The sequence below is a fragment of the Halorubrum rutilum genome (assembly GCF_024494565.1).
Genome location: NZ_JANHDN010000002.1, coordinates 219,331 through 328,616 on the forward strand (window position 1 = coordinate 219,331; position 109,286 = coordinate 328,616).

The 109,286-nt window shown below is 71.5% G+C and carries 114 protein-coding genes (2 of these 114 only partly in view); 49 read left to right on the forward strand and 65 right to left on the reverse strand.

Annotated features, from left to right (window positions below):
• The 5 genes from NO900_RS04595 to NO900_RS04615 form a co-directional block, all read right to left on the reverse strand.
• Positions 1-104 carry the beginning of an ATP-NAD kinase family protein gene (locus NO900_RS04595; RefSeq protein WP_256408042.1) on the reverse strand. Its footprint begins 1,066 nt before the window's first position, so the window shows 104 of its 1,170 coding nt (coding positions 1-104); the start codon lies at positions 102-104; its stop codon lies beyond the left edge, outside the window.
• 338 nt (positions 105-442) lie between these two features.
• Positions 443-1,135 carry a competence/damage-inducible protein A gene (locus NO900_RS04600; protein WP_256408043.1) on the reverse strand — a complete coding sequence of 231 codons (693 nt, stop codon included), beginning with the start codon at positions 1,133-1,135 and terminating at the stop codon, positions 443-445.
• A gap of 94 nt (positions 1,136-1,229) precedes the next feature.
• Complete coding sequence (locus NO900_RS04605) at positions 1,230-1,994, reverse strand: DUF5803 family protein (protein WP_256408044.1); 765 nt, start codon at positions 1,992-1,994, stop codon at positions 1,230-1,232.
• Between the two features lie 4 nt (positions 1,995-1,998).
• Positions 1,999-2,694, reverse strand: a complete 696-nt coding sequence (locus NO900_RS04610) for a DUF2110 family protein (protein ID WP_256408045.1) — start codon at positions 2,692-2,694, stop codon at positions 1,999-2,001.
• A complete protein-coding gene (locus NO900_RS04615; RefSeq protein WP_256408046.1) occupies positions 2,694-3,218 on the reverse strand; it encodes a transcription factor in 525 nt (174 codons plus the stop codon). Before NO900_RS04615 ends, NO900_RS04610 begins: the two co-directional genes overlap by 1 nt.
• A 178-nt stretch (positions 3,219-3,396) precedes the next feature.
• Here NO900_RS04615 and NO900_RS04620 point away from each other — a divergent pair, with 178 nt between their 5' ends.
• Positions 3,397-4,413, forward strand: a complete 1,017-nt coding sequence (locus tag NO900_RS04620; RefSeq protein WP_256408047.1) for a hypothetical protein — start codon at positions 3,397-3,399, stop codon at positions 4,411-4,413.
• 55 nt (positions 4,414-4,468) lie between these two features.
• Here NO900_RS04620 and NO900_RS04625 read toward each other — a convergent pair whose 3' ends face one another.
• Positions 4,469-6,043 carry a PAS domain-containing protein gene (locus NO900_RS04625; protein WP_379792029.1) on the reverse strand — a complete coding sequence of 525 codons (1,575 nt, stop codon included), beginning with the start codon at positions 6,041-6,043 and terminating at the stop codon, positions 4,469-4,471.
• A 75-nt stretch (positions 6,044-6,118) separates the two neighbouring features.
• On the opposite strand from NO900_RS04625, the gene NO900_RS04630 reads away from it, so the two are divergent.
• A complete protein-coding gene (locus NO900_RS04630) occupies positions 6,119-7,600 on the forward strand; it encodes an ATPase domain-containing protein (RefSeq protein WP_256408048.1) in 1,482 nt (493 codons plus the stop codon).
• 21 nt (positions 7,601-7,621) lie between these two features.
• Here the strand turns inward: NO900_RS04630 and NO900_RS04635 are convergent, their stop codons facing one another.
• Positions 7,622-8,212 (reverse strand): tRNA (cytidine(56)-2'-O)-methyltransferase, encoded by a 591-nt coding sequence (locus tag NO900_RS04635; RefSeq protein WP_256408049.1) that lies wholly within the window; start codon positions 8,210-8,212, stop codon positions 7,622-7,624.
• A gap of 169 nt (positions 8,213-8,381) precedes the next feature.
• On the opposite strand from NO900_RS04635, the gene NO900_RS04640 reads away from it, so the two are divergent.
• Positions 8,382-9,464: a phosphoribosylaminoimidazolesuccinocarboxamide synthase gene (locus NO900_RS04640; RefSeq protein WP_256408050.1), complete on the forward strand. Its 1,083-nt coding sequence runs from the start codon at positions 8,382-8,384 to the stop codon at positions 9,462-9,464.
• A 411-nt stretch (positions 9,465-9,875) separates the two neighbouring features.
• On the opposite strand, the gene NO900_RS04645 is transcribed toward NO900_RS04640, so the two are convergent.
• Positions 9,876-12,596 carry an AAA domain-containing protein gene (locus NO900_RS04645; RefSeq protein ID WP_256408051.1) on the reverse strand — a complete coding sequence of 907 codons (2,721 nt, stop codon included), beginning with the start codon at positions 12,594-12,596 and terminating at the stop codon, positions 9,876-9,878.
• 113 nt (positions 12,597-12,709) lie between these two features.
• On the opposite strand from NO900_RS04645, the gene NO900_RS04650 reads away from it, so the two are divergent.
• Positions 12,710-13,261 (forward strand): hypothetical protein, encoded by a 552-nt coding sequence (locus NO900_RS04650; protein ID WP_256408052.1) that lies wholly within the window; start codon positions 12,710-12,712, stop codon positions 13,259-13,261.
• Between the two features lie 428 nt (positions 13,262-13,689).
• Here NO900_RS04650 and NO900_RS04655 read toward each other — a convergent pair whose 3' ends face one another.
• The gene (locus NO900_RS04655) at positions 13,690-14,058 is read right to left on the reverse strand and encodes a cupin domain-containing protein (protein ID WP_256408053.1); all 369 of its coding nucleotides are present in this window, start codon (positions 14,056-14,058) and stop codon (positions 13,690-13,692) included.
• Positions 14,059-14,132: 74 nt separating this feature from the next.
• Positions 14,133-15,044: a 1,4-dihydroxy-2-naphthoyl-CoA synthase gene (locus tag NO900_RS04660; RefSeq protein WP_256408054.1), complete on the reverse strand. Its 912-nt coding sequence runs from the start codon at positions 15,042-15,044 to the stop codon at positions 14,133-14,135.
• Positions 15,045-15,271: 227 nt separating this feature from the next.
• Here NO900_RS04660 and NO900_RS04665 point away from each other — a divergent pair, with 227 nt between their 5' ends.
• The 3 genes from NO900_RS04665 to NO900_RS04675 are packed head-to-tail and all read left to right on the forward strand — an operon-like array spanning position 15,272 to position 17,897.
• Positions 15,272-16,297, forward strand: a complete 1,026-nt coding sequence (locus NO900_RS04665) for an ABC transporter substrate-binding protein (RefSeq protein WP_256408055.1) — start codon at positions 15,272-15,274, stop codon at positions 16,295-16,297.
• Positions 16,297-17,100: an ABC transporter permease gene (locus tag NO900_RS04670; protein WP_256408056.1), complete on the forward strand. Its 804-nt coding sequence runs from the start codon at positions 16,297-16,299 to the stop codon at positions 17,098-17,100. The genes NO900_RS04665 and NO900_RS04670 overlap by 1 nt, the downstream gene beginning before the upstream one ends.
• On the forward strand, positions 17,088-17,897 hold the full coding sequence (locus NO900_RS04675) for an ABC transporter ATP-binding protein (protein WP_379792032.1): 810 nt from the start codon (positions 17,088-17,090) through the stop codon (positions 17,895-17,897). The genes NO900_RS04670 and NO900_RS04675 overlap by 13 nt, the downstream gene beginning before the upstream one ends.
• A 4-nt stretch (positions 17,898-17,901) precedes the next feature.
• Here the strand turns inward: NO900_RS04675 and NO900_RS04680 are convergent, their stop codons facing one another.
• From NO900_RS04680 to NO900_RS04695, 4 genes are all read right to left on the reverse strand, one after another.
• The gene (locus NO900_RS04680) at positions 17,902-18,063 is read right to left on the reverse strand and encodes a hypothetical protein (protein WP_256408058.1); all 162 of its coding nucleotides are present in this window, start codon (positions 18,061-18,063) and stop codon (positions 17,902-17,904) included.
• 67 nt (positions 18,064-18,130) lie between these two features.
• Complete coding sequence (locus NO900_RS04685) at positions 18,131-18,355, reverse strand: hypothetical protein (protein WP_256408059.1); 225 nt, start codon at positions 18,353-18,355, stop codon at positions 18,131-18,133.
• Positions 18,356-18,492: 137 nt separating this feature from the next.
• Positions 18,493-19,131 carry a deoxyribose-phosphate aldolase gene (gene deoC / locus NO900_RS04690; RefSeq protein ID WP_256408060.1) on the reverse strand — a complete coding sequence of 213 codons (639 nt, stop codon included), beginning with the start codon at positions 19,129-19,131 and terminating at the stop codon, positions 18,493-18,495.
• Between the two features lie 167 nt (positions 19,132-19,298).
• Positions 19,299-19,661, reverse strand: a complete 363-nt coding sequence (locus NO900_RS04695; RefSeq protein WP_256408061.1) for an Hsp20/alpha crystallin family protein — start codon at positions 19,659-19,661, stop codon at positions 19,299-19,301.
• Between the two features lie 157 nt (positions 19,662-19,818).
• Between NO900_RS04695 and gatD the strand changes: the two genes are divergently transcribed.
• Genes gatD through NO900_RS04715 form a run of 4 tightly spaced genes read left to right on the forward strand, consistent with a single transcriptional unit; the run spans position 19,819 to position 23,811 of the window.
• The gene (gatD, locus tag NO900_RS04700) at positions 19,819-21,132 is read left to right on the forward strand and encodes a Glu-tRNA(Gln) amidotransferase subunit GatD (RefSeq protein WP_256408062.1); all 1,314 of its coding nucleotides are present in this window, start codon (positions 19,819-19,821) and stop codon (positions 21,130-21,132) included.
• Positions 21,129-22,220 carry a GNAT family N-acetyltransferase gene (locus NO900_RS04705; RefSeq protein ID WP_256408063.1) on the forward strand — a complete coding sequence of 364 codons (1,092 nt, stop codon included), beginning with the start codon at positions 21,129-21,131 and terminating at the stop codon, positions 22,218-22,220. Before gatD ends, NO900_RS04705 begins: the two co-directional genes overlap by 4 nt.
• Positions 22,221-22,244: 24 nt before the next feature.
• Positions 22,245-22,460 carry a hypothetical protein gene (locus NO900_RS04710; RefSeq protein WP_256408064.1) on the forward strand — a complete coding sequence of 72 codons (216 nt, stop codon included), beginning with the start codon at positions 22,245-22,247 and terminating at the stop codon, positions 22,458-22,460.
• A 46-nt stretch (positions 22,461-22,506) separates the two neighbouring features.
• The gene (locus NO900_RS04715) at positions 22,507-23,811 is read left to right on the forward strand and encodes a DUF6498-containing protein (RefSeq protein WP_256408065.1); all 1,305 of its coding nucleotides are present in this window, start codon (positions 22,507-22,509) and stop codon (positions 23,809-23,811) included.
• On the opposite strand, the gene NO900_RS04720 is transcribed toward NO900_RS04715, so the two are convergent.
• A complete protein-coding gene (locus tag NO900_RS04720) occupies positions 23,808-24,329 on the reverse strand; it encodes an HPP family protein (RefSeq protein ID WP_256408066.1) in 522 nt (173 codons plus the stop codon). The genes NO900_RS04715 and NO900_RS04720 overlap by 4 nt on opposite strands.
• Before the next feature lie 178 nt (positions 24,330-24,507).
• Between NO900_RS04720 and NO900_RS04725 the strand changes: the two genes are divergently transcribed.
• On the forward strand, positions 24,508-25,503 hold the full coding sequence (locus NO900_RS04725; protein ID WP_256408067.1) for a prepilin peptidase: 996 nt from the start codon (positions 24,508-24,510) through the stop codon (positions 25,501-25,503).
• 36 nt (positions 25,504-25,539) lie between these two features.
• Here NO900_RS04725 and dnaG read toward each other — a convergent pair whose 3' ends face one another.
• Positions 25,540-27,147 (reverse strand): DNA primase DnaG, encoded by a 1,608-nt coding sequence (dnaG, locus tag NO900_RS04730; protein WP_256408068.1) that lies wholly within the window; start codon positions 27,145-27,147, stop codon positions 25,540-25,542.
• Positions 27,148-27,324: 177 nt separating this feature from the next.
• On the opposite strand from dnaG, the gene NO900_RS04735 reads away from it, so the two are divergent.
• The 3 genes from NO900_RS04735 to NO900_RS04745 all read left to right on the forward strand — a co-directional run bounded on the left by NO900_RS04735 (position 27,325) and on the right by NO900_RS04745 (position 29,698).
• Positions 27,325-27,609: a hypothetical protein gene (locus tag NO900_RS04735; protein WP_256408069.1), complete on the forward strand. Its 285-nt coding sequence runs from the start codon at positions 27,325-27,327 to the stop codon at positions 27,607-27,609.
• A complete protein-coding gene (locus NO900_RS04740; protein WP_256408070.1) occupies positions 27,606-29,090 on the forward strand; it encodes a sodium:solute symporter family protein in 1,485 nt (494 codons plus the stop codon). Before NO900_RS04735 ends, NO900_RS04740 begins: the two co-directional genes overlap by 4 nt.
• 122 nt (positions 29,091-29,212) lie before the next feature.
• The gene (locus NO900_RS04745) at positions 29,213-29,698 is read left to right on the forward strand and encodes a hypothetical protein (protein WP_256408071.1); all 486 of its coding nucleotides are present in this window, start codon (positions 29,213-29,215) and stop codon (positions 29,696-29,698) included.
• Between the two features lie 45 nt (positions 29,699-29,743).
• On the opposite strand, the gene NO900_RS04750 is transcribed toward NO900_RS04745, so the two are convergent.
• Positions 29,744-31,201: an MATE family efflux transporter gene (locus NO900_RS04750; RefSeq protein WP_256408072.1), complete on the reverse strand. Its 1,458-nt coding sequence runs from the start codon at positions 31,199-31,201 to the stop codon at positions 29,744-29,746.
• A gap of 132 nt (positions 31,202-31,333) precedes the next feature.
• On the opposite strand from NO900_RS04750, the gene lipA reads away from it, so the two are divergent.
• On the forward strand, positions 31,334-32,272 hold the full coding sequence (gene lipA, locus NO900_RS04755) for a lipoyl synthase (RefSeq protein WP_256408073.1): 939 nt from the start codon (positions 31,334-31,336) through the stop codon (positions 32,270-32,272).
• 207 nt (positions 32,273-32,479) lie between these two features.
• Entirely contained in the window at positions 32,480-33,871 is a 1,392-nt protein-coding gene (locus NO900_RS04760) for an ABC transporter substrate-binding protein (RefSeq protein ID WP_256408074.1), read from the forward strand.
• A 202-nt stretch (positions 33,872-34,073) separates the two neighbouring features.
• On the opposite strand, the gene NO900_RS04765 is transcribed toward NO900_RS04760, so the two are convergent.
• From NO900_RS04765 to NO900_RS04805, 9 genes are all read right to left on the reverse strand, one after another.
• Positions 34,074-34,778: an ABC transporter ATP-binding protein gene (locus NO900_RS04765; protein WP_256408075.1), complete on the reverse strand. Its 705-nt coding sequence runs from the start codon at positions 34,776-34,778 to the stop codon at positions 34,074-34,076.
• Positions 34,775-35,752 (reverse strand): ABC transporter ATP-binding protein, encoded by a 978-nt coding sequence (locus NO900_RS04770; RefSeq protein WP_256408076.1) that lies wholly within the window; start codon positions 35,750-35,752, stop codon positions 34,775-34,777. Before NO900_RS04770 ends, NO900_RS04765 begins: the two co-directional genes overlap by 4 nt.
• Positions 35,749-37,122 carry a branched-chain amino acid ABC transporter permease gene (locus NO900_RS04775; RefSeq protein WP_256408077.1) on the reverse strand — a complete coding sequence of 458 codons (1,374 nt, stop codon included), beginning with the start codon at positions 37,120-37,122 and terminating at the stop codon, positions 35,749-35,751. Before NO900_RS04775 ends, NO900_RS04770 begins: the two co-directional genes overlap by 4 nt.
• Positions 37,119-38,231 carry a branched-chain amino acid ABC transporter permease gene (locus NO900_RS04780; protein WP_256408078.1) on the reverse strand — a complete coding sequence of 371 codons (1,113 nt, stop codon included), beginning with the start codon at positions 38,229-38,231 and terminating at the stop codon, positions 37,119-37,121. The genes NO900_RS04775 and NO900_RS04780 overlap by 4 nt, the downstream gene beginning before the upstream one ends.
• Before the next feature lie 211 nt (positions 38,232-38,442).
• The gene (ggt, locus tag NO900_RS04785; protein WP_256408079.1) at positions 38,443-40,101 is read right to left on the reverse strand and encodes a gamma-glutamyltransferase; all 1,659 of its coding nucleotides are present in this window, start codon (positions 40,099-40,101) and stop codon (positions 38,443-38,445) included.
• Positions 40,102-40,259: 158 nt separating this feature from the next.
• Complete coding sequence (locus NO900_RS04790; RefSeq protein ID WP_256408080.1) at positions 40,260-40,565, reverse strand: putative quinol monooxygenase; 306 nt, start codon at positions 40,563-40,565, stop codon at positions 40,260-40,262.
• Positions 40,566-40,911: 346 nt separating this feature from the next.
• Positions 40,912-41,373, reverse strand: a complete 462-nt coding sequence (locus NO900_RS04795; protein ID WP_256408081.1) for a molybdopterin-dependent oxidoreductase — start codon at positions 41,371-41,373, stop codon at positions 40,912-40,914.
• Between the two features lie 503 nt (positions 41,374-41,876).
• The gene (locus NO900_RS04800) at positions 41,877-44,336 is read right to left on the reverse strand and encodes a heavy metal translocating P-type ATPase (RefSeq protein WP_256408082.1); all 2,460 of its coding nucleotides are present in this window, start codon (positions 44,334-44,336) and stop codon (positions 41,877-41,879) included.
• A 78-nt stretch (positions 44,337-44,414) separates the two neighbouring features.
• Positions 44,415-45,170: a helix-turn-helix domain-containing protein gene (locus NO900_RS04805; protein ID WP_256408083.1), complete on the reverse strand. Its 756-nt coding sequence runs from the start codon at positions 45,168-45,170 to the stop codon at positions 44,415-44,417.
• 271 nt (positions 45,171-45,441) lie between these two features.
• Between NO900_RS04805 and NO900_RS04810 the strand changes: the two genes are divergently transcribed.
• Together NO900_RS04810 and NO900_RS04815 are read left to right on the forward strand one after the other, a co-directional pair.
• A complete protein-coding gene (locus NO900_RS04810) occupies positions 45,442-45,861 on the forward strand; it encodes an Htur_1727 family rSAM-partnered candidate RiPP (RefSeq protein ID WP_256408084.1) in 420 nt (139 codons plus the stop codon).
• Entirely contained in the window at positions 45,858-47,081 is a 1,224-nt protein-coding gene (locus NO900_RS04815; protein WP_256408085.1) for a TIGR04347 family pseudo-SAM/SPASM protein, read from the forward strand. The genes NO900_RS04810 and NO900_RS04815 overlap by 4 nt, the downstream gene beginning before the upstream one ends.
• 6 nt (positions 47,082-47,087) lie before the next feature.
• Here the strand turns inward: NO900_RS04815 and NO900_RS04820 are convergent, their stop codons facing one another.
• Together NO900_RS04820 and NO900_RS04825 are read right to left on the reverse strand one after the other, a co-directional pair.
• Entirely contained in the window at positions 47,088-47,699 is a 612-nt protein-coding gene (locus NO900_RS04820; protein ID WP_256408086.1) for a helix-turn-helix domain-containing protein, read from the reverse strand.
• A 161-nt stretch (positions 47,700-47,860) separates the two neighbouring features.
• Positions 47,861-48,907 carry a cell division protein FtsA gene (locus NO900_RS04825; protein WP_256408087.1) on the reverse strand — a complete coding sequence of 349 codons (1,047 nt, stop codon included), beginning with the start codon at positions 48,905-48,907 and terminating at the stop codon, positions 47,861-47,863.
• A 171-nt stretch (positions 48,908-49,078) separates the two neighbouring features.
• Here NO900_RS04825 and NO900_RS04830 point away from each other — a divergent pair, with 171 nt between their 5' ends.
• On the forward strand, positions 49,079-49,912 hold the full coding sequence (locus NO900_RS04830; protein WP_256408088.1) for a geranylgeranylglycerol-phosphate geranylgeranyltransferase: 834 nt from the start codon (positions 49,079-49,081) through the stop codon (positions 49,910-49,912).
• Between the two features lie 135 nt (positions 49,913-50,047).
• On the opposite strand, the gene yciH is transcribed toward NO900_RS04830, so the two are convergent.
• From yciH to NO900_RS04855, 5 genes are all read right to left on the reverse strand, one after another.
• Positions 50,048-50,341, reverse strand: coding sequence for a stress response translation initiation inhibitor YciH (gene yciH / locus NO900_RS04835; protein WP_256408089.1), 294 nt, complete (start codon positions 50,339-50,341; stop codon positions 50,048-50,050).
• A gap of 167 nt (positions 50,342-50,508) precedes the next feature.
• Positions 50,509-52,740 carry a transglutaminase TgpA family protein gene (locus tag NO900_RS04840; protein ID WP_256408090.1) on the reverse strand — a complete coding sequence of 744 codons (2,232 nt, stop codon included), beginning with the start codon at positions 52,738-52,740 and terminating at the stop codon, positions 50,509-50,511.
• Positions 52,737-53,948, reverse strand: coding sequence for a DUF58 domain-containing protein (locus NO900_RS04845; RefSeq protein WP_256408091.1), 1,212 nt, complete (start codon positions 53,946-53,948; stop codon positions 52,737-52,739). The genes NO900_RS04840 and NO900_RS04845 overlap by 4 nt, the downstream gene beginning before the upstream one ends.
• 6 nt (positions 53,949-53,954) lie before the next feature.
• On the reverse strand, positions 53,955-54,944 hold the full coding sequence (locus NO900_RS04850; protein ID WP_256408092.1) for an AAA family ATPase: 990 nt from the start codon (positions 54,942-54,944) through the stop codon (positions 53,955-53,957).
• Positions 54,945-55,267: 323 nt separating this feature from the next.
• Positions 55,268-56,683 (reverse strand): dihydroorotase, encoded by a 1,416-nt coding sequence (locus NO900_RS04855; RefSeq protein ID WP_256408093.1) that lies wholly within the window; start codon positions 56,681-56,683, stop codon positions 55,268-55,270.
• A 357-nt stretch (positions 56,684-57,040) separates the two neighbouring features.
• Between NO900_RS04855 and serS the strand changes: the two genes are divergently transcribed.
• Entirely contained in the window at positions 57,041-58,411 is a 1,371-nt protein-coding gene (serS, locus tag NO900_RS04860; RefSeq protein ID WP_256408094.1) for a serine--tRNA ligase, read from the forward strand.
• Positions 58,412-58,439: 28 nt separating this feature from the next.
• Here the strand turns inward: serS and NO900_RS04865 are convergent, their stop codons facing one another.
• A complete protein-coding gene (locus NO900_RS04865) occupies positions 58,440-59,042 on the reverse strand; it encodes an LURP-one-related/scramblase family protein (protein WP_256408095.1) in 603 nt (200 codons plus the stop codon).
• A gap of 76 nt (positions 59,043-59,118) precedes the next feature.
• Positions 59,119-60,288 (reverse strand): tRNA-intron lyase, encoded by a 1,170-nt coding sequence (gene endA, locus NO900_RS04870; protein WP_256408096.1) that lies wholly within the window; start codon positions 60,286-60,288, stop codon positions 59,119-59,121.
• 150 nt (positions 60,289-60,438) lie between these two features.
• Between endA and NO900_RS04875 the strand changes: the two genes are divergently transcribed.
• Positions 60,439-62,706, forward strand: a complete 2,268-nt coding sequence (locus tag NO900_RS04875) for an AAA family ATPase (RefSeq protein WP_256408097.1) — start codon at positions 60,439-60,441, stop codon at positions 62,704-62,706.
• A gap of 3 nt (positions 62,707-62,709) precedes the next feature.
• Positions 62,710-63,660, forward strand: a complete 951-nt coding sequence (locus tag NO900_RS04880) for a rhomboid family intramembrane serine protease (RefSeq protein WP_256408098.1) — start codon at positions 62,710-62,712, stop codon at positions 63,658-63,660.
• 24 nt (positions 63,661-63,684) lie between these two features.
• On the opposite strand, the gene NO900_RS04885 is transcribed toward NO900_RS04880, so the two are convergent.
• The 4 genes from NO900_RS04885 to lwrS form a co-directional block, all read right to left on the reverse strand.
• Positions 63,685-64,161, reverse strand: coding sequence for a CopG family ribbon-helix-helix protein (locus NO900_RS04885; RefSeq protein ID WP_256408099.1), 477 nt, complete (start codon positions 64,159-64,161; stop codon positions 63,685-63,687).
• 26 nt (positions 64,162-64,187) lie between these two features.
• A complete protein-coding gene (locus NO900_RS04890) occupies positions 64,188-64,529 on the reverse strand; it encodes a PadR family transcriptional regulator (RefSeq protein WP_256408100.1) in 342 nt (113 codons plus the stop codon).
• A 60-nt stretch (positions 64,530-64,589) separates the two neighbouring features.
• Positions 64,590-65,243: an HAD family hydrolase gene (locus NO900_RS04895; protein WP_256408101.1), complete on the reverse strand. Its 654-nt coding sequence runs from the start codon at positions 65,241-65,243 to the stop codon at positions 64,590-64,592.
• 88 nt (positions 65,244-65,331) lie between these two features.
• Entirely contained in the window at positions 65,332-65,700 is a 369-nt protein-coding gene (lwrS, locus tag NO900_RS04900; protein WP_256408102.1) for an LWR-salt protein, read from the reverse strand.
• A 64-nt stretch (positions 65,701-65,764) separates the two neighbouring features.
• On the opposite strand from lwrS, the gene uppS reads away from it, so the two are divergent.
• Positions 65,765-66,760, forward strand: a complete 996-nt coding sequence (gene uppS, locus NO900_RS04905; protein ID WP_256408103.1) for a polyprenyl diphosphate synthase — start codon at positions 65,765-65,767, stop codon at positions 66,758-66,760.
• Between the two features lie 80 nt (positions 66,761-66,840).
• Here the strand turns inward: uppS and NO900_RS04910 are convergent, their stop codons facing one another.
• On the reverse strand, positions 66,841-67,299 hold the full coding sequence (locus tag NO900_RS04910) for an NOB1 family endonuclease (protein ID WP_256408104.1): 459 nt from the start codon (positions 67,297-67,299) through the stop codon (positions 66,841-66,843).
• A complete protein-coding gene (locus NO900_RS04915; protein ID WP_256408105.1) occupies positions 67,299-67,544 on the reverse strand; it encodes a PRC-barrel domain-containing protein in 246 nt (81 codons plus the stop codon). The genes NO900_RS04910 and NO900_RS04915 overlap by 1 nt, the downstream gene beginning before the upstream one ends.
• Positions 67,545-67,727: 183 nt before the next feature.
• Between NO900_RS04915 and infB the strand changes: the two genes are divergently transcribed.
• Together infB and NO900_RS04925 are read left to right on the forward strand one after the other, a co-directional pair.
• Positions 67,728-69,521: a translation initiation factor IF-2 gene (gene infB / locus NO900_RS04920; protein WP_256408106.1), complete on the forward strand. Its 1,794-nt coding sequence runs from the start codon at positions 67,728-67,730 to the stop codon at positions 69,519-69,521.
• A 43-nt stretch (positions 69,522-69,564) separates the two neighbouring features.
• Complete coding sequence (locus NO900_RS04925; RefSeq protein ID WP_256408107.1) at positions 69,565-69,744, forward strand: DUF7987 family protein; 180 nt, start codon at positions 69,565-69,567, stop codon at positions 69,742-69,744.
• 48 nt (positions 69,745-69,792) lie between these two features.
• Here the strand turns inward: NO900_RS04925 and NO900_RS04930 are convergent, their stop codons facing one another.
• From NO900_RS04930 to NO900_RS04940, 3 genes are all read right to left on the reverse strand, one after another.
• Positions 69,793-69,918: a hypothetical protein gene (locus NO900_RS04930; RefSeq protein ID WP_256408109.1), complete on the reverse strand. Its 126-nt coding sequence runs from the start codon at positions 69,916-69,918 to the stop codon at positions 69,793-69,795.
• Positions 69,919-69,994: 76 nt separating this feature from the next.
• Positions 69,995-70,693: an SDR family oxidoreductase gene (locus NO900_RS04935; protein ID WP_256408110.1), complete on the reverse strand. Its 699-nt coding sequence runs from the start codon at positions 70,691-70,693 to the stop codon at positions 69,995-69,997.
• Between the two features lie 40 nt (positions 70,694-70,733).
• On the reverse strand, positions 70,734-71,594 hold the full coding sequence (locus NO900_RS04940; protein WP_256408111.1) for a TOBE domain-containing protein: 861 nt from the start codon (positions 71,592-71,594) through the stop codon (positions 70,734-70,736).
• A gap of 239 nt (positions 71,595-71,833) precedes the next feature.
• Here NO900_RS04940 and NO900_RS04945 point away from each other — a divergent pair, with 239 nt between their 5' ends.
• The 3 genes from NO900_RS04945 to NO900_RS04955 are packed head-to-tail and all read left to right on the forward strand — an operon-like array spanning position 71,834 to position 74,270.
• A complete protein-coding gene (locus NO900_RS04945; RefSeq protein WP_256408112.1) occupies positions 71,834-72,769 on the forward strand; it encodes an ABC transporter substrate-binding protein in 936 nt (311 codons plus the stop codon).
• Positions 72,770-72,771: 2 nt separating this feature from the next.
• A complete protein-coding gene (locus NO900_RS04950; protein WP_379792049.1) occupies positions 72,772-73,518 on the forward strand; it encodes an ABC transporter permease in 747 nt (248 codons plus the stop codon).
• A complete protein-coding gene (locus NO900_RS04955; RefSeq protein WP_256408113.1) occupies positions 73,518-74,270 on the forward strand; it encodes an amino acid ABC transporter ATP-binding protein in 753 nt (250 codons plus the stop codon). Before NO900_RS04950 ends, NO900_RS04955 begins: the two co-directional genes overlap by 1 nt.
• 467 nt (positions 74,271-74,737) lie before the next feature.
• Here the strand turns inward: NO900_RS04955 and NO900_RS04960 are convergent, their stop codons facing one another.
• From NO900_RS04960 to NO900_RS04970, 3 genes are read right to left on the reverse strand one after another with little or no spacing between them, the layout of a single operon-like run.
• Entirely contained in the window at positions 74,738-75,289 is a 552-nt protein-coding gene (locus NO900_RS04960; protein WP_256408114.1) for an HIT family protein, read from the reverse strand.
• Positions 75,289-76,197, reverse strand: coding sequence for a type II methionyl aminopeptidase (map, locus tag NO900_RS04965; protein WP_256408115.1), 909 nt, complete (start codon positions 76,195-76,197; stop codon positions 75,289-75,291). Before map ends, NO900_RS04960 begins: the two co-directional genes overlap by 1 nt.
• A gap of 54 nt (positions 76,198-76,251) precedes the next feature.
• Complete coding sequence (locus NO900_RS04970; RefSeq protein WP_256408116.1) at positions 76,252-78,426, reverse strand: histidine kinase N-terminal 7TM domain-containing protein; 2,175 nt, start codon at positions 78,424-78,426, stop codon at positions 76,252-76,254.
• Positions 78,427-78,505: 79 nt separating this feature from the next.
• Here NO900_RS04970 and NO900_RS04975 point away from each other — a divergent pair, with 79 nt between their 5' ends.
• Positions 78,506-78,973 carry a peroxiredoxin gene (locus NO900_RS04975; RefSeq protein ID WP_256408117.1) on the forward strand — a complete coding sequence of 156 codons (468 nt, stop codon included), beginning with the start codon at positions 78,506-78,508 and terminating at the stop codon, positions 78,971-78,973.
• A 513-nt stretch (positions 78,974-79,486) separates the two neighbouring features.
• Here NO900_RS04975 and NO900_RS04980 read toward each other — a convergent pair.
• From NO900_RS04980 to NO900_RS04990, 3 genes are all read right to left on the reverse strand, one after another.
• The gene (locus NO900_RS04980; protein WP_256408118.1) at positions 79,487-80,413 is read right to left on the reverse strand and encodes a DMT family transporter; all 927 of its coding nucleotides are present in this window, start codon (positions 80,411-80,413) and stop codon (positions 79,487-79,489) included.
• Positions 80,414-80,530: 117 nt separating this feature from the next.
• Positions 80,531-81,577 carry a geranylfarnesyl diphosphate synthase gene (gene idsA3 / locus NO900_RS04985; protein WP_256408119.1) on the reverse strand — a complete coding sequence of 349 codons (1,047 nt, stop codon included), beginning with the start codon at positions 81,575-81,577 and terminating at the stop codon, positions 80,531-80,533.
• Entirely contained in the window at positions 81,574-82,926 is a 1,353-nt protein-coding gene (locus tag NO900_RS04990) for a ribonuclease J (protein WP_256408120.1), read from the reverse strand. Before NO900_RS04990 ends, idsA3 begins: the two co-directional genes overlap by 4 nt.
• Before the next feature lie 392 nt (positions 82,927-83,318).
• Here NO900_RS04990 and NO900_RS04995 point away from each other — a divergent pair, with 392 nt between their 5' ends.
• The 3 genes from NO900_RS04995 (at position 83,319) to NO900_RS05005 (ending at position 84,964) form a co-directional block, all read left to right on the forward strand.
• Complete coding sequence (locus tag NO900_RS04995; protein ID WP_256408121.1) at positions 83,319-83,561, forward strand: LSM domain-containing protein; 243 nt, start codon at positions 83,319-83,321, stop codon at positions 83,559-83,561.
• A complete protein-coding gene (locus NO900_RS05000; RefSeq protein WP_094523663.1) occupies positions 83,558-83,734 on the forward strand; it encodes a 50S ribosomal protein L37e in 177 nt (58 codons plus the stop codon). The genes NO900_RS04995 and NO900_RS05000 overlap by 4 nt, the downstream gene beginning before the upstream one ends.
• Before the next feature lie 195 nt (positions 83,735-83,929).
• Positions 83,930-84,964: an MsnO8 family LLM class oxidoreductase gene (locus NO900_RS05005; RefSeq protein ID WP_256408122.1), complete on the forward strand. Its 1,035-nt coding sequence runs from the start codon at positions 83,930-83,932 to the stop codon at positions 84,962-84,964.
• Between the two features lie 391 nt (positions 84,965-85,355).
• Here the strand turns inward: NO900_RS05005 and NO900_RS05010 are convergent, their stop codons facing one another.
• Genes NO900_RS05010 through NO900_RS05025 form a run of 4 tightly spaced genes read right to left on the reverse strand, consistent with a single transcriptional unit; the run spans position 85,356 to position 89,465 of the window.
• Complete coding sequence (locus NO900_RS05010; RefSeq protein ID WP_256408123.1) at positions 85,356-86,450, reverse strand: deoxyhypusine synthase; 1,095 nt, start codon at positions 86,448-86,450, stop codon at positions 85,356-85,358.
• Positions 86,451-86,489: 39 nt separating this feature from the next.
• A complete protein-coding gene (locus tag NO900_RS05015; protein WP_256408124.1) occupies positions 86,490-86,774 on the reverse strand; it encodes a ubiquitin-like small modifier protein 1 in 285 nt (94 codons plus the stop codon).
• Positions 86,775-86,796: 22 nt separating this feature from the next.
• Complete coding sequence (locus NO900_RS05020) at positions 86,797-88,164, reverse strand: DUF8167 domain-containing protein (protein ID WP_256408125.1); 1,368 nt, start codon at positions 88,162-88,164, stop codon at positions 86,797-86,799.
• Entirely contained in the window at positions 88,161-89,465 is a 1,305-nt protein-coding gene (locus NO900_RS05025) for a potassium channel family protein (protein ID WP_256408126.1), read from the reverse strand. Before NO900_RS05025 ends, NO900_RS05020 begins: the two co-directional genes overlap by 4 nt.
• A gap of 132 nt (positions 89,466-89,597) precedes the next feature.
• Between NO900_RS05025 and NO900_RS05030 the strand changes: the two genes are divergently transcribed.
• Positions 89,598-90,773, forward strand: coding sequence for an NAD-binding protein (locus NO900_RS05030; RefSeq protein ID WP_256408127.1), 1,176 nt, complete (start codon positions 89,598-89,600; stop codon positions 90,771-90,773).
• 42 nt (positions 90,774-90,815) lie between these two features.
• Here NO900_RS05030 and NO900_RS05035 read toward each other — a convergent pair whose 3' ends face one another.
• The 6 genes from NO900_RS05035 to sdhC all read right to left on the reverse strand — a co-directional run bounded on the left by NO900_RS05035 (position 90,816) and on the right by sdhC (position 95,577).
• A complete protein-coding gene (locus NO900_RS05035) occupies positions 90,816-91,451 on the reverse strand; it encodes a uracil-DNA glycosylase (RefSeq protein WP_256408128.1) in 636 nt (211 codons plus the stop codon).
• Between the two features lie 83 nt (positions 91,452-91,534).
• Complete coding sequence (locus tag NO900_RS05040; RefSeq protein WP_256408129.1) at positions 91,535-91,762, reverse strand: helix-turn-helix domain-containing protein; 228 nt, start codon at positions 91,760-91,762, stop codon at positions 91,535-91,537.
• A 235-nt stretch (positions 91,763-91,997) separates the two neighbouring features.
• The gene (locus NO900_RS05045) at positions 91,998-93,827 is read right to left on the reverse strand and encodes an FAD-binding protein (RefSeq protein ID WP_256408130.1); all 1,830 of its coding nucleotides are present in this window, start codon (positions 93,825-93,827) and stop codon (positions 91,998-92,000) included.
• 53 nt (positions 93,828-93,880) lie between these two features.
• Positions 93,881-94,771 (reverse strand): succinate dehydrogenase/fumarate reductase iron-sulfur subunit, encoded by an 891-nt coding sequence (locus NO900_RS05050; protein WP_256408131.1) that lies wholly within the window; start codon positions 94,769-94,771, stop codon positions 93,881-93,883.
• Positions 94,772-94,778: 7 nt separating this feature from the next.
• A complete protein-coding gene (locus NO900_RS05055) occupies positions 94,779-95,150 on the reverse strand; it encodes a succinate dehydrogenase/fumarate reductase transmembrane subunit (RefSeq protein WP_256408132.1) in 372 nt (123 codons plus the stop codon).
• Position 95,151: 1 nt separating this feature from the next.
• The gene (sdhC, locus tag NO900_RS05060; protein WP_092566405.1) at positions 95,152-95,577 is read right to left on the reverse strand and encodes a succinate dehydrogenase, cytochrome b556 subunit; all 426 of its coding nucleotides are present in this window, start codon (positions 95,575-95,577) and stop codon (positions 95,152-95,154) included.
• Between the two features lie 152 nt (positions 95,578-95,729).
• Between sdhC and NO900_RS05065 the strand changes: the two genes are divergently transcribed.
• From NO900_RS05065 to NO900_RS05085, 5 genes are all read left to right on the forward strand, one after another.
• Entirely contained in the window at positions 95,730-95,924 is a 195-nt protein-coding gene (locus NO900_RS05065; RefSeq protein ID WP_092566404.1) for a cold-shock protein, read from the forward strand.
• Between the two features lie 119 nt (positions 95,925-96,043).
• The gene (locus NO900_RS05070; protein WP_256408133.1) at positions 96,044-96,736 is read left to right on the forward strand and encodes a TetR/AcrR family transcriptional regulator; all 693 of its coding nucleotides are present in this window, start codon (positions 96,044-96,046) and stop codon (positions 96,734-96,736) included.
• Positions 96,737-96,790: 54 nt separating this feature from the next.
• Positions 96,791-98,170 carry an MFS transporter gene (locus NO900_RS05075; protein ID WP_256408134.1) on the forward strand — a complete coding sequence of 460 codons (1,380 nt, stop codon included), beginning with the start codon at positions 96,791-96,793 and terminating at the stop codon, positions 98,168-98,170.
• A gap of 99 nt (positions 98,171-98,269) precedes the next feature.
• Positions 98,270-98,746 (forward strand): 50S ribosomal protein L11, encoded by a 477-nt coding sequence (locus NO900_RS05080; RefSeq protein WP_256408135.1) that lies wholly within the window; start codon positions 98,270-98,272, stop codon positions 98,744-98,746.
• Between the two features lie 121 nt (positions 98,747-98,867).
• A complete protein-coding gene (locus NO900_RS05085; RefSeq protein WP_256408136.1) occupies positions 98,868-99,155 on the forward strand; it encodes a DUF8072 family protein in 288 nt (95 codons plus the stop codon).
• 59 nt (positions 99,156-99,214) lie between these two features.
• On the opposite strand, the gene NO900_RS05090 is transcribed toward NO900_RS05085, so the two are convergent.
• Positions 99,215-99,676, reverse strand: a complete 462-nt coding sequence (locus NO900_RS05090; RefSeq protein ID WP_256408137.1) for a universal stress protein — start codon at positions 99,674-99,676, stop codon at positions 99,215-99,217.
• Positions 99,677-99,761: 85 nt separating this feature from the next.
• The gene (locus NO900_RS05095) at positions 99,762-101,708 is read right to left on the reverse strand and encodes an ATP-binding protein (RefSeq protein WP_256408138.1); all 1,947 of its coding nucleotides are present in this window, start codon (positions 101,706-101,708) and stop codon (positions 99,762-99,764) included.
• A 142-nt stretch (positions 101,709-101,850) separates the two neighbouring features.
• Between NO900_RS05095 and NO900_RS05100 the strand changes: the two genes are divergently transcribed.
• Positions 101,851-102,186 (forward strand): DUF7113 family protein, encoded by a 336-nt coding sequence (locus NO900_RS05100; RefSeq protein ID WP_256408139.1) that lies wholly within the window; start codon positions 101,851-101,853, stop codon positions 102,184-102,186.
• A gap of 68 nt (positions 102,187-102,254) precedes the next feature.
• Entirely contained in the window at positions 102,255-102,962 is a 708-nt protein-coding gene (locus NO900_RS05105; protein WP_256408140.1) for a DUF2270 domain-containing protein, read from the forward strand.
• A gap of 31 nt (positions 102,963-102,993) precedes the next feature.
• Here the strand turns inward: NO900_RS05105 and NO900_RS05110 are convergent, their stop codons facing one another.
• A complete protein-coding gene (locus NO900_RS05110) occupies positions 102,994-103,185 on the reverse strand; it encodes a hypothetical protein (protein WP_256408141.1) in 192 nt (63 codons plus the stop codon).
• Between the two features lie 54 nt (positions 103,186-103,239).
• Entirely contained in the window at positions 103,240-104,220 is a 981-nt protein-coding gene (locus NO900_RS05115) for a calcium/sodium antiporter (protein ID WP_256408142.1), read from the reverse strand.
• A 111-nt stretch (positions 104,221-104,331) separates the two neighbouring features.
• On the opposite strand from NO900_RS05115, the gene NO900_RS05120 reads away from it, so the two are divergent.
• From NO900_RS05120 to NO900_RS05155, 8 genes are all read left to right on the forward strand, one after another.
• Positions 104,332-104,982: a hypothetical protein gene (locus tag NO900_RS05120; RefSeq protein ID WP_256408143.1), complete on the forward strand. Its 651-nt coding sequence runs from the start codon at positions 104,332-104,334 to the stop codon at positions 104,980-104,982.
• Positions 104,979-106,073, forward strand: a complete 1,095-nt coding sequence (locus NO900_RS05125; protein WP_256408144.1) for a DUF7972 family membrane protein — start codon at positions 104,979-104,981, stop codon at positions 106,071-106,073. The genes NO900_RS05120 and NO900_RS05125 overlap by 4 nt, the downstream gene beginning before the upstream one ends.
• Positions 106,074-106,225: 152 nt before the next feature.
• Entirely contained in the window at positions 106,226-106,585 is a 360-nt protein-coding gene (locus NO900_RS05130; RefSeq protein WP_256408145.1) for a hypothetical protein, read from the forward strand.
• Positions 106,586-106,588: 3 nt separating this feature from the next.
• A complete protein-coding gene (locus NO900_RS05135; RefSeq protein ID WP_256408146.1) occupies positions 106,589-106,918 on the forward strand; it encodes a hypothetical protein in 330 nt (109 codons plus the stop codon).
• A gap of 128 nt (positions 106,919-107,046) precedes the next feature.
• A complete protein-coding gene (locus NO900_RS05140) occupies positions 107,047-107,322 on the forward strand; it encodes a DUF433 domain-containing protein (RefSeq protein ID WP_256408147.1) in 276 nt (91 codons plus the stop codon).
• Positions 107,319-107,687 carry a DUF5615 family PIN-like protein gene (locus NO900_RS05145; protein WP_256408148.1) on the forward strand — a complete coding sequence of 123 codons (369 nt, stop codon included), beginning with the start codon at positions 107,319-107,321 and terminating at the stop codon, positions 107,685-107,687. Before NO900_RS05140 ends, NO900_RS05145 begins: the two co-directional genes overlap by 4 nt.
• Positions 107,688-107,854: 167 nt before the next feature.
• Positions 107,855-108,136: a DUF433 domain-containing protein gene (locus tag NO900_RS05150; RefSeq protein WP_256408149.1), complete on the forward strand. Its 282-nt coding sequence runs from the start codon at positions 107,855-107,857 to the stop codon at positions 108,134-108,136.
• Positions 108,136-108,477 carry a DUF5615 family PIN-like protein gene (locus tag NO900_RS05155; protein WP_256408150.1) on the forward strand — a complete coding sequence of 114 codons (342 nt, stop codon included), beginning with the start codon at positions 108,136-108,138 and terminating at the stop codon, positions 108,475-108,477. The genes NO900_RS05150 and NO900_RS05155 overlap by 1 nt, the downstream gene beginning before the upstream one ends.
• 501 nt (positions 108,478-108,978) lie before the next feature.
• Here NO900_RS05155 and NO900_RS05160 read toward each other — a convergent pair.
• On the reverse strand, positions 108,979-109,286 hold the 3' portion of the coding sequence (locus NO900_RS05160; protein WP_256408151.1) for a glycosyltransferase family 2 protein. It continues 904 nt past the right edge of the window; only the last 308 of its 1,212 coding nucleotides appear in the window; its start codon lies beyond the right edge, outside the window; it ends in the stop codon at positions 108,979-108,981.

The window sequence follows — 109,286 nt, forward strand, 5'->3', positions numbered from 1 at the left end:
TCCGCGCCCCGAGCGACCGCCTCCGCGACCTTCCCGTCGGTGCCCTTGAGGCCGACGCGGCCCCCCATCCCGGCGACCGGGTTCATCACGAAGCCGACGTGCATGGTCCGACCTACGGCGGCGGAAACTTAAGCGGGCGCGTCTCGCCAGCCGGGCCGAGCCGGAACCCGCGGGCGACGAGGCTCGCCGGCGGGCGAGGGGACCGACCGCCTCGACCGCCGCCGAGCCCCGAAGTTCAATACTTAAGACGCCCCCGGAGCAACCTCGGGGTATGCTCCTCGAAGCCGCCGTGACCGAGCCGCTTCCGATCTCCGCCACCGCGATCGCCGTGCTCCTCGCGAGCTTCGCCGTCACCGCCGTGTGGCTCGCGTACCTCTACCGGTAGCCGTCCCGCCGTGTCCGACCGCCCCTCCCCTCCTCGCCGCGTCGCGCGCCGGTCGGTTCACTCCGACTCGACCAGCGTCGACCGCTCCCGTACCCACTCGGCGGCGCGCTCGGCCTCCGCCGCGCTCGTCGCCGTGATCTTCACCCGGACGCTCTCGCCCGGGTAGGAGCCGACGCTCACGTCGAACGCCTCCTGCAGCTCCGTGAACCGGTCGAGCAGGGCGCTCTCCGGCTCGTCGACGTCGACCGTGACGGTGTGGGTCGGCGTCCCCTCGAACTCGTCGGCGACCGACTCGAACATCGCCTTCATCTCGGTCGGCACGCCGGGCAGGACGTACACCGACTCGACCACGGCGCCCGGCGCGACGCCGGCCTCGTTCGCGAGCGGCCGGCAGCCGGCCGGCAGGTGCGTCGTCTCCGCCGCGAGGTCGTCGGCGCTGTACCCGCGCTCGGCGAGCCACGCCGCGGCCTCCTCGTTCCGTTCGAGCTCCCGACCGAAGGCCGCCGCGACCCCGTCCATCGTCACGTCGTCGTGCGTCGGGCCGAGCCCGCCGGTGACGACCACCGCGTCGTACTCGGCGTGGTACTCGTTGACGACGCGCGCGATCTCGCCGACCTCGTCGGGGACGACCGTCACCCGGCGGACGACGACCCCGCGCTCGTCGAGCCGGTCGCAGAGCCACGTCGCGTTCGTGTTCTCGGTGTCGCCGACGAGGAGCTCGTCCCCGACGGTGACGACGGCGGCGTTCATACCCCCGACAAGGCGACGCGTACTCAAAAGCGTCCGCGTTCGGCGCGTCGGCCGGCCTCCGTCCGAGAGCGGCCCAGGGGGACTCGGGGGCCGGCTACTCGTCGTCGTCGTACACGCCGAGTCCCAGCTCCCGGCGCTGCTCCTTGAGCGCCTCCAGCTGGCGACGGAAGTACGCGACTCCCACGACCGCCGCGACGACCGCGACGGCGAGGATCACGCCGAAGACGAGCAGGTCGGTCTCGCGGTACGACTGGACCACGACCGACCCGCCCTCGACCGACTCCCAGGTGATCCGGTCGCGGCCGTCGACCGTCTCGACCTCGTAGTCGCGCGGCGCGACGTGCCCCACGACCGGGAAGTCGGTGCTGAACCCGGGCGGGAGCGTCACCGCGTAGGACCCGTCGACGTACGCCAGCGTGGTGAACCGCCGGGGCGAACCGGCCGCCGAGAAGGCGACCCGTCCCTCGCCCGTCCCCTCGGGGAAGCGGACCCACGTCTCGTCGGGCGTGCGGTCGACCTCGCCGCCGCGGGCGCGGAACTCGGTGCCGTTGAGCACCTCGCCGTCGGCGGTCCGGTACCGGAACGCCTCGAACTCCAGCGGCTGGTCGCCCGCGTACGGCGTCTGCCTGTACAGCCTGAGCTCCTCGACCCCGGAGACGTCGTACACCGCCGTGTACCGATTCCCCGTCGAGAGGTTGAACGCGGCGTCGCGCTCCGTGTCGAAGTCGTACTCGTGGGGCGGCTCCGCGTCGAGGGTCTCGTTCGCGACCTCGCCGCCGTCGTTGACGTAGTTGAGACAGCCGGCACTGACCGCGAGCAGCGCGACGACGGCGACCGCGAGGGCGAAGCGTTTGTTCACGGGTTCAGACGACGCAGCGCATCTCGGCCGGGAGGTACGAGCCGATCGCAGCGAGTAGTCCCGGCGGGTCGGTGTTCTCCGTACAGACGATGCTCTGTTCGAGGAGGCCGAGTCGCTCGACCGTGACGATGTCCTGCGCGTGGCCCGCGCGGTTCACCGTCGCGCGCACCTCGCCGCGGGTGGCCGAATTGACGTTGACCCGGCCGTTCCCGCGCTGCCAGTCGTACAGGCGGTCGCGCTCGGCGTCCGCGAGGCGGCTCGGCTCGGCGTCCGGGTCGCCGGCGTCGCCGCCGTAGACGAACCGGATGGAGAGGTGCTGGACCAGCCCGAACCGCTCGACGACCTGCTCGGGGGAGCCCCGACCCAGGCCGATCTCGTCGGCGGGGATCCGCACCTCGACGCCGGCGTCGAGGACGAACCCGTCGTCGTCCCACGATTCGAGGGTCCCGACGTACTCCCCGCCCGCTTCGAGGCCGCCGTCGTGGGCGACGATCTCGCCCCACGTCTCCGCGAGGACGTTGCGGGCGACCGCGGCGTCCTCGCCGCTCACGTCCACCTGCACGAAGCCGTCGCCGCGGACGCCGACGTGCCAGTCGACGCTCAGCTCGCCGACGTCGTTGGCGACGAGCGAGTCCATGCCGTCGAGCGCGCGGTCGCGGGCGTCGCCCTCGACGTAGCACTTGGTTGCGAGGACGACCATCAGCCCGTCACGTCCACGTTGAGCTCGTCGCGCAGCTCCTCGACGCGCCGGCCCATCGCCTCGCGGAGCCGGTCGTTGTCCATCGCTTCGAGCGGCGAGCCGCACTCGGGGCACTCGAAGCCGAAGTCCATCGCCTCGCCGAACTCGAAGCGCATCGAACACACCTCACAGAGGTAGAACTCGTGGGTGCGCTCGTACTCCTCGCGGTCCTCCAAGGCGTCGAGCAGGCGGTACATCTCCTCTTCGAGGTTCTCCGGGATGTTGTCGTAGTGGAACGTCCAGAGGTACGTGAGCCACCCGGAGTCCTCGTCGCGCACCCGGCGGTAGGTGGCGAGGTCGTTCTCGTACAGGATGAACAGCGCGCGGCGGACGTCGTTGAGCTCTAAGCCGAGCTCCTCGGCCAGCTCCTCGTCAGTGACCTCGCCGTCCGGCGGCGCGGCCGCGACCGGCATCCCCGTCGGCCCCACCAGCTCGTGGAGGTACTTCTGGATGACGGGGTCGTTCAGTAGATCCTCAAAAGCCATTACGCGAAACTGGTGGTGGAATCGGGTTAAAAGCTCCGAAAGGGCCACCGTCGACCGGCTCCGCCGGCCCCGGCGGCGCTCGTCGCGCGGGGGGACGCTCCGCGACCGGGACGGGCGCCGCGGAGCCGCCGACGGCTCCGGCAGAGCTTTACGCGGCCCCTCGCACCACCCGTGCGTGATGCGCGACTCCGACGACCCGCGCGACCGACCCGACTTCGGGCGACGGGTGCGCCTCAGGCGGGCGGTCGGCGCGCTCGCGCTCGCGGCGGTCCCGGCGCTGCTCGTCGCCGCGCCGCTCGTCCCCCTCGCCGCCCTCCTCGGTCCCGCCGGTCTCGGCGTCCTCGCTCCCGCCGCCCTCGGGGGGATCCCCCCGGTCGTCGCCGCCGCGCTCGCCGCGGTCGTCCTCGGTCCCGGCGGTTCGGCGCTCCTCGGCCCGGTCCTCGTCGACCGCCGGATCGCGCGGCTCCCCGAGGCCGACGTCGACGACCGCCACGGCGCCTTCGTCGACGACCGCGTCTCGACCCTCGCCGAGGCGGTCGGCGTCGACGCCCCGGCGGTGACGGTCGTCCGCGCCGACGCGGCCAACGTCGCCGTCGCGGACGGCTACCGGGGCGCGCGGCTCGTCGTCTCGACGCGGCTGCTCGCCCTCCCGGCGGCCGACCGCGACGCCGCGCTCCGCCACGCGCTCGTCCGGCTCCGGACCCGGGAGGCGGCGGTCACGACGGCCCTGCTGCCGGCGCTGGCGCTCGTCGAGACGGTCGCGCTGCTGGCGACGGTGCTCGTCGGGCGGCGCACCGACCGGAGCGCCGCCGACCGGCGCGTCAACCGGATCCACGGGTACGAGCCCGAGGAGGACCGGGTCCCGCCGCGGGCGTACACGATCGCCGGGGTCCTGCTGTGGCTGCTCCTGCTGCCGGCGTGGGTCCCCGCCGCGGTCGGCGACCGCCTCTACGTCGGCGGGGGTCGCCGCGACGCCGACGCCGCGGTGGCGCGCCTCGGGACCGCCGAGCGCGACGGGCTCGGGAACGCGGTCGCGTTCGCGGGCGAGGCGGCCGGCGCCGCCGACTGGCCCCCCCTGCTCGACCGGCTGTCGCTCGCCTCGATGGCGGACGCCGAGACGGGTCGCGTGCGCGGGACGAGCCGACAGGAGGCCCGCTTCCGCCTGGCGCTGCTGCGGTCGAAGCGGTCGCTCTGAGACTCGTCGCCGGGCGCGCCTCGGCGTCGCCCCGGGCGCCCGACGCCGACCCCCGTCATGGGTGCGTCAGGACGACCAGCCGGACCGTGGTCCCCTCGCTCGACGTGTCGATCGCGAACTCCCCCCCCGCCTTGGCCACGACCCAGTAGATCAGCCAGATCCCCAGCCGGTCCGCGTGGTTCAGCGACGTCTCGCCGTGGTCGAGCACCTGCGTCTCGTGGTCCGGGATCCCGGGGCCGTCGTCCGCGACCTCGACCGCGATCCACTCCGCCGACTCCCGCTCGACGCGGACCTCGACGCGCGGCTCCGGGTCGTCGTTGTGCTTGACGGCGTTCTCCACGGCTTCCTCGATCGCCGTCAGCAGGCCGACCGCCGTCGTTTCGAGCGGGTCGCCGTCGGGGAGGGCGAACGATATCGCCGCCTCGGGGTACCGGTCCCGCATCCGAGACCGCAGCTCGATCAGGTGGTCGCGGAGCGCGACGCCCTCCTCGGTCGAGGCGGGCCCCGACAGCGTCCGGTCGAGCTTCTGGACCGCGGCCGCGATCCCCATCAGGTCGTCCGCCGTCTCGTCGATCACCGCCAGCGCGTCGAGCGCCTCGTCAGAGCCGTCGTCGACCGCCCGGCGAACGAGCTCCGTGTACCCCGAGATGAGGTTCATCTTGTTCCGGAGGTTGTGACTGAGCACGCGGTTCATCACTTCCAGGCGGCGCTCCCGGATCTTTCGGTCGGTGATCTCCGTCTGGAACCCGACGAAGTGCGTGACCTCCCCCTCCTCGTCGCGGATCGGGGAGATCGTGAGCCGGTTCCAGAACTTCTGGCCGTTGCGCCGGTAGTTCAGGATGTCGACCCCGACCGGCCGCTCCTCGTCGATCGCCGCCCGGAGCGTCGCGGTCGTCTCCGGGTCGGTGTCCTCGCCCTGCAGGAACCGGCAGTCGACGCCGAACATCTCGGAGCCGTAGCCGGTGAGCTCTCGGAACTCGTCGTTGGTGTACACGAGCGGGTTGTCGCCCTCGCCGTCCTCGTCGACCGCCGCGATCGTGATCCCGACCGGCGCCTCGTCCATCGCGCGCTCCTTCAGTCGGAGGTCCTCGACCGTCTCCTCGAGCTTCCGCTCCCGCGCCGCGAGCCGGAGCGAGGTGCGGCGGCGCTCGACGAGGTTCCCGATCCGGGTGCGGAGGGCCCGCTTCCGCACCGGCAGCTCGACGATGTCGTCGACGTAGTCCCAGGTGTTCTCCGTCGTCGGCCCCGCCGTGTCGTCGCTCACGAGCAGGACGAACGGGAGGAAGACGGGCGCCGCCAGCTCCCGGCGCCGCTGGATCGACCCGGCGACCCGGTTGAACTCGTGGGCGTCGAAGACGCAGCAGTCGAACGTCGAGTCGAGCGCCTCGACGTCGGTCGTCGCGTCGGTCCGGAACCGGTCGCTCAGCGCTTCGGCCACCAGCTCCCGGTCGCGTCCCGGGCGCATGAACAGCAGCACGCGGGGGTCAGCGTCCGGTTCAGGCGCGGCTCCCGCCGGGAGGTCGTCGTCGGTCCGATCGGCGGCACCGGCGGCGGCCTCCCCGGAGGCCGGATCGGCCCCGCCGCCTTCGGAGGACGTGCCGCCGGCGAGCCCGTCTGGGCCCGTATCCATTGCTCGTGAACGGTGAACGCACTGCCACTAAGAGTTACCCCTTTTATTAACTACCCGGCGCACGGACGGGGACTCATGCCCGAGCCACTGCCCGAGCGACTGTCGACCGGTATCGCGGGCCTCGACGAGGTACTGTCCGGGGGGCTGATCCCGGAGCGCAGCTACATGATCCGCGGTCAGGCGGGCAGCGGGAAGACGATCCTGAGCCTCCACTTCCTCCAGCGGGGCGTCGACGAGGGGGAGACGTCGCTGTTCGTCAACCTGGAGGAGGACGCCCGCGACCTGAAGGCGAACGCGGCCGCGCTCGGCTTCGACACCGACGCAATCGAGTTCCTCGATCTGAGCCCGAGCGCCGACGTGTTCACCGAGGAGCAGTCGTACGAGGTGTTCGCGCCCTCGGAGGTCGAGAGCGAGCCGCTCACGGAGCGGATCGTGGAGGGCGTCACCGCGGTCGACCCGGACCGCGTCGTCGTCGACCCGCTGACGCAGCTCCGGTTCCTGCTGTCCGACGACTACCAGTTCCGCAAGCAGGTCGTCGGATTCATGCGGTTCCTGAAAGATCAGGGCGCGACCGTCGTCTTCACGGTCCAGAACACCGACTCGCTGCCGACCGACGACCTGGAGTTCATCACCGACGGGACGGTCCGGCTTGGCACGGAGGAGTACGGGAAGACGATCGACGTGCCGAAGTTCCGCGGGTCGTCGACGCAGAGCGGCGACCACGCCTACCGCGTGACCGACGGCGGCATCGAGGTGTACCCGGCGCTCCAGCCCGGGAAGCACACGGGCGAGTTCACGGCGGAGCAGGTCTCGTCGGGGATCGAGGGCGTCGACGACCTGCTCCACGGCGGGCTCGAACGCGGCACGGTCAGCATCATCAGCGGGCCCACCGGGGTCGGGAAGACCACGCTGAGCACGCAGTTCATGAAGGAGGCGGCCGAGCGCGGCGAGCGCTCCGTCATCTACCTGTTCGAGGAGAACCGGCAGACGTTCCTCACGCGCTCCCGCGCCGTCGGCATCCCGGTGGACGAGATGCTGGAGCGGGGGACGCTCCGGGTGAACGAGGTGGAGGCGTTAGAGCGGTCGCCACAGGAGTTCGCCCGGATGGTCCGCGAGGAGGTCGAGGAACGCGGCGCGGACATCGTGATGGTCGACGGGATCGCGGGGTACCGACTCACGCTCCGCGGCGAGGACGGGATGATGCTCCAGCAGATGCACGCGCTGGGCCGCTACCTCAAGAACATGGGCGTGACCGCGGTGTTCATCGACGAGACGCGCAACATCACCGGGCAGTTCCAGGCGACCGTCGAGAACATCAGCTACCTCGCAGACAACATCGTCTTCCTCCGGCACCTGGAGGTGCAGGGCGAGATGCGGAAGGCGATCGGCGTGCTGAAGAAGCGGACGAGCGACTTCGAGCGCACGATCCGGGAGTTCCGCATCACGTCCGACGGCGTTCGGGTCGGCGAGCCGATGACGGGGCTGCGCGGCATCCTGAGCGGGACGCCGGAGGTCGTCGACGGCGCGGCCGGGCTGGAGACCCTCGACGAGGAGTGACGGCGCCGACGACGCTCGGAGTCACTTCGAGTCGTCGCCGCGCTCCCCGGCGTCGCTCCCCTCGCGGTCGCTCTCCCCGGCGTCGATCACGGTCTTCCCGGTCGGCTCCGGAACCACCTCGCGGTCGGCGTCGACCCACTCCCGGTCCAGCTCCTCGCCCTCGAACAGCCGGTCCAAGAACACCGCGAGCCCGGCGACCTCCGAGTGCGGCTGGTTCGTCACGCCCACGTTGAAGTCGGCGCGCTCGTACAGCGCCCACGGGACCTTCTCGCCGCCGACGACGACGAGGAGGTCCTCGCCGTCCCGGACCGCCTCGCGGACCTCGCCCTCGACGTCCTGGACGCGCTCGCCGTACATCGTGAGGTGGACCACGACGCCGTCGAACCCCCGGACGATCGCCTTCTGGTCGTCGCGGAGTTCCACCGCGAAGGGGCCGCCGAACCGGTCGGTGATGTCCCGCACCGTCTCCGCGGACTGGCCGGCGTTGGCGGGGAACACCACGCGGTCCGCCCCGAGCGCCCGGGCCGTGAGCCCGACGTGCGTCGTCATGCGGTCGTCGCGTCCCGGCCGGTGGCCGTACCGGAGGACGACGACCTCGCGCGCCTCTTGCATGGCCGGCGATGCGCCCGCGACGGGTGTGGTCCTTTCGATGCGGTCGCGGCGCCGAGACGGCGAGCGCGCGCCGCGAGCACGGCACGGTCGTGGATCGTTCGACCGATCGAAGCCGAGCGGTGCACACGTAACTGAAAGGTTCATGGGGGAGGCGGTCGCCGACTGTGGTATGACGAGCGTCAAGGAGTTCCGCGTCGACGAGCCCGCGACCGCCGACGCGCTCGGCCGCGGCCGGTTCGTCTTCACGGACGCGTACTCGGTGTTCGACTGGGGGCAGATGCCGGACGCGATCCCGCGCAAGGGCGCGAGCCTCTGCGCGATGGGCGCGTTCAACTTCGAACTGCTGGAAGACGAGGGCGTCCCGACCCACTACCGCGGCGTCGCGGATCCCAGCCGGGACGCCGACGCGGGCGGGGCGAGCGAGCCCGAGGCCGTCCCCCTCGCCGACGCGACCGCCCCGCCGACGCAGATGGCGATCGACCTGACGCAGGTCCCCGACCTCCCGTACGAGGGCCCCGACGCGGGCTACGACTACGACGCCTTCCACGTCGCGGGGGGCGACAACTACCTCGTCCCGCTCGAAGTGGTCTTCCGGAACCGCGTCCCGGTCGGCTCCAGCCTGCGCCGACGCGCCGACCCCGCCGACTTCGGGCTCGACGGGGCGGACGGCCCGGCCGACGCCGACGGCGGCTGGCCCGACGAGCCGGTCGACCTCCCGGAACCCGTCGTGGAGTTCTCGACGAAGTACGAGGAGCAGGACCGCTACCTGACCCGCGCCGAGGCCGACCGGATCGCGGGCGCCGCCGACGTCGACGCCCTGGAGTCGCTCGCGCGGGAAGTGAACCGAGTCGTCACCGAGCGCGCCGAGGCGGCGGGCTTCTCGCACGAGGACGGGAAGATCGAGTGCCTGTACGCCGACGGCGAGCTGCGCGTCGCCGACGTGGTCGGCACCTTCGACGAGAACCGGTTCTCGTACGGCGGGCGCGGGGTCTCGAAGGAGGTCGTCCGGCAGTGGTACAAGGCGAACGATCCCGACTGGGTCGAGGCCGTGAAGGACGCGAAGGCGGCGGTCGCCGACCGCGACATCGACGACTGGCGCGAGCTCTGCGAGGAGTCGCCCGACCCGCTGCCCGACGAGGTCGTCGAGGCCGTCTCGGTCATGTACGCCGCCGGGACGAACGCCTACACCGGCCGCGAGTGGTTCGACGTCCCCGACATCGAGGCGGCGCTGGACGCGGTCGACGAGTTATAACAGAACGCGACTGACAGAGAACCGGTGGTGAACACCTCCAAAGCCCCAGCCGCTCGGTACTATGCGATCGGTGACTGCGGATCGACGGTAAACACCTCCAAAGCCCCAGCCGGGAGGACGGCGCACGCTCGCTGTGCTCCTCACTCGGTCGCTCACGGTGTTCGCTCCCTCGTTGTGGTGCTTGCGTCGCCTGCGCCGTCCTCCCGGCTGCCCCTTTGAGTCCCGCCCGACCGCAACCACACAGCACCTCACGCCTCCCCAACCTCGTCGCTGGCGGCGACAGCCGCCAGCGACTCCCTCGCGCGTGCGATTCGCGCCCTTCGGGCGCTCATCGGCACGCGCCACCGCGCCGGTGTATAAGCGATCGATGCTGTCGCTCACCGACATGAACGAATCGCGCCGATACCCGCCTCAGCGCCGCGCCCAGTCGAGCATGCGCTCGTAGAACGGCTCCGAGACGAGCGCGTCGGCGTCGCCGACGAGCGTCAGCTGCTTCCTCGCCCGGGTGAGCGCGACGTTCATCCGGCGGTGGTCCTCGAAGATCGGGCCGTCGAGGTCACCGGTCGCGACCAGCGAGACGACGATGACCTCCTTCGAGGAGCCCTGGAAGCGGTCGACCGTGTCGACGGTGACCGGCGTCCGCCGACCGATCTCCGCGACCTGCGCGCGGAACGGGGCAATGACGCCGACGTCGTCGGGGTCGACGCCGGCAGCGAGGTAGGCGTCGACGACCTCGGCGACGCGCTCGGCCTCCCGGACGTTCCGGTTCCCGTCGCGGGTCCCGTCCGGGTCGACGAAGTCGACGCCGCCCGCGAGCCCGTCGGGGAGGTCGGCGGGGTCGACGCCGAGGTCGCGGAGCGTCTGGCCGGCCACCTCGGGGGTCGCCGGGCGGAGCGCGCCGTCGTAGAACTCCGCGGACGCGAACGCCTGGATGCGCTGGCTCATCCGGTACTGGCGGTCGAGCATGACGCTCGCGTCGGGGTACGCCTCGATGAGTCGCTCGAAGAGGGACGTTCGGAGGTCGTTCTCGGCGCGCACGACCGGCGGGAGCTGCTCGTGGTCGCCGACGAGCACGAACCGGTCCGCGCGGTTGATCGCGGCGTGGGTGCCCGGCTCCGTGAGCTGGGAGGCCTCGTCGACGAGGGCCACGTCGAACTCGCACTCCCGGAGGACCCGGGAGCCGCAGGCCGCCGTGGTGGCGGCGACGACGGGGGCGTCGCGCAGCTCGGCGGCCTTCGCGTTCGGGTCGCCGCGCTGGACGAGCCGCACGTCCTGCATGTCGCCGCGGACGCCAGTCTGTGTGCCTACGCGCAGCACGTCCTCGAAGCCCTGATCGCGCAGGGCTTCGAGCGCGTTGTCGACCGCGCGGTTGGTGAACGCCGAGAGCAGCACCCGGTTCCCCTCCTCGACGAGCGCGCGGATCGTCCGCGCGATGGTGTACGTCTTCCCGGTCCCCGGCGGGCCGTGGATCAGCGCGCAGTCCTCGGCGTCGACGGCGAGCTCGACGGCCTCGTTCTGGGCGTCGTTGTTGCCGATGTAGGCGTCGGGGGCGTCCGGGTCGTCGCTCCCCGGCACTCCAGCCGGACGGTCGGCGGCGTCCCGAAACTCCGGCTCGCGCCGCCCGAACAGCACGTCCTTGCGCGCGTCGCTCCCCTTCAGGATCGCGTCGTGGAGCGCGGTGAGCGAGCGGTCGACCGAGATCTCCGAGGGGTAGACGTCGAGCCGCCGGAGCTCGACCGGCTCGTCGGTCTCGACGACGACCTCGTCGCCGCACAGCCCGGTGATCCGGCCGAGCTCGCCGTGGCCGCTCACGGGGTCGCCGTCGCTCGCGAGCGCCACGTCGCCCTCGCGGAGCTTCGAGACGGCGTCGTCGGGCTTGCGGGCGCGCAGCTCCCACCGCGCGTCGTCGATCTCGGTCTGCGAGACCGGTTCGAGGTCGATCAGCGCGCGGTCGTCGGCCGCCCGCTCTTCCGGGGTCTGCTCCCACAGCTTCCGGTACTCGGCGTGCGTCTCGCGGCGCTCCTCTTCGAGGGCGACGTAGAAGCGGTCGAAGTAGTCGCGCTCCGCGTCGGGGACCGGCGTCCCGACCGACTCCGCCTTCGACTCCTGGTCGAGGCGGCCCGAGACGACCATGCAGGTGTCCTGCTCGAAGCAGTACTCGCACTTCGCGTCGGCCTCGTACCCGGTCGGGACGGTCGGGCGCTCGCCGGGCTCGTTGAGCGCGCGCCACTCCATCGCCGCGAGGGCGTTGCGCTCGCGGACGACGAACTCCAAGAGGCCCCGGCCCACCGAGAACTCCTTGGCGGGCGCGAGGTCGCCCGACTCCTCGTTGCGGTCGAGGGCGGTGTTCTTCGTGTACAGCAAGGTCCCGATGTCGGGGTCGACGCCGCGCTCGTCGAGCATGAGCGCGTAGCAGGCCGCCTGGATCTTGTCGTGGAAGCGCGGCTCGCGCTTGGTGTTCTTCCCGGTCTTCAGCTCGACCGGGGTCCCCCGGCGGAGCGCGTCGGCGCGGCCCTTCAGGCCGAACGTCGGCGAGATGAGGGTGAACTCCGACCGCCAGGTGTCCTCGTCGGAGAGCGTTCCCTGCGCGAGCCACCCCTCGATCGCGGCCGCGTTGCGGCGCACCTCGTCGGCGACCTCCTCGGGCTCGTACCCCAGCAGGCCGAGTTCGAGCCCGGCCTCCTCGACGCGGTCCGCGACCGACGCCTCCAGCTCCATCCCGCGGAGCAGGTCGCCGAACACCTCGTGGACGATCGTCCCCTTGACCACCGGGTAGTTGAGCGGGATCCCGGAGAGCTTGTTCAGGTAGTACATCCGCGGGCACTGCACCCACGACCGGATCCCGGTCACGTCGACGAGGAAGTCGGGTTCGAGCACGACCCACGAGTCGCCCGTCGTCGCGTACCCCGTCTCGCCGCCGAACTCGTCCGCCTCGGCGTCAGTGATGAGGAGCTCCATCCCCGGCTCGGCGTGCTCGGCGGTCTCCGCCCACTTCCCCCACAGCGTCACGTCGACCGGGTCGGCCGCGCCGCGCTCGGGCCGGACCCGGAGCTCGCGGAGCTCCCGGTCCCCGTGCGACGTCGACACCGTCCGCGCCTCCCCGACGGAGAGGATCGGCCCCCGAACGTTCACGGCCGTCATCGGCGGCGGCCTCGAAAAACGCTGTCGGTGGGGGTCGATCCCGTCGTCCGCTCCCCGCCGCGACCGACACGCTCAAGCGCGTCTCTCCGCTACCATACGCCGACATGCGCGTACGAGACTGGGACGACATCCTCGCGGACGTCGCGAGCGACTCGACCGACCCGGACGGCTGGCGGGCCGTCGCCGGCTCCCGGCGCGAGGGGCTCGGCGAGGACCTCTACTTCGGCCACCCGAACGTCGGCGTCTACCACCTCAAGACGTACGCGAAGAACCCCCGCGACCTCCGCGGCGTCGGCGCGCGCGTCGCTCGCAAGGTCGACGGCGAGCTCGATCCCCTCCTCCCGGACGAGGAGTCCGCCGGCCGGTTCGCGGTGCGGTCGCCGCCCGAGGACGAGGAGGCGGCGAAGGACGCCGCGACGCGGCTCCGCGAGACGCTGAAGGTCCACGCCGAGGCGCCGACCGACCCCGACCACCTGTTCGAGGACGTGATGGAGGCGATCGACGCGCCGGCGTTCGGCCCGATGGACTACCGGTTCGACGGGCGCCCGGACGAGCTCGACGAGCTCTCCGAAACCTTCGACGAGGCCGAGGCGCTCCTCTCGGCGGAGCTCGACGACCTGATCGACGAGGACGACGTCGACCGCGGCTTCCATTAATAAGCGGGCTTCCGGAGCGCCAACTCGGTGCTCGCGGAGCAAGCGTGATTCAGCGCCACTCGCTTCGGTCCGATCGCGATCGGTCCGCTCGCCGTGACGACCTCCAAAGCCCCAGCCGCTCGGTGATACACTCCTGATTCCAGAACGACAGTGACGACCTCCAAAGCCCCAGCCGCGACGACTCGGGGGCCTTGCTGCGCGCCTCGCTCAGTCGCTTCCGCTCCTTCGCTGCGGTGCTTGCTGCGGCCACCTTCGTCCTCGCGGCTGCCCCTTTGAGTCCCGCCCCGGACCGCTCCGCACCGCAGCCTCACACCTCCCCAGCCTCGTCAGTCGCCGTCGCTTCGCTCCGGCGACTGACTCCCTCGCGCGTGCTCCTCGCGCCCGCTGGGCGCTCGGCGGCACGCGCCACCGCACAGCGAATCCCCGGCTCAGTCGTCAACCTGCTCCAGATCCTCCCTGGTCAACTCGTTCTCCACGTCGCCCGTGTTCCGCGTGCCGGCCGGCTCGAACAGGAGGATGTTCGCTTCCGGCTCGGCGACCGGGCGGTGCTCGGTCCCGCGGGGGACGACGAGCAGTTCGCCTTCCTCTAGGACCGCGTCGTCGCGATCGCGGAACTCGATCCGGAGGCGCCCCTCGGTGACGAGGAACAGCTCGTCGGCGTCGGCGTGGCTGTGCCAGACGAACTCGCCCTCGGCCTTCGCGAGCTTCACGGCCTGTCCGTTCAGCTCGCCGGCGAGGCGCGGGTCCCAGCGCTCGTCGATCGACGCGAACGCGTCCGCGAGGGTCACCTTCTCCATGCGCGCCCGTTGGCGTGGCGGCGGTTAAACCGTGGCGCGTGGGTCGCGCCTCCGGAGCGCGGTCGACGGCCGACTCAGTAGTGCCAGGGGTAGTCGCGGAACTCCGGCTCGCGCTTCTCTAAGAACGCGTCTCGGCCCTCCTGGGCCTCGTCGGTCATGTACGCCAGGCGGGTCGCCTCGCCCGCGAACACCTGCTGCCCGACCATGCCGTCGTCGGTCATGTTGAACGCGTACTTCAGCATGCGCATCGCGGTCGGCGACTTCTCCGTCATTTCGTCGGCCCACTCCAGCGCGACGTCCTCCAGCTCCTCGTGCGGGACGGCCTCGTTGACCATCCCCATGTCCGCGGCCTCCGCGGCGGAGTAGGTCTTGCCGCGGAAGAACACCTCGCGGGCCTTCTTCTGACCGATCTGTTTGGCCAGGTAGGCGGACCCGAACCCGCCGTCGAAGGAGGCGACGTCGGGGTCGGTCTGGAGGAACTTCGCGTGCTCGTCGCTCGCGAGCGTCAGGTCGCAGACGACGTGGAGCGAGTGACCGCCGCCGACCGCCCAGCCGGGGACGACCGCCACGACCGGCTTCGGCATGAACCGGATCAGCCGCTGGACCTCCAGGATGTGGAGCCGGCCGGCGCGCGCCTCCCTGACGAGCGGGTCGTCCCCGTCGCCCGCCTCGTCGCCGTCGCGGTACTCGTAGCCGGAACCGCCGCGGACCGACTGGTCGCCGCCGGAACAGAACGCCCAGCCGCCGTCCTCCTCCGAGGGGCCGTTCCCCGTGAGCAGGACGCAGCCGACGTCCGCCTGCTTGCGCGCGTGGTCGAGCGCGGCGTACAGCTCGTCGACGGTGCCGGGCCGGAACGCGTTCCGGACCTCGGGGCGGTCGAACGCGATCCGGACGACCGGCACGTCGACGCCGCGGTGATAGGTGACGTCGTCGAACTCGTCCGTCACCCGCTCCCACGCGTCGGGGTCGAAGATCTCCGAGACCATGCGTCCCCGTTGGCGGCCGATCGCATAAACGACGGCGGGTCGGTCGCGTCGACGCCGCGGGTTTCGCAGATGTTGCATCAATCGATGACGACCGTTCTCGACTTGACACGCGCGAGTCGACACTCGAAGCGCTATCGGGGCCGATCCGTCCGAATCCGGCCGTCATCGAAATCGGCCTTCGTTGCTGGTGACGCGGGGGTGTTGCCCGCGGCGGCCGTTTACGACGTATGTACGACACACGCGCACCGACGTCGCGTCGGTCCGTCCTCGCCGCGTCGGGCGGCGCCGCGACGCTCGGGCTCGCGGGCTGTCTCGGCGGCGGTGGCGGCGGTCTCGACGAGCTGACGGTCGCGCATATGCCGATCTATCCCGACCTCCAGTGGTACGTGATGGAGGGCGAGGGGTACTTCTCCGAGATCGACGCCGAGGTCACGGGGCAGGAGTTCACCGACGGCCCGGCGATCGTTCAGGCGTTCGGGGGCGGCGACATCGATATCGCCATGTTCGGGATCGTGCCGGCGATGATCGTCATCGACCGGGGGATCCCCGCGCAGGTGACCGCGGCGAACATCCGCGAGCCGATGGGGATCATGGCCGAGGAGTCGTTCCACGAGCCGTTCGAGGCCGAGGGCGGCGACGCGTTCGCGACGTGGGCCGAGGCGAACGGCCGCCCCTTCCGCTTCGGCACGTTCCCGCAGGGGAGCGTCCCGGACGTGCTGCTCCGGTACTGGCTCCAGGAGATCGGCGTCGACCCCGAGTCGAACGAGGACGTCGAGATCATCGAGATCAACGGCGCCAGCGCGGTCTGGCAGGCGATCGCGAACGACGAGATCGACGGGACCTCGATCATGGAGCCGGTGCCGACGATCGCCGCCGAGGAGGGCTCGTCCGTCACGATGCTCCGGACCGCCGCCGAGATCCTCCCCGGCCAGCCCGCGGCCGTCACGCTGATGAGCGACGCGGTCCGCGAGTCGCCGCTGGCCGCGCAGTTCCTCGAACAGCACGTCCGCGCCACCGAGTTCATCGACGAGAGCCCGGACGCGACGGCCCAGCACGTCGAGTCGGGGATCGGGATGCCCGCCGACCGCGCCCGGCGCGCGCTCGACTCGCCGCTGTCGAACTTCGTCACCGACCCCCGGGAGATCGCCGAGGCGACCCCGGTGTTCTCGGAGTTCGCGGCGAACAACGGGCAGATCGAGGCACAGCTGTCGAACGAGGCGATCTTCGACTTCGAGATCTACGACTCGCTCTGATGTCGACCGACACCGGTAGCCGGTTCGACGGGGGAGCGCTCCGCGCCGGCCTCGGCCTCGGCGACCCGCGGCGACTCCTCCGCGGCGCCGCCGGCGTTATCGGCTTCGTCGTCGTCTGGCACCTGGTCTCGCTCACGCAGCCGGCGTACGTGCTGCCGTCGCCGGCGGCGGTCGCCGACGCGTTCGCCGAGGAGCTCGCGTCCGGCACGATGACGGCCGCGCTGACGTCGAGCGTCCGCCACTGGGTCCCGGGGACGATCGTCGGCACGGGGCTCGGCGTCGCCGCCGGCGTCGCGTTCTCCTGGAGCGACCTCCTCGACGACGTGACTGCGCCGCTCGTGCGGACGCTCCGACCGGTCCCCCCGCTCGCGCTGATCGGCTTCGCGATCGCGTGGTTCGGGATCAACGACGCGGGCGCGGCGTTCATCATCGCCGTCGGCGCCTTCTGGATCAACTACTACGCGGCGTACGAGGCCGTCGAGGGGATCTCCGAGGACCTGCTCGACGTGGGCCGCACGCTCGGCGTCCGCGGCGACCTCGACATGGTCCGGTCGGTCGTCCTCCCGGCGTCGCTCCCGGGGATCCTCACCGGGGTCCGGACCGGCCTCGGGCGCTGCTGGATGCTCGTGGTCGCCTCCGAGATATTCGGCGTGCCGGGCGTCGGCCGCGAGATCCTGCGCGCGAGCAACAACCTCCTCGTCGACACGGTGATCGCGTACATCCTCGTGTTGAGCCTGATGTACCTCCTCGTCGACGTGGCGTTCCGCGCCGTCCAGCGGAGGGTGTTAGTGTGGCGGGCGTGAACGACGGGCCGATGACGGCCGACGGTCGCACGGGCGCGGCCGCCGGGGAGTCCGGGGTCGTCGTCGACGGCGTCGGCAAGACGTACGACGGCGACGGGACGCCCGTCCGCGCGCTCGACGACGTCTCCTTCGGGGTCGAGAGCGGCGAGTTCGTCTGTCTCGTCGGCCCGTCCGGATGCGGGAAGACGACGCTGTTCCGGGTCATCGCCGGGCTCACCGACGCCACCGACGGGGAGGTCCGAGTCGCCGGCACCCCGGTCACCGGACCGACGACCGACATGGGCGTCGTCTTCCAGGAGTACCACCTGTTCCCGTGGCTCACCGTCGAGGAGAACGTCGGGTTCGGGCTCGAACGGAGCGACCGGTCCGCGGCCGAGCGCGCGGAGCGGGTCGACGAGATGCTCGACCTCGTCGGGCTCTCGGAGTTCCGGGAGTCGTACCCGAAGTCGCTGTCGGGCGGGATGAAACAGCGCGTCGCCATCGCGCGGGCGCTCGCGGTCGACCCGGAACTGCTCCTGATGGACGAGCCGTTCGGCGCGGTCGACGCGCAGACCCGGGAGATGCTCCAGCGTGAGCTGCTCGACGTGTGGGCGTCGACCGGGAAGACGGTGCTGTTCGTCACCCACGACGTCGCCGAGGCGGTGACGCTCGCCGACCGGATCGTCGTGATGGCCGCCGAGCCGGGCCGCGTCGCCGAGGTGGTCGACGTCGGCGTCGACCGCCCCCGCGAGCGCGGCGACCCGGCCTTCGGCGAGCACGTCGCCCGCGTCCGGGAGCTGATCGGCGCGGGGCCGTAGCTCGCTAGCTGTCCCCGTCGGCGGCGGCCGCCAGCTCGTCCATCCGGGTCCGTATCACCGACAGCGTCGCGTCGGCGTCGGCGTACCCCCGGTCGTAGTCGTCCAGCGCGGACTCGGTCTCGTCGAGGAACCGCTCGACGGCGGCCTCGACCGACTCGTCGCTCATGCCCCCCGGTTCGGTCGCCGGTCTGTTAACCCCTCGGTAGGAGCTCCGGCCTCCCCGAGCGCGCGACTCAGCGCCGGCGCAGCGCGTACGTCGCGTAGCTGACGGCGACGAGCAGCCCGACCGACAGCAGGCTCCCGTACAGCGCCGGCGAGACGGCGACGTACTCGCCGAACGGGTCCGTGAGGGCGAGCACGCCCACGGTCAGCGCGACCGAGATGAGGATGCCGATCGCACCGAACGCCTTGAACGCCGTGTCGAGGTCCGGACGCGGCGATCCGCGCGAGTGACTCATACCCCCGCGTAGACGCTCCGGTAATAAATGCCCACGACGGGATTCTCACGCCGAGGGAACGGGCGACTGCGGGCGAGCGGCGGACGGCTGGAACCCCGGAAACCGAGCGGGCGCGGTCGGGCCGCCCCCCGGCGCCGTCACTCGGGGTACCCCTCGACGATCTCGACGCCGGAGGAGGCGCCGATCCGCGTCGCGCCCGCGTCGAGCATCGCCCGCGCCTCCTCGTAGGAGCCGACGCCGCCGGAGGCCTTCACCGGGAGGTAGCCGCTCATCAGCTCTACGTCCGCCACCGTGGCGCCGCCGTCGGCGAACCCGGTAGAAGTCTTCACCATGTCGGCGTCGGCCTCGACGGCGGCCTCGCAGGCGCGGCGCTTCTCGGCGTCGGACAGGAGCGCGGTCTCGATGATGACCTTCACCGGGACCGGCACCGCGGCGACGACGCCGGCGATCTCGGCGGCGACGGCGTCGTCCTCGCCGGCCTTCAGGCGACCGACGTTGATCACGAGGTCGAGCTCGTCGGCGCCGTCCTCCCACGCGGCGACCGCCTCGTCGCGCTTCGCCGCGGGCGCGTGCTGCCCGTGCGGGAACCCGACGACGGTCGCGATCGTCGACGGGGCGCCGTCGCGGTCGGCCGCCTCGGCGACGTAGCAGGGCGGGATACAGGCGTTCATCCCGTGCTCGGCGGCCTCGTCGAGGACGGTCTCGACGTCCCCCCACGTCGTCTCCGGGCCGAGAACGGTGTGGTCGATGCTGGCGGCGAACGCGTCGCGGTCCATGCGCTCACGGTCCTCGCGACCGATAAAAGGCGTATCGACCGAGGGAGGCGCGCCGACTGGAAGGCGCGCCGATCGGGGACGCGCACCGACCGGGGACCCGGTCCGCGACCGGTCGGCGTCGGCGGGAGAGGGTCGACGCGTGGCGTCGGCGGGAGAGAGTCGACGCGTCAGCTCTCGATCTCGATCTCGGTTCCGGTCACCGCGGCGTCGACGACGGCGGGGAGCCGCACCGTGAGGATACCGTTCTGGTAGGCGGCCTCGATGCCGTCCTCGTCGACCGTCTTCGGGAAGCGGAACCGGCGGTGGTAGGTCCGGCGCGTGCCGCGCTCCTCGTCCTCGTGTTCGGCGGCGATGTTGAGGACGCCGCTGTCCCACGAGGCCGTGATCTCCGCGGGGTCGAACCCGGGGAGCTCTACCGTGAGGACGAACTCGTCGTCCTCCTCGTACAGTTCGTAGTCGTTACCACCCGATTCGAACAGTCGGCTCGGGAAGTCGAGCCCCTGCGTCCACGAACTGGCTGGCGTCGGCATGGCCATTGCTGACCACCTCGTGTGCGGTCGATCATAGGGTAGCGATTCTATATGAATTTTACGAACCGTACGCGTTGATATCAATTGACAAGGTCGCCCTCGCGGACGGGACCCGCGAACGGTTGGATTCAAGTCCGCCGCAGGGGAAGCGGGTGGTATGCAACCGGGAGATCGCGTCCGCGTCGAGCGCGGGGACGTCACGAACGAGGGCGTACTGCTCCCCTCGACGACTCGCGACCACCTCGTCGTCAAGCTCGACGGGGGGTACAACGTCGGCGTCGACCGCGACGCGGCCGACGTGGAGGTGCTGGAATCCGGCGCCCGCGACGTGGACGACGGGGCCGACGCGGGCGGCGGCGAGGCCTCGGAGATCACCTTCGACGACGACCTGCCGACGGTGTCGCTCATCTCGACCGGCGGCACGATCGCCTCCACCGTCGACTATCGGACCGGCGCGGTCACCGCCCAGTTCGACGCCGAGGACGTGTTGCGCGCCGTCCCCGACCTGGCCGGCCGCGCGAACTACCGCGGGCGCGTCGTCGCCAACATCCTCTCCGAGAACATGGAGCCGACCATCTGGCGGGAGCTCGCCGAGGCGGTCGCCGAGGAGGTCGCGGCCGGCGCCGACGGCGTCGTCGTGATGCACGGCACGGACACGATGCAGTACTCCGCCTCCGCGCTCTCGTTCATGCTCGACTCGCCCGTCCCGGTCGTCTTCACCGGGAGCCAGCGCTCCGCGGACCGCCCCTCCTCCGACAACGTGATGAACGCGGTGTGTGCGGTCGAGGCCGCGAAGGCCGACCACGCCGAGACGCTCGTCTGCATGCACGCGAGCCCCTCCGACGACGCCTGCGCGCTCCACCGCGGCACGCGCGTCCGCAAGAACCACACCTCCCGGCGCGACGCCTTCGAGACGGTCGACGCCGAGCCCCTCGGCCGCATCGACTACGAGGCCGCGGCCGAGGCGGGCGCCGACGGCGACGCGGCCGACGCAGCCATCGAGTGGGCCCGCGAGCCGCTCCCGCGCGGACGTGGGGCCGTCGACGGTGCGGACGAGGACGCCGACCTCGCGACCGCGACCGACCTCGACGCCGACGTGGAGCTCGCGAAGTTCACGCCCGGCATGGACCCGGCCGCGTGGGACTACCTCGACGGCAAGGACGGCGTCGTGATCGAGGGGACCGGGCTCGGCCACGTCCACACCGACCTCATCCCGCGGATCGAGGAGCTCGTCGAGGGCGGCACCGTCGTCGCGATGACGAGCCAGTGCCTCGCGGGCCGCGTCTGCGACCGCGTCTACGACACCGGCCGCGACCTGCTCGACGCCGGCGTCGTCGAGGCGGGCGACACCCTCCCCGGCACCGCGAAGGTGAAGCTGATGTGGGCGCTGGCGAACCTGTCCGACCCCGCCGAGGCGATGGGCCGCGACCTCGCCGGCGAGCTGACCGAGGAGTCGCGGCCCTGGCGATGACGGCGTCGAGCGGCGGGTTCGACGTGACCGTCCGCGAGGCGCGCCCCGCCGACGCCGACGCGGTCGCGGCGTTCGCGCGGGACACGTGGGGCGAGCGCCACGACGACTACATCCCGCGCGTGTTCCCCGAGTGGGCCGCGTCCGACGACCCCGACGCCGGGACGTTCGTCGCGACGCTGCCGCCCGCGGCGGTCGCCGAGAGTGACGCGACCGTGAGCGCCGCCGACCGCCAACCCGGCGACACCCTCGTCGACGGCGACGGGGCGGGGGCGGCCGCCCCGGGCGAGCCGGAGGCCGTCGTCGGCTGCATCCAGGGCGTCATGCTCTCCGAGTGGGAGGCGTGGGGGCAGGGGATCCGGGTCGACCCCGCGGCCCGCGGCCTCGGCGTCGGGACCGCGCTCTCGGAGGCCGCGCTCGACTGGGCGCGCGAGCGCGGCGCGACCGTCTGCCGGAACATGGTCTTCTCGTGGAACGTCGCCGGGCTCGGCCAGTCGCGCGCGGTCGGCTTCGAGCCCGCGACCGAGTTCCGGTTCGCGGAGCCGACGCCCGACGCGGACGCGGTCGACGCGGCCGACGCCACGGGGGCCGGCGCCACCGAGGCCGACGGGATCGGTCCCGTCACCGACCCGGACCCGGACGCCGCGTGGGCGCTCTGGGCCGACAGCGACGCCCGCGACCACCTGCGCGGGCTGGCGCTCGACGACGGGGAGCCGTGGGCGTGCTCGGAGCTCACCCGCGAGCGGCTCCGGGTCGCGGCCGACGAGGACCGCCTGGTCGCCGTCGCCGACGCGGACGCGCTCGCCGGCGTCGCCGTCCGGACCCGCGTCTCCGAGGGCCCGGGCGACGAGGAGTGCGGGGGCGGGCCCGAGCGGACCGCCGAGTACGGCGCCGCCGCGTGGCGCGACGTCGACGCGGCGGGCGCGCTCTACGCGTCGGTCGCGGCGGACGCGGCCGCGGTCGACGCGGACGCGACCCGCGTCCTGATCCCCGAGACGGTCGACCACGTGAGCGACACCGGGGCGAACCGGGTACCGGTCGCCGCCGAGCCCGACTTCGTCATGCGGGCGGACCTCACGGGCGAACTATAAGCGTCGCCGGCCGAACGGGACACCATGACGCTCCTCTCCGGGGTCTCCCTGCCGTGGTCGCTCCCGCTCACGGTCGCGGTCTACGGGATCCTCGTCGCCGCTGCCGCGTGGATCTACCGCGATGCGAGGGCGCGCGGGAACCGATACGCGGTCGTCTGGGCGGTCGCGACCCTCGTGTTCGCCATCGTTCCCGTGCTCGCGTACCTGTACCTCCACCGCGACGCGGGACCGGCGCCGTGAGCGACGCCGGCAAGTTATAACCCCCGCGCTCGGATCCCTCGGGCGAATGCCCTCCGTCGTCCGCGACGGTTCCCTGCGAGCGGTCTCTCGGGGTCGTCGCCCTCGCGCGCTCGCGCTGCTCGTCTCGAACCTCCTCCCGCTCGTCGGCGTCGTCGCGCTCGGCTGGAACGCGGCCGCGCTGATGACGCTCTACTGGTTCGAGCTCGGGAGCGCCTCCCTCTACGCCGTCGTCCGCGCGCTGTTCGCCGGCCGCCCGTCCGAGATCGAACGCGACGCGCTGATCGCCGGCCCGCTCTCGGAGCGACGGGTCGCGCTGTCGGTCCCCCGAACCGACCTCCGGATCCGGCTCTCCTCGCTGCTCGTGCTCCCGGTCGCCGTGCCGGTCCTCGCCGTCGCCTGGCTGTTCGTCGGGGGGCTCACGGTCGGGATCGTCGCCGACGGCGGACTCGCGCCGGACGCCCTCGACACCGTGACGCTCGCGGTCGTCGCCGTCGTCGTCGGCGGGGCGGCGACGACGGCCGTCGAGTACTTCGGCCGCGGCGAGTACCGGAACCACAGCGCGCAGACGGCGCTTCGAGGCGTGTTCGCCCGCGCTGCGGCGGTCTTCCTCGGCGCGATACTCACGGTGACGCTCGTGGGCGCCGCGACGGTCGGCACCGAGGCCGAGATCGGCGCCGTCGACCCGGACGCCGTCGGGCTCCCGCTCCTGCTCGGGATCGTCGCGGCGAAGGCCGCCTTCGACCTCGCCGGGCTGTACGGCGACCGGCTGACGGCGTTCGACGAGTCGTCGGCGCTGGACCTGGGGCTCGCCTACGAGCCGCCCCCGCCCGAGCCTCCGGACGGATCGGTCGGCGAGCCGGTGCGGACGGTCCGGCAGCCGCTCCGCGCGCGGCTCGCCGGAGCGCTGGCGACGCCGATCGGTCATCCGGGGCTGTGGTACCTCGCCGCGATCCCGGCGCTCGGCGCCGCGCCGTTCGCGATCGGCGGCGACTGGGGGACCGTCGGCCTCCTCCTCGCGGTCGCCGTCGCGGTCCCGCTGGCGCTCGCCGCGCTCGACCACGAGCTCCGGTACGGGCTCGTGGCGTACCGCGCCGGCGACGACGCGCTCGTCGCCCGCGACCGCCTGTTCGGCACGCCCCTGTGGCGCGTCGAGCCGTGGGACGAGACCGGCCTGCGCGTGGAGCGGGGACGGCTCGACCGGCGGCTCGGCACCGAGACCGTCGTGATCGAGCTCCGCGACGGCGAGCGTCGGATCCCCGGGCTCGCCGACCCCGAGCCGGTCCTCGGCGCCTTCGAGAGGCGCGCGGCGCGGCCGGAGCGAGCGCGGTCGACGGTCGACCCCGAGGGTTAGCCTCCCTCGGTCCGGTAGAGCGGGTGCGCGTCGCCGACGATCCGCTTGAAAACGCGGATGACGCCGGCGTGTACCCCGACGAGCACGCTCACGCTCGCGACGATGACCGCCACCTCGACCGGGGTCGAGAGGAGGCCGAGCGAGACGATGAGCGTCGTCGCGCAGGCGGGCGCGTGGACCGCGTCGGTCGCGATCATCGCCCAGCTCGTCGCCACGAGCGAGGCGGTCGCGCTCGCCGCGAGCCGGAACCCCTCGGGGGAGAACGCGGGCGGCGTCGCGGTGAGGCTGGCGCCGGGCGCGATGAGCCACCACGCGGCGAGCCCGGCGACGCCGCCGATGAGGTGGCTGCCGACGATCCGGAGGGCGCGCCCGCGCTCGCTCCGGCGGTCGAACGCGAGCACGAACGCCGACGGCCCGAGGCTCGGGAAGACGAACGGCTGCCCGGTCCCCCACGCGATGGCGCCGAGGACGGTGAAGAGGAGCCCGGCGTACAGGCTGGTTCCGGCGCGGCGGCGCATTGCCGGGCGGTCGGAGAGGGACGCACAAGTCGCCGGCGGTTCGGCCCGCGGACCGCCGCCGGCGCCCGCGTCTCCCGGCCGGCACCCCCCGGCCGACATTTCCCGGCCGGCGGCTCGCGCTATCGGTCGCGATAGCCGAACCCGAACGCCTAATTACGCCCGCGGCGGCCGTGGGGACATGTTCGCGACGCTCCCGGACCTCCTGCGGCTGCTCGCCGTCCCCGTCTTCGCGTGGGCGGCGCTGCGGGACGTCCGGACCCGACGCCTCCCGAACCGGATCTGGCCGCCGCTGTACGCGCTCGGCGCGCTGCTGCTGGTCTGGGAGACGGCGGCGATGTGGCCGCTCGCGGGGGTCGAGGGCCGGCTGTTCCTCGTGCAGGCCGCAATCAGCGTCCTGTTCGTCGCGCCGCTCGGCTACGCGTTCTGGTACCTCGGCGCCTTCGGTGGGGCGGACGCGAAGGCCCTGATCGCGCTCGCGCTCCTCTTCCCCACTTTTCCGGAGTACGCCGTCGCCGGCGCGGAGCTCCCGCTCGTCGAGACGCGGATCGGCGTCTTCTCGCTCACGGTCCTCACGAACACGGTGCTGCTTGGGCTCGCGTACCCGCTGGGGCTCGCCGGGCTCAACCTCCTCCGCGGCGAGGTCTCGGCGAACATGTTCCTCGCCCGGCCGGTGGCGACCGAGTCCCTGTCGGACCGCCACGGCCGGCTGTACGAGGACGACGCGGGCGAGACCCGGAGCGGGCTGGACCTAGACGCGCTCCGGATGTACCTGCGGTGGCGCGGGCTGACGCTCGCCGACCTGCGCGCCGACCCGGACCGGCTCCGCGACCCGGAGAGCGTCGGCGAGACGTTCGATCCGACCGACGGCGGGACCCACGTCGGCCCGCGGACCGACGGCGGGACCGCGACCGGCGCCGGCGAGGGCGCCGCCCGCTCCGTGGACCGCCCCGACGACCCGTGGGCCGCGGAGCGCTTCCTGGCGGCGATCGACCACGGCGCGTACGGCACCGACGCCGAGACGCTCCGCGGCGGTCTGGCGGTCGTCGCCCGCGAGGACCGGGTGTTGGTGTCGCCGGGGATGCCCTTCGTCGTCCCGATGGCGGTCGGGCTGGTCGTCTCGCTGACGTACGGCGACGCGCTGTTCGCGCTGCTGGGCGCGGTCGGGCTCGTCTGAGCCGAGGGCCTCGCAGTCCGGCGGTACCGCCCGCCCTCAGCTCCCCGTACGGAGGTCGCCGACCGTGAGCACGCGGGTCCCGACGGGCCGTTTCACGAACTCCCCGAGCTCGCGGCCGAGCAGTTCGCTGACCCCGCGCTGGGCCGCCACGTCGAGCAGCCGCTGGTCGATCCGACCGTCGACGACGACCGTGTGAGGGGCCGTCTCGGCCCCCTCGATCGCGTCGAAGGCGTCGCTCGCGTCGACCTCCGCGAGGACGCCGCGGTCGTCCCCGAGCAGGCGGGCGCGGTCGCTCCCGGCGTCGACGACCTCCTGCACGTGCTCCTCAACGGACCGCGGCTCGTCGTCGACGGGGGCGTCGGCGTCGGTCGCTCCGGCGTCACCGTCGCCGGTCGAAGTCGCCTCCGAATCCGATTCCGGCTCCGAATCCGTCTGCAGTTCCGAATCCGTTTCCGAGTTCCCCGTTGCGTCCCCCTCCGATCCGGTCTCGTCGGTCGCCGACCCGTCGCGCTCCCGACCGCCGTCCGCGTCGTCCGGCTCGGTCGCCGCCGGATCGGCGACGTCGACCGCGACCGACCCGTCGGCGGCCGCGTCGGTCGCCGCGGCCGGCGGGGTCTCCTCGACGGCCTCGACGAGCCCGCCGTCACCCGCGCCCCGGGCCGCCTCCGCGACGACGCCGTCGGGCTCCCGCTCGCCGGAGGTCGGCGGATCGGGGCCGGACGCGGTCGATCCGGCCCCGCCGGAGTCGGGCTCGGCTCCCGGTCCGTCCCCCTCGTCGCTCTCGTCCGTCTCGCCGGGGTCGTCCCCGTCGTCCGCGGCCGCCTCGCGGAGGTTGGGCTCGTCGGCGAGGGTGCCGTACGGGACCTTCCCGCGGAGCGCCTCGAAGACGGCGTTGCGGTCGAGGTCCTCGACCGATTCGCCGGGGGGCGCGAAGGCGACGTAGTCGACGTCGCCCACCTGCGCGAGCTCGCGGAGGATGAGCTCGCCGCCGCGGTCGCCGTCGAGGAAGGCGGTGACGGTCCGGTCGGCGGTGAGGTCGGCGACCGCGTCGGGGACGTTCGTCCCCTCGACGGCCACCGCGTTCTTGATCCCGCAGTCGAGCAGCGTGAGCACATCCGCGCGCCCCTCGACGACGATGACGGCGTCGGAGTCGCCGACGCGGGGGCCCGCGGGGAGCCCCTCGTAGTCGACGATCCCCTCGACGCGGGCGGCCTCGCGGACCTCTTCGAGGACGTCGTCGCTCGCGAGGCTCGTCTCCTCGAAGCCGTCGGCGATGAGCTCCTTCGCGCGCTCGACGACCTCGCGGCGCTTCGCCGCCCGCACGTCCTCGATGCTCGTCACCTCCACGGAGGCCTGGCAGGGGCCGATGCGGTCGATCGTCTCCAGCGCGGCCGCGAGGATCGCGGTCTCGACCTTGTCGAGGCTCGACGCGACGGTGACCTCGCCGAACGACTGCCCGTTCTCCGACTGGACGGAGACGTCGATCCGGCCGACCCGCGACGACTCCTGGAGGTCGCGGAGGTCCAACTCGTCGCCGAGGAGCCCCTCCGTCTGGCCGAACACCGCGCCGACGACGTCGCTCCGCTCCACGACGCCGTCCGCCGCGATGGTGGCGTGAATCAGGTATTTCTCTGTGTCTTTCATGGGAAGGTGAATGGTGATGATCGGACGGCGTCCGCCGCCCGTGCGTCGTTGTGCGCGTCGCCGAAAATAGTTATCGCACCCGCCACCGTCGACGCTCTTTGAAGAAATTTATTCTACAATCTACCGTATCGAACCCGTTCAATAAGATTTAAGCGTTCAAAGAAGTGATCTTTCGATATGAGACGACCTCGGAGAGATATCGTGTGGATTCCGACGTTCGCCGTGCTCGTCGCGTTCGCCGTGCCGTGGCCGCTGTGGGGCGTCGACCGCGTCGCCGCCGGGCTCCCGGTGTGGATCTGGTGGCACGTCGCGTGGCTCGGGCTCTGTGCGGTCCTGTTCTCGCGCTTCGCCCGGAGCGGCGCGTGGGAGCGCGGGATGGGGCTCCGGCCCGGGGCGGACGGGGACGACCGCGGCGCGGGCGGCGACGCGAGGGCTCCCCCCGCCGGGGGTGATCGGCCGTGACCCTCGGGCTCTCGCTCGGGATCGTCGTCGGCTACCTCGTCTTGGCGCTCGCGGTCGGCCTCGTCGCCTACCGCGTCTCGGAGACGACGGCGGAGGACTACTACCTCGCGAGCCGGTCGATCGGCACGGTGGTCCTGCTGTTCACGACCTTCGCCACGCTGCTGTCCGCGTTCACCTTCTTCGGCGGGCCGAACCTCGCGTACCTCGCGGGCCCCGAGTGGCTGATCGTGATGGGGACGCTCGACGGGGTGCTGTTCGCGGTGCTGTGGTACGCGATCGGCTACAAGCAGTGGCTGATCGGGAACCGCAACGGCTACGTGACGCTCGGGGAGATGCTGGGCGACCGGTTCGGCTCGACCGGGCTCCGGGCGCTCGTCGCCGGCGTGAGCCTCCTCTGGCTGTTCCCGTACGTCATGCTCCAGCAGATGGGCGCCGGCGAGGCCCTGGTGGGACTCACCGACGGCGTCGTCCCCTACTGGGGCGGCGCGGCGCTCATCACGGCCTTCATGATCCTCTACGTCGCCCTCGCGGGGATGCGCGGGGTCGCGTGGACGGACACGATCCAGGGGCTGTTCATGCTCTCCGTCGTCTGGATCGCCGCCGTCTGGGTGGTGTCGGCCGTCGGCGGCGTCGGCGCGGCCACCGGCGCGATGCTCGACGCCCGGCCCGACTTCGGGAGCTTCGGCGGCGGCACCTACTCGGTCGGGTTCATCGTCTCCACGGCGATCACCATCGCGTTCGGCGTGACGATGTTCCCGCAGATCAACCAGCGGTTCTTCGTCGCGAAGTCGGGCGAGACGCTGAAGCGGTCGTTCGCGCTGTGGCCGGTGCTCGTCCTCCTGCTGTTCGTCCCCGCGTTCATGCTCGGCGCGTGGGCGGCCGGGATGCCGGTCGACGTGCCTGAGAACGCCAACGTGCTCCCGATCGTGTTGAACGAGTACGCGCCGGCGTGGTTCGCGGCGCTCGTGATCGCCGGGGCGATGGCCGCGATGATGTCCTCGTCGGACTCGATGCTGCTGTCGGGGTCGTCGTACTTCACCCGCGACCTCTACCGGCCCGTGATCAACGCCGACGCCTCGGCGGAGCGCGAGGCGTGGGTCGCCCGGATCGGCGTCGCCGCCTTCGCGCTGCTGGCGTTCGTCGCGAGCCTGTTCCGGCCCGGGACGCTGATCGAGGTGGGCGACACCGCCTTCTCCGGGTTCGCGCTGCTCGCGCTCCCGGTCATCTGCGCGCTCTACTGGGAGCGGACCACCCGCACCGGGATGATCGCTGGCATCCTCGTCCCGCAGGTCGCCTACCTCGCGGTGGTGCTGTCGGCGGTCGTCGGGGTCGTCCCGACGCTCCCGCGGACCGTCCTCGGCGGCTGGGACGTCGCGCTCGGGCTGATGGCGCTCTCGGCGGTCCTCACCGTCGGCGTCTCGCTCCTCACCGCGCCGACCGCCGAGGGCGACGCGTCGCGGTTCGCGGTCGCGGGCGACTGAGGCCAGTCGGCCGAGTGTCGGCTCCCGATCGGTCGGGATCGACATCCGGGAGCGGACCCCGGACCGCGGCTCGGGCACCGATAGCTTATGTGCTCGCGTGACCATTCGAACGTAGAACCACCATGAGACGTATCCCCTTGATCCTCGCCGTCGCGGTCCTGCTCGCGGGCGCGCTGGCCGGCGTCGCGGTCGCGCAGTCCGACGGCGGCGCCGCGCAGACGGGCGACGGCGACGACCTGTACGAGTCGCTGGAGGAGATGGTCCCCGCGTACAACGAGAACGCGGACTCGGTCGACCTCGGTCCGGTCAACCTCGCCGGGACGAGCAACATCTACATTCAGGACGGCTCGTCCGAGGTCACGTACTCGATCACCATGGACCGACAGAACCGGATCACCGACCTCGACGACAGCCGCAGCGAGGACGCGGTGCGGAGGATCACGACCGACCGAGAGACGGTCGAGGAGCTCGTCGCGGCCGACAACCCCGCCGCGGCCTTCCGGAACGCCGTCGCCGACGACGAGATCGTGATCAGCGGAGAGACGGGCAACCCCGTCGAGCGGGTCAAGTGGACCGTGATCAACGCGGTCAAGGGATTCTTCATCTGAGCGCGTCGGTCCCGATCGGGATCGCCTCCCCGAGGGGCGGTCCCGCTAATCGTCGTCCTCAGCGGTGCCGCCGCCCCCCGCGCGCTCGGCGGCGGTCGGGAACATCCCCCGCCGCGTCGCGAACGCGAAGTACGCGCCCAGCCCGAGGAAGCCGGCGACGTTCGAGACGGTGACGGCCCAGAACACCGCCTCCACCCCCCATCCGAGCCCGGGGGCGACCGCGAGGCCGAAGGCGCCGAACGTCGCCGTGGCGGGGACCGCGGCGACCGCGATCGGGAACCGAATCGCCCAGTACTTGATCAGGTCGGCGACGAGGGAGGTCCGGGTGCGCGAGGCGCCGTTGAACCCGGCGAGCAGGGTGTACGTGCCGCCGAGCGCCGGGTACGAGACGGCGAGGACGCGCAGGTACAGGACGGAGAGCGACCGCCCCGTCGGGGTGAGGTCGGGGGCGAGCAGGTCGGCGATCGCGCCGGCGAACAGGAACTGAACGGCGCCGAGCGCGAGGAACCCGACGACGACCGTCCCGGTCCCGACGAGGGTCGTTCGCCGGGCCCGTCGGGGGGCGCCGGCGCCGAGGTTCTGCCCGATCATCGACTGGGCCGCCTGCTGGACGCCGAGCGCGGGGACGATCGCGAGCGTCGCGACCCGCGCGCCGACCGTGTACGCCGCCACCCCGGCCGCGCCGCCCGCGACCGCGACGAGGCCGACGACCAGCACGCGCACCAGTTCGCTGACGCCGCGCTGGCCGCCGAGCGGGAGCCCGACGGCGACGACCTCCCGGAGGTCGCCGGCGTCGACGACGAGCGCGTCGCGGGTGAGCCGGAACGTGTCGCGGCCGATCCCGGCCGCGTACGCGAGGACGTGGAGCAGCCCGGCGACGCCCGAGAGCGCGGTGGCGAGGGCCGCCCCGGCGACGCCGAACGCGGGGACCGGCCCGACCCCGAAGATCAGCGTCGGCGCCGCGACGAGGTTGACGAGGACGCTCGCGACGCTCACGTGGAGGACGGCCCTCGTGTCGCCGCGGGCGGTGAAGCAGTTCTCGACCGTCTCGCCGACCGCGCCGACCGGGAGGACGGCGGCGACGATCGCGAGGTAGGCGGCCGTGGTCCCGGCGAGCGCCGGGTCCGCGCCGAGGAACCGCACCAGCTCCTCTGCGAAGGCGGCGACGGGGACCGCGACGGCGGCCGTGACCGCGAGGGCGACGAGGGCGCCGTTGAACGCGACGCGGCGCGCGCCCGCCTCGTCGTCGCCGCCCGCCCGCTGGGCGACGAGGATCTGCGTCCCGACCGCGGCGACGACGACGACCGCGCCGAGGAGCGACTGGACGGGGAGGCTGAGCCCGACCGCCGCGACCGCGTCCTCGCTCACGCGGCCGAGCCAGAACGTGTCGACGAGGGCGTTCGCGACGTAGACGAGGTTCTGCGCGACGAGCGGGGCCGCGAGCAGCAGGAGCACGCGCCCCACCGGCCCGTCGGTGATCGCGTCGCCGTCGACGTCGAACATCGGATAGTTTCGTATCGGTTCACGATAACAAAATATTGTTGCTGTCGGACGTCCTACCGGTTCGTCGCCGTCGACGGACGTCGGTTCCGCGGCGACCCGCACGTTTTTGCACGCGGCCGCCGTGGTGAGGGTATGCAACGCGGCCGTCGGAAGCCGGACTGGCTGAAGTCGCGGCCACCCTCCGGCTCCCGGTTCACGGAGATCAAAGAGCGCCTCCGCGAGCGCGACCTCCACACCGTCTGCGAGGAGGCCAACTGCCCGAACATGGGCGAGTGTTGGTCGGGGCGGGACGGCCCCGGCACAGCGACGTTCATGCTCATGGGCGACCGCTGCTCGCGCGGCTGTAACTTCTGTGACGTGGAGACGGGCGGGATGGAGCCGCTCGATCCAGACGAGCCCGCGAACGTCGCCGAGGCGGTGACCGAGATCGGGCTCGACTACGTCGTCCTCACCTCCGTCGACCGCGACGACCTCGCGGACGGGGGCTCCGCCCACTTCGCCGAGACGATCCGCGAGATCAAGCGGCGGGACCCGGGGATCCTCGTCGAGACGCTGATCCCCGACTTCCAGGGGGACCCCGACGCGATCGACCGGATCGTCGAGGCGGGACCGGACGTGATCGCCCACAACGTCGAGACGGTCGAGCGCCTCCAGTGGCCCGTGCGGGACCGGCGGGCCGACTACGAGCAGTCGCTCTCCGTGCTTGACCGGGTGAACCGGGAGTCGGACGTCCACACCAAGACGAGCCTCATGCTCGGGGTCGGCGAGTACGCCCACGAGGTGTACCGGACGCTCGGAGACCTCAGCGAGGTCGGCGTCGACGTCGTCACCTTCGGACAGTACCTCCGGCCGTCGCGCTCGCACCTCGACGTGTTCGACTACGTCCACCCCGACGCCTTCGAGACGTGGCGCGCGGTCGCCGAGGAGGAGTTCGACTTCCTCTACTGCGCCTCGGGGCCGATGGTCCGCTCGTCGTACAAGGCCGGCGAGCTGTTCGTCGAGGCGCTGCTCCGCGAGGGCCGTTCGCCGGAAGACGCCCGGCAGCACGCACGCGCGGCCGGCGGGGACTGACGACCGCTACGGCCGCGGCCCGGTGACCGCCACGGTCGCGGCGGCCGGCGCCCCGCGCCGGGAAACGTGTACGGGTTCTGTTACGACCGTCCGGAAAACGACTCCGGGCCCTGCGGCCGTAAAACACCTAATATGTGTGCAAATGCCAGTAGCTGTGGGGAAGTTGACAGGGATATACTTATCAGAGAGGCCTCTATATGAATGGGTATGTCATACCACAAACGACGGCGTGACGTGCTGAAAACTGTCGGTGTCGCTGGCGCGGTCGGCCTCGCCGGCTGTGCCGGCGGCGACGGCGGTGACGGCGGAGACGGTGGCAACGGCGGTGACGGCGGCGACGGCGGCGACGGAATGGACGGCGAGGACGGCGGCTCCACCGACGGCGGGTCCGGCGGCGGTCCGGACCTACTCGTCGTCATCGGCTACCCCGAGAGCGGGATCCAGCTGTTCCGCGACTACTACTCCGCGTCGGACGGCGCCGAGGACATCCTCATCCCCGACGGGCTTCAGGACCCCTCGCTGCCCGGGCAGGTCGGGAACGCGATGGACAACGTCACCGGGACCGCGCCGGCGGCGGGCGGCCCGAACCAGGAGGCGTTCTCGACCCTGTACCAGGACACGTACGACGCGACGCCGGGCGTGTTCACCTCGCAGTCGTACGACTCCGCGGCGGCGCTCATCCTCGCGAACGTCGCGGCGGGCGAGAACGACGGGACCGCGGTCCGCGACCAGCTCCGGCGGATCGCGAACCCCGGCGGCACCGAGTACGGTCCGGGCGAGTTCCTCGACGCCGTCGAGGCGGCCGCGAACGGCGAGAACATCAACTACCAGGGGGCGTCGAGCGCGGTCAACTTCGACCAGAACGGCGACCCGGCGTCGGCGGCCTACCAGATCTGGGAGTTCGCCGGTCAGGGCGCCGACTCCGTCGACGTCCAGGAGACGCAGAACTTCTCCGGCGAGAATCCCGAGGGGGCCGGTCCCTCTGCCGACTCGTCGCCCGGCGGTCTCGGTCGCGAAGTGAGCCTCGGCATCCTGCTCCCCGAGACCGGCGACCTGGCGTCAACGGGGCGGCCGATGATCCGCGCGGCGGAGATCCCGGTCCAGCAGGTCAACGAGTCCGACCTCGACCTGACGGTGAACGCCCAGTTCGAGGACACGAACACCTCGCCCAACCAGGGGGTCAGCGGGGCCGAGTCGCTGATCAACTCTGGCGTCCCCGCCGTCTGCGGGACCGCCTCCTCCGGCGTGAACGTCCCGGTCTGTACGGAGGCGCTCATCCCGAACGAGGTCGTCGGCTGCTCGCCGTCCAGCACCGCGCTGTCGGTGACGAACCTCGAGGACGACGACTACATCTTCCGGACCGCCCCGAGCGACCAGCTCCAGGGCCGGGTCATGGCGCAGGTCGCCTCCGAGCGGCTCGGCGCCTCGACCGCCGCGACGCTGTACGTGAACAACGACTACGGTCAGCAGCTCTCGAACCGCTTCAGTAACGTGTTCGAGGAGTCGTTCGACGGCACGGTGTACGACCAGATCAGCTTCAACATCGGTTCGTCGTCGTACTCCAACGTCGTCGATCAGGCGCTTTCGAGCGGGAACTGAGCGCGCTCGGACGCCGACGCGTCGACCGGCGGCCTCCCGAACGCTCCCGTTTTTTCGCGCGCCCCGACCGACGAGCGGCGCGGCTCGCGCCCAATCCTCGCGAGCGACGCGTCGCTACAGGCGCGCCTTCGCTCTCTCGCAAACGATCCGACCGAGAACGGGTCGCGTCGCGGACCGATCGCCGACGCCCGCCGGCGACCGACTACCCGCCGAGGAACTCCCGGCGGACCTCCTCGTCGTTCAGCAGCGCGGTCCCCTCGTCCTCGAACCGGTTCTGCCCGTTCGCGAGCACGTACCCGCGGTCGCAGCGCCTGAGCGCCTCCTTGGCGTTCTGTTCGACCATCAGCACCGCGGTCCCCGTCTCGTTGATCTCGTCGATCTTGTCGAACATCTCGTCGACGAGGTCGGGCGCGAGCCCGGCGCTGGGCTCGTCGAGCAGCAGCAGCTCGGGGTCGAGCATCAGCGCCCGGCCCATCGCGAGCATCTGTCGCTGACCGCCGCTCAGCGTCCCCGCCTGCTGGTGTTTCCGCTCTTCGAGGATCGGGAACCGGTCGTACACCATCCGGAGCGCGTCCTGCGGGACCTCGTCGAGGATGTACGCGCCCATCTCGAGGTTCTCCTCGACGTCGAGCTCGGCGAAGACGTTCTCGCTCTGCGGGACGTACCCCAGCCCCTTGTGGATCACGTCCTCGGGCTTCGTGCCGCTGATGTCCTCGTTGTCGAACGTCACCGTCCCGCCCATGTGCGTCGTCAGGCCGAACACCGACTTCATGACGGTGGACTTGCCGGCCCCGTTCGGGCCGACGATGGTGACGTACTCCTCGCCGTCGACGTCGAGGTCGACGTCGGTGAGGATCTGCAGGTCGCCGTAGCCGGCGTCGAGGTCACGGACCTCCAGGAGGCTCATACCTCACCCCCGAGGTACGCCTCGATGACCTCCTCGCTCTCCTTGATCTCCGCGGGCGTCCCGTCCTTCAGGATCCGGCCCTGGTGCATGACGATGACCCGCTCGCAGTTGTTCATGATGAGGTCCATGTCGTGTTCCACGATGAGGAAGGTGTACCCCCGCTCGCGCAGCTCGTGGATGTGTTCGAGCAGCCGCTTTTCGAGCGTCGGGTTGACGCCCGCGAACGGCTCGTCGAGCAGCAGCACGTCGGGGTCGGTCAGCAGCGCCCGGGCCATCTCCAGCAGCTTCCGCTGGCCGCCGGAGAGGTTCCCGGCGTACTCGTCGGCGAGGTGGTCGATCTCGAAGAAGTCGAGCACCTCCCAGACGCGTTCGAGCTGCTCGGTCTCCTGCTCGCGGACCGAGCCGCGGGTGACCGGCATAATGGACCGCCACAGCGACTCGCCGATCTGGCCCTTCGGCGCGAGCATCATGTTCTCGAGGACCGTCATCTCCTCCAGCTCGCGGGCGATCTGGAACGTCCGCGCGAGCCCGCGGTTCGCGATCTCGTGCGGCTGGAGCCCGGTGATGTCCTCGCCGTTGAACCGGACCGTCCCCTCGGTGGGATCGAGCATCCCGGTGATGAGGTTGAACGTCGTCGACTTGCCGGCCCCGTTCGGGCCGATGAGCCCCGTGAGCGTTCCCTCCTCGACGTCGAAGCTGACGTCGTCGACGGCGGTGATCCCGCCGAACTCCTTCCGGAGCCCCTCGACTTCGAGGGGAGCGTACCGCCCGTCGTCGTCCCCGGCGTGCGTGTCGGGGTCGTCCTCGACGAGCGCCGTCAGATCGGCGTCGGGCGACGACCCGTCGACCGACCGGTCGCCGGCGGTCGGGGACGCCCCCTCGTCGACGTCGGCCGCCGTCTCACCGTCGGCGTCGGCCGCCGTCTCCTCGACCGGCGGGGACTCGCCCGCGGCGGATTCGTCGGTCTCGCTCACCGTTCTTCACCCCCGTCGGCGGCGGCCGGTTTCCCGGTCGACCCGCCGCTTCCCGGCCGCGCGAGGTCGACGCTCGACGCGGTCTCCTTGCGGTGGCCGAGCAGCCCCTCCGGCCGGTTGTGCATCAGCCAGATCAGCACCACGCCCATGATCACCAGCCGCAGTTGGCTGACATTGTCGAGCGTGTACACGATAAGGGGCACCGGGTCGAGCGAGGCGAACCCGGCCATCGCCTCGCCGAAGTTCCGCGGCGCGCTGCCCAGATCGAAGGCGGCCTGGACGAGGTTCTTGAAGTACCGCGGCCCCTCGTACAACAGCCCGGCGAAGATCGCGCCGCCGAGGAAGCTCCCGGTGTTCGAGCCGGCGCCGCCGATGATCAGCGCGATCCAGACGAAGAAGGTGATGTTCGGCCGGAACGACGGCGGCGTGATGCTCCCTTGGCCGGAGTACCAGAGGATACCGCCGAGCCCCATCAGCCCGGCGCCGAGCACGAACGCCGTGAGCTTGAACCGGTCGGTGTCCTTCCCCAAGGCGTTCGCGACGTCCTCGTCCTCGCGGATCGCTTTCAGCACCCGTCCGAACGGGGACTTCCCGGTCCGGGAGAGCAGCAGGTAGAACAGCCCGACGCCGACGAGGAGAACGATCCCGTAGAAGAGCCCGTCGAGCACCGGCTTGGGATTGTTCGAGATGACGTTCGCCTCGACGAACCCGACGAAGCCGAGGTACGGCTCCCAGAGGAAGAGGGTCCGAAGCAGCGCTTCGAGCGGGTCCGTGTAGTTCAGGATGAGCCCGCCGCCGCCGCCGAGTCCGACCGTGTCGGCCGCCGGGTTGACGGCGATCGGTCCGAGGCTGATGGTGTCCGGCACCGTGAACGTCTGGAACGTCCGGGACATCATCGTGAACCGGATGATCTCGGAGAACGCCACCGTGACGATGGCGAGGTAGTCGGCCCGGAGCCGGAGCGCGGGGAGCCCGACGAGGAGCCCGAACAGCGCCGCCATCGCCACGCCGGCGACGACGCCGACGACGAGCGGGAGCCCGAATCCGCCGACCTGCGCGGCGCCGTCCCCGACCGGCGGCTTCGAGACCACCGCGGTGGTGTAGATGCCGATGCCCATGAAGCCGACGATGCCGATGTTGAACAGCCCGGTGTATCCCCAGTGGAGGTTCAGCGCCAGCGCCATCATCCCGAACACGCCGATGAAGAACGTGAGGTTCGCGATCGAGTTCAGCTGCCCGCGGAGCTCGTAGCCGAAGGCGACGCCGGCGAGGATGTACACCAGGTAGAGGGCACCGAGGACGGCGAGCACGAGCGTTATGTCATGCTCGAAGAGGTCCTCGAACCGCCCGCGAATACCTTCGGCGCTCATGCTGTGGTCCTCCCGCTGAAGATGCCTTCAGGCTTGAACAGTAGGATCACGATCATGACCAGGAACGCGGCTGCGCGGCCGAACGCCGAGGGGATCCAGATCACGGAGACGGAGGCGGTGAGACCGATGATGATTCCGCCGCCGATCGCGCCGTAGATCGACCCGATCCCGCCGAGGATGACCGCGGCGAACACCAACAGCAGCAGCAGCCAGCCGTCGTTGAATCCGAGCGTCCCCTTCCAGAGGACGAACATGTACCCGGCGACGCCCGTGAGCCCGGCGCCGACGATCCACGTCGTCCGGATGACCTGTTCCGTCGGGATCCCGGTGATCCGCGCGAGGTCCTCGTTGTCGGACATCGCGCGCATCGCCTTCCCGAGCTTCGTCCGCTGGAGCAGCACGTGGACGCCGAGCATGAGCCCGGCCGCGACGGCCATGAGGCTGATGTCGTGCGCCGTCACGCGGAACGTCCCGTCGATCGCGGGCACGTTCACGCTCGGGACCGACCCCGCCGCGGTCGTCCCCCGCACGCCGGCCCCGTAGACGAACTGGAGCAGGTACCGGAGCGCGAACGCGACCCCGATACTGGTGATCAGCAGCGCGATGCCGCTCTCGTCGCGGATCGGCCGGTAGACGAACCGGTCGATCGCGAGCGCCAGTGCGATCGTCGCGAGCCCCGCCACGATGGCCCCGACGAGGACCGCGATCGGGGCGGTCGTGACGCCGATGCCGAGCGCGCCGCCGAACACCGACCCGCCCACGCCCACGAGCAGGAGCGCGCCGACGCTGTTCTCGCCGATCCCGGCGATGAGGTAGCTCGTCCCCATCCCGACGAACGCTCCGGTGGTGAGGTAGTCGCCGTGCGCGAAGTTCGCGAAGTTGAGAATACTGTACGTCATCGAGAGTCCAATGCCGGCCAGGCCAATAACCAGGCCCCTGAGCAGGCCGTCCCATACCAGGGACGCCAGACCGCTGATCTGGATCCCTCCGGTCAGGAGCCCGGAGACGAGTGACCACACCATCCACAGGACCACGAGTATGACCCCGATGGCGAGCGGTTCCTCGCTGAGGGTTTGGCGGTACCGGACGTACGTTTCAGAGACACTCACGTGATAACACTCCTCATCAAAGCCTATGAATCAACCTATAAGACGTTTTCTACCCAGAATCGCCCGACGTATATCACGTTTAGCCACATACAAACTGTCTGAGGAATATAATGACGTTCCTCTCGACGCCGCCGATGAGGTGTTTCTAACGCGGCGTTTCTAACGAGCCCCCCCAGACGCCGAGCCGCCCCCGACGCCGAGCCGCCCGTCGTCAGTACCCCTGCGCGTTGCCGTCCTTCCGCGGCTCGGTGGCGGCCGAGAGGACGCCGCCGTCGTTACGGACGATCTGCGCGCCGCCGAACTGGACCGGCGAGAGCGTCCTGACGTCGTGGTCCTTCCGGACCAGCTTCGCGACGACGTCGTCGTCGAAGTGGGGCTCGACGCCCAGCTCGCCGCTCTCGCGGTACCGCCACCGGGGCTCGTCGAGCGCGCGCTGGAGGGGCATGTCGTAGTCGACGACGTTCGAGATCACCTGCACGTGTCCCTGCGGCTGCATGTACCCGCCCATCACGCCGAAGGCGGCCCAGTCGTCCTCCCCGAGTCGGGCGATCGCCGGGATCAGCGTGTGGAACGGGCGCTTGCCCGGTTCGAGGCTGTTCGGGTGCTCGGGGTCGAGCGAGAACGACGCGCCCCGGTTCTGGAGCGCGATCCCGGTCTCGCCCGCGACGAGCCCGGAGCCGAAGCCGGCGAACCGCGAGTTGATGTACGAGACGACGTTGCCCTCGTCGTCGGCGACGGTGAGCAGCACCGTGTCGGCGTCCTCGGCGTTCGCGTTCGGCACGCCGAAGGAGACGTCGCCGTCGGCGGTCGGCCCGACGCCGGCCGCCCGCTCCGCCGCCCAGTCGGTCGATTCGAGCGGCGGAACGTCCTCGTAGTCGGGATCGGTGATGTAGCGGTGGCCGTCGTGGAAGGCGCGCTTCATGGCCTCCGCGAAGTAGTGGACGCGCTCGGCGGTGTCGTAGTCGTGCTCGCCGGCGCCGAGTTCGCTCGCGACGTTGAGCGCCTCAAGCGCGATGAGCCCCTGGTTGTTCGGCGGGAGCTCGTACACCTCGGCCCCGTTGTACGTCGTCGAGACGGGCTCCGGCCACTCGACCTCGAAGTCGGCGAGGTCGTCGACGGTCATGAACCCGCCCCGCGACTGCACCTCCCCGGCGATCGCCTCGGCGATCTCGCCCTCGTACACCGCGTCGGCGCCGCGCTCCGCGATCGCCTCCATCGACTCGCCGAGCCGCGGGAGCGTGACCGTCTCGCCGACCGACGGGGCGTCCCCCCCGAACAGGAACGCCTCCCGGGCGTGGTCGTCGGTGAACAGCTCCTCCGCGCCGGCCCAGTACGAGGCGATCACCTCCGAGACCGGGTACCCCTCGGTGGCGTACCGGATCGCGGGCGCGAGGGCGTCGGCGAGCGTGAGCCGGCCGAGCTCCTCGATCGTCGCCTCCCAGCCGCGGGCCGTCCCCGGGACCGTGACCGCGTGAGGGCCGTAGAAGGGCATTCCGGCCTCGTCGGTGTCGTCGACCGCGTACCCGCCGTCGTCCGGGTAGTACGCCGAGGCGTCGTCGTTCGCGTCCAACGCCTCCCGCACGTTCCCGATCGTCGCGTCGGCGGGCGCGCCCCCGCAGGCGCGCATCGCTCCGACGTCGCCGTCGGCCGTGCGGTAGAGCGCGAACACGTCGCCGCCGAGCCCCGTCGACGTCGGCTCGACGACGTTCAGCGCGGCCGCGGTCGCCACGGCCGCGTCGAACGCGTTCCCGCCCTCGCGCAGCGTCTCGATCCCCGCCTGACTGGCGAGGGGCTGGCTGGTCGCGACGACGCCGCGCCGGCCGTATACCGTCGACCGCCGAGAAGCGAACCGGTCCAGGTCTGGTTCCATACCCCCGATCCGGCTGCCCGGCGTATAAATACCGGTCCGGATCTATCCGGTCGCCTCGCCGACCGGCCACGGCGATTCGCGCCCGTCTCTCCCGTTCGCGAGCGGCCCGACGGCTTCGGAACCGACGGATCGCCGAGCGAGAACCGACGCTCGATCCCCTACGAGTGCTTGGCGGCCAACACGTCGATCTCGTCGATCTGGGGGTCCGACTCGAACAGCTCGTCGGCGCGGTCCAGCAGCTCGGCGGCGATCTCCCCGTCGAGGTGCGCCTGCCGCCCCTCCTCGTCGGGGAACGTGTCGAAGATACCGAACGTCGTCTCGTCGAGTCTGAGCGCGAACCACGTCGTCGTCTTCTCCTCGGCCTCCGCGGCCGGGAGCGCGGATTCGAGGAACTCGGCGACCTCCTCGGTCTTCTCCGGCTTCGCTTCGAGGCGGGCCTGCAGCGCGTACTCGGAGTCTGACATTCCGTCCGGATCGAGGGGCGCGAGCCGAATAAGTCCGGCTACGGGAGCAATCCGGACGCCGGTCTCGGTCCTCGGCGGCTGCTGCGAGTGCGAAGGGACTCGCCGGGATCGACCGCGCCGATAAACGCTCACCGGCTATATCGAATCCGCGAACCGTCGGCGCGGGCGGTCACCGGCGACCGACGGAAACGGGACGGCTCCGTGTCGACGTGAAAAAACCGGTGGCCTCTGCACTCATAGGGCTCGTCATCGCTGGTGCCGAGGCAGCTCGGGGCGGTGCGTCGTCATCGGCCGGTGGCTCGTAGTCGGCTCGTCGTCTAAAGTGACCGGGTCCGACCCGTCGCGGTCAGTACCCGAGCTCCTCGTGCTCCTGCGGGTCCTCGTCCGGTCCGAGGCGCAGGAACTCGAGCTCGCGAACCCCCCGAACGGTCCGCCCCGCGTCGACGGAGGCGACGAACCGCGGGCGCCGGGCCGGCGGCAGGGGCTCGCCCGCGCGCTCGACCGCCAGCACGGCGTCGAGCGCGGTCCGGACCGGCACGCAGACGGCGTACCCGTCGGCCGCGACGCGCACGTGGGTCGCCTCCGGGTCGACGTCGACGTCCGACCGGTCGAGCAGCGCCGCCACCGGGACCCCGCGCCAGGCGCCGCCCCAGCGCTCGCCGCTGGCGCACAGGAACTCCTCCTCGACGCGTTCGAGCTCGCTCTCGTCGACCGCGCCGCAGACCACCGTCCCGTCCGCGAGCCCGGACAGTCGGACCGCGGTCCGCGCCGCCGCGTCCGGGATCGCCTCGCGATCGTGTGGGCGCATGACCGGCGGTAAGAGCGCCGCCCTTACAAATCGGCGACACCGTTTCCGGGGACTGGGCATCCGTCGCGGTCCCCGGAGGAGCGGCGCGGCTCCGGGCGCTCTGCTCGTCGGTTCGGAAAATCGGGACGCGGTCGGTCACTCGCCGCCGTGACACGACCCCGCGTACGCGTTCCACCGGCCGGTCCCGTTCGGGATCCGCTCCGTGTCCGTCGCGTCGAACGTCGCCGCGCACCGCGCGACCGCCTCCGCCGCTGTCGGGAGGTCGTCGGCCTCCTCGCCGCTGCTCTCCTCGTCGGCCGCCGACGGGACGGTCTCCGTTGACGCTCTCTCCGTTTCGATGCTCGCCTCGCGCGCACTCGGACCCTCGGGGCGGGTCGCCGCCGCCGATTCCGAGCCTGCGTCAGTCGTGTACTACGGGTGGCACGTCTCTCCCGAGACGTCGGTCGTTAATAATAGTTCATGTTCGTTTCGGGCGTCGGGAACGAGGGCCTCGCCCCCGCCGGTCACTCGTACGACTCGGGCTCGATGCCGGAGAGCCGCATCGCGTTGCCGGTGACGCCGAGGCTCATCCCCATGTCGCCGACGACGACCGCGACGGCGACGCTCACGAGCCCCAGCGGCACGCCGAGCGCGAGGAGGGCCTTCACGCCGAGGCTCGCCCAGACGTTCTGCCGGATGACGCCGTTGGCGGTGTGCGAGAGCGCGTAGAGGTACGGGAGCTTCGCCACGTCGTCGCCCATCAGCGCGATGTCCGCGGTCTCCAGGGCGGTGTCGGTCCCGGCGGCGCCCATCGCCACGCCGACGTCGGCGGTCGCCAGCGCGGGCGCGTCGTTGATCCCGTCGCCGACCATCGCCACCTCCCCGTACTCGGCCCGCAGCGACTCGACCGCCGCGACCTTCTCCTCGGGGAGGAGGTCGGCGCGATACTCGTCGACCCCCACCTGCTCGGCGATCGCCCTGGCGGTGCCCTCGTTGTCGCCCGTCAGCATGACGACGCGCTCCACGCCGAGCTCGCGGAGGCGCTCGACGGCCCGCTCCGAGTCGGGCCGCACCTCGTCCGCGACGGCGACGGCCCCGGTCAGCGAACTCGCCGTCCCGACGAGCACGACGGTCTTCCCCTCGCGCTCTAACGCGGCGAGGGCCCCCTCCGGGAGCTCTCCGGGGCCGCCTCCGCCCGCCGCGGGATCGGCCTCGTCGTCCGCCGCGACGACGCCGCCGTCGGTCTCGGCCCGCGCCCGCGACAGGTCGAAGCCGAGCTCCTCGAACAGCGCGGGCTTCCCGGCGTAGTACGTCTCGCCGTCGATCTCGGCGCGGATCCCCTTCCCGGTCAGGCTCTCGAACCCCGTCGGCTCGGTGAGGTCCCCGACGCCCGCCCGCTCGGCGCGGTCGAGGATCGCGGCGGCGATGGGGTGTTCGCTCCGGCGCTCCAGCGCCGCGGCCCGCCGCAGCAGCGTCGCCTCGTCGGCGTCGCCGAGCGGGATCAGGTCGGTGACCGCGAGCTCGCCCCTGGTGAGCGTCCCGGTCTTGTCGAGCGCGACGGCGTCGACCTCGCCCATCGCCTCTAGGTGGTTGCCGCCCTTAATCAGCACGCCGTTCCTCGCCGCGCTGGTGATCCCGGAGACGACCGAGACGGGCGTCGAGATGACGAACGCGCAGGGGCAGGCGATCACGAGCAGCGTGAGCCCGCGGACGAACCACGTCCCCCAGTCCGCGGCGAAGACGAACGGGTAGCCGGCGATACCGACCGTCACCGGCTCCGCGATGAGGAGCGGCGGCACCGCGGCGGTCAGGACCGCCAGCGCGACGACGACCGGCGTGTAATACCCCGCGAAGCGGTCGACGAACCGCTCCGTCTCTGTCTTCTCGGCCTGCGCGCCCTGCACCAGCTCGATGATCCGCGAGAGGGTGGAGTCGCCCGCGGTGGAGCTCACCTCGATCTCGAGGTACCCCTCCTCGTTGATCGACCCCGCGAACGCCTCGTCGCCGACCGCCTTGTCGACGGGGACGCTCTCGCCGGTGATCGGGGACTCGTCGACCGCGCTCTCGCCCTCGACCACCGTCCCGTCGAGCGGGACCTTCTCGCCCGGCCGGACGACCACGGTCTCGCCGACTGCGACGTCGTCGGTCGGGACGGTCACCTCGTCGCCCTCCCGCCTGACGGTGGCCTCGTCCGGGGACAGCTCCATCAGCTCGCGCAGCGAGTCGCGGGCGCGGTCCATCGCGTAGTCCTCCAGCAGCTCGGCGACGCTGAAGAGGACGGCGAGCGTGGCGGCCTCGACGAAGTAGCCGATCCCCGTCGCGGCGACGATCGCCGTCCCCATCAGCAGGTCGATGTCGAGGCTGCGGTTCAGCGCCGAGTAGTAACCGGCGCGGACGACGGGGATCCCGCTGGCCGCGACGGCGCCGACGAACAGCGCGTCCGCGAGCGTGAGCGGGACGCTCAGCACGCTCGCGACGACGGGATTGGACGCGGTCAGCACGAACTCGAACAGGAGCCCCCCGACCACGAGGACCGCGCCGAGCCACGTCTTCTTCGCGCGCGGCGTCGTCCAGACCTCGGCGGGCGGCGCGACGGCGACGCCGGGTCCCCCGCCGGCGCCCCCGTCGCCGTCGTCCGCGTCACCGTCGCCCGCCGACCGTCCCCCCGTGACCTCGTAGCCGGCGCCCTCGATCGCGGCGACCACGTCCCCCTCGTCGGCGCGGTCGGGATCGTACGTGACCGTCGCGGTCCCGGCGGTGGGATTGAGCGCGACGTCGACCACGCCGTCGACGCGCCCGAGGGCGTTGTCGACCTTCCCGGCGCACGACGGGCAGTCCATCTCGGGGACCGCGAGGTCGGCCGTCAGCTCGCGCCGCCCGCCGTCCGCGCCCGTATCGGGGACCCCGTCCCCGGCGGTCCCGCTTGCGCCGCTTCCGGCCCCGCCGCCGTCGGGCCCGCCGCGTCCGTCCGACTTGTCGCTCATTACGTCGAGGGAGGGGCCTCGCGTCGATAAGCCTTGGTTGGAGACTTCCAACTCTTCCGCGAAAACGCCTCGGCTCGGCTACTCGAACGGCGCCGGCGCGGCGTCGCCCGCGACCGACCGGGCGACGTGCGCCTTCGCGAGGCGCTCCTCGGCCCGGCGGAGGCGGTAGGTGAGCGTCGACCGCGGCACGTCGAGGTGGTCGGCGAGCTCGCCCGCGTCGACCGCCCGCGGGGACTCGTAGTAGCCGTGCTCGACCGCGGCCCTGAGGGCGGCCTCCTGCTCCGGGGAGAGCCCGACGCCGTCCGCGTCGGCCCGCGTCCCGCCGCCCGCCGAGGCGTTCGCGGTCCTGAGCAGCTCCGTGCGCGCCGCGTCGCCGACGGCGTCCCGGAGCGCGTCGAAGAAGGCGCCCACGTCGCCCTCGCCGGAGTGGATCAGCCGCCAGGTGTAGTGTCGCCCCTCGTGGCGGGTCTCGAACAGCACGCCGTCGCCGAGGTGGTCGCGGGCGATGTGCGGGACGGACGCGCAGACGGGCGTGGGCTCCCAGTCGGTGTACAACACGAGGGTGTCGTCGGTCCGGTCGAGGACGCGGGTGGTCTGCGTCGCGCCGCAGTCCTCGGTCGCGAGGCAGTCGGCGTAGTAGTCGCCGTCGGTGAAGGCGTCCTCGACGGCCGCGAGCGCCTCCGGGGTCCCGGTCGCGTGGTCGACGCGCCAGAGGTGGTCGTCGGTGGCGTGGAGCGACAGCGACCGCACCCGCGTCCCCGGATGGCCCGCGAGCGCGTCGGCCACCCGGTTGCGCCCCGGCTCGTACTCCAGGGCGAAGACGAGTTCGCGCATGGGGGCCGCTAGGCGACGGTCGGACATAACTGGTGGCCCCGAAGCGCCGCGACCGCCACGGACGCCGTCCGAGCCGGTTTCGAGCCGGTCACGGGCGGTCCGCCTCGTCGCCGTCGAATCCGCGTGCGTCTCACTCGCGAAATCCGCCCCGAATCCGGATTCGCTATACCGGCATGCGATTTACGCGTCGGGGGTCCGAACGTGTTCGGTCGGATTTCGCCCCCGTGAGAACGCGCGAAACCGGGTTCGGTGGGTCGGTCCTACGCGGCGTATGGTCGAGAAGACGGACCGAACCGCCGGACCGGGCGGCCCGCGCTCGGCGGACGGCCGACGCTTCGAGGTGTTCGTCAGGGAGGCGGAGGCCGACCCGCTCCGCCACGTCGGCACCGTCGCGGCGCCGACGCCGGACGCCGCGCACGAGGAGGCGAGCGAGCTCTTCGCCCGGTACGCCCGCGACGTGTGGCTCTGTCCCGCCGAGGAGACGCACCGCTACTCCGCCGAGTCGCTGGCGGGCGACGACCGCGAGTCCGGCGACGCGGGCGACGGCGCGTCTCCGGACCGCGACGGCGACCCGCGCGCCTCCGAGGCGGCGGAGGGGACTCCGACCGTCGCCTGCGGCGGCGCGCCGGTCGAGGGCGACGCCGAAGCGGCGGACCCCGACGACGCTCCCGGTCCGGAGGGCGACCGATGATCTCGGTCAGCAAGCTCCTCTGCGGGCTCGACGCCGAGAGCGACGGCCTCCGGTACGACGCCGCCGAGGGCTCGGAGAAGCCGCAGATCACGGAGGACAAACAGCGGCGTCCGGTCGTCGTCTGGAACGCGACGAAGCGGTGTAACCTCTACTGCGAGCACTGCTACGCCGCGGCCGACGAGGAGGGGGCGCCGAACGAGCTGTCGACCGCGGAGGGGAAGGCGCTCATCGACGACCTCGCCGCGTTCGGCGTGCCGGTCCTCCTCTTCTCCGGCGGGGAGCCCTTGGTCCGGGAGGACCTCGCGGAGCTCGTCGCCCACGCCGACGACGCCGGGATCCGGCCCGTCCTCTCGACGAACGGGACGCTCCTGACCCGCGAGCGCGCTCGGGAGCTGAAGGCGGCGGGGCTCAAGTACGCCGGCGTCTCCGTCGACGGGCTCCCCGAGCGCAACGACCGGATCCGGGGCGAGGAGGGCGCGTTCGACGCCGCGGTCCGCGGGATCGAGGCGTGTCTCGACGTCGGCCTCAAGACCGGGCTCCGCTACACGATCACCGAGCACAACGTCGACGACCTCGCGGGCGTCGTCGACCTCCTCGTCGACGTCGGCGTCGACCGCTTCTGCTTCTACCACCTCGACTACGGCGGGCGCGGCGCCGACATCTCGGACGTCGACCTGAGCCCCGAGGCGACCCGGGAGGCGGTCGCCGACCTCTGTGACCTCACCCGCGAGTACCACGCGGCCGGCGAGGAGATCGAGACGCTGCTCGTCGGCAACTACGCCGACGCCGGCCACCTCGTCGAGTACGCCGACCGCGAGATCGGGACCGACCGCGCCCGACTGATCTACGAGCACCTCCGGCGCAACGGCGGGGACCCGACCGGCGAGCGCGTCGCCGACGTCGACCCCGTCGGCAACGTCCACCTCACGCAGTTCTGGCAGGGGTACTCGCTCGGCAACGTCCGCGACCGCTCGTTCGGCGCGATCTGGTCGGACGAGTCGAACCCGCTCCTCGCCGGGCTCCGGGACCGCGAGGACCGGCTCACCGGGCGATGCGCCGACTGCGCGTACAAGTCGATCTGCCGGGGCGGCTCGCGGCTCCGCGCCCTCTCGGCGCACGGCGACCCCTTCGCGCCCGATCCGAAGTGTTACCTCACGGAGGCGGAACGCGACGGCGCGGAGGCGCTGCGCCGCGTCCGCGGCGGGTCCCCGGCCGACTGAGGGGACCTACTCCTCGACGCCGTCGAACACGTCCGTCACGAGCTTCGCCTGCGCGCCCCGGAGCCGCTGTGAGAGCGCCGACTTGCTGATCGACAGCTCGGCCGCGAGGTCGCCGAGCGAGACGTCGGCGCCGTCGTCGAAGTAGCCGCGGACCACGGCGAGCTCCATCCCCTCCCGCTGTTTCGGGGTGAGCGCCGAGAGGTCCACGGTCGCCTGCTCGGTCGACTCGGGCCCCGAGACCACGGCGAGCCGGACCAGCCGCACGCGGTCGAGCGCCTCCCTGAGCGCCGCGACGAGCTCGCGGACGGCGTCGCGGTCGTCGACGTACGACGTGACGAGCACCGTCCCCTCGTCGACCCGCCGGACGTGGGGGACGTAGCCGAACTCCTGGAAGACGCGACAGAGGCAGTCGTCCGCGACCTCGCCGCGGTCGCGGCGGATCCCCTCCCCGTCCGCGGGCCGGACCTCCACCGTGCACTCGTCGCCGACCGCGTTGACGGTGACGTCGGCCGCGCTCTCCGCCTGCGAGACGATCGGGCAGTCCCACTCGTCGGACGGGTCGACCTCGAGGTCGACGCGGAGCCGTCGTTCGCCGTCGTCGCCGGCGGGTTCGACCATACGCCCGATCGATGAGCCTCGGCTTTAGGCGTTCGGCGCGTCCTCACGGATCGAAAAATCGGGGTCGGGCGGCGGGGTCGGGAAACCCGAGTCGGCTCGGAGCCGGGGCGCTCGGCGTCGGGGCGCTCGGCGTCGGGGCGCTCGGCGTCTGGCGCGAGCGCTCAGTCCTCGGACTCGGGCGCGGCCTCCTCCGCGGCGGGCTCCTCGGCGGCCCCGGCGGAGTCGTCCTCGCCCTCCTCCGAGCGGGCCGCGACCAGCGCGCCGCTGGCGACGCTGTACATCGGCTCGTCGGCCGAGCGCACGCCGCTGATCGAGAACGGGATGTTCGCGTCCTCCAGGTGGTCCGCGAACAGGTCCTCGAACCCGTTCGGGCTGGAGGTGCCGCCGGTGACGACGACGGGCACGTCGAGCCCCTCCTCGACGTCCTCCTCGTCGACCTCGCGGCTGATGTTCTCGATGACGTAGTCGAGGAGGTTCTCGTAGTAGATGGCGAGCGCGCCCTCGACGCCGCCCACGTCGGTGCGGAAGTCGAGCTCGAAGTCGTCCTCCTTGATGCTCGTCACCTTGTCGACCGGCGTGCCCGTCGCCTGCGAGGTCTGCTCGTCGATCCAGTCGCCCCCGCGGGCGATGGAGAACTTCATCACGGGCACCGCGTAGTAGGCGAGACAGACGTTCGTCATCCCGGCGCCGAAGCTGATCCCGAGCCCGGTGAAGTTGTTGTCGGCGAGCTCGGAGTAGATGACGGCCATCCCCTCGTTGATCGGCTCGGGGTCGTACCCCATGTCGCCGAGCATCGATTCGAGCGTCTTCTCGTGGTACAGCGTCGTCAGCCCGGAGTCGATCGGGTCGGCCGGGCTGGAGTAGAACAGCCGCTCGTTCGGCTTCGAGGGCTCGCCGACCACCTGCTCGGTGATGAGCTTGATCATCGGGATCGCGGACGCCTCGTCGCTGGACAAGATCCCGTGCTGCATCGGGCGGCGCGTCTCCTTGTTGAAGATGTTCGCGAAGTTCAACGCGTCGTCGCCGACGACGTACACCTTGTCCTCCTTCCGGATGTGGAGGACGTCGCTGCGGGAGAGCATCTGCTCGGCCATGTCGCTGTACTCGATCTCGACGAACGAGTTGCGCTGCTGTACGAACACCGTCTCCGCGCCTTCCTGTCGCCCGGAGAGGATGTTCATCGTGCCGACGTCAAGGCCCTTGGCCATACACGCCCCTTCCGTTGCGCACGTCATAAACGTTCGTGGCCAATTCCGTGCCGAGAGAATCGCGGCCGGGACGTCGCCGGGGGTGGCCCTCGGTCACCGCGGCCCTCGGCCGCCGCGATCCCGCCTCGAATCCCGGGTCGTTTATGTGCCGCGCCGCGGTGTGGAGACGACGTGCACGACACAGCGCGCGGGGTCGCGGAGCTGGCCCGGCCGACGAACTGCGTCGCCGCCGCGGTCCTCACGGGGACGGGCGCGTTCGTCGCCGGCGCCGCGGGCGCCGCCGTCCCCGCCGCGGTCGCCGCGGTCGTCACGGCGTTCGCGGTCGCCGCGGGCAACGCGATCAACGACTACTTCGACCGCGAGATCGACGCCGTCAATCGGCCGGACCGCCCGATCCCGCGCGGCGCCGTCTCGCCGCGCGGCGCGCTCGCCGTCGCCGCCGCCTGGTTCCTCGTCGCCGTCGCGTTCGCGGCCCTCCTGCCGCCGCTCGCGGTCGCCATCGCCGCCGTCAACCTCGTCGCGCTCGTCACTTACACGACGGTGTTCAAGGGAACGCCCGGGCTCGGCAACGCGCTCGTCTCGTACCTCGTCGGCTCGACGTTCCTGTTCGGCGGGGCCGCGGTCGGCGAGCCGGGATCCGTCGTCGTTCTCGCGCTGTTGGCGGGGCTCTCGACGTTCACCCGCGAGGTGATCAAAGACGTCGAGGACGTCGCCGGCGACCGCGAGGAGGGGCTCCGCACGCTCCCCATCGCGGTCGGCGAGCGCCGCGCGCTGTGGATCGGCGCCGCCGCCCTCGTCGTCGCCGTCGCGGCCAGCCCGGTCCCGTACTTCACCGGCACCTTCGGCGGCGCCTACCTCCTCCTCGTCGCCGTCGCCGACGCGGCGATGCTGTACGCCTGCTACGAGGGGTTCGGCGACCCGGCGACCGCGCAGCGCCGCTTCAAGTACGGCACCTTCCTCGCGGCGGCCGCGTTCGTCGTCGGGCGGGCGGCGCTGCTCATTTAAAAACCGCCGGAGCGCGGGCCGCGAGCCGCGCTCCCCGACTCGCGGGGGCGCGAGTCACTGAGCCGCGGCTCGCCGGACGGGATCGCTCGAAAAACCGGATCCGTGATCGCTCGACGGCGGACGGTCAGGTGACGGTCACGCGACGTTGAAGCCCTTGTCGCGGAGGAACTCCTCCACGCGGCCCGAGTGGTTCCCCTGCAGCTCGATGGCGCCGTCCTCGACGGTGCCGCCGCAGGCGAACTTCGACTTGAGGTCCGACGAGAGGGAGCTCATGTCGACGTCCTTCGGGTCGAATCCTTCGATGACCGTTACCTCCTTTCCGTACCTGCGCTCGTCGATGCGGATGCTGATCTGCTGGGACTCCTTCGCGACGTCCTCGCAGACGCAGAGTTCCTGGGGCAGTCCGCACGTCGAGCAGACTTCCGACATTACGGTCGAACGTACATGGTGACCGTATTAAATAGTGTCGGGAGTGCGACCGCGGCGCGCGTTCGCCGCCGGCTCAGGCGGGCGAGCGACGGAAACGGCCCGAGAGCCGACGCCGGAAACGGGTCGAGCCGACGCCGGGAACGGGCCCGGGAGACGACGCGAACGGGTCAGTCGAACAGCCGCCCGACGACCGGCGTCGCCTCCAGCGCGAGCCGCCGGACGGTCCGCCGCGCCTCGTCGGCCTCGGCGCGCGTCACCGTCCCGGCGTACGCCGCCCGCTCGTACGCCTCCCCGACCGCGAGCGCCCGCTCGTCGAGCCCGCGGCGGCGGAGGGCGTCGAGGTACTCCCGCGGGGTCTCCCCCGCGCGCCGTTCCCGGTACCGGCGGGCGAGGAGGTACTCCAGGTCCGCGAACGCTCGCTTCGCGTCGGCGGTCGGGTCGGCGCCGCCCCGCGGGAGCCGGAGCCGGGCGGCCCGGACCGCCCGCTCGCCGACGCCGAAGCGGCGGGCGCCGGTGACGCCGATCACGGCCGCGAACAGCCAGTACGCGACGGTCTCGCCGGACGGGAGCGGGGAGTCCTCCTCCCCCGATCGCGGCTCGCCGGGGACCGCGCCGCGGGTGAGCCCGGTCCGCCGCCGGTCGGCGGCGTCCGCGCCGGTCGTGGCGTTGTCGGTCGCGGCGTCGTCCCCCGTCGCGGCGCTGCCGTTCGCCGCGCCGGTCGCGGCCGGGGCCGCCCCGGACTCCGGGACGATCGACGGCGACGTCACCGCCGGCTCCGAGGCCGGCACGTCGACTCCCGGTTCGCCCGCGGAGCGCGCGTCGGCGAGGCGCGCGCTCCGGACCTCGTCGCGCTCGGCGGCGGGCGTCGGGTCGAACGTCACCCAGCCGTGGCCCGGGAAGTACGCCTTCACCCACGCGTGGGCGTCCTGGCCGCGGACGACGTACCGGTCCTCGCCGATCCGCTCGCCCTCGGAGTAGCCGGTGACGAACCGCGCCGGGATCCCCTGCGAGCGCAGCATCGCGGTCATCGTCGTCGCGAAGTAGACGCAGTAGCCGGCGTCCATCTCGAAGAGGAACGCGTCCGCCACGTCGCCGTCGGGCTTCCGGACGGTGAGCGAGTACTCGTACTCCTCGCGCAGGTAGCGCTCGATCGCGACGGCCCGATCGTACGGGTTCTCCGCGCCCGCCGCCGCGAGGATCTCCTCGGTGCGCTCGCCGACCCGCTCCGGCGTGCTCGCCGGGAGCTGCGTGTACCGGTCCTCGATCGCGGGGTCGTAGTCGGTCCCGGCGTCCCGGAGCGCGTCGGGGTCGGCGTCGAGTACACGGCTCTCGACCGTGACCGTCTCGCCCGCCCCCAGCGGCTCGGCGAGCCGGACCGTCCCGTGCTCGTCCACCCGCGCGGTCTGCGCCGCGGGGCCCCGGACGTCGACGACCTGCCACGGCGCCGGCAGCGACGACGACTCCCCCTCGGCGGTGATCGTGACGTTCGCGCGCGTCGCGTCGCCCGGGGGGCCGTCGAGCGGCCCCTCCAGCGGCGACTGCTCGCCGGACCGCACCCAGCCGTCGCCCGTGTAGGTGTCGTAGCTGCCGGCGTGCCAGTTCGCCGCGACCGGGCTCTCGATCGTGTACCTGACCTCGGGCGAGAGCCGCGTCGGACCGACGACCTCCACCTCGTCGTCGGCCTCGATCGACGACTCCAACGTGGGGGTGCCGCGGTCGAGCGCCCACGGCTGGGCCGCGCCGGCCGGGAGGAGGCTGAGCGTCGCGCTCACGAGCACCATCGCCGCCAACACCGCCGCGAGGGTGTCGCCGTGGTCCCGGATCCCGCCCGGCATCGACAGCGTCGAGAGGCCCGCGGCGAGCGCGACCCCGACCGCGCCGGCGAGCGTGGCCGTCCCGCCCGCGTCGCCCGTGAGCACGAGGAACCCCAGCGTGCCGCCCGCGACCCCGGCGGCGCTCATCTGTCGCCCGCGGCCGACGAGGTACCCCACGAGGAACGTCGGGACGGGCGCGACCGCGAGCACCCACAGGTCCGCGAGCGCGAGCCGGAGGACCGAGAGCCCGGTCAGCAGCGAGATCACGTCGAGCGCGACGTTCTCGACCGAGAACAGCGCCCGCCGGCTCGCGGGGATCGCGAGGTAGTACCCCGCCAGCGTCGCGGCGAACAGGCCCGCGGTCAGCCGGACCGCGGTCCGCTCGCCGACGTGCCGCGCGAGGGCGAGCCCCGCGCCGCCGGCGACCGCGACGGCGACCGCGGTCCGGCCCGTCCCCCCGACGACGTCGGTCGCGGAGAGGAACACCGAGAGGTACGCCGCCGTGACGACCGCGACGCCGAGCGCCGGCGGGTCGACGACCGACCGCAGCCGCCGGGCGCGGTCGCCGGTCAGCGGCCGCCTCATCCGCCGATCACCTCGTCTCGTCGACCGGCCGCCTCGCCCCGAGCCGCGGCGGCGACTCCCCCGCGAGCGGTGGCCCCGCCTCGGCCCTCCTCCGGCGATTCGCCTTCGGTCGCCGTCCCGTCGACGCCGGCGCCCCGGCCGCCGCCGACCGCCGCGCGGACGGGCGCACCGGCCACCTCGCCGAACGCGAGCGTCCGGTCGCCGATCCGGTACCGCGCGCCGCGCTCGCCGGCGACCACGCGGGCGTCGGCCTCCTCGACGCCGACCGCGCCGGGGCCGGTCCGCGCGGCCAGTTCCAGGACGGCCCGGCGTCCGCGGGCGCCCGGGTCGGCCGAGACCTCGCCCCCGGGGAGCGTCAGATCGACCGGGACGCCGTCGTCCAGCAGCGCGAGCGCGAGGCTGGCGGCCGCGCTCGCGAGGGCGTCGGCGGGGTCCCGATCCGCCGCGCCCCCCCGACCTCCAGTGCTATCGCGACCGGCCGCGCCCTCCCGGTCGCCCGCGGTCTCGCCGGCGATCGCGACCCGGCCGCGCTCCGTCCGCGCGGCGAACGCCTTCACCACGAGCTCGTCGTGCTTTGCGGTCGCCGCCCAGTGGACGTCGCGGAGGGGGTCCCCGCGCGTGTACTCCCGGAGCCGGTCGAACTCCTCGCGCCGCCGGCTCGCTCCCACGGCGTCGTCGGCGTACAGCGACCGGCGGAGCCGCGCCGGGATCTCGCGGCACGCCGGGTAGGTCAGGGTCTCGTCGAACGCCTCGACGACCGCCTCCCGCTCGAAGAGCCCGAACACGTCGCTCGCGGTCACCGTGACCGGACCGAAGCGCCGCTCGCCCCGGCGCAGGTAGTCGACGCGGTACGTCGCCGGCGCGTCGCCGACGGAGGTCCGGACCGGCTCGTCGGGGCCGGCCAGCCCGTCGTCGAGCGCGTCGTCGACGTCGGCGACGTACGTCGGCGACAGCCCGCCGGCGTCCCGCCCCTCGAACGCGAGGCGGACCTCGCCGCCCTCGCCGACGAACCCCTCGGGCGGGAGGGTCCGGTCCACCGCCGGCTCGTCGATCCGGGCGAGCTGGACGTACCCGGCCGCGAGCGCGACGGCGCCCGGCAGGACGACCGCCTCCAGCGACCGCCCGCCGGCCGCGAACGCCATGGCGACGCCGCCGACGCAGACCGCGAGGACGACGCGACCGCGTCGGGTGAGGGTCGGCGACGACACGGGCGATCACTCCACGCTCGTCCGGTCTAAGGCGTCTTCGACCACCGTCGCCCCGTCGGTTCCGGAGTCGGCGCGGACGCGGTGCGCGAACACGGTCGGCGCCTCGGCCTGGACGTCGTCGGGGATCACGTACCCGCGGCCGTCGAGCGCGGCCCGCGCCTGCGCGGTCCGGAGCAGCGCGAGGCTCCCCCGCGGGCTGACGCCGAGCCGCGCGTTCCGCCGGGTGTACGCCGCCAGCCGCGCGACGTACTCCCGGACCGACTCGGTCGCGTCGACGCCGGCGACCGTCGCCCGGGCGCGCCGGACCTCCTCGATCGAGGCGACGGGATCGACGGCGTCGACGGGGTGGTCGCCGGCCATGCGCCCGATGATCTCGGCCTCCTCCTCGGTGCTCGGGTAGCCGAGCCGGATCTTCTTCGTGAACCGGTCGATCTCTGCCACCGGGAGGTCGTACGTCTGCCCGGGCTCGACGTCGTTCTGGGTCGCGATCACGCAGAACGGATCCGGGAGCGACCGGGTCTCGCCGTCGGTCGTCACCTGACCCTCCTCCATCGCCTCCAGCAGGGCCGACTGCGTCTTCGGCGGCGCCCGGTTGATCTCGTCGCCGAGGACGACGTTGGCGAACACCGGCCCCGGCTGGAACTCGAACTCGTCGGTGCGCTGGTTGAACACGTTGACGCCGGTGACGTCGGCGGGGAGGAGGTCGGGCGTGAACTGGACGCGCTTGAACGAGCCGCCGATCGAGCGCGACACCGACTTCGCGAGCGTCGTCTTCCCGACGCCCGGCACGTCCTCGACGAGGAGGTGCCCGCGGGCGAGGACGGCGATCAGGACGTGCTCGACCGCCGTCCGCTTCCCGACGATCACCTCCTCGACGTTGTCGGCGACGCGCTCCGCGAGCGCGGCGACCTCGTCGGGCGCCAGCGGGGGCCGTTCGGTCGCCCCCGCCCCGTCCGCGTCGACCCCGCTCGGTCCGGTCTCCGCGGCGTCCGTCATGTCGGAGCCCGTCGCGCGGCGGCCCGGTCGCTTCCCGCGGTCCGCCTCGGTCGCGCGAAGCCTTCCGATCGCGCGAACCGTTCCGTTCCCGCGAACCGTTCCCGCCGCGCGGTCCGCTCCCTCGGTGCGCCCGTCCCGTCGCTCTCACCCGTGATACGGACTCCCACGATCATCGATACGAACTCGCTTAGGATAGCAGCGGCATATGCGTTCCGCCGAGCGGTGCGGTCCGTACACGCCCGATTCGGACCGCGAGCGACGACCCTCGGACGCCCCGGCGCGTGCCGAAACTCGACCCTCGGACGCCCCGGATCGCGCCCGCCTTACGACTCCCGGACGTTCCGACCGACCGGCTCGCCGAACGACTCGGCGCCCGTGACGGGGTCGCGCTCGTAGACGACCGCGCCGCGGACGAGCGTCAGCTCCGGGAAGACGCCCTGTAACCCCTCGAAGGGCGTCCAGCCGCAGGCGCCGTGGAGCGCGCCCGCCTCGATCTCGCGGGGGTTCGTCAGGTCGACGAGGACGAGGTCGGCGTCGGCGCCCTCGGCGACGCGCCCCTTCGCCTCGACCCCGAAGATCGACGCGGGGTTGGCCGCGACCACGTCGCGGACGCGCTCCAGGCTCAGCTCGCCCTTGCGCACGGACTCCAGGAGGAGCGGGTAGAGCGTCTCCACCCCGGGGACGCCGCTCGGCGCCTCGGTGAGCCCCCGCCGCTTCTCGGCGACCGTGTGGGGCGCGTGGTCGGTGGCGACGACGTCGACGTCGCCGTCGCGGAGGCGCTCGAACACCCCGGCCCGCCGCTCCTCGGAGCGGAGCGGCGGGTTCATCCGGCCGAAGGTGCCGAGCCGGCCGGCGTTCTCGCGCGAGAGGAAGAGGTGATGCGGGGTGACCTCGCAGGTGGGCGGGGCAGCGCCCGCGGTCGCCCGGGCCTCGCTCTCGTCCCTCTCGGGCCCGCTTCCGTCCCCCTCGGACCCCCTTTCGTCTCCCTCGGACTCGCGGGCCGCGACGACCGCGTCGATCCCCTCCGGCGTCGACGTGTGAGCGACGTGCACCTGCGCGTCGCTCTCGGCGGCGGCCGCGAGCGCGCGCTCGACCGCGGCGACCTCCGCCTCGGCGGTCCGGTAGGCCGACCACGCGTCGGCGTTCGCGGCGGTGCCGACTCCGCCGAGGTCCCTACTGAGCGCGCTCGCGTCGAACAGCGCCTCGTCCTCCGCGTGGACCGTGACCGGGACGTCGCGGGCGGCGGCCTCGGCGAGCGCGTCCTCGAACAGGTCGACGGCGATCCCCATCTCGCCGGTCGAGTCCGCGAGGAACACCTCGCCGAGCGCGAAGAGGGGTCGCTCGAACAGGCCCTCGGGGTCCCAGTCGGCGGTGACGCCGCCGTTGATCCCGTAGTCGACGAGCGAGTCGGCGGCGAGCGCGGCCTTCCCGTCGTAGGCGTCGCCGTCGACGGTCGGCGGCGAGGTGTTCGGCTGGTCAACGACGGTCGTCACGCCGCCGGCGGCCGCGCTCCGCGAGCCCGAGGCCCACGTCTCCTTGTGGCTCCCGCCCGGCTCCCGGAAGTGGACGTGGGCGTCGACGGCGCCGGGCAGGAGGTGTCGCCCGCGGGCGTCGACGACGCGCTCGCCCGCGTCCGGGTCGATCCCGGCGTTCGCCGGCTCGACCGCGTCGATGGTCCCGTCTCGGATCCGAACGTCGCGGACCCGCCCGTCGGCGAGCTCCGCGCCGGTGATGAGCATGCCACATCCGCTCGCGGCACGCTATTTAAACCGTGGTGATCCGCGCGACCGGACCGACGCCGTCTGGCGGGCGTCGACCGCGACGGGAGTCCATGAACGACCGGCGGTGCGGTGGCGCGCGCCGCCGAGCGGCCGCTACCGGCGGCCGCGAAGGAGCGCGCGAGGTCGGGGAGGTGTGAGGTGCTGTGCGGTTGCGGTCGGCTGAAGCTTTGGCGGTGTTCGCCGGCGAATCGGCTACAATCGCTCATAAGCGCACACCTGCGCCTCGAAAACTCAACTCGGCCAGGCGGTCCGCCCGTGCCGACCGACACCGACGCTCCGATACGGTTTTGGGTCGCCCCGCGGAACCTCCGGTAAATGCTGTCTCGACAGTTCGTCCGGGAGAACCCCGAGGTTGTCCGCGAGGCGCTCGACGACAAGGGCGTCGACGTGGACCTCGACCGGATACTCGACGTCGACGAGGAGTGGCGGGAGCTGAAGAGCCGCGGCGACGACCTGCGCCACGAGCGCAACGAGGTCTCCTCGACGATCGGCGAGCTGAAGCAGGCGGGCGAGGAGGAGGAAGCCCAGGAGGCGATCGAGCGCTCGCAGGAGCTCAAGTCGGAGCTCCGAGAGGTCGAGGCGCGCGCCGACGAGCTGGAGGCGGAACTGGAGGAATCACTGCTCGAACTCCCCCAGATCCCGCAGGAGTCGGTCCCCGTGGGCGCCGACGAGTCCGAGAACGTCGAGCGGCGCCGCGAGGGGTTCGACGACCTCCGCGAGCTCCCCGCCGACGTGGAGCCGCACTACGACCTCGGCGAGGACCTCGAGATCCTCGACTTCGAGCGCGGCGCGAAGGTCGCGGGCGCCGGCTTCTACGTCGCGAAGGGGGACGGTGCCCGACTGGAGCACGCGCTGATCCAGTTCATGCTCGACGTTCACCGCGAACAGGGGTACGAGGACGTGTTCCCGCCGATCCCGGTCAACTCCGCGTCGATGCGCGGCACGGGCCAGCTCCCGAAGTTCACCGAGGACGCCTACCGCGTCGAGGGGTCGAACGACGAGGCGTACGACGACGACGACCTCTGGCTGCTCCCGACCGCGGAGGTGCCCGTCACGAACCTCCACCGCGACGAGATCCTGCTCGGCGAGGACCTCCCCCTCAAGTACCAGGCGTACACGCCGAACTTCCGGCAGGAGGCGGGCGAGCACGGCACCGAGACGCGCGGTATCGTCCGCGTCCACCAGTTCAACAAGGTGGAGATGGTGAACTTCGTGCGGCCCGAGGAGAGCGACGAGCGCTTCGAGGGGCTCGTCGACGAGGCCGAGGAGGTGCTGCGCCGCCTCGAACTCCCCTACCGCATCCTGGAGATGTGTACCGGCGACCTCGGGTTCACGCAGGCGAAGAAGTACGACGTCGAGGTGTGGGCGCCCGCCGACGACATGGACGAGGGGCCCGACCGCGGCGGCCGGTGGCTGGAGGTCTCCTCCGTCTCGAACTTCGAGGACTTCCAGGCGCGCAGAGCGGGGATCCGGTACCGCGAGGAGCACCACGAGTCCGCGGAGTACCTCCACACGCTGAACGGCTCCGGGCTCGCGGTCCCGCGGATCGTCGTCGCGATCCTGGAGTACTATCAGAACGACGACGGCACCGTCACCGTCCCCGAGGCGCTGCGCCCGTACATGGGCGGCACCGAGGTCATCGAGGGCCACGACGCGGTCGGCGAGACGAAACTGGGCGGGGAGTAGGCGAGCGGCGCGGTGCGACCGACCGCCGCTACTGGTTCTCTAAGGCGTCGAGGATACACGCGGCGGCGACGACCGCCTCCTTCGGCACGTCGCTCGCGTCGTCGATGGTGACCGCGTACGTGTCCCGCAGCGAGAACTGCCCCTCGATGTCGCCGACGTGGCCGCCGTCGGCGTCGAATATCTCGTACTTGTTCGGGATCAGGTTCGCGGCGCCGACGAGGTGCCGGAGCGCCGCCATCAGCTTGCTCTTCGACCTGATCGTCGCCAGCGCCTCCCCCGTCTCGGGGTCGCGGATCGTCCAGTTCTCGACGAACAGCGAGTAGTCCTCGTCGAGGACGACGACCTCCTCGCCGGTGCCCGAGTCGACGATGGCGTAGTTCCCGCCGATGTCGACGATCCCGCCCGCCTTCACCGTGAACGCGTCGTCGCCGTCGCCGGTGACGAACGGGAACTCCTCTTTCAGCTTGAACATCTTCTGTTTCCCGCGGAGGACGACGTCGCCGGCGCTGTCGCGGACGGCGTACTTGTTCCGGACCATCGACTGCTTCACCTCGTAGCGGTCGTCGCTGAGGTCGACCGTCGAGATGTCGTAGGCGTCCGAGTCGGAGGGGAACACGGAGTGCTCGCTCATGGCCGGCAAGAGAATCAGGCGTCGGAAAACGGTTCCGTTCGCCTCGACGGGGCGGCGTCGGGGCGTCGCTCGCTCGTCAGGGCGTCAGCCGCCCGACCGAGAGCCACGTCACGTCGGCGTCGCGGACCGCGTCGCCGGCGTCTCCGGGGCTGTCGGCGTCTCCCTCGACGGTCGTCAGCGCGAACACCATCTCCTTGCGGACGCCGCCCGCGAGCCGCACGTCGAGCGAGAGCTCGCGCGGCGAGAAGCGGTGGTCGGCGTCGACGACGCGCACGAGGTGCTCGGAGTGCGGCAGGTCCTCGACCGTCTCCACGTCGAGGTACGTCCGGAAGTCGGCGCCGAACTTGAAGCCGGTCTTCGGGACGGCGTCCGCCGCGCGGAGGCGCCGATAGACCGCGAGCCGCCTTTCGAACCGCTCGCCCTCCACGTCGCGGCCGCGGGCGACGACCGCGGCGGCGGGACCGTCCGGCGGCGTCTCGTCCGGGGCGCCCTCGCTCGCGGCCCCCACCGACGCCGACAGCGACAGGACGCCGTCGGCCGCGAGCGACGCGGCCTCGACGAGGGAGAGCTGGAGCGCGCCCTCGACCGCCGCGGCGCGACCGGTGAGCGGCTGGCCGTAGAAGCCGCGCTCGTAGAGGGCCTCGGGGGCGTCCCAGACGACGACGCGGTCGGCGAGGAGGACGCCGTCGAGCCGCTCCGGGGGCTCGTAGCCGGTCGCGCCCTCGATCCGCCCGCCCTCCGCCGCGAAGTAGGTGATGTCGGACTCCTCGTCGACGACGGCGAGGGTGCGGCCGGCGAGCTCGGCGGCCGCGAGCGCCTCCCGCTCGCCGACGACCTGGACGGGGTACTCGACGTTCCCGGTGTCGGGCGTCGAGCCGCGCTCGTAGGCGACGAAGTCGACCGCGTCGGGAACGGCGGCCTCCCCGCCGGGCCAGGGCTCGCGGGCCGGCGAGAGGTAGAAGCCGCGATCGCGGAGGTCGGCGTAGACGAGGTACCGCACCGCGAACCGGTCGGCGGCGGCCGCGCTCTCGACGAAGAAGCGCTCGAAGCCGACCGGGTCGGCGTCGGGGGCGAGCGCGACCCCGGAGAGGTCGCCCCGGAAAAGGAGGTGAGCCGCCTCGACGCGCGAGAGCGCGATCTCGTTCCCGTCGAGCGGGCGACCGTACCCCCGGGAGTCGTAGAAGCGCTGGCGGGCGTCGCCGGCGACGCGGACCGCGTCGCCGCGCAGGTGCCCTGTCGGTTGCATACCCGAAGGCGCGCCCGGGCGAGGTAAGGGGGTTGCGGTCGGCGGTGCCCCGCGCCCGGCGTCGCCGCCCGCTGCCCCCGTCACCCCTCTCCGCCGCCGGTCGCCCCGCCCCCGGACAAAGGTAAAGGGTGATCGGCCAGTACGGAACCCATGAACGACTCCGCAGGCCTCCGGCTCACGGTGCGTGCCGCCGAGAAGCGGGACGCGGGCCGGGGGATCGCAAGGCTCCCCGAACCCGCCCGGAAGCGGCTCGGCCTCCTCAGCGGCGACACCGTCGAGATCCGCGGCGAGCGCGTCGCCGTCGCGAAGGTGTGGCCCGGCGGTCCCGACGCGACGGACGGCGCCGTCCTCATCGACGCCGACACCCGCGCGAACGCCGGCGTGAAGGTCGGCGACACCGTCGCCGTCGCGCCGGTCACCGTCGAGGACGCCGACAGCGTCGTCCTCGCCGCCCCCGCGCGGCTCGCCGACGTCGACGTGAGCCGCGAGGTGGTCGAGCGCGCGCTCGCCCGCGACCTCCGCGACCGCCCCGTCACCGAGGGCGAGGCGGTCCACGTCGAGCGGCTCGGCGGCCTCCGGTTCGTCGTCGCCGAGACGGACCCCGCGGGGACCGTGCGCGTGACGAACCGGACCGACGTCTCGGTGACGTACGGGGACGGGGAGGACGGCGGGTCCGCCCGCTCCGAAAGCCGAGGCGACGCCGACCGGGAGGGCCGACGCGGGACGACCGACGCGTCAGCCGGCGGCGACCGCTCCGACCGAGCCGCGCCGCCCGGAAGCGACGCTCGATCGACGGGCGAGGGGGCCGCGCCCCCCGCGGACCACACCGCGGGCGCGACCTACGAGGACATCGGCGGGCTGGACGAGGAGCTGGAGCTGGTGCGCGAGACGATCGAGCTCCCGCTCTCCGAGCCCGAGGTGTTCACCCGGCTCGGCATCGACCCGCCGAAGGGGGTCCTGCTCCACGGCCCGCCCGGCACCGGCAAGACGCTGATCGCCCGCGCCGTCGCCAACGAGGTCGACGCCGAGTTCATCACGGTCGACGGGCCGGAGATCATGTCGAAGTACAAGGGCGAGTCGGAGGAGCGCCTCCGGGACGTGTTCGACCGCGCGAGCGAGGCCGCTCCCGCGATCGTCTTCTTCGACGAGATCGACTCGATCGCCGGCAAGCGCGACGACGGCGGCGACGTGGAGAACCGCGTCGTCGGCCAGCTGCTCTCGCTGATGGACGGGCTCGACGCCCGCGGCGACGTGATCGTCATCGGCGCGACGAACCGCGTCGACACCCTCGACCCCGCGCTCCGGCGGGGCGGTCGGTTCGACCGCGAGATCGAGATCGGCGTCCCCGGCGAGGCCGGCCGCCGCCAGATCCTCGACGTCCACACGCGCCGGATGCCGCTCGCCGACGACGTGGACCTCGACCGGATCGCGAGCCGGACGCACGGGTTCGTCGGCGCCGACATCGAGGGGCTCGCGCAGGAGGCGGCGATGACGGCGCTGCGCCGCGCCCGCGAGTCGGACGCGAGGGCGCTCGACGACGTGACCGTCGGGAAGGCCGACTTCGAGGCCGCCCACGCCAACGTCGAGCCGAGCGCGATGCGGGAGTACGTCGCCGAGCAGCCGACCACCGACTTCGCCGACGTGGGCGGGCTCCCGGAGGCGAAGGAGAAGCTGGAGCGGGCGGTGACGTGGCCGCTGACCTACGGGCCGCTCTTCGACGCCGCCGACGCCGACCCGCCGACGGGGGTCCTGCTTTACGGCCCGCCGGGCACCGGGAAGACGCTGCTCGCCCGGGCGATCGCGGGCGAGAGCGGCGTCAACTTCATCCAGGTCGCGGGCCCCGAGCTGCTCGACCGCTACGTCGGCGAGTCGGAGAAGGCGGTCCGCGACCTCTTCGACCGCGCCCGGCAGGCGGCCCCCGCCATCGTCTTCTTCGACGAGATCGACGCCATCGCGGCCGACCGCGACGGCGCGGGCGGGGACGGCTCCGGCGTCGGCGAGCGCGTCGTCTCCCAGCTCCTGACCGAGCTGGACCGCGCCAGCGACAACCCGAACCTCGTCGTGCTCGCGGCGACGAACCGACGGAACGCGCTCGACCCCGCCCTGCTCAGACCCGGACGGCTGGAGACGCACATCGAGGTGCCCGAGCCCGACCGCGAGGCGCGCCGGAAGATCCTCGACGTCCACACCCGCGAGAAGCCCGTCGCGGAGGGGGTCGACCTGGAGCGCCTCGCCGACGAGACGGAGGGGTACTCGGGCGCGGAGATCGCCTCGCTGTGCCGCGAGGCCGCACTCGTCGCCATCGAGCGCGTCGCCGACGAGCACGGCGCGGCCGCGAACGACCACGCCGACGAGGTCTCGATCGGGAGCGACGACTTCGCGGCCGCGCTGGAGACGGTGCGGCCGGCGACCCCGTGAGCGATGCGCGGCGAGGGGGACCGCGCCGACGGGGACGTCGACGGTTCGCCGAGCGACTCCGATCCTGACCCGAATTCCCCCACCCTCCGCGGGCTCCTCGCCAGCGTCCGCTCGGCCGTCCTGTCGATCCCGCCGAGGGACCTCTTCCTGATCGCGGTCCCCCTGCCGGCGCTGCTCGTCGCGGTGGGCCTCGCGCCGGGGACCGACGCCTGGCGCCTCTCGCTCGCGACCGGCGGCGTCTTCGAGAGCCGATGGGCGCTGTGGACCGCGTTCGCGTCGAGCTTCGTCCACGCGAGCCCGGCGCACCTCCTCGACAACCTCGTCAACTACTGGCTGCTCGTCGCCGTCGCGTACCCCCTCTCCGTCGTCGCGGGCTGGCGCGGGCGGCTGCTGGGGTCGGCCGCGATATACCTCGCGGTCGTCCCCCTCGTCTCGGCGTGGGCGACCATCGTCGCGCTCGGCGGGCTCACGGACGCGCCGACGGCCGGCTTCTCCGACGTGAACAGCGCGCTCCTCGGCTACGTCGTCGTCGTCTGGTTCGCCGCGCTGGCGACCGAGACGGACGGGGAGAGCGGTCCCGACCGGGGTCCGCCCGCCGCCGGCGTCGACGCGCGGTGGGCGGTCGTGGCCGCGCTCGGGTCGCTCGCGGTCGCGTACCTCGCGCCGAGCGGCGTCGGCTACTTCCCGTCGCTGCCGGCGGTCGGCTCCCTGTTCGCGCTCTGCGCGGCCCTCGTCGCCGCCGGGCTCTACGCCGCCGTCGGCCGCCCGCGGGTGGTCGGGCTCGGCCTCTCCCCGGAGCGGGAGCTCCTGTACGTCACCGGCGCGAGCGTCGCCGCCGCCGGGGTGATCGGCTCGCTGGTGGTCGTCCCGTTCGGCAGCAACGTGTTCGCGCACCTCGCCGGCTACGTCGTCGGCGTCGCGGTCCCGCTCGTCGGCGTCGTCCTCGACGGGTGAGTCGGCGTCGCGGTCCGGCGCCGGCTACTCGTCGGCGTGTCCGTGGCCGCGTCCGCCGCGACCGTGTCCGCCGTCCGCGGCCTCGCCGTCGCCGCCGAACTCGTCGACCGGCGTCACGCTGTAGTCGACGGTGAGCGTGTCCTTCGTCGCCCGGATCTTCCCGACGAACGCGGAGATCTCCTCCAAGCGTCCCTCCAACACGAACAGCTCCATGCAGTAGCGGGATCCGACGTGGTTGTGGAAGTTGGAGGCGACGAGCCCCTCGTGCTCGTGGCGGAGCCGCATCATCCGCTCCTCGACGCTCGTGGTCTCGTAGTCGAACAGCACCGTCACCACCGCCATCAGGTCCCTGTCCTCCAGCTTGGCGTCCTCGAACTCGCCGAGGAGGTTCCGCGAGGCCTCCCGGACGACCTCGCTGCGCCCGGTATAGCCGTGTTCGTCGGCGAACCCGTCGATCCGCTCCAGTAGCTCCTCCGGCATCGAGACGCTGACGACGGTCATTGTAATAACCCAGACCGGCGATGTTGTTAATCCTTGAGGTCCGGCCCGTCGGCGGGCCGGCCGTCCGGGGTCTCGTCACCCGCGAGCCCCGGCGCACCGACGCGCTCGGAGAGCCACTCGTAGTGGTCGAGGAGGGCGCGCTCGCCCGCGTCGGTGAGCGCGTAGACGTCGGCGATCCCCTCGGTCCGGCGGTCGAGGAACCCGGAGTCCACCAGCGACCGGAGCGTCGCGTAGAAGGAGCCGGGGTCGATCCGCTCGTCGTAGTGCGACTCCAGCCGGTTCTTCAGCGACTGCGCCCGCAGCTCGCCGGCGTCGTACAGCAGCGCGCAGAGGTCGCGCCGGCGACCGCTGTGGAACCACTTCGTCATGGGTCGGTTAGCGCGCGCCGACTCACGACCGTTTCGGTCGCGGGCGGACGGCACGGGGGCTCACCCGCACCCCAGCAGCTCGTCCAGCCGGCCGACGCGCCGGTCGCCGAGCACGCACCGCCCGCGGTCGCCGTGGCCGACGCGCTCGACGTGGACCGCGTCGAGGCCGGCGTTCCACGCCGCGCCCACGTCGCTCTCGCCGTCGCCGACGTAGTAGCCGCGGTCGGCGCGCGGGTCGACGCCGAGCTCGCGCATCGCCAGCTCGATCGGCGCCGGGTCCGGCTTCCAGCCCGTCTCGTCGGTGCAACAGACCACGGCGTCGAACCGGCCGTCGAGGCCGACCCGGTCGAGCACCGGCTCGGCGAGGAACCGCTGGCAGTGGGTGACGAGCCCGGTCGGCCCGCCGGCGTCGTCCACGCGGTCGAGCAGGCGGGCGGCGTCGTCGTGGAGGAACGTCGCCTCCGCGCGGACCGTCGGGTCCTCGACCGCGTGGAACGCCGGCCAGAAGTCGTCCGGGTCGACGCCCATCCCGCGGAGGGTCTCGGCGCGCGACCCGCCGAGCCCGTTCCAGAGGACGCGCGCCTCGCGGTCGGAGAAGCGTCGACCGAGCCGGTCGCCGACGCGGTCGAACACCTCGCGGGTGTACGCCCACTCGGCGTCGACGAGCGTGCCGTCGAGGTCGAACAGGTGGAAGTCGTAGTCGGCGACGAACACGGGCCGACCGGTACGCCGCCGACCGATAAGTGCGTTGCGGGGTCGCGAGAGACGGTACCGCGGTGCTCGGACTCCCTTCCGAAAGCCCTCACTCCCCTCGCACGTGGATCGACGACCCGAGGTACTTGCGGAGGACCTCGTCGACCGAGTCGGCGTTGAACCGAGCGAGGTCGTCGGCGATCTCGCGTCGCAGCGCGTCGAGCTGCTCCCGGTCGGTCCGGAGTTCGCGGAACTCGACGGCGACGACGTCGACGTCGAGGCGATCGCTCGCGAGGGTCCGGAACGTCGGCTCGTCGCCGATCTCGCCGCGCCAGAGCCGGTCGCGGAAGAACAGCCACCCGTCGGCGCCGGGCTCGCTCGCTGGGATCTCCATCGTCGCCTCGAACCGGTCCGGGTCGACCGCCGCGCCGTCCGGGTCGAGCCGGAACGCGACGGCGAAGACGTAGGCGGCGTCCATCGGTCGCGATCTGCGCGGTCGGAGGGTAAAAGTACATATCCCTCGGTCGTGTCGGTCCCCACGTATGTTGGATCGCCTCCGCGACCTCGGCGAGCGCGCCTACCGCCGCCACCTCCGCCGCGAGATCGACGACGTGCCGGCCCACGTCGCGATCATCCAGGACGGGAACCGGCGGTACGCCCGCGAGCGCGGCGACGACGCGCCCGACGGGCACCGCGCCGGCGCCGACACCACCGAGCGCGTGCTCGACTGGTGCGCCGACCTCGGCGTCGCGGAGCTGACGCTGTACGCCTTCTCGACCGAGAACTTCGAGCGCCCCGACGAGGAGCTGACGCCGCTGTTCGACCTCTTAGAGCGCAAGCTCCGCGAGTTCGCCGACGCCGACCGCGTCCACGAGCAGGGCGTCCGGGTCCGCGCCATCGGCGACGTCGCCCGGCTCCCGCCCCGCGTCCGCGACGCGGTCGACTACGCCGAGCGCCGCACCGCCGACAACGACCGGTTCACCCTGAACGTCGCGCTCGCGTACGGCGGCCGGACCGAGCTCCTCGACGCCGCCCGGACGATCGCCGCCGACGTCGACGCCGGCGACCTCGACCCGAGCGACGTCGACGCCGGGACCGTCGAGGACCGGCTGTACGACCGGCCGGTCCGCGACGTCGACCTCATCGTCCGGACCGGCGGCGACGAGCGCACCTCGAACTTCCTCCCGTGGCACGCCAACGGCAACGAGGCCGCCGTCTACTTCTGTGCGCCCTACTGGCCGGAGTTCTCGCAGCGGGAGTTCCTCCGGGCCATCCGCACCTACCAGTCCCGCGAGGAGTCGTGGCAGCGCGCCCGCGCGGAGCGGGCCGTCGCCCTCGTCCGGGCGGTCGCCGAGGCGGAGCTCGCCGAGGCCCGAACCGTCGCCGGGCGGCTCCGCGAGCGCGTCCCTCGCCTCGACGGGAGCGACCTCTCCGACGACGCCCTCGGGATCGCCGAGGGCGACGCGGTCGGGAGGGCTAACGGCGACGCGGCCGGTGGGGTCGAGCGCGACGTCCGAGAACAGTCGAGAGCGGACTGACCGCGCGGGAGCGATCGGCGCCGTCGCTCCCGAGCCCGCCGCCCCGGCCGCGGACCCTTCGGTCCGACTCCCCCGTCCGGTCAGGCCGGGTTCTTCCGCGTCAGGTCGCTGCCGCAGATCGGGCACCGCTCCCGGTTCTCGTCGAACGTGCGGTTGCAGCCGACGCACTGGAAGCGCCACTCGCGCTCCTCGGCGATCCCGTCCCTGGCGATCGGCTCGACGGCGAGGTCGAGCCGCTCGGCGACGTTCTGCATCGCGTAGTCGTCGGTGACGAGCGTCGCGCTCAACTCCAGCGCGGTCGCGATCAGCCGGGTGTCGGTGTCGGACAGCTCCGCCTCGTCGCCCGAGCCGCGCGCGGCGCGCCGGACGTTGTCGATGACCTCGGGGGCCGGGACGTGGATCGTCATCCCGGAGCCCTCCATCGCGTCGAAGCGGAGCGCCCCCTCGCCGGTGAGCTCCTCGTGCACTTCGGGCACCGAGACGACGTCGTCGTCGGTGGTGTACTCGTGGATGAACGCCGAGGTGTCGAGGACTTCCATCAGCGGGCGACGACGATGTAGTCCTTCACCGCCTGCACGTTCGCGACCGGCACCTTCAGTCGGCCCATCTCGTCGACGTCGAAGCCGACCCGATCGGCGCTGAGCTGCTCGTGCGGGCTGACGAGCAGGTCGTTCAGCTCCCCCGACTTCAGGTCCATCGTGATGTTGTACAGGTCGCCGAGCTCCGTGCCGTCCGAGCTCATCACCGCCTTCCCGGAGAGGTTCTCCGCGAGGATGTCTACCATGTTCTCACCGTCCGTGGCAACGGTCTTAAACGCCACGGGGGCGTCCGACGGGCGACGGACGCCGACCGGGACCCCCGAGCGAGGCGGCCCCGAACCCGGGCGGTCCGGCCGGCGGCGTTTTGAAAGGCTTAACTGACGCCCGGGCGGAACACACGGTAACCGACCTTCTCGGGGCGATCACCCATGACCGACCACACAAACGCGGACACCCTTCGGACGCCGATCGTCGCCGTGTTGGGCCACGTCGATCACGGCAAGACGAGCCTGCTCGACACGATCCGCGGCTCCGCCGTCAGCGAGGGCGAGGCCGGCGCGATCACCCAGCACATCGGGGCGACGGACATCCCCCTCGACACCATCTCCGGCATGGCCGGCGAGCTCATCGACCCGACCGACTTCGACCTCCCCGGCCTCCTCTTCATCGACACGCCGGGCCACCACTCCTTCTCGACGCTGCGCGCCCGCGGCGGCGCCCTCGCCGACATCGCGGTGCTCGTCGTCGACGTCAACGACGGGTTCCAGCCGCAGACCGAGGAGGCGATCGACATCCTCCGGCGCACCGGGACTCCCTTCGTCGTCGCCGCCAACAAGGTGGACACGACGCCGGGGTGGAACCCGCAGGACGGTCAGCCGATCCAGAAGAGCCTGGAGGCGCAGTCGGAGCGCGCCGAGTCCATGCTCAACGAGAACCTCTACGAGATCATCGGCCAGCTCTCCGACGCCGGCTTCTCCGCCGACCTCTACTGGCGCGTGCAGGACTTCCAGAAGAACATCGGCGTCGTCCCGCTGTCGGCGCTCACCGGCGAGGGCGTCCCCGACCTCCTCACCGTCCTGATGGGGCTCTCCCAGCGGTTCATGAAGGAGGAGATGGCGATCGACGTGCGCGGGCCGGGCGAGGGGACGGTGCTGGAGGTGAAAGACGAGCGCGGCTTCGGCGCCACCATCGACACGGTGGTGTACGACGGCGTCGTGCGCAACGGCGACCGGCTCGTCGTCGGCGGGCAGGAGGAGCCGATCGTCACGGAGATCCGAGCGCTGTTGCAGCCGCGGCCCCTGGAGGAGATCCGCACCGAGAAGGAGTTCGAGAAGGTGGCGGAGGTCGGCGCCGCGGCCGGGGTGAAGATCGCCGCGCCCGACCTCGACCGGGCGATGGCCGGCGCGCCGGTCCGGGTCGTCCGCGACCGGCCGGAGGTCGAGGTCGTCGAGGAGGTGAAGGCCGAGCTCGCGGAGATCGAGGTCGACACCGCCGAGGACGGCGTCGTGGTCAAGGCCGACACGCTCGGCTCGCTGGAGGCGATGGCGAACGCGCTCCGCGAGGCCGAGGTGCCCGTCCTGCGCGCCGAGGTCGGCGACATCGCGCCGCGCGACATCGCCGTGGCCGAGACGGCGAACCAGGACGAGCACAAGGCCATCCTCGGCTTCAACGTCGACCTCCTCGCGAACGCGGAGGCGGAGCTGGAGAACGCCGACGTGAAGCTGTTCACGAACGACGTGATCTACCAGCTGATCGAGGACTACGAGACGTTCGTCGAGGAGCGCCAGCGCGCGCAACAGGAGACGGTGCTCGACAAGGTCGTCCGCCCCGCGCGCTTCCGGATCCTCCCCGACCACACGTTCCGCCAGAACGACCCCGCGGTCGTCGGCGTCGAGGTCATCTCCGGGACCCTCCAGAACAACCGGAACGTCGGGACGTTCGAGGGCAACGAGTTCGACCGCGTCGGCCAGCTCTCCGGGATCCAGAAGCAGGGCGACGACGTCGACGAGGCGCGCGCCGGCGAGCGCGTGAGCATCGCCATCGACGGCCCCACCGTCGGGCGCGGCATCGAGGAGGGCGACACCCTCTGGACCGAGGTGCCCGAGAAGCACGCGAAGATCCTCGAACAGGAGCTGAAAGAGGAGATCACGGCCGACGAGCGCGAGGCGCTCGCGGCGTACCTCGACACGAAGCGGAAGCGGGACCCCTTCTGGGGGAAGTAGCGGCCCCACAGCACACTTTTAGCCGGGCGACGAAAGGTCCGCTATGGTCTCTCGCGAGAACGCCGTCATCCTCCTCTGTATGGCCGCCGGACTGGCGCTGGCCTACGGCGGTCGCGTCCTCACGGAGCTGAGCGACACCGTCCTGATCGGAGCGCTGTTGACGGTCGGAGTCGTCGTTCCTCAGCTCCTCAACGGCTACCTCGACGCCCGCGAGGAGGCGTGAGACGGCTCTGCGTGTCTTCTCCGACCGGCCCGCGGCGGATCGGCGCCCTCAGAGCGACTCGCCGCAGCTCGGACACTCCGGACCGTGGCCCCCGTCGACGGGCTCGACGCTGAGACGGCAGGTCTCACACCACCGACGCCCCCGGGTCTCTTCGGTCGGCACGTCATGTGACATACGTTGTCATTACGCACGACCAGGTTATAATCGTTACCGACGCCCCGGCGCACCGTGACGGCCGCGAGGCCCGGACTCACCGCGGGAGCGTCCAGTTCACGTCGACGCCGCGCTCTGGGAACCGGGGCGTGGAGACGACCTCGAACGTCCGGTCCGCCGCGCCCTCGGTCGTCGGCGCCGCGGTCATGAGCCAGGCCACGTCGGCCCGGGAGACGGTCCCCCACAGCTTCGCGCCCGGCTCGGCCGTCGTGACGAGCCCCGTCCGGCGCCCGTTCGTCAGGACGCCCGGACGGAGTATCGTGTGGCGGATCGGCGCCTCGCGGATCGCGGCCTCGGCGTCCGCCTTCGCCTCCTGGAGCGGCCCGATGAACGCGCCGAACGCCGACGCCAGCGGGCTCGCCGGCTCGGGGCCGACGCCGATCGCCGACTCCATCACGAACGCGTCGACGCCGGCGTCGACCGCCGCGTCCAGGAGCGCTCGGTTCCCGGCCCCGTCGACGAACGGCGGGCCGCTCCGGACGGCCGACGTCGTGCTCCCGACGGCGCTTATCACCGCGTCGACCCCCTCGACGGCGGCCGCGAGGTCGGACGGGTCGAGGAGGTCGTCCACCGCGACCTCGTCCGCGCCGGCCGCGCGGAGGTCGGCCGTGGCCCCCGGGGAACGCGTGAGCGCGCGAACGGTGTCGACTCGCGGTCCGGCCCGCCGCAGCACCTCCCGACCCGTTCCGCCGGTGGCGCCCGCGACGAGGACCGCGTCGACGTCGTGCGTGGGCATACCGGTCCCTCGGCGCCGAGCCTAAAGAGCGTCGGGGGGTTCACTCCCGGACCGACCGCCCCACGTGCTCCACCACGCGCGTCGCGGTCGCCTTCCAGCGGATCGCCACGTCGTCGCCCGGCTCCAGGTCCAGCCGCGCCGCGCTCTCGGCCGTGACCAGCGCGCGGAACGCCGTCTCGCCCACTTCGACCCGCACCGTCGAGACGGTCTCGCCGGCGTCGACCTCGACCACCTCCCCTCGCAGGCGGTTCCGGGCGCTCGTCGCGTCCGGGTCCACGCCGACGTCGCCCCTGTGGATCGTCACCGCGTCGGCGCCGATCCGCACCTGCACCGCGTCGCCGACGGCGACCCGGTCGCGGCCGTCGCTCGCGCCGACCGCGTCGCCCGCGCCTCTCGCGCCGTCGGAACCGCCGCCGTCCGTATCCCCGGCGCCGCCGCGGAGCCCCCGGACCGTCCCCACCGCGGTGTCGACGTCGGCCAGCTCGCCGTCGACGCTCGCCACGGTCCCGTCGAGCACCGTCTCGGGGACGCTCGCGGTCGCGGCGAGCACGGTCTGCAGCCGGTCGTAGCGGTCGAGGAGCCCGCGCCCCGCCTCGGTGAGCCGGCTGCCGCCGCCCCCCGAGCCGCCGCGCCGCCGCTCGACGAGCCGGCCGAACGACTCCTCCAGCGCCTCGATCCGCGAGAGCGCCCGGGCCCGCGAGCGCCCCAGCTCGGCGGCCGCGCCCGCGACCGAGCCGGCCTCATGGACCGCCCTGAGGAGCGCGGCGTCGCGCCCGTCGAACTCGGCGTCGCCCTCGATGAGCGCCGCGCTGCCGCGGCCCGCTCCGGTGGCGCTCCCCTCCGCGGCGCTTTCCTCCGCGGCGCTCCCATCCGCGGCGCCCTCTTCGCCGCTCTCGTCCATACGGAAGCCGTCGTTCCGGGAGGTGTTGGCGCTTTCCCTCCCCGGAAGCGTCGACCTCGCTGACGGCAACGTAACCGTTCGCGGTCGCCCCCCGTTCCGGTCCCGACCGGCCGCGGAACGCGATCGGGGACCGCCTCGGCCCCGACGGCTCGCTCCGGGTTCCTCGTCCGAGAGCGGGTAACCGTTCGCGATTAACCGACGGCAGAAGCTATATTTGGGGTCGGTCCGTCGGTGTATCTATGCCGATACATCGACGGCAGTTCGTCGCCGCGCTCGGCGCGGGAACCGTAGCGAGCACGGCCGGATGCACGCAGTTCGGTCAGGGCCAGTCGGAGAGCGGTAGCGGGGCCGGCGTGGCCGGCGAGACCCTGACGCTCACGACCACGACGAGCACCTACGACACGGGGCTGCTCGACGCGATCCACACCGACTTCGAGGAGATGTACGCCGTGACCGTCGACGCGGTCGCACAGGGGACCGGCGCGGCCCTGGAGTCGGCCCGCAACGGCGACTCCGACGTGGTGATGGTCCACGCCCGCGGGCTCGAAGACGAGTTCCTGCGCAACGGGTACGGGGTCAACCGCCGGGACCTGATGTTCAACGACTTCGTGATCGTCGGCCCCGAGAGCGACCCCGCCGGGATCCAGGGGATGTCGTCCGCGACGGAGGCGCTCACCGCCATCGCCGAGGCGCAGGCGGGGTTCGTCTCGCGCGGCGACAACTCCGGCACGCACACGAAGGAGCTGAACCTCTGGGAGGCGGCCGGCACCGAGCCGGGCGGCGACTGGTACCAGGAGACCGGCACCGGGATGGGCGAGGCGCTGAACATCGCCAACCAGCAGGGCGCGTACACCCTCTCGGACCGCGGCACGTTCATCTCGCAGCGCTCGGAGATCGACCTCACGATCCTCGTGCAGGGCCCCATCGAGGGCGGGCCGGAGACCCTCGCGAACCCGTACGGGATCATGGCGGTCAACCCCGGCGTCCACGACAACGCGAACTACGACCTCGCGATGGCGTACATCGGCTGGATCACGAGCCCGGAGGTCCAGGAGTCCATCTCGGAGTACCAGGTGAACGGGGAGCAGCTGTTCTTCCCCAGGGCGGTCTCCGAGGACCCGGACTTCCAGCAGTACGTTCCGGAAGGCTGGAGTAGCGACTCGTCCGACGAGTAAGCGTGCCGATCGAGCCAGTCGCACAGTCGCTTCCCGGAATCGTCCGGGTCGCGGTCGATCTGCCGCTCCTCCTCGACCTCCCGTTCAGGGACGGGTACGTCTGGAGCATCGTCTACGTCTCCCTGTACGTGAGCCTCACCGCCGTGGCGCTGAGCACGCTGTTCAGCGTGCCGGTCGCCGTCGTGCTTGGATTCGCCGAGTTCCCGGGCAAGGGGTTCGTGAAGTCCGTCATCAACACCGGGATGGGGTTTCCGAGCGTCGTCGTCGGCCTCGTCGTGCTGTTCGCCGTCTCGAACCAGGGGCCGCTCGGCGCGCTCGACCTGATCTTCACGAAGCAGGCGATGATCATGTCGCAGTTCGTGCTCGCGACGCCGCCGATCACGGCCATCACCCTCGCGGCCGTCTCCGGGGTCGACGACGGCGTCCGCGACGCGGCGCGCGCGCTCGGCGGCACGCGGGTCGACACGGCGCTCGTCGTCCTGAAGGAGGCGCGGTACGGGATCGCGACCGCGATCCTCGCCGGGTTCGGCCGCGCCATCAGCGAGGTCGGCTCGGTGCTCATCGTCGGCGGCAACATCACGGGCGCGGACGGGATCTCGAAGACCCGCACGCTGACGACCGCGATCCAGCTGGAGGCGCGCCAGGGACAGTACGGAACCGCGATGGTGCTCGGCGCGGTCCTCGTGACGCTCGTGTTGACGATCAACGCCGTTGTCGTTCACTTCGGCGACAGCGGGGTGACGCGGTGATGCTCCGAGCGACCGGCGTCTCGAAGTCGTTCGCGGGCGAGCGGGTGTTCGACGAGATCTCCGTCGCGGCGGACGCCGGCGAGGTCCTCGGCGTCATCGGCCCTTCTGGCGTCGGCAAGACGACGCTGCTCCGGACGCTCGCGCTCTCGCTCGAACCCGACGCCGGGACCGTCGAACTCGACGGCACGGACGCGTGGGCCGTCGACGAGTCCGACCGGCTCGCCCTGCGGCGGCGGGTCGGCATGGTGTTCCAGGAGGCGAGCCTCTTCGACGCGTCCGTGGGCCGAAACGTCGAGTACGGGCTCCGGGTCCGGAGCCCGTGGGGCGACCGGATCGCCGCGGCGCTGGGGCTCGCCGAGACGCCCGACGCCGTCCGCGAGTCGCTCGACGTGGTCGGACTGACGGAGAAGGCGAACCAGCACGCCGACTCGCTGTCGGGCGGGGAGGCGCAGCGCGTGTCGTTCGCCCGCGCACTGGCGTACGACCCCGACGTGTTGCTGCTCGACGAGCCCACATCCGACCTCGATCCGCGGAACACGGCCGTCATCGAGGAGGCGATCGAGGAGGCGAGACGTCGGGGCATCGGCGTCGTCGTGGCGACCCACGACATGCATCAGGCCGAGCGCGTCGCCGACCGCGTCGCGGTGCTGCTCGACGACGGGATCACGGAGGTCGGCCCGACGGAGCGGATCTTCGACGACCCCTCGGACGAGCGCACCCGGAAGTTCATCTCCGGCGAACTGGTGTACTGACGGATACCGAGAAGAGACGGGAACCCGGCCGGAAGTCGGCGATTCGATAGCGGTGATCAAGGGGTCTACGGTGAACGCCTCTAAAGCCCCAGCCGCTCGGCGATACGTGATCGACTGCGGATCGATGGCAGACACCGCCAAAGCCCATCCGCTCGGCTGTACGCGATTGCTACTAGATTGCCGGTGAACTCCTCCAAAGCCCCAGCCGCGAGGACGGCGCACGCTCGCTGCGGTCCTCGGTCACTCGCTCCGCTCGTTCCCTGCGGTCCTTACGTCGCCTGCGCCGTCCTCGCGGCTGCCCCTTTGAGTCCCACCCCACACCGCACCGCGGCCTCACGCCTCCCCAGCCTCGCCGCTCACGCCCTGTGGGCGTTCGCGGCGTCCCTCGCGCGTGCGACTCGCGGCCGGTGGCCGCTCGTCGGCACGCGCCACCGCACCCCTTTCTGTATCCGATCAGTATCACAGCCTCAGATTTCGAAGTCGATCTCGACCGGGTCACCGCCCTCGACGTCGCCCGGATCGACGGCGTCCTCGTCGGCGGCGAAGCCGGCGTGGAGGTGTTCGTAGGTGCGGTCGATCGCCTCCACGATCACCTTCGTGTCGCCGGTCACGGGCATGAAGTTCGTGTCGCCGTCCCACCGCGGGACGACGTGGGTGTGGAGGTGGTCGACCGAGCCGCCGGCGGCGGCCCCGCCGAGGTTCTGGCCCGTGTTCACCCCGTCGGGGTCGACATCGCGGCGCAGCGCCGCCAGCGTCGCCGCCTTCAGTCTCGCGTGGTCGAGGAGGGTCGCGTCGCCGAGGTCCGTCGGGTCCTCGACGTGCTCGTCCGGGATCACCATCGCGTGACCGGGGTTGTACGGCGCGTTGTTGAGGAGGACGTAGTTGCGCTCGCTGCGGGCGACGATCCGGGCCTCGCGGGCGTCCTCGCGCTCGGGCAGGACGCAGAACGGACAGCCGTCGATCGGGTCGGCGTCGCGCTCGACCCACTCGATCCGCCACGGGGCGTAGATCCGGTCCATCAGTCGTCGAAGCCGTGGATCCCCGCCGTCGTCACCTCGACGCCGTCCTCCGTGATCAGGAGGGTGTGCTCCGCCTGGCTCACGAGGGCGTCGTCGGCCTCCTTCAGGACGGGGTACCCCTTCACCGCGTTCGCCTGCTTGAGGCGCCGGAGCGCCATCCCGACGCGGTCGCCCTCCAGCCACCGCGCCGCGAACGGGAGGTCGTCGAACGCCTCGATCTCTTCGAGGGCCTGCCGCGCGCGGCGGTCGCGCACGCTCGCGGAGCCCTGGCGTTCGAAGATCTCCTCGTCTGTCCCCTCGCCGACCTTGCCGCGCCCGTCGGTGGCGAACGGCTCGATGGCGACCGCCTGTCCGGGCTCCAGCTCGACGGAGCGGTCGACGCCGCGGTTCGGGACCGTCGGCCCCGTGTGGGCGTCGTAGCGCTCGACGCCGTGTCCGGAGAGGTTCAGGACGGGCGTGTAGCCGTACCCCCGGATCACGTCCTCGATCGCCCCGCCGACGACGCCGACCTCGACGCCCGGGCCGGCCTCGTCGACCGCGGCCTCCAGCGCCATCTCGGCGGCCTCGACGAGTTCCGGGTTCCCGGAGTGGTCGACGGTCACCGCGGCGTCGGCGATGTAGCCGTCGACGTGGACGCCGACGTCGAGACACACCATCTCCTCGCCGAACTCGGTCTCGTCGCCGCGGCTCGGCGTGGCGTGCGACGCCTCCGGGTCGACGCTGATGTTGACGGGGAACGCGAGCCCGGCCCCCCGCTCGCGGACGAAGTCCTCGGTCCACTCGGCGACCTCCAGGTGCGTCCGCCCCGGCTCGACCATCTTCCGGGCCTCGTTCGTCGCCTCGACCAACACCGCGCCGGCCTCCCGGTAGCTCTCGACGGCCTCGTCGTCCAGGGATCCGTGGCTCATGCCCGTCGGTTCGGTCAGCGACCGCAAAGAGGTTGCGGAGCGACGGCGACGACGTCAGTCCGGGGCGTCGGCCGCGGCCGAGTCCCCGCCGTCGACCGCGGTCGAACTCTCACCGTCGGCCGCGGTCGGCGGGCTCCCCTCGCGCTCGGCGACCGCCGCCTCCCCGTCGCCCGCGTCGGCCGCCGGGAGCCACATCGCGACCAGCGTCCCCGTCGGCTCCCGCGTGTCGATGTCGAGCTCGCCGCCCGACTCCGTCACGATCCAGTGGACGAGCCAGAGGCCGAGGCCGCTCGCGTGCTCCAACTCCGTCTCGCGCGCCTCCGAGAAGACCGCCCGCTCGGCCGGCGGGATGCCCGGCCCGTCGTCGGCGACCTCGATCCGGTACCCCCCGTCGGCGGCCGCGACGCTCGCCTCGACGGTCGGGCGGTCACGGTCGCTGTGGACGACGGCGTTCTCCAGCACGTTCCGGACGGCCGATTCGAGCAGCTCGTCGGCGCAGGCGACGGCGGCGTCGGGGGTCGAGATCCGCACGGTCGCGTGCGGGAACGACGAGCCGAGCGACGCGCAGAGGCGCTCGACCAGCTCCGCGAGGTCGATCGTCGTCTGTCCGCCCTCGCTGTGGAGCGCGACGTCGATCTCGCGGGCCTGGTCGCTGAGGTGCGTCAGCGTCTCCACCTTCCGGTCGATGATGTCCAGGTAGCCGTCGCCCTCCGAGTCGACGTGGTCGCGCAGCAGGTCGGCGTACCCGCCGATCACGTTCGCGTCGTTCTTCAGGTCGTGTCTGAGGACGCGGTTGAGCACCTGCAGGCGCTGCTCGTACCGGCGGCTCTCGGTCACGTCCGTCGCGGTGATCACGACCTCCTCCGCGTCGTCGAACAGCCGCTCGACGGTCGTCTCGAACCGGCGCCAGTTCCCGTCGGCGTGCGCGATCCGGTGGTCGATCGGTTGCGGGTCCCCCGTCTCGAAGGCGCGCTCGAACGCGCGCTGAGCGTCCAGCCTGTCGTCCGGGTGGACCAGGTCGACGATCGGCCGCCCCTCGATCTCGGCGGGCGAGCGGCCGAGCAGCCGCTCGATCGAGGGGCTCACGTAGCGGAGCAGGCCGTCGGCGCCGCAGACGGCGATCACGTTCGGCGACTTCTCGATGAGCGTCCGGTACCGGCGCTGGAGCGTCTCCCGCTCGGTCACGTCTCGGAAGAGGAGGACCGTCCCGCTCCGGTCGCGCCTCGTCCCCCCGCGGTCGGCGGCGATGGAGTGGACGCTCACGGTCAGGAACCGGTGACCGCTTTCGCCGTCGAGCGTCACTCGGAACTCGTCCTCGCGCGGTCCGGCGTCGCCCTCGCCGGTCACCGCCTCGGCGACGCTCGGGGCGCGGTCGAACGCCGCCGCGACGTCGCGTCCGACCGCGACGGACGGGAACAGCCCCCTCGCCGGCCCGTTCGCGTCGACGATCCGACCCGTCGCGTCCGTCACGACGACCCCGTCGGCGAGGTTCGCGAAGACGGCGTCGCGGGCGATCGGCGAGAGGTCGAGGAGGCGGCCCTTGAACGCGACCCAGCCGATCACCCCCGACGTGGCGGCGAACGTCACCGGGGTGAGGTCGACGAACGGCGGGCCCGACGCGCTCCAGACGCCGACGATTCCGGCGACGGTCGGCGCCGCGCCGGCGACGAGCAGCAGCGCGGCCTGCCGCCGGAACACGCCCTCCCGGACGAGCGCCGCGCGGCCGAGGGCGGCGAAGGTGAGCAGGTTCACGGCGTACGAGTAGGCCACGAACGCGAGGAGCGCCGGCGTCGGGGCGAACTCCACGACGAGGTACCCCCCGGCGTCGGCGAGCGACGGGGCGCGGTAGAACAGCTGTTCCGCGCCGAACAGGAGGGCACCGCCGGCCGCGGTCGCGGGGACGAGACAGAGGAGCGCGAACCGGCGCGGCCGGAACCACGCCGTCCGATCGAGGTACGCGAGCACGAACGCGGGCCAGGCGACCCCGAGGACGCCGATCCCGACCCAGACGAACCGGTTCCAGAAGAGGGTCGCGTCGAGGGCGGTCGCCGACAGCTGGGCCGCGTACGCCAGCGACCAGACCCCGCTCCCGACCGCGACGCCGACGAAGGCGTGGACGAGGGGCCCGTCTCCGCGCCGCCGCTTCGTCGCGGCGTACGCGGCGAAGCAGACGGCGGCGACCGCCGCCACGAGCAACGGGGCCGTGTACGGCGTCGGTTGCCACGCCATCTGTATCGAGCCCATGACGGTAGCGGATAAAAATGAACCGGACCGAACGCCATAAGACGCGGCCGATCCGACGGGAGGTATGCTCGAACCGGGCGATCCCGCACCCCCGATCACGCTGTCCGACCAGCGCGGCGAGACCGTCGCGGTCGACCCCGCCGCCGCGCGGTACACGGTCGTCTACTTCTACCCCCGCGCCGACACGCCGGGCTGTACCGCCGAGGCGTGCGGGTTCCGCGACGAGTGGGACGCCTTCGAGGGGGCCGACGTCGCGGTCGTCGGGATCAGCGACGACCCGCCCGAGGACCTGAAGCCGTTCGCCGAGAAGCACGACCTCCCGTTCACGCTGCTCTCCGACCCGGACGGCGAGGTCGCGAGCGCGTACGACTCCTACGGCGAGAAGCAGATGTTCGGCAACGCCTTCGACGGCGTGTTCCGGAACACGTACGTCCTCGACGACGAGGGGATCGTCGTCCTCGCGTACGAGGGCGTCTCCCCCGAGGACCACGGGGTCGAGATCGTCGAGGATATCGCCGCGCTGGAGGACTGACGCGGCGACAGCGACGATTCTAAATAAAGAGCGGTGCGGTGGCGCGTGCCGACAAGCGCCCGAAGGGCGCGAGTCGCACGCGCGAGGGAGTCAGTCGCCCGAAGCGACGCGGAGGGCGACTGACGAGGCTGGGGAGGCGTGAGGCTGCGGTGCGGTTGCGGTTGGGTGGACTCAAAGGGGCAGCCGCGAGGACGAAGCCCGGTGCAGTAAGCACTGGAAGGAGCGAACGAAGTGAGCGACTGAAGCGCGCAGCAAGCCGCGCGAGTCCTCGCGGCTGGGGCTTTGGCGGTGTTCGCTGTTGATCCGGTATCCGTCATTTATAAACAGGAGGCTGTGACTTCAGAGGTGGATTCTGTCGATTCGGTGCTGATAACGTATGAATGAGCGGCTCGGTCCCCGGAAACAGTCTACACAGCGTCACCGCCCACGTATAAACAACCGACAGCAACGCCCCGAGTCGACATATAACTCCCAGCACCGGAAGCCTCGTTCACTACTCCGACCATCAATACGTCAGAATAAACCGCCGACCCGCGAGAGCAGCCGCGGCACCTCGTCGGCGATGGCGTGCCGCTTCAGCAGCGCGAACCCGGCGACGATGACGGCGAAGCCGGCGACGGTCAGGGGCGTCACGGGCTCGGAGAGCAGGACCGCGCCGGCGACGGTGGCGACGACCGGGACGACGTAGGAGACCAGGTTGATCTCGAACGCGCCCAGCCGGTCGAGCAGCGTGAAGTAGATGGTGTACGCGACCGCCGAGGAGAGCACGCCGAGGAACAGCAGCGCCCCGACGGCCGGGAGCTCCGCGACCGGGAGCTGCTGGGGCTCGCCCAGTCCGACGCTGAGCCCGTGGATCAGCAGGGCGCCGAACAGCATCGCCCACCCCGTGAGCGCGATGCTTGAGAAGCTCGTCTCGACGGTCCGGAGCCCGACGCTGCCGACCGCGACCGCGAGCACGCCGATCGAGATGAGTCCGACGCCGATCGTGACCCCGCCGGCGAGGTTCGCGGGGTCCGGCTGGGCGACGAGCCCGACGCCGACGAACGCGAGCACCACGCCGAACGCGCCGCGGGCGTCGAGGTCGGAGCCGCCGACCCAGGCGGCCGCGACCGCGGCGGTCGCGATCGGCACGAGGCTGTAGGTGATCGAGGCGATGCCGCTCGTCGTGTACTGCTGGCCGACGAACAGCAGCGAGTTGTTGGCGGCGACGGAGAGCCCGCCGCTGAACCCGATCGCGGCGAGGTCGCCGCGGGTGCGCGGGAGCGGCTCCGACTCGGTCAGGAGGACGTACGAGACCAGCACCAGCGCCGCCACGTCGAACCGGAAGGCGGCGTACAGCACGGGCGGGTAGTAGTCGAGCCCGACCTCGATGGCGACGAAGGAGCCGCCCCACAGCGAGGCGAGCGCGAAGAACAGGGCGACGTCTCGATACCGGGACACACGGGGAGGAGGGCGACCGGGGATAAAGCGGTGTCCGTTGCGGACGACGCCGCCGGATCGGGCGCGTCGCCCGGACCTGCGCGGGCGCGTCGCCGACCGCTCGCCCTCCCGGCCCGCTCAGTAGCCGCGGACGATCAGGTAGTCCGCGAGGTCTTCGAGCAGGCCCCGCGAGCCGCTCTCGGGGAGCCGTTCGAGGTGTTCCTTCGACCGCGCGGTGAGGTCCTCGGCCGTCTCGCGGGCGTACGCGATGGAGCCGGCCTCCTCCAAGGCGGCCACGGCGTCCTCGATGGCCGACTCCGTGACCTCGGCCGGGGTGTCGGCGTCGACGAGCCCGTCGACGTCGACGCCCTCCTGACGCGCGTGGAGGGTGATGAGCGTCTCTTTCCCCTCGACGAGGTCCGAGCCGCGCTGCTTGCCGAGCTCCTCGGAGGAAACGGTGAGGTCGAGCACGTCGTCCTGGATCTGGAACGCCCGTCCCGAGTCGATCCCGTACCGGTAGAGCGCGTCGACGGTCTCGTCGTCGGCGCCGAGCAGGACGGCCGGCGTCGCGGCCGACGCGCCGTAGAGGACCGCGGTCTTCAGCTCGACCATCTCCAAGTACTCCTCGGGCAGGATGTCGTCGCGGGACTCGAACGAGACGTCGAGCGCCTGCCCCTCGCAGATCTCCGTGCAGGTGGACGCGAGCATGCGCATCGCCTCCAGCCCGTTCGCGGGGGCCGCGCCCGTCTCCGTCATGAACTCGAACGCCTTCGAGTAGAGGGTGTCGCCGGCGAGGATCGCCGTCGACGTGTCGTACTGCTCGTGGACGGCGGGGACGCCGCGCCGGAGCTCGTCCTCGTCCATGATGTCGTCGTGGATGAGGGTGAACGACTGGATCACCTCGATGGCGACCGCCGCGCGCATCACGTCGACCTCGGTCCCGTCGAGGCCGGGGAACTCGCGGAAGTCGGCGCCCATCGGCTCGGTGCCCGTGACCGCCTCGGCCGCGAGCGTCGCCACCGTCGGCCGGAGCCGCTTCCCGCCCGCTTCGAGGATGTACCGCGTCGCCTCGTAGAGGCGTTCCGGGTGCTGTACCGGCAGCTCCTCGTCGATAGCGGCGTTGACCAGGTCACGCCGCTCGCGGATGGCGTCCAGCACCCGCGCCTCCTTCGTCCCGTTCGTCATTCGACGAGCTGGACGACGCTCCCGTTCTGCGTGACGTGGATGTCACGGCCGAGCTTGTACCCCTGCGAGGTGGCGAGGTTCACGTACGGCGAGCGACCCTCCAGCGTCTGGTGGCCCGGGATGAGGTGCTGGGGCTGGAGCGCCTGCAGCATCTCGTAGTGGCCCTCCTCGCGGAGGTGGCCGGAGACGTGGATGTCGTCGTAGAGGCGCGCGCCCTGCATCCGGAGGAGCTGCTCGCTCTGGTAGCGCTGGCCCTCGTTCGTCGGCTCCGGGATGACGCTGGCGCTGAAGACGACCTTGTCGCCGTCGTCGATCTCGTACGGGGTCTCGCCGCGTCCCATGCGGGTGAGCATCGCGCGCGGCTCGCCCTGGTGGCCCGTCACGATGGGGAGGAAGTTCCCCTTCCCCTCCTTCATGATCCGCTTGAACGCGCGGTCGACGGACTTCCGGTGGCCGTACATGCCGACGTCGCCCTGGAAGTCGACGAAGTCGAGCCGCTCCGCGGTGCCGGAGTACTTCTCCATCGATCGCCCGAGCAGGACCGGCTGACGGCCGATCTCGCGGGCGTACTCGACGAGCGTCTTCACGCGGGCGATGTGGGAGGAGAACGTCGTGGCGACGATCCCGCCCGAGTAGTCTTCCATCGAGGTCAGCGTGTCCTCGACGTGCTTCTTGGCGTACGACTCGGAGGGGGTCCGGCCCTTCCGGCCGGCGTTTGTGCAGTCCTCGATGTAACAGAGGACGCCCTCGTCCTGGCGGCCGATCTCGCGGAAGCGGTCCATGTCGATCGGGTCCCCGATGACGGGGGTGTGATCCAGGCGCTTGTCGAGGCCGTAGACGATCGCGCCCTCGGGCGTGTGGAGGACCGGGTTGATCGCGTCGATGATCGAGTGGGTGACGTTGACGAACTCCATCTCGACCTGCTCGGAGTCGCCGATGGCCATCGTCCCGCCCGCCTTCATCTTCACGAGGTCGTTGTCGACCTGGAACTTCCCCTCGTCGGCGATCTGCTGTTTGACGAGCTCGATCGTGTACGGGGAGCCGACGACCGGGGCGTCGTACCGGTGGGCGAGCTTCGGGATGCCCGCGATGTGGTCGAGGTGGCCGTGGGTGGGGACGATCGCTTGGACGTCGCCCTCCAGCTCGCTCATGACGCGGTCGTCCGGGATCGCGCCCATGTCGATCAGGTCGAGGCTGTGCATGCTCTCGGTCTCCACGTTGTCGTGGATGAGGACCTTACTGAGGTTCAGGCCCATGTCGAAGATGACGATGTCGTCGCCCGCGCGGACCGCCGTCATCTGTCGACCGACCTCTTCGTAACCGCCGAGTGTCGCAATTTCGATTTCCATGGTTTTGTATATCGAACGCCTGTCCGGCGTCCATCACTGAAACCCCGCAAGGAGCCGTCAGCGCTTCGTCCGACCGCGCGTCGTTGAGGCCCCGCTACGGCCGAGCCGGCGTCGGCTCACCGTGTCCCGCGGGAGTGTGGTATCCCGAGATACAGGTGCCCGTCTTAAAAACACCGGGGTTCGGGCTCCGCCGAGCCGGCCGGTAACACGGCGGTCACCGGCCGCTCACGGCCGCGTGCGCGGGGCGTTACCTCCGATCCGTCGCGCTCGGACCCCTCCGCTCGTCCGCTCCCCGTCGCCCTCGCGTCTCTCCACCCGACGGCTCGGACCTCTCTCCCCGTCGCCCTCGCGTCCCGGTATTTTTATTGCTGCGACGAGAGTCGACACGTACAATGAGTGGACGACCCCTCGACGTGCTCGAAGCGTCGCTGGAGGAGCCGGTGACGGTGCACCTGAAGGACGGGACGACCTACTACGGGACCCTGGCCGGCTACGACCAGCACATGAACGTCGTCATCGAACCGGAGGACGACGTGAGCGACCGCGTCGACGGCGATCTCGACGGGGAGTTCGCCGTCGCGATCGAAGACACAACGATTATACGCGGCGATAACGTCGTCACCATCAAAGCATGACCGGCTCCGGAACGCCCTCTCAGGGGAAGAAGAACAAGACGGTTCACGTGAAGTGCCGCCGCTGCGGCGAGAAGTCCTACCACGTCAAGAAGGAGCGCTGCTCCTCCTGCGGCTTCGGGAAGTCCGCGAAGCGCCGCGACTACGCGTGGCAGTCGAAGACCGGCGACAACTGACGACGCTCTCTCTGATCTCTCGTTTCCTCCGATCCCCGTAGCGGCCGCTCTGCTCGGACCTCGCGATCTCACCGCGTCGTCCGAATCCCCGACGGTTCCGCCGTCGCCCGAACCCCCATAGTTCCGCCGTCGACCGAACCCCCATAGTTCCGCCGTCGACCGAACGCTTACCACCGGGGGTCGCCGAGCGCGGACATGGACCTCTCCGTCGTCGACCTCTCGCCGGTCCCCGCGGACGGGACCGCCGCCGACGCCTTCGCGAACACCGTCGCGGCCGCCGAGCAGGCGGAGCGACTCGGCTACTCGCGGTTCTGGGTCGCCGAGCACCACGGCCGGACCGACCGCCTCGCGGGGACGACCCCGGAGGTGCTGCTCGGGCGGCTCGCGGCGGCGACCGACGAGATCCGGCTCGGCAGCGGGGCCGTCCTCCTCAACCGCTACAGCCCGTTCAAGGTCGCCGAGGCGTTCGGCACGCTCGACGGGCTCGCGCCCGGGCGCGTCGACATCGGCGTCGGTCGGGCGAACGGCCCGCCGGCCGCGGACCGCGCGCTCGGGACCGACCGCCGCGTCGAGAACCCGGACGAGGACCACGAGGAGCGGATCCGCGCGCTCGTGAGCCACCTCTACGACGACTACCCGGACGGGCACGAGTACGCCGACCTCGGGGTCCCGCGCTCGGGGGACGGCCCACCGGTCCCGTGGGTGCTCGGATCGAGCCCGGCCAGCGGCGAGATCGCCGGCAAGCTCGGGCTCCGTTACTGCTTCGCCGGCTTCATCCGCCCGGGGTTCGCGGAGCGCGCCTTCGCCGCCTACCGCGAGGCGTTCGAGCCCGACGCGCTCCCCGGCGGCCCCGACGAGCCGACCGGGATGGTCGCGGTCAACGCGGTCGCCGCCGAGACCGACGAAGCCGCGGCGCGTCGCCGCGCGCCCGCGGAGGCGACGTTCAGGCGCATGCGGCGCGGCGAGCTCGGCGACTCGACGCCGAGCGTGGAGGCGGCGATCGACGAGCTCGGCGGCGTTCCGGAGCCGACGCCCGCGACGCTCGACGCCGACGAGTGGCCGCGGTCGGTCTCCGGGAGCCCGGAGACGATCGCGGGGGTGTTAGCGCAGTTGGCCGACCGCGTCGGCGTCGACGAGGTGATGATCCAGCACGCGGTGCCGGACCACGGGGACGCGCTGGCGTCGCACGCGCTACTTGCCGAGGCGATGGACCTAGACTCGCGTGCTTAGTTGGGTGTCGATTCGAGGCGTACTCTCGGTCCCGCGACTATTCTTTTATAAATGGTTGCTTACGGATCGACGGTGAACGCCTCCAAAGCCCCAGCCGCGAGGACGGCGCACGCTCGCTGCGCGCTTCAGTCGCTCACTTCGTTCGCTCCCTCTAGTGCTTGCTTCGCCTGCGCCGTCCTCGCGGCTGCCCCTTTGAGTCCCACCCGACCGCACAGCGACCGCACCTCACGCCTCCCCAGCCTCGCGGCTCACGGCTCGCGGCTTCGCCGCTCGCGTTCGCCGCGTCCCTCGCGCGTGCTCCTCGCGGTCGCCGACGGCGACCGCTCGGAGGCACGCGCCACCGCACCCGCTATTTATAAACGATGACGCGGACGGAACCGCACCGGGAACCCTATTCCACGCGCTCGCGGGCCGCCGCGATCAGCATCGGCAGCATGACGGTCGCGTCGCCGTAGACGGAGGCGTTGCGCGCGTCCTTCTCCAGTTTCCCCCACGACCGGGCCTCGTCGAGCGTGGCGCCGGAGAGCCCGCCGGTCGCCTCCGGGTCCATCGTGATCTGGACCGCGTAATCGTACGCGCGGGGCGTGACGAGCATCGTCTGCAGGGTGAAGTTCTTCGGGACGCCGCCGCCGACGAGCAGGCAGCCCGCGTCGTCGGCCTCGAACGCGAGGTCGGTCAGCTCCGTCATGTCGGCGAGCGCGTCGAGCGTGAAGTCGGCCGTCTGCGCGTACATCCACGCCTGGAGCCCGAGGACCGAGTCCTGCACGGCGGGGCAGTAGATCGGGACGTCGCAGTCGTAGGCCGCGGCGGCGACGCCGGGGTCCTCGGCCACGTCGTCGCGCTCGTTGACCGCGGCGTTCGCGCGGCCGAGCTCGCGGGTGAGGTCGGCGATGGAGACGGCGTCGTCGCCCTCGGCGTCCGGATCGGCCTCCAGCGCCGGGAACACCTCCTCGCGGAGGTGCCCCTCGAACGCGGCGAAGTGCTCCTGCGGTAGGTAGACGTTGTAGATGCGGTCGACGCCCTCGTCGCGGAGCCCCTCGTCGTGCTCGCGGAGGCTCTTCTCGGGGTCGTGGGTCCGGCCGTGGTGGTGTTTCCCGCCGATCGCCTCGATCGCGTCGTGGGTGAGGTTCGCGCCCGTCGTCACGAGGGCGTCGACGTAGCCGTCGCGGATCAGGTCCGAGACGATCCGGCGCATCCCGGCGGGCACCATCGCGCCCGCCAGCGAGAGGAAGACGGTGCAGTCCTCGTTCGCGAACATCTCCGCGAGCACGTCGCCCGCCTCGTTGACCGACGCCGCGCCGATCCCGGCGTCGCCGTACCCCTCGACGAGCTGGCCGACCGTCATGTCCGCCGTCGCGCGCGTGTGCCCGACCGGGTCCTCGTGGAACTCCTCGCGGTGGGGGTCGTCGCGCTCGTCGTCGCCCTCGTCGCCGTGTCCCTCGCCGTCGTCGGCTCTCTCACCGTCGTGCTCGTCGCCGTCGCTCATGTCGGGTGATGCGGCGGGCGACCGTTTGAAACGACCGATCTACCGCTCGGTCGACCCCCCGCTCACCGGCGGGAACAGCGCCAGCTCGTCGCCCGCCTCCAGCGTCGTCTCCAGCCCCTCGTCGTCGCGGACGCTCCGCCCGTTCCGGAGGACGTTGATGTGGTCGGCCACCGCCCCGTCGTCGAGCACGCGGTCCCGGAGGTCGGGGTGCGCGTCGAGGAGGGCGTCGAGCGCGTCCCCGACCGTGTCGCCGGGCGACGCCTCCACCTCGACTGCGCGGCCGCCGGCGATCTCGGCGAGGTCCGCGAACAGCTTCCACTCCATACGTGAGCCCCGCACGGACGCCTCAAGAGCGTTGCGTCCCGTCCTCCGATCCGGCGTCGACGTCGGCGTCGCCGGATTCAGGATCGCCGGACTCGGGGTCGGCGTCACCCGGTGCGGCGTCGCCGTCGCCGGACTCGGGCGACGGGGTGACCGTCGACGGGTCCGCGCGCTCGCCGGCGGCGTCGCCCTCGAACCGGCGGAGCGCGTCGGGGCGACCGACCAGGTACACCAGGTCGCCGGCGGCGAAGGCGTACGACCGCGGCGGGATCGGCTGGACCGAGCCCGCCTCGGGCCGGACGGCGGCGACGACGACCTCGACCTCGCCCACGGTGCTCCCGGCGAGGGCGCTCCCGGCGCCGACCGCGATCGCGGCCATCGTCTCGTCGGCGTTCCGGAGCAGCGAGGCGAACTCCCGGTCGGCCTGCGGCTCCGCCGGCAGCGTCACGATCCGGTACGACCCCTCCTCGGCGAGCCGCTCCGCGTCGGACTCGTCGAGGACGACGGTGGCCGCGTCGCCGGCGACGCCCCGGAGCTCGCCGGTGGCGACCCGCTTCGGTTCCGGGTCGGTCCGCCACAGCTGGACCGCGTCGCCGGCGGTCGCGTTGTTCGGCGGGTCTGCGGCCACGGCGACCGCGGCCGACCCCGGCGCGAGCGTCGGGCCGAGCCCCGCCGCGCGGGAGCCCACCGCGAAGTACTCGACCCCGCCGTCGCCGGTGACGTCGACGTCGACGTAGCCGACGCCGTGATCGCCTTTCACGCGGGCGACGAGCCGCTCGCGGAGCTCCTCGCCGGAGAGCTTCCGCGCGAACAGCAGCGTCTTCCCGGCCATCTCGGCCTTCTTCTCCGGCGACACCGGGTCGTAGGTGTCCATGTCCTCGATCTCCTCCGCCGGCGGGAGCGTGACGGCGGTGAACCGCCCGACCGCCCGAACGATCCCGGACAGCTCCCCCTCCAGCTGCCTGGCGCCCGAGAGCGCGAACACGTCGACCGCGAGCCGGTCCCCGGCGTACCGACCGCCGGGAGCGGTGACCGCCGCGACGCCCAGCGAGACGACGTTGAAGAAGACGCTCCCCGGTTCGAGCAGCGCCGGGCTGTCCCCGACCGCGATGGCGCCCAGCGAGGTGGTGTTGAGGTACAGTGCGACGACGGAGACGCCGAGCAGGACCGTGACTCCCTCGGGGATCTCGTCGCGGAAGTACCAGCGGTACGTCAGCGCCGCCGACCCCGCGATCAGGACCGACAGGACCGCGAACGTGACGAGCGTGACCGCCGCCTGCCGCGGCCGCGCGAAGCCGACGTCGACCGCGGGCGCCGCGACCGCGACGAGGGGACCCGCGGGATCGCCGAGCCCCGCGGCGACCGGCGCGATCGCCCCCGCGGTCGCGGTCATCTCGCGACCTCCGCGAACCGGTCGAGCGCGTCTCGGCTCCCCACGACGAACAGCTGGTCCTCGGCCGAGAGGGGCTGCGAGCCGCTCGGCGCGATCGTCCACGAGTCGTGGCGCGCCGCGAGGACGGCGACGTCGTACGCCTCCCGGACGCCGACCTCGCCGATGGTGTGGCCGTCGAGGGCCCCACCGGGGACGACGGACACCTTTCGGAACCGCTTCCCCGTCCGCCGCAGCAGCGTCGTCAGCTCGTACTCCCGGCGCGTGCCGCGGGAGAGGACGAGGACCCGGCCGCGGGCCGCGCGGAGGAGCGCCGTCGCCCGCGACCGGTCGACGGCGACCGTCACCCGCCCCTCCCCGCCGGTCGTCGTCGGCGCGCTCGCGACCGGCGGGGCCGGCGGGCCCGCCTCCGACGCGCTACCGCCGTCGGTCCTGGCGTCGCCGTCCCCGCGGGGTTCGGAGTCGCTCCGCTCGCTCCCGTCGACCGCGTCGCCCTCCGAGCCGCCGGCCGCCGGCGTCGACGCCCCCGGCTCCGGCTTCCCGCTCGTCCGGGCGGCCAGCACCGTCCCGTCCACGCTGAGGTCGGACGCGATCACCCGCACGACGTCGCCGCGGGCGATCCCGGTGGGAACGAGCGCGGGCACCGACACCGCGCGCTTCCCCTGCGGGACCCGCTTCGACAGCGCGCCGGTCGGCGGGGCGGCGGCCACCGTCGCGTTGGCGCGCTCGTCGATCCGCACGGCGACGTCCGCCAGGTCGAGCTCGGTCCGGAGCCGCTCGGCGAAGCGGTCCTCCAGCTCGGCGAGCGGGAGGTCGGCCGGGAAGATCCACTCGCCGTCGACGATCGCGCGGCGCGTCTCAGACGGTAGCGGCGGGTACCCCTCCATGTCGTTCACCTCGCCGGGGATCTCGACGGTGACCCGCCCGCGACCGCCGACCAGCTCGACGACGTCAGTCGAGAGGGTCCGGTCGCGGAGCTGCTGGAGCGAGAGCCGTTTCGGAACGCTGGCGCCCAGCGTGTCGCCCTTGGCGTGCGCGTACAGCGAGATCATCAGGACGACCACGATGGCCGTGAGGATCGCCGGCGCGCGCTCCGACGACCGGATCGTCTCGTCGTTGAGCGCGAGCAGCCCGCCGTTGATGCCGGCGATCGCGAGCGCGAGGACGACGACCCCGAGCCCCGGGATCGTCACCCCGGTGACGTACTTGAACACGAAGCCGAGCACCCCAGAGACCAGCGCGGGGACGATCCCCGTGATGATCCCGAGGTAGATCCCGAAGACGATCTCGACCGGCAGTGACATACGCCTCACACTCGGCGGGGCGTTTAAACGCCTGTCGGCGGGGCGGTCGCGTCGTGGTCGCCGTCGGAGCGACCCTCCGCGGCGCCGCCCCGCCCTCGCGGGGTTTAAGTTCGGCGTCGGCGACGGGCCGGTATGGAGCTGACCCGTGACTGGGTGACCGTGCGGGCGTCGATCGCCCTGACGTTCGCCGTCGCGATTCTCTCCATCCTCGCCGGCCTGGCGCAGATCGGCGGACTCGGGGTCGACGGACCTCTCGCCCCGTACGTGGGCGGCGTCGTCCGGCAGACGGTCGGGTTCACCGGGACCATCACCGGCTTCGCGATGTTCGCGAGCGGGTTCGCGCTGAGGAACGGGTACCGCGTCGGGTGGTACTCGACGGCGGTGCTCCTCCCGCTGACGGCGCTTCAGGGGCTGTTACAGGCGTCCGTGCTGTCGTTCCCGCTCGTGGCGCTGTCGATCCTCTCCGCGCCGACGCTGGTGATCAACCGCGGGCGGTTCGACCGCCGGTTCAGCCCCTCACCGACGCAGCTGGCGGCCGGCGCGGCGCTCGTCGGGGCGGTCGCGTACGGAACGGTCGGCTCGTACGCCCTCAGAGACCAGTTCGAGGGCATCGAGACGATCGTCGACGCGTTCTACTTCACGGTCGTCACGGCCTCGACCGTGGGGTACGGCGACGTCCACCCGGCGACCGGTCCCGCCTCCGACATCGCGCAGCTGTTCGCGCTCTCCTCGCTCGTGGTGAACGTCGCCGCCTTCGCGGTGGCGCTCGGGGTCCTCCTCACGCCCGCCATCGAGGCGCAGCTCTCCAAGGCGCTCGGAAAGATGACCGACAGACAGATCGACCTCCTCGACGACCACGTCCTCGTGCTCGGCTACGGGGACCTGACGGAACCGATTCTCGAAGAGCTCGCCGCCCGCGACGGCGTCGAGTACGCGGTGGTGACCCCCGACGAGACCGCCGCCAGGCGGCTCGCCGACCGCGACGTCGCGGTGTACACCGCGGACCCCAGCGACGTGGAGCCGCTCGAACGGGTCAACCTCGGCGGGGCCCGCGCCGTCGTCGCCGCGACCGAGGACGACGCGCGCGACGCGCTCGCCATCCTCACCGCCCGCCAGCTCAACCCCGACGTCCGGATCGTCGCGGCGGTGACCCAGCGGGAGAACGTCGACAAGCTCCGCCGCGCCGGCGCCGACCAGGTGATCTCGCCGTCGACGCTCGGCGGGCACATCCTCGTCGACTGCGCGTTCGGCGCGGACAGCAAAGAGGCGACCGAGGGGATCCTCGACGACGTCGACCTCGACGGCTGACGCCGGCCCGCGGTCCGTCCGCCGGGGTCCGACCGCCGGCTCTCACCGGCTCTGCCGCCCCTTCGTCTGCCGGTAGTCCCGGCTCAACACGTTCTCGCGCATGTGCTCGCGGAACGTGTCGGCCTCGGCGTCGGTCATCGACGCGGGCTCCTTCATCGGCACCAGCTCGAACCCGCGGCCGCGGATCGTCGTCGCGTGTTCGGCGTCGACGTCGAAGGAGTCCGGCCGGCGCGTCGTGTACTCGACCGCGAGCTCGCGGAGCGGGCGGTCCCCGACGGGGACGATGATCTGCGGGTTGATCATCCGGATCTCCGCGTTGAGGAACGGCTCGCAGGTGTCGACCTCGCGGTCGGTCGGCTCGCGCTCCGGGTGTCGACAGCGCGTCAGGCTCGTGAGAAACAGGTTCTGGACGTCCGGCTCCGTCGCGTCCGGCGGCGACCGCACGAACCCGAGGTCGCCGAATATCGACTGGACCCGTTCGCCGCCGCCCGCTCCGGTGAACGGGACGCCGTTCGCCTCGGCGGCCGCCGTCGGCCCGGTCCCGACGACGAGGAACTCGGCGCCCACGTCGCCGTACCCGTGGACGACGCGCTCCCGCGCGTCGCACAGCTCGGGACAGTTCTCGCACGCCGCGTCCATCCCGAACGGGTTCCGGAACTCCTCTTGGTTCGCGTCCACGGGCGTACTCCGCCCCCCGAGCCCCTAAACGCTCCGCCGGCGAGGTCGCGGGGTCGGCGTCGAGAACGGTCCCGGCGAGCGCGTCAGTTCAGCGCGTAGGTGTCGCCGTCGCAGTCGACCATCCCCTCCCGCTTGAGGGTCTTCAGGATGCTGTACAGCGAGATTTTCTTCATGCCGAGCGACTCGCCCATCTCCGAGACGGTGGCGTCGCCGTTCGTGGTCAGGTACAGGTACACGAGCTTCGCGCGGGGCGACTGCAGCTCCGGCGGCAGGGCCGGCGCCGCGGTGCGTGCGGTCTTCGTCTCTATCATCTTGTTCGAAGCGTTGAGTTCGACGATAATAAACCCCCTATACAACGATCGTCGAAAAGGCGCGAAGCGGTCGAGAGCGGGAGCGACTCGCGCGAAACGCGGCGAACCGGCGACCGCGAGTTCGGCGTCGGGGCGGAACCGGCTCCCGATCGCTCCGGTCGTTTCGACCGACGACGCATACGGGACCGCGCCGAGGCGGTTCCCGTCGGACCGGGCCCGCGTCGCGGTCGGCGGCTCAGTACGAGCGGCTCTTCGGCTCGTACGTCTTGTTCTCGCCTTCGAGGATGGCCGGCTTGTACCAGAGCTCGGGCTCCCCGTCGTTCCACGAGACGAGCGTGTGCTTCAGCCAGTTCTCGTCTTTCCGCTCTTGGTGTTCCTTCCGCCAGTGGGCGCCGCGGAACTCCTCGCGGGCGAGCGCGCCCATCGTGAGCGCCTCGGCGATGTCGAGGATGTTCCGCGTCTCCATCGTGTGGATCAGGTCGGTGTTGAACGTCCGGGACGGGTCGGAGACGGCGACGTCCTCGTACGCCTCGCGCGCCTCGCGGAGGTCGTCGAGCGTCTCTTCGAGCCGGCCCTCCTCGCGGAACACGTTGACGTTGGCGGTCATCGTCTCCTGGACCTGCGAGCGGATCTCGGCGTGGTTGCGGCCCCGCCGCGAGAGCAGCGCGTCGACGCGGTCCTTGGCCCGGTCGACCGCGGCGCCGAGCACGCTGTCGGCGTCCGTCGCCACCGCGCCGCCGTCGGCCGCGGCGGGCCCCTGGCCGCCCGTCTCGCCGACCTCGACCCCGAACTCGTAGTCGGCGGGCTCCCACTCGCCCTCCTTCCCGGTCGGGATCTCGGCCTCGCCCATGTCCTCGCCGGCGGCGTGCCGACCGGCGCGCTTGCCGAAGACGATGAGCTCGGGGAGCGCGTTGCCGCCGAGGCGGTTCGCGCCGTGGACGGAGGCGCAGGCGCACTCGCCGGCGGCGTACAGCCCGTCGATGACGGTCTCGCCGTGCTCGTTCGTCTCGATGCCGCCCATCGCGTAGTGCTGCCCGGGCTTGACCGGCATCGGCTCCGTCAGCCCGTCGGCGCCCTCGAAGTCCTCCGCGAGGTGGAGGATGTTCTCCAGCCGGTCGAGGATGCGCTCCTCGCCGAGGTGGCGCATGTCGAGGTGGACGTACTCGTCCTCAATGCCGCGCCCCTCGTTGACCTCGGTGAGCTCGGCGCGGGAGACCACGTCGCGGGAGGCGAGCTCGCCGTCGTTGTTCGCGTAGCCGTGCTCGAACATGAACCGCTCGCCCTCGCTGTTGTAGAGGATGCCGCCCTCGCCGCGGACGCCCTCGGAGATGAGGACGCCTGTCGACGGCAGCGTCGTCGGGTGGAACTGGATGAACTCCATGTCCTCCATCGGGACGCCCGCGCGGTACGCCATCGCGACGCCGTCGCCGGTGTTCGCGACCGCGTTGGTGGTGTGGTCGAACACCTGGCCCATCCCGCCGGTCGCGAGGATGACGCCGTCGTCGGCGCGGAAGCCGCTGACCTCGCCGCTCTGGATGTCGTAGGCGACGACGCCGTGGCAGGTGCGGTCGGCCGGGTCCGGTTCGTCGGTGACGGCCAGGTCCATCACGTGCCACTCGTCGTACACGGTGACGCCGCGTTTGACCACCTGCTCGTACATCGTGTGGAGCATCTGGTGGCCGGTCTCGGCGCCGGCGTACGTCGTCCGGGGGAACGAGAGCCCGCCGAACGGGCGCTGGGAGACCCGGCCGTCCTCCTCGCGGGAGAACGGCATCCCCCAGTGTTCGAGCTGGATGACCTCCTCGGGGCTCTCCTGACAGAGGGCCTCGACCGCCGGCGCGTCGCCGAGGTAGTCCGACCCCTTCATGGTGTCGTACGCGTGGTCCTGCCAGGAGTCGGCGTCGCGCAGCGCCGCGTTGATCCCGCCCTCGGCCGCGCCCGTGTGCGAGCGGACCGGGTGGAGCTTCGAGACGATGGCCACGTCGGCCCCGGCTTCCTGTGCCGCGATCGCCGCCCGGAGCCCCGCCCCCCCGGCGCCGACAACGATGACGTCGTGTTCGTGCATTGTTGGTATGGTAATCGGTTGGATCTGGAGTGACTTAGGGGTGTCTCCCGTCGCTACCAGAACTTCAGGTTGTTCTTGACGGCCTCGCGCTTCAGCTCCTGGATGTGCTCTGTGAGCGGGATGTCCTTCGGGCACACCTCGGTACAGGAGAACTGGGTCTGACACCGCCAGACGCCGTGCTCCTGTTCGATGATCTCCAGCCGCTTCTGCTTGATGTCCTCGCCCTCGCGCTCGTCCATGGCGAACCGGTACGCCTTGTTGATCGCGGCGGGACCGAGGTACTCGTTGTCGCCGGCGGCGATGTTACACGAGGACATGCAGGCGCCGCACCAGATGCACCGCGTCGACATCTTCACCTTCTCGCGGTTCTCCCGCGTCTGGCGCTGCTCCTCCAGCTCGCCGTCGGGGTATTCGTTCGTCTGGAAGTAGGGCTCGACCGCCTCCATCTGGTCGTAGAAGTGCTCCATGTCGACGACGAGGTCCTTCTCGACCTCGGCGTGCGGGAGCGGCTCGACGCGGATCGGCTCCTCTAAGTCGACGATCTGGGTCTTACACGCCAGCTTCTGGCCGCCGTTGACGAACATGGCGTCCGAGCCGCACACCGCCTGCCGGCAGGAGTGGCGGAACGTGAGCGAGGAGTCGTAGTTGTCCCGCGAGTACATCAGCGCGTCGAGGACGGTCATCCCCTTGGTGAACGGGACGTGGAACGTGTCGAACCGGGGCTCCTGTTTCCCCTCGATCTCGGGGTCGTACCGGAACACCTTCAGCTCGATCGTGTCCTCGTCGGCCGCGGCCTTCTCGGCCTCTTCGGCCTGCCGGCGGGCGCGCTCCTCCGCGGCCCGGCGGCGCTTCTCGGTCCGCCGCTCGTCGCCCTTCGAGGCGACGTCGGCCTCGGTCTCGGTCTCGCTCGATTCCTCGGTCTGCTTGGGTATCTGTGTGCTCATGGTCGGTTCAGTAGAGTCCGATTCCGGCCCACGCGTTCGCGGTGCGCACGCCCTGCACGATCAGGACGACGCTCGCGGCGACGAGGGTCCACTTGATGACGGTGCGTTTCGTGCCGGTGAGCCCCTGATTGACGAGGGCGTTGTAGACGCCGTTGACCCCGTGGAACGTCGCGGTCACGAGGAAGAGGATCATCAGCGAGTAGTAGCTCAGGTTCTCCATCCGCGCCGAGCTGGCGAGGAACGAGACCTCGTCCGCGTGGTGGACGAAGTGGAGCAGGAAGAAGTGGAACGCTAACACGACGAGCAGGAACGCCGCCGTGACCCGCTGGAGCAGCCACATCCGCCCGCCCGACTGGAACGAGGAGTAGCGCTCGGCCATCTCAGAACGCCCCCGCGATGAACGTCGGCACCGACGCGACGGTGATCGCTCCGGTCAGGATCAGCGACGCGTAGAAGCTCTTGTTCTGCGACTCCAGACCGACGCCGAGGTCGACGAGGAGGAGCCGGGTCCCGTTGAGCATGTGGAAGACGGCCACCGCCAGCAGCCCGACTTCGAGGAGCCGCACTAAGAGCAGGCTCTCGAGGCTGACGATCGTCTGGGTGTACACGTCCTCTCCCGCCATGATCGCGGCCTCGCTCGCGCCCGCCGCCGGGATACCGGTGCTCAACACGGCGATGTGGGTGAACAGGTAGCCGATGAGCACCCACCCCGTGAACTTATGGAAGATCCAGGCCCACATCCCCGCCTCGAACTCCCGCCACCGGCTGAAGTCCTCGATGAGGCCTCGATTGTACGACTGACTCATGTCTAACGGTTCCGTACTGGGGTCGTATAGTAGTTACTAACACGGCGGGGACGGCCCGAAACGATCCCGGCTCGCCGGGGTGTGACTCCGCCTGTCACGCCGCTCCCGCTCGCGGAAGCCTTTTATGTACTCCTCCCGCTCGTACGGACGCAATGGCGAAAGGGAAGGTTGACTTCTTCAACGACACCGGCGGCTACGGATTCATCGAGACTGACGACGCGGACGAGGACGTGTTCTTCCACATGGAGGACGTCGGCGGCCCGGACCTGGAGGAGGGTCAGGAAGTCGAGTTCGACATCGAGGAGGCGGACAAGGGTCCGCGCGCCACGAACGTCACCCGTCTGTAACCGCTGACGACGACGTTTCAAGGTTGTATCGGCTTTTCGACCGCTCTAGACCCCGAGCGGCGGCTACGCGCAACGCCGACCGACAGGGATTTACCGATCGCTGACTGACTGGTCAGTCAATGAGCGACCAGCCGGGCCCGGCCGACGAGATCATGGACGGGGTCTACCGCGCGCTCCGCGCCCACGGCTACGCCGACGTCACGATGCAGGACATCGCCGACGAGTGCTCGAAGAGCAAGTCGCTGCTCCACTACCACTACGACACGAAGGAGGACCTCCTCGTCGCGTTCCTCGACTACGTCATCACCGACTCGGAGGCGCGGATCCGGGCCCGCGCCGACGATCCCCCGGCGGAGCGGCTCGCGGGGTTCGTCGGCTGGTTCGTCTTCGAGGCCGACGCCGCCGACCGCGAGGCGTTCCACATCGCCCTGCTCGAGCTCCGGACGCAGGGCCCGTTCAACGAGCGCATCCGCGAGCAGCTGGTCAGGAGCGACCGGCTGCTGCGCGGCACCGTCGCCGACATCCTCGAATCGGGGATCGAGGAGGGGGTCTTCCGCGAGGTCGACGTCGAGGAGACGGCCGCCCTCGTCGTCGCCACCCTCGACGGCGCGCGGACCAGACAGATCACCCTCACCGGCGGCGACGGCGACGACGCGGTCGACGCCGCCGACCTCCCCGAGCCGACGTACACCCGGCGGGTCGCCGAGGCGACGCTCCAGCGGGTCGTCGAGCCGCTGCTCGCCGAGGGCGTGGCGCTCCCCTCGCCGGAGGACGGGATCGCCTCGATGCTCCGCGAGGACGAGACCGAATGACCGCGGGCCCGACGCGACGCGGGCTGGACTCGGCCCCTCGGCGAGGCCCCTGAGATGGGGCGGCTCGGCTTCGACCGGCCGCCGACCGTGCTGCTCGCGGTCATCGCCAGCACCTTCTTCGTCGGGTTCGGCGGGGGCGTCGTCTTCCCGATCCTGCCGAACCTCGGCGCGGTCCTCGGCATCTCGGCGTTCACGGTCGGGCTCATCCTCTCGGCGAACCGCTGGGTCCGGCTCGTCGCGAACGCGCCGGCCGGCGCCCTCGTCGACAGGTACGGGACGCGCAGGCCGTTCGTCTACGGGCTCCTCGTCGAGGGGGTCGCGACGCTCGGCTACGTGGTCGCGCTCGCGGTGCCGCCGGCCGAGTCGCTCCGCCCCCTCGCGGCGTCGCTGCCGCGGATCGCGGCCGGCCCCGTCACCGTCGGACCCGAGTGGTGGTTCGCGGCGGTCTCGGTCGCCGTCGCGCCCGAGACGTGGTTCCTCCTCGCGCGGATCCTCTGGGGAGTCGGCTCCGCCGCGGTGTTCGCGACGGCCTACACCATCGCGGCCGACCTCTCCGACAGCGGCTCGCGCGGGACGAACATGGGGGTCGTCCGCGGCGGCATCACGATGGGGTTCCCTGCCGGGCTCGTGCTCGGCGGGGTCGTCTCGTCGCTGGCCGGCAACGCCGCCGCCTTCGCCGTCGCCGCCGCGTTCGCGCTCACCGCCAGCGTCGTGGCCCACCGGTTCGTCCCGGAGACGCACGTCACGGGCGACCGCTCGGGGGACTCGATCAGGCCGTGGGACGTCGACACCGCGGTCCCCGCGCTGACGGTCGGGCTGGTCAACTTCGGGCTGCTGTTCGCGTACATCGGCGCGCTGTTCTCCACCCTCGTCTTATTCCTCGGCGAGAACGACATCTCTCTCCTCGGACTCGCCCCGCAGGGGACCTCCGGGCTGTTCATGGCCGGTACGGTCGTTTCGGCCGCGTGCTTCATGCTCGTCGGCGGTCGGATATCGGACTCTCGGGACTCGCGCACGCCGGTCCTCCTGACCTTCCTCGTCGTCTCGTTCGTCGGGTTCCTCCTGCTCGCTCGGTCGGGGTCCGTCCTCGACCTCGCGCTCGCCTGCGTCTGTATCGGCGCCGGACAGGGCGGCACGAGCGGCCCGATGATGGCGCTGCTCGCCGACCTCACCCCCGACGAGCGGATGGGGCGGGCCTCCGGGACGAACAACGTGTTCGGCGACGTCGGGGGCGCGCTCGGCCCGATGGTGTCGCTGCCGCTGATCGACGCGGTCGGCTTCGCGCCGGTGTACGCCGCCTGCGCGGTCTTCCCCCTCGCCGCGGGCGTCGCGCTGCTCGTCGGCGTCCGCCGCGAGACCGGGACGTTCCTCCCGGGGCGCACCGACGGCGACCCGGGGACCGCCGCGGGCGACGCGGCCGGCGCGGAGTCGTAGGTCGGGACGCGCCCGCTCGTCGTCACGCCGTATGCGAACCGCTAGCGCCCCCTACCCGAAAGAACAACCGTTAAAAGTCGGCGTCGGGTTCGTACGGACATGGCTGGAACTATCGAAGCGCTCGTCCCCGGCGGGCAGGCCACCCCCGGCCCGCCGCTCGGTCCCGAGCTCGGACCGACGCCGGTGGACGTCCAGGACGTCGTGTCGCAGATCAACGAGGAGACCGCCGCGTTCGACGGGATGGAGGTCCCCGTCACGATCGAGTACGACGACGACGGCTCGTTCACGATCGAGGTCGGCGTCCCGCCGACGGCCGAACTGATCAAGGACGAGGCCGGGTTCGAGACGGGCTCCGGCGAGCCCCAGACCGACTTCGTCGCCGACATGTCGATCGAACAGGTGAAGAAGGTCGCCGAGCAGAAGTCGACCGACCTGCTCTCGTACGACGTGAAGAACGCCGCCAAGGAGGTCGGCGGCACCTGCGCCTCCCTCGGCGTCACCATCGAGGGCGAGGACGCCCGGACGTTCGACGACCGCGTCGACGCCGGCGACTACGACGACGTCCTCGAAGCGTAACGCGGTCTTTCGCCCGTTCCGGCGGCGTTTTCGCGCGTTCCGACCCGAGAGCGACGGCCCCGTGACGCCCGCCGTCGCTCCGACCCCGCCGCTTTTGTCCGCGACGCGCCGACTGACCCTCATGGCCGATCTCCACCCGATCGCGAAGCGGATCCACAACGTCCAGCCGCGACCGGTCCGGCTCGCGCTCGACGACGGCGAGACCGGCGTCTTCGAGTTCTCGTCCACCGAGTTCTTCCAGCGCGAGTTCCGCGGCGAGGGCGTCCGCACCGACGCCGACCGGGACGCCGAGTTCCGGCTGATCACCTCCGAGGACCGCGAGTCGGTGCTGCTGGGTCGGTCGGGACCGGACGAGGAGGGGTGGACCGTCGTCGGCGAGGTCGTCGAGGCCGAGCGCGCCGAGGAGTAGGTACGGCGGGGTCGGGCCGTCCGCGCCCCGCGCGCCGACGGCCGCGTCCGCGTCTCCGCCTACCGCACGACCGTCACGGGCACCTCCGCGCGGCGGACGACCCCCTCGGCGACGCTGCCGAGCAGGATGCGCGAGAGCCCCGTGCGGCCGCGGCTCGCGAGCACGACGTGGTCGAACGGCTCGCCGGTCCCGCCCTCTCCGTCCCCGTCGCCGACCGAGGCCTCGCCGCCCGCGACCGCGAGGATCGTCGCGGTCGGCCGGCCCACCTCCAGCCTGGTGTCGACGTCGCGGTCCACCGCCTCGCTCGCCTCCCGGAGGATCCGCTCGCCGCGGCCCTTGGCGCCCTCGTACCACCGGTCGACCGCGCCCGGGAACCCGCCCTCCGCGCCGGTCGTCGAGTCGGCCGGGTTGATCACGTGGAGCGCGGTCACCTCGGCGTCGGGCCACTCTTCGACCGCGAACCGCAGCGCCTCGGCCGCCTCCTCCGAGCCGTCGACCGCCGCGAGGATGCGCTTGGTCATGCGCGGCGCTTCTCGTCCCGTCCTCAAAAAGGCCGACGGCGACTTCCGCCGCGTGGAAACCGGGTCCGACTCGGCGACGCCCCGCTCAGTCGCCGTGGCGCGTCACGCACTTCGAGAGCCCGATCAGCTCGACGGGCTCGGAGTTGTCCGGCGAGTAGACGACCATCTGCCCCTTCTCCATGTACGGGACCTTGCCGGCGAGGTTCGACGGGATGTTGACGCTGCTGATGGCGTCCTCGTCCCCGAGGTTCAACACGACCTTCGTGTTCACCTGTTTGAACACGGACTCCGCCACGTCCTGCGGGTCCTGCGTGATCAGGAAGAGGCCGAGCCGCTCCTTGCGGCCCTGCTTGGCCGCCTCCGTGAACTTCTGGACGACCTTCCGCGCCTGCACGTTGTCGGCGTCCGCGAGGAAGTTGTGCGCCTCGTCCATGCCGATCAACAGGGGCGTCTCCTCGATCCGGTCGCTGTCGGGGTCGTTGGAGAGCTTGTCGTCGACGAGGAGCCCCGCGACCGCGAGCACGACGATCTCCTTCTGCCTGGAGGTCGGGAGGTGGTACGTGGGGACCACGGAGAGTCCGCCGGGACGGACGAGGGTGTGGTCGAGTTCCGTGATCGGCTTCGCGTCTTGGTCGAAGACGCCGCCGGGGACCGCGCGCACCCGGCGCTTCACGGCGTCGAACGTCGCCTCGTGGACCCGCCCGCTCTCGTCGAGCTCCGCTTTGAGCGCCGGGTCGTCGAGGTACGAGAGGAACTGGCCGTACGTCCCCGAGTCGCCGTAATCGTCGAAGAAGCGGTTGAGGAGGGTCAACAGCGCGGGGTACTGGTTGTCGTTGAGCCCGGAGCCGGCGACGAGCCACGGCATGTCCTGCGCGAGCGAGAACGGGATCGTGAACTCGACGCGCTCGGCGCGGTGGCCCTCGCCGGGGTACGTCGCGTTCGCGACCCGCGGGACGAGGGCGACCGTGTCGTCGTGGCCGCCGTGCGCGATCCCCTCGCGGTCCAGCCGCCGGGCGAAGTCTGCGTCGAGGTCCGGGTTGTCGTCGTGCATCTGCGCGTACTCGTCCTGCGGGTCGAACTGGACGACCGCCATCCGCGACTCCCGGCCGTCTCCCGTGGGATACGTGCGGTCCGCGTCGAGGTACTGCCGGAGGACGTTCTTGGAGGCGTGGGTCTTCCCCGACCCGGTCCCGCCGGCGACGAGCGTGTGTCGGAACGCGAGCGGGTCGCCGTCGGCGTAGTCGTCCTTCACCCGGTAGTCGACGGTGGGGGGCTCGGCCGCCGTCCGGACCTTCTCGCCCCCGACGGAGAGGTGGCCGAGGAAGACGCCGTCCTCGGGGATCTTCAGCCCGGTCTTGATCTCGGCGTCGTCGGAGGCCTCCTCGACGACCGCGCCCGGCTTCGGCACCCGGTCGGTCATCCGCCGCTTCATCCCGTCGCCCTCGCCGTAGACGACCGACATCGGCTCCAGCTCGGCCATGAACTTGTAGTCGCGCTCGGCGAAGTCGTCCCGGCGCATCTGCCGCCGCGCGTGGATCTCGGTGGCGTCGTCCGAGCGGAACTCCTGAGCGTACTCCAACCCCGTGATCCGACAGAACAGCCGCTCGCCGTCCGGGTACGGGACGAGGAGGTACTTCCCCAGCCGAACCGCCTCGCGGTTCCCCGTCGTGACGAACGCCCGCAGCGTCGTCTCGTCGTCCTCCTCGGCGACGCGGAGCCCCTGCGAGACGGAGACGACCCCGAGCCCGGCGTCCTCCCCGGCCGGCTCCACGTCGTAGGCGGCGAAGGCGTCCGCGTCCGCGTCGCCGTCGCCCGCCTCGCCCTCGGCGGCGCTCCGGTCGCCCTCGTTCCCCGAGGCCACCGCGCGACCGCCGTCCCCGGTACCCGCGCCTCCCGAGACCGCCCCCTCCGCGTCGGGCGCGTCGTCGGTGTCGGCGGCGCCGGCCCCGTCGCGGTCGACGGGCGACCCGGCGGCGTCCCCCCCGCCGTCGCCCTCGTCGTCGGTGAACTCGGTGAAGTCCTCCAGCGTCATGGGCGAACCACCGGCCGCCACGCCGAAAGCGTTTCCCCCTCCACGTCGCCTCGGGCGGCGCCGGCGTCTCGGGCGTCGGGGCGGTCTCGGCGACTCGCGCCCGTCACGGGGCGCTTTTCCGCGTCGGGGTCCTACGAGTGGTATGATACTGGTTCGCGGCAGCGGCGGGGGAACCGACCTCACCGGGACGGTGTTCGAGCGCGGCGAGGACCCGCCGACGTACAGGGGCGCGCCGGACGAGGACGCCCCCTACGTCTGGGTGTGCGACGCCTTCTATCAGGTCGAGAGCGGCGGGTCCGCGCTCACGGTCGACGGCGAGGAGATCCGGGTCGCCTTCGAGGAGCCGATGCCCCGGGGGTTCGACACCAAGTCGGCCGCGCTCGACGCGGCCGAGGAGCACGTCCGCACGCAGTTCGCGCGGATCGGCGTCGACCCCGACGCCGTCGAGGTCGAGGCGACGAGGGCCGACCCGGCCTGAATCGAGGGGGTCCGGATCGCGTCGGGGACCGCATCGGGATTTACCCGTCGCGCCCCGCTACGGACGGTATGTCGGAACCACCGGAGGACTTCGATCCCGGGTCGCGGGCGGAGCGCGAGGTCGCCGCCGAGGCCGCGGGCGACCGCTCCGACCTCCTCTCGCTCATGGGTCACACCTACCGCGGCGAGCTCGGGCGGATGAGCTCGTGGCGGACCCGCATCGACCGGACGACCAACTGGGCGGTCGTGGTGACGGCGTCGCTGCTCACGTGGACGTTCTCGAACGAGTCGCGCCCGCACTACGTGCTGCTCATCGGGCTCGTGATGCTCAGCGTCTTCCTCGGGATCGAGATCCGCCGGTACCGCATGTTCGACGTCTGGCGGTCCCGCGTGCGGCTCCTAGAGGAGAACGTGTTCGCGAACGCGCTCGACCCGGAGGGCGTCGAGCAGTCGAACTGGCGGGAGCTCCTGAGCGAGGACCTCCGCGAGCCGACGATCAAGACGCCGAGCGCCGAGGCGGTCTCCCGGCGCCTCCGACGGGTGTACGCGCCGCTCTTCACGGTTCTCATCGCCGCGTGGGTCGTCCGGCTCACGGTGTTCACGCCCGCCGGAAGCGGCGTCGTCGCGACCGCGGACGTCGGCGCGGTCCCCGGCGCCGTCGTGCTCGCGCTCGTCGGGTGCTTCTACCTCGCCGTGCTGGCGCTGACCCTGCGCCGGGCGCCGAGGCGGGCGAAGGGCGAGCTCGGGTCCGCGGACGACGCCGAGGAGTGGAAGTGAACCGAGCCGCCCGCGGCTCCTCCCGGCGCCGTCACTCCCCGTCGTCCGGCGCGGAGACGCCGAGCGGGAGCGACTCCGGCGGCTCCGCGTCGCCGTCGAGCCCCTCGTAGGCGTCGTCGATGAGGCGGGCGAGCTGGGCCTCGGGCGTCACGCCGCGGGCGGCCGCGAGCGCCGCGAGCCGCTCGTACTGCTCGGGCGGAACGGACACCGAACCCTCTGTCATACCCGTCGCTGGTCGCCGTAGCTACAAAAGCGTTGTTCGGGGAGCCCCGCGGGATCAGCCGAAGATCCGCAGGAGTCCGAGCGTCCACCGAGCCAGCTCGGAGCAGACGAAGAGCGCGCCCTCGGCGCGGGAGAGCCGCCGCCCCGACCACAGCGCCGCGACCATCAGCACCGTGAGGACCGTCAGCCAGAGCAGCGTCTCGATCGCTGCGGGCCCGACCGAGAGCGGGCCGATCAGCGCCGCGATCCCGAGGATCCCGAGCACGTTGAACACGTTGCTGCCGACGACGTTCCCGACCGACATCCCGACGTGGCCCTGCCGCATGGCGACGAGCGAGACGGCGAGCTCGGGGGTCGACGTGCCCGCCGCGACGATCGTCCCGCCGATCGCCCAGTCGGAGATACCCGCGCCGCGGGCCAGCGACGACGCGGCCTCGACCATGAAGTGGCCGCTGACCAGGACGAGGGCCAGCCCGCCGACGAGCAGCAGCGCGTCGCGGGCGCGGTGCGAGAGCCGCGCCGGGACCGCGCCGGTGACCCGGGACTCCGTGTACTCCGTCTCGATCGAGTGCGCCGTGCTCTCGTCGCGGATCAGGTACAGGGTGTACGCGACGAACCCCCCGACGAGGAGGGCGCCCTCGCCCGCGGTGACGGTCCGGTCGAACAGGACGGCGACGCCGGCCAGCGTCGAGCACACCAGCGCGACCCCGTCGCGGTGGACGAGCGACCGCTCGACCGGGATCACCCGCAGCAGCGACACCGCGCCGAGGATGAACGCGAGGTTGTAGGCGTTCGAGCCGACGACGTTGCCGACGCCGATCTCGCCGAGCCCCGCCAGCGCCGCGTCGACCGTCACGACCAGCTCCGGCGTCGAGGTACCCATCGCGACGATCGTCAGCCCGATCGTGAGCTCGCTGACGCCGAACCGCCGCGCGATCCGCACCGTCGAGTCGACGAGCGCGCGGGCGCCGATCCAGAGCCCGACGACGGTGAGCGCGACGGTCGCGAGCCCCACGGCCGCCGTTCCCGGAACCATTGGGTACCCGTTCCGTCAAGCCGGTATTAAAACCGATCCACCGGGCCGCACCGCTCCATCAGTCCCGCCCGGCACGTGCACTTATCCGTCGGCCGGTCGTCGTGTCGCCGCATGAACCGACGCGACGCCGTGAGGCGACGGGACCTGATCCGGGCGGGAGCCGCGGCCGGCGCGGTCGGTCTCGCCGGCTGTGCGAGCGGCGGCGACGCCCCGGCCTTCGAGGAGGGGTTCGAGGACGGGATCGGCGACTGGGAGGCCGGCGCCGCGATCGGACCCGAGGTCGACCTCGCCGACTTCGACTGGGAGCTCGGCGTCTCCGACGAGGAGGCGGCCGCCGGCGAGCGGTCCCTCCGGGTCTGGAACCAGGGCGACTACGACGACGGCGTCACGTGGGGGGTCCACCCCGTCCCGATCGACTCCGGCGCGTCGTATCGGATCGAGGTCTCCGGGCAGTTCTGGAGCGACTCGGAGTCGTTCAACACGATCCGGCACGCGCTGATGCGGCTGGGCCCCGAACCGCCGGCGACCGAGGAGGACTTCCCGCAGCCCGGGCTCGACACGACGGAACTCGGCGAGACGCCGTACGGCGGGCTCCGAGACGCGCTGTGGCTCGCGGACGGCTGGCGCGAGTACGCCTTCGAGTGGACGACCCCGGAGCTGTCGACGGACACGCTCTACCTCGCCGTCGGCACGGCCGTGATCTGGGAGTCGGACGCGACGCACTACGTCGACGACCTCTCGGTGCGCGTCGAGCCCCGATGAGCGGGGAGTCGGAAGCGGCGTCGACCGGCGACGACTCCGACGGGGGACCGACCGACCGCGACGCGACCGCCGCCGACACGATGCGCGAGCGCGCCGGCGAGAACCGGGCGAAGCTCTGGCTGCTGCTGCGCGCGAACCGGCTCGTGGTCGCGGGGGTCCTGACGCTCGTCGTCTTCGTCGCGTTCGTCGCCGTGTCGGCCGCGTTCTCCCCGTCTCTCGCCGGGAAGGTCGGAGCGAGCGACCCGATCGAGACGCTGTTCTCGGCGATGATCACGGCGATCGTCACCGGCGCGACGCTCGTCGTCACGATCGGGCAGCTCGTGCTCACGCAGGAGAACGGCCCGCTCGGCGACCAGCGCGAGCGCATGGACGACACGCTCGCGGTCCGGGACTCCGTCGCGGAGCTGACCGGCGAGCCCGCCCCCACCGACCCCGCCGGCTTCCTCGACGCGATCCTCGGGACCGCGTCCGCCCGCGCTCGGGACCTCCGCGAGTCGGTCCGCGAACGCGACGGCGACGGGTCGGGGGAACCGGACGGACCTGACGGAACGGGCCTCGAAGCCGACGTCGACGAGTTCGCCGCGGGCGTCGTCGGGAACGCCGACGCCGTGCACGACCGCCTCGACGGCGCGGCGTTCGGCTCCTTCGACGTGGTGTTCGCCGCCCTCGACTTCAACTACGGCCGGAAGCTCGGCCGTATCGAGCGCATCGTCGCGGACCACGGCGACGCCCTCACCGACGCGGAGCGCGACTCGCTCGAAGCGCTGCGGGAGTCGCTGTCGCTGTTCGGGCCCGCCCGCGAGCACGTGAAGACGCTGTACTTCCAGTGGGCGCTGATCGACCTCTCGCGGCTCATCCTCTACGCCGCGGTGCCCGCGCTGGTCGTCGCGGCGGCGATGGTCACGGTCGTCGACGCCGGCACGTTCTCCGGGAGCACCCTCGGAATCGACCACGTGACGCTCGTCGTCGGCGGCGCGTTCGCGGTCGCGCTGCTCCCGTTCTCGCTGTTCGTCTCCTACGTGCTCCGCGTCCTCACCCTCGCGAAGCGGACCCTCGCCATCGGGCCGCTGGTGTTGCGGGACTCGGAGTAGCCGAGCACCGTCGCTCTTCGGGATCGGAATATCGTCCGCGACGCTACCGGACGAAAATCCACTAGTAGGCTCGGAGAACGCGGGACCGTCTTGACCGTCGGTGGCTTCGGTACAGCAGTACATTCATTACATCAGCACGATAAATACGGTCTATGCCCGTCCGTATCGAGGAATTTGAAACGGGGAAGCTACCGGATAGTCCGAGCGTTCCCGAGCAGGTACTCGTCTACTTATATACGAATCGGGACAAGGCGTTCACCCGCTCGGAAATTGCGACCGGAATCGAGGAAGACCCGAATACGGTCGGAACTGCTCTCTCCCGGCTGAAACAGCGCGATTTCGTCCGACACAGAGGGGAATACTGGGCGATAACTGACGATTTGAACCGTGTTCAGGACGCGTACGATCTCCATACAGCGACGGAGCGACTCGACGACGAGGACGGGGGCATCGATCCGGACGACTGGGACGCCGTCGCTCCGGCCGAGCCCCACCCGAGTGAACGGGAGTAATAGATGCAACCGAAACGGGGAGATGTCGTTCGGAGTTCCGACCCGTTCAAAACGGGCGAGGACCGCCAGCGTCCGTGGTTGATCGTCAACAACAGTTCGCACCCGTTCGACGACGAGCAGTTCCTCGGAGTCGCCGTATCGACCAAGGAGTACGAAGACTCGGTTGCGTTGGGCTCCGACGTGTGGGAGGTTGGCGGTGTTCCACGCGAGTCGTTCGTCTCCCCGTGGGCGGTCCACTCGCCGCGGATCGAAGATCTGGCAGCGTGGCAGGGCCGGGTTACCGACGAGTTCGCAGATATCGTCGTCGACGAGATAGAGACGTATCTCCGGTAAGTCGAATGTACGCCCGCGACGCTATCGGGCGACAATCTACTAGTAGGCTCGGTGAATGTGGAACTAGCAGTGTGAGCGATGGGTGGCCGCAGAAAAGATATAAACGAGAACGCGACTAACAGCGTCGTATGAGCATCACCCGCGACGAGGCCGTCCTCGGAGGCGAACCCCGAATAGAGGGGACGAGAGTCGGCGTCCGGCACGTCGCGGCAGGAGTTCTCGATAGCGACCGATCGCCAGCGCACATCGCAGACCAACTCGACATCTCCCTCTCTGAAGTCTACGAGGCTCTCTCGTACTACTACGCGCACGTTGAGGAGATACGAGAATTCGAGCGCGAAAACGAGGACGCCTTCGAGCGAATTCACGAGTCCTCGCTGAAGCCGAAGGAAACGATTCAGTGACGGGAACGCGGATTCTCTTGGACGAACACGTCGGGCGAGTGTTCGAGCGCGTGCTCAGCGAGCGCGGCTACGAGGTCGATCAGGCGAAGGACGTGTTCGGAGAGTTCACCGAGGACGCGGAGTTACTGGCGTGGTGCGGCGAGCACGGCGTCGCGCTGATGACGAACAACGCGCGGGACTTCGAGGAACTTCACCGGGAGATCGAACACGCCGGGCTACTGCTCTACTACGATCAGAGCCGCCCCGACGAGGATCCGGAAGGGCTTGCGCGAGTCGTGGACGAAGTGTTCACTCAGTACGGAGCGACAGACATCGAAAACGAGGTCGTTGACCTCGACGAGTGGTACGACTGGCTACACGAGTAACTGATAGTCAACGGTTCGATACCCGACTCTACAGCGCTACCGCTTTCGGTTACGAAATGTGCGCCCGCGACACTACCGGACGAAAATCCACTAGTGGGCTCGGTGGAAGTGAAACGGAGTGAATCCCGGCCCAGACGTTCAAGTACGGTGGCGACATAGCGTGTCGCATGAGTCAGGTGACGAGGCGTATTGTGCGGGAACTCCACGACGAGCCGCATCTCGAAGGCCGACGGATTACCGTTCAGTTCCTCAAAGAACAGGTCGAAGAACGGGGACTCCCCCCGAAAACGGTCGCCGATCGCCACGACCTCGACGTGGCTGATGTCTATCGAGCGCTCACGTACTACCACGACCATCCCGAAGAGATGCGTACGGCCGAACGCCGGCGGCAATCCGCGATCGAAGAACACGACCACCTGACGACAGATCCCGACGACGTGCGTGATTGATGGGGTATCGCATTCTCGCTGACGAAAACGTCGAGCAGGCGACGATCAATTATCTGCGGAAACTCGGTCGCGATGTCGAGTGGGTCGGCGATGTGGCGGAACTCAATCTCGGCACCGACGATAGGTCGATCGCTGTGTACGGACGCGAGACGAGCCGTCTCGTTCTCACCCAAGATGACGACTTCTTCACTCAGATCGACATCGAAGACACTGCTGGAATCCTCTTTCAGAAGGATCAGGCGCTTTCGGCCCGAGAGGTGGGAGATGTCGTACACGAACTCTCCGAGCATATCGACCAGTCTGACGTGACGCTCGAATACGTGAGTCGAAACTGGCTGTAAAACTGCCGTTGGGAGCTAATAGCACACTTGAAATGTACGCCCGCGACACTACCGGACGAAAATCTACTAGTAGGCTCGGTGAAAGTGAAGTAACGGTTTAGAAGACTATATACTCCCAAAATCAGTAGATCCAGTCAAACCTATAGATCAAGTGCTTACTGCCCACGAACGCGTTTCGGCCCAGATGAATATCTGTAACGGTACTGAGACCAGACTGCTGAGGGAACTCGATCAAATGGGTATCTGTCCGGTTTCGGCCAGTGGGCTGAGTGAAAAGAGTGACTGTTGGAATCTTCTGTCAGTGATACAACAGGGGCGACTGCAGTTAGTACAGGGGATTCAGGTACCGATACCAAATGCTGACCTCTCCACAGTATGTCAGTAGCACCGTGCAAAATACAGAGCTTACAGTCAACAGATACGAACCGTTCTTTGAATAATCCTCGGCTGAACCAACCGCTCAGTGAGTGTGCGTAATGGCCATCTACAGTAGGATGGGTACTATGGCTGACGGGGTTCGACGGGCTCAGTTTCCTCAGTAGTCTGTTCGGAATCGGTATGCTTCTCAGTGACGGCGATCTCGGCAGCCCTACTATCCTCAACTTCGGCAGGTGGCACCTTTTGGGTGACACGGAACTCAGTGGTCGGTTGAAAGATCGCCCAGAATGCACCTGCTGCGTGGATGATTGCTACCAGTGGGATAGTCACGAGCAGGGCCGCTAAAACGAGTGGGCGTTCACCGTAGTACCAGTACCCGAGGACAGCCCACCCGAACAGTCCCACTAATTGAAACAGAATTCCATAGCCGT

Excerpts from the sequence above, each read along its gene's own strand:
- NO900_RS04810 (WP_256408084.1), top strand. The coding sequence starts at position 45,442 with ATGGTCGAGAAGACGGACCGAACCGCCGGACCGGGCGGCCCGCGCTCG.
- NO900_RS05045 (WP_256408130.1), bottom strand. The coding sequence starts at position 93,827 with ATGCACGAACACGACGTCATCGTTGTCGGCGCCGGGGGGGCGGGGCTC.
- NO900_RS04775 (WP_256408077.1), bottom strand. The coding sequence starts at position 37,122 with ATGAGCGCCGAAGGTATTCGCGGGCGGTTCGAGGACCTCTTCGAGCAT.
- NO900_RS05020 (WP_256408125.1), bottom strand. The coding sequence starts at position 88,164 with ATGACCGCGACCGCGGGGGCGATCGCGCCGGTCGCCGCGGGGCTCGGC.
- NO900_RS05140 (WP_256408147.1), top strand. The coding sequence starts at position 107,047 with ATGAGCATCACCCGCGACGAGGCCGTCCTCGGAGGCGAACCCCGAATA.
- NO900_RS04880 (WP_256408098.1), top strand. The coding sequence starts at position 62,710 with ATGCGCGGCGAGGGGGACCGCGCCGACGGGGACGTCGACGGTTCGCCG.
- NO900_RS05010 (WP_256408123.1), bottom strand. The coding sequence starts at position 86,450 with ATGAGCGACGGCGACGAGCACGACGGTGAGAGAGCCGACGACGGCGAG.
- NO900_RS04655 (WP_256408053.1), bottom strand. The coding sequence starts at position 14,058 with ATGGAGAAGGTGACCCTCGCGGACGCGTTCGCGTCGATCGACGAGCGC.
- NO900_RS04615 (WP_256408046.1), bottom strand. The coding sequence starts at position 3,218 with ATGGCTTTTGAGGATCTACTGAACGACCCCGTCATCCAGAAGTACCTC.
- NO900_RS04955 (WP_256408113.1), top strand. The coding sequence starts at position 73,518 with ATGCTCCGAGCGACCGGCGTCTCGAAGTCGTTCGCGGGCGAGCGGGTG.
- serS (WP_256408094.1), top strand. The coding sequence starts at position 57,041 with ATGCTGTCTCGACAGTTCGTCCGGGAGAACCCCGAGGTTGTCCGCGAG.
- NO900_RS04710 (WP_256408064.1), top strand. The coding sequence starts at position 22,245 with ATGACGCTCCTCTCCGGGGTCTCCCTGCCGTGGTCGCTCCCGCTCACG.
- NO900_RS04715 (WP_256408065.1), top strand. The coding sequence starts at position 22,507 with ATGCCCTCCGTCGTCCGCGACGGTTCCCTGCGAGCGGTCTCTCGGGGT.
- NO900_RS05100 (WP_256408139.1), top strand. The coding sequence starts at position 101,851 with ATGATACTGGTTCGCGGCAGCGGCGGGGGAACCGACCTCACCGGGACG.
- dnaG (WP_256408068.1), bottom strand. The coding sequence starts at position 27,147 with ATGAAAGACACAGAGAAATACCTGATTCACGCCACCATCGCGGCGGAC.
- NO900_RS04695 (WP_256408061.1), bottom strand. The coding sequence starts at position 19,661 with ATGCCGACGCCAGCCAGTTCGTGGACGCAGGGGCTCGACTTCCCGAGC.
- sdhC (WP_092566405.1), bottom strand. The coding sequence starts at position 95,577 with ATGAGTCAGTCGTACAATCGAGGCCTCATCGAGGACTTCAGCCGGTGG.
- NO900_RS04610 (WP_256408045.1), bottom strand. The coding sequence starts at position 2,694 with ATGGTCGTCCTCGCAACCAAGTGCTACGTCGAGGGCGACGCCCGCGAC.
- uppS (WP_256408103.1), top strand. The coding sequence starts at position 65,765 with ATGTTGGATCGCCTCCGCGACCTCGGCGAGCGCGCCTACCGCCGCCAC.
- NO900_RS05115 (WP_256408142.1), bottom strand. The coding sequence starts at position 104,220 with ATGGTTCCGGGAACGGCGGCCGTGGGGCTCGCGACCGTCGCGCTCACC.
- NO900_RS05080 (WP_256408135.1), top strand. The coding sequence starts at position 98,270 with ATGGCTGGAACTATCGAAGCGCTCGTCCCCGGCGGGCAGGCCACCCCC.
- NO900_RS05015 (WP_256408124.1), bottom strand. The coding sequence starts at position 86,774 with ATGGAGTGGAAGCTGTTCGCGGACCTCGCCGAGATCGCCGGCGGCCGC.
- NO900_RS04875 (WP_256408097.1), top strand. The coding sequence starts at position 60,439 with ATGAACGACTCCGCAGGCCTCCGGCTCACGGTGCGTGCCGCCGAGAAG.
- NO900_RS05090 (WP_256408137.1), bottom strand. The coding sequence starts at position 99,676 with ATGACCAAGCGCATCCTCGCGGCGGTCGACGGCTCGGAGGAGGCGGCC.
- endA (WP_256408096.1), bottom strand. The coding sequence starts at position 60,288 with ATGCAACCGACAGGGCACCTGCGCGGCGACGCGGTCCGCGTCGCCGGC.
- NO900_RS05135 (WP_256408146.1), top strand. The coding sequence starts at position 106,589 with ATGCAACCGAAACGGGGAGATGTCGTTCGGAGTTCCGACCCGTTCAAA.
- NO900_RS04890 (WP_256408100.1), bottom strand. The coding sequence starts at position 64,529 with ATGACGAAGTGGTTCCACAGCGGTCGCCGGCGCGACCTCTGCGCGCTG.
- NO900_RS04825 (WP_256408087.1), bottom strand. The coding sequence starts at position 48,907 with ATGGCCAAGGGCCTTGACGTCGGCACGATGAACATCCTCTCCGGGCGA.
- NO900_RS05075 (WP_256408134.1), top strand. The coding sequence starts at position 96,791 with ATGGGGCGGCTCGGCTTCGACCGGCCGCCGACCGTGCTGCTCGCGGTC.
- NO900_RS04940 (WP_256408111.1), bottom strand. The coding sequence starts at position 71,594 with ATGGACGAGAGCGGCGAAGAGGGCGCCGCGGATGGGAGCGCCGCGGAG.
- NO900_RS04850 (WP_256408092.1), bottom strand. The coding sequence starts at position 54,944 with ATGACGGACGCCGCGGAGACCGGACCGAGCGGGGTCGACGCGGACGGG.
- NO900_RS04995 (WP_256408121.1), top strand. The coding sequence starts at position 83,319 with ATGAGTGGACGACCCCTCGACGTGCTCGAAGCGTCGCTGGAGGAGCCG.
- NO900_RS04805 (WP_256408083.1), bottom strand. The coding sequence starts at position 45,170 with ATGCGCGAACTCGTCTTCGCCCTGGAGTACGAGCCGGGGCGCAACCGG.
- NO900_RS04735 (WP_256408069.1), top strand. The coding sequence starts at position 27,325 with ATGAGACGACCTCGGAGAGATATCGTGTGGATTCCGACGTTCGCCGTG.
- NO900_RS04680 (WP_256408058.1), bottom strand. The coding sequence starts at position 18,063 with ATGAGCGACGAGTCGGTCGAGGCCGCCGTCGAGCGGTTCCTCGACGAG.
- NO900_RS04815 (WP_256408085.1), top strand. The coding sequence starts at position 45,858 with ATGATCTCGGTCAGCAAGCTCCTCTGCGGGCTCGACGCCGAGAGCGAC.
- NO900_RS05070 (WP_256408133.1), top strand. The coding sequence starts at position 96,044 with ATGAGCGACCAGCCGGGCCCGGCCGACGAGATCATGGACGGGGTCTAC.
- NO900_RS04925 (WP_256408107.1), top strand. The coding sequence starts at position 69,565 with ATGGTCTCTCGCGAGAACGCCGTCATCCTCCTCTGTATGGCCGCCGGA.
- NO900_RS04910 (WP_256408104.1), bottom strand. The coding sequence starts at position 67,299 with ATGGAAGTCCTCGACACCTCGGCGTTCATCCACGAGTACACCACCGAC.
- NO900_RS05150 (WP_256408149.1), top strand. The coding sequence starts at position 107,855 with ATGAGTCAGGTGACGAGGCGTATTGTGCGGGAACTCCACGACGAGCCG.
- NO900_RS04975 (WP_256408117.1), top strand. The coding sequence starts at position 78,506 with ATGCTCGAACCGGGCGATCCCGCACCCCCGATCACGCTGTCCGACCAG.
- NO900_RS05125 (WP_256408144.1), top strand. The coding sequence starts at position 104,979 with ATGAGCGGGGAGTCGGAAGCGGCGTCGACCGGCGACGACTCCGACGGG.
- NO900_RS05030 (WP_256408127.1), top strand. The coding sequence starts at position 89,598 with ATGGAGCTGACCCGTGACTGGGTGACCGTGCGGGCGTCGATCGCCCTG.
- NO900_RS04935 (WP_256408110.1), bottom strand. The coding sequence starts at position 70,693 with ATGCCCACGCACGACGTCGACGCGGTCCTCGTCGCGGGCGCCACCGGC.
- NO900_RS05050 (WP_256408131.1), bottom strand. The coding sequence starts at position 94,771 with ATGAGCACACAGATACCCAAGCAGACCGAGGAATCGAGCGAGACCGAG.
- NO900_RS04795 (WP_256408081.1), bottom strand. The coding sequence starts at position 41,373 with ATGCGCCCACACGATCGCGAGGCGATCCCGGACGCGGCGGCGCGGACC.
- NO900_RS05130 (WP_256408145.1), top strand. The coding sequence starts at position 106,226 with ATGCCCGTCCGTATCGAGGAATTTGAAACGGGGAAGCTACCGGATAGT.
- NO900_RS04840 (WP_256408090.1), bottom strand. The coding sequence starts at position 52,740 with ATGAGGCGGCCGCTGACCGGCGACCGCGCCCGGCGGCTGCGGTCGGTC.
- NO900_RS04620 (WP_256408047.1), top strand. The coding sequence starts at position 3,397 with ATGCGCGACTCCGACGACCCGCGCGACCGACCCGACTTCGGGCGACGG.
- NO900_RS04600 (WP_256408043.1), bottom strand. The coding sequence starts at position 1,135 with ATGAACGCCGCCGTCGTCACCGTCGGGGACGAGCTCCTCGTCGGCGAC.
- NO900_RS04705 (WP_256408063.1), top strand. The coding sequence starts at position 21,129 with ATGACGGCGTCGAGCGGCGGGTTCGACGTGACCGTCCGCGAGGCGCGC.
- NO900_RS05025 (WP_256408126.1), bottom strand. The coding sequence starts at position 89,465 with ATGTCACTGCCGGTCGAGATCGTCTTCGGGATCTACCTCGGGATCATC.
- NO900_RS05110 (WP_256408141.1), bottom strand. The coding sequence starts at position 103,185 with ATGACAGAGGGTTCGGTGTCCGTTCCGCCCGAGCAGTACGAGCGGCTC.
- deoC (WP_256408060.1), bottom strand. The coding sequence starts at position 19,131 with ATGGACCGCGACGCGTTCGCCGCCAGCATCGACCACACCGTTCTCGGC.
- NO900_RS04630 (WP_256408048.1), top strand. The coding sequence starts at position 6,119 with ATGCCCGAGCCACTGCCCGAGCGACTGTCGACCGGTATCGCGGGCCTC.
- NO900_RS04885 (WP_256408099.1), bottom strand. The coding sequence starts at position 64,161 with ATGACCGTCGTCAGCGTCTCGATGCCGGAGGAGCTACTGGAGCGGATC.
- NO900_RS04760 (WP_256408074.1), top strand. The coding sequence starts at position 32,480 with ATGTCATACCACAAACGACGGCGTGACGTGCTGAAAACTGTCGGTGTC.
- NO900_RS04800 (WP_256408082.1), bottom strand. The coding sequence starts at position 44,336 with ATGAGCGACAAGTCGGACGGACGCGGCGGGCCCGACGGCGGCGGGGCC.
- NO900_RS04665 (WP_256408055.1), top strand. The coding sequence starts at position 15,272 with ATGTACGACACACGCGCACCGACGTCGCGTCGGTCCGTCCTCGCCGCG.
- NO900_RS04745 (WP_256408071.1), top strand. The coding sequence starts at position 29,213 with ATGAGACGTATCCCCTTGATCCTCGCCGTCGCGGTCCTGCTCGCGGGC.
- NO900_RS05005 (WP_256408122.1), top strand. The coding sequence starts at position 83,930 with ATGGACCTCTCCGTCGTCGACCTCTCGCCGGTCCCCGCGGACGGGACC.
- NO900_RS04765 (WP_256408075.1), bottom strand. The coding sequence starts at position 34,778 with ATGAGCCTCCTGGAGGTCCGTGACCTCGACGCCGGCTACGGCGACCTG.
- NO900_RS04960 (WP_256408114.1), bottom strand. The coding sequence starts at position 75,289 with ATGGACCGGATCTACGCCCCGTGGCGGATCGAGTGGGTCGAGCGCGAC.
- NO900_RS05155 (WP_256408150.1), top strand. The coding sequence starts at position 108,136 with ATGGGGTATCGCATTCTCGCTGACGAAAACGTCGAGCAGGCGACGATC.
- NO900_RS05000 (WP_094523663.1), top strand. The coding sequence starts at position 83,558 with ATGACCGGCTCCGGAACGCCCTCTCAGGGGAAGAAGAACAAGACGGTT.
- NO900_RS04625 (WP_379792029.1), bottom strand. The coding sequence starts at position 6,043 with ATGGATACGGGCCCAGACGGGCTCGCCGGCGGCACGTCCTCCGAAGGC.
- lwrS (WP_256408102.1), bottom strand. The coding sequence starts at position 65,700 with ATGGACGCCGCCTACGTCTTCGCCGTCGCGTTCCGGCTCGACCCGGAC.
- NO900_RS04720 (WP_256408066.1), bottom strand. The coding sequence starts at position 24,329 with ATGCGCCGCCGCGCCGGAACCAGCCTGTACGCCGGGCTCCTCTTCACC.
- lipA (WP_256408073.1), top strand. The coding sequence starts at position 31,334 with ATGCAACGCGGCCGTCGGAAGCCGGACTGGCTGAAGTCGCGGCCACCC.
- NO900_RS04930 (WP_256408109.1), bottom strand. The coding sequence starts at position 69,918 with ATGTCACATGACGTGCCGACCGAAGAGACCCGGGGGCGTCGGTGGTGT.
- NO900_RS04750 (WP_256408072.1), bottom strand. The coding sequence starts at position 31,201 with ATGTTCGACGTCGACGGCGACGCGATCACCGACGGGCCGGTGGGGCGC.
- NO900_RS04650 (WP_256408052.1), top strand. The coding sequence starts at position 12,710 with ATGCGCGTACGAGACTGGGACGACATCCTCGCGGACGTCGCGAGCGAC.
- NO900_RS04790 (WP_256408080.1), bottom strand. The coding sequence starts at position 40,565 with ATGTCAGACTCCGAGTACGCGCTGCAGGCCCGCCTCGAAGCGAAGCCG.
- NO900_RS05065 (WP_092566404.1), top strand. The coding sequence starts at position 95,730 with ATGGCGAAAGGGAAGGTTGACTTCTTCAACGACACCGGCGGCTACGGA.
- NO900_RS04990 (WP_256408120.1), bottom strand. The coding sequence starts at position 82,926 with ATGGAAATCGAAATTGCGACACTCGGCGGTTACGAAGAGGTCGGTCGA.
- NO900_RS05105 (WP_256408140.1), top strand. The coding sequence starts at position 102,255 with ATGTCGGAACCACCGGAGGACTTCGATCCCGGGTCGCGGGCGGAGCGC.
- NO900_RS05120 (WP_256408143.1), top strand. The coding sequence starts at position 104,332 with ATGAACCGACGCGACGCCGTGAGGCGACGGGACCTGATCCGGGCGGGA.
- NO900_RS04820 (WP_256408086.1), bottom strand. The coding sequence starts at position 47,699 with ATGGTCGAACCCGCCGGCGACGACGGCGAACGACGGCTCCGCGTCGAC.
- idsA3 (WP_256408119.1), bottom strand. The coding sequence starts at position 81,577 with ATGACGAACGGGACGAAGGAGGCGCGGGTGCTGGACGCCATCCGCGAG.
- NO900_RS04865 (WP_256408095.1), bottom strand. The coding sequence starts at position 59,042 with ATGAGCGAGCACTCCGTGTTCCCCTCCGACTCGGACGCCTACGACATC.
- NO900_RS04670 (WP_256408056.1), top strand. The coding sequence starts at position 16,297 with ATGTCGACCGACACCGGTAGCCGGTTCGACGGGGGAGCGCTCCGCGCC.
- NO900_RS04915 (WP_256408105.1), bottom strand. The coding sequence starts at position 67,544 with ATGGTAGACATCCTCGCGGAGAACCTCTCCGGGAAGGCGGTGATGAGC.
- map (WP_256408115.1), bottom strand. The coding sequence starts at position 76,197 with ATGAGCCACGGATCCCTGGACGACGAGGCCGTCGAGAGCTACCGGGAG.
- ggt (WP_256408079.1), bottom strand. The coding sequence starts at position 40,101 with ATGGAACCAGACCTGGACCGGTTCGCTTCTCGGCGGTCGACGGTATAC.
- NO900_RS05055 (WP_256408132.1), bottom strand. The coding sequence starts at position 95,150 with ATGGCCGAGCGCTACTCCTCGTTCCAGTCGGGCGGGCGGATGTGGCTG.
- infB (WP_256408106.1), top strand. The coding sequence starts at position 67,728 with ATGACCGACCACACAAACGCGGACACCCTTCGGACGCCGATCGTCGCC.
- NO900_RS04660 (WP_256408054.1), bottom strand. The coding sequence starts at position 15,044 with ATGGTCTCGGAGATCTTCGACCCCGACGCGTGGGAGCGGGTGACGGAC.
- NO900_RS04970 (WP_256408116.1), bottom strand. The coding sequence starts at position 78,426 with ATGGCGTGGCAACCGACGCCGTACACGGCCCCGTTGCTCGTGGCGGCG.
- NO900_RS05040 (WP_256408129.1), bottom strand. The coding sequence starts at position 91,762 with ATGATAGAGACGAAGACCGCACGCACCGCGGCGCCGGCCCTGCCGCCG.
- NO900_RS04685 (WP_256408059.1), bottom strand. The coding sequence starts at position 18,355 with ATGAGTCACTCGCGCGGATCGCCGCGTCCGGACCTCGACACGGCGTTC.
- NO900_RS05085 (WP_256408136.1), top strand. The coding sequence starts at position 98,868 with ATGGCCGATCTCCACCCGATCGCGAAGCGGATCCACAACGTCCAGCCG.
- gatD (WP_256408062.1), top strand. The coding sequence starts at position 19,819 with ATGCAACCGGGAGATCGCGTCCGCGTCGAGCGCGGGGACGTCACGAAC.
- NO900_RS04640 (WP_256408050.1), top strand. The coding sequence starts at position 8,382 with ATGACGAGCGTCAAGGAGTTCCGCGTCGACGAGCCCGCGACCGCCGAC.
- NO900_RS04855 (WP_256408093.1), bottom strand. The coding sequence starts at position 56,683 with ATGCTCATCACCGGCGCGGAGCTCGCCGACGGGCGGGTCCGCGACGTT.
- yciH (WP_256408089.1), bottom strand. The coding sequence starts at position 50,341 with ATGTCGGAAGTCTGCTCGACGTGCGGACTGCCCCAGGAACTCTGCGTC.
- NO900_RS04635 (WP_256408049.1), bottom strand. The coding sequence starts at position 8,212 with ATGCAAGAGGCGCGCGAGGTCGTCGTCCTCCGGTACGGCCACCGGCCG.
- NO900_RS04725 (WP_256408067.1), top strand. The coding sequence starts at position 24,508 with ATGTTCGCGACGCTCCCGGACCTCCTGCGGCTGCTCGCCGTCCCCGTC.
- NO900_RS05095 (WP_256408138.1), bottom strand. The coding sequence starts at position 101,708 with ATGACGCTGGAGGACTTCACCGAGTTCACCGACGACGAGGGCGACGGC.
- NO900_RS04945 (WP_256408112.1), top strand. The coding sequence starts at position 71,834 with ATGCCGATACATCGACGGCAGTTCGTCGCCGCGCTCGGCGCGGGAACC.